Consider the following 115,343-nt stretch of genomic DNA (forward strand, 5'->3'; position numbering starts at 1 on the left):
TGGGAACAGTGTTAAATAATTAATTTTTTATAAAGGAGCGTTATTTCATTGAACAAGTATCTTAAGATTGTTGTTGCAATGTGTCTAATGATATTTACATTTGTATCAACATTACAACCACTTGCAGTTCAAGCAGCTACCAAGTTAGCTGACGGTGAATATTCAATTGGCTTCAAAGTTTTAAAAGATACATCAGATGAAGAATCGATGATGAATCAATATTCAGTAAGCCCGGGAACTTTAAAAGTGAAGGATGGGAAAAAGAAAGTATCCTTTACATTAACGAATAGTTCATGGATTACGAAGTTTGAAACAGAAAAAGCAGGCCAACTTGTTGAGACAAATGTAATTAGTGAAGATAAAGAAAAAGATACAAGAGTAGTAGAATTTGATGTGGAAGATGTAGAGAAGGTATTAAATGCAAAAGTAAAAGTAGATATTGATTTTTTAAATTATCATCATGACTATGATGTGCGCATTGTCTTTGATCAAAATAGTATTAAACCCGTTCATGTAGAAAAGCCAAATGAAAAAGAGGACCCAGCTAATAAGCCAGATCCAAATGAAAAACCTGATCCGAGTCAGAAGCCCGACCAAAAGCCTGACCCAGATCAACAACCAAATTCTAACACAATTACAGATGGTGAGTACAGCATTCCATTTAAAGTGTTCAAAGATCAAACAGATGAAGAATCCAAGATGAATAGTTACATGGTAAATCCAGGAGTATTAAAAGTAGAAAATGGTAAGAAAAAAGCTGTTATAACACTAAAAAGTAGCTCATTAATTAAAAATTTCCAAACGGAAAAAGATGGTGCATTTGTTGATGCAAAAGTAGTGAGTGAGGATAAGGAAAAAGATACAAGAGTAGTAGAGTTTGAAGTAAACGATTTATCTAAAAAACTAAATACAAAAGTATTTATCGAAATGGCATCAAGAAATTATAAGCAAACGCATGATGTACAACTTTTATTTGAACAAGATAAACTTGAAAAAATTAAAAATGAAGAGAAAAAACCAGAAGTAGAAAAACCGGAAGTAGAAAAACCAGACGATAATAAAAATCCAGATGCTGAAACAATTAAAGATGGTGAATACAGCATCAATTTTAAAACATTAAAAGATCAAACAGAAGAAATTTCAATGATGAACACATATACAAAAAGTCCAGGTGTGTTAAAAGTAAAAGATGGTAAGAAGTATGTATCCTTTACGTTAACGAATAGTGCTTGGATTACAAAGTTTGAATTTGAGAAAAATAGTTCGTTTGTTGATGCAAATGTAATAAGTGAAGATAAAAAAGCTGATACACGCGTAGTGGAAGTAGAAGTACCGGATTTATCGAAAAAGTTAAATGCAAAAGTAAAAGTAGATATCGATTCAATGAATTATCACCATTTTTACGATATTCAATTTGCATTTGATAAAGGTAGCATTAAGCCGTTAAATAACCAAGGCGGAAACGACAACCAAGGCGGAAACGACAACCAAGGTGGAAACGACAACCAAGGTGGAAACGACAAGCAAGGCGGAAACAATAACCAAGGTGGAAACGACAAGCAAGATAATAACACAACAATTGATCCAAAAGCTCTTAAAGATGGTGAATACAGCATTGGCTTTAAAGTGTTAAAAAATCAAACAGATGAAATCTCAATGATGAACACATACACAAAAAGTCCAGGTGTATTAAAAGTAAAAGATGGTAAGAAATATGTATCGTTTACATTAACAAATAGTACATGGATTACGAAATTTGAATTTGAGAAGAATGGTTCTTTCGTTAATACAAAAGTGTTAAGTGAAAATAAAGAACAAAATACAAGAGTAGTAGAAGTAGAAGTAAACGATTTGTCTAAAAAATTAAATGCAAAAGTAAAAGTAGATATTGATTCAATGAATTATCACCATGTCTACGATGTTCAATTTGTATTTGATCAAGATAGTATTAAAGCTTTAGGGAATCAAGGTGGAAGCGACAAGCAAGGCGGAAACAACAACCAAGGTGGAAACGACAAGCAAGGCGGAAACGACAAGCAAGGCGGAAATGATAACCAAGGTGGAAATAATAAACCGAAAGTAATAGTTGATCCGAAAAATTTAGTAGACGGTCAATATGATATTACATTTAAAGTATTAAAAGATAAAACAGATGAGATTTCAAAGATGCATGACTATGTTGTAAATCCAGCGAAATTAATCGTAAAAGATGGTAAAAAATACATTGAGATGACGCTGAAAAATAGCGTGTGGATTACGAAATTCCAAACGGAAAACAATGAGCTATTCGCTGATGCGAAAGTAATAAGCGAAGATAAAAATGCAAATACGCGAGTAGTACAGTTTGAAGTAGAAGATCTATTTAAAAAATTAAACGCAAAAGTAAAGGTAGACATCGATGAGATGAACTACCATCATTTCTACGATGTACAAATTCAATTTGATACAAATAATATCGGTGCGTTAGGAACTATTAAAGAGGATCCAAAAAATGAACCAAAAAATCCAGTGACTACACCGAAAGTAGATAATGTAAAAACAGTAGGTAATCCTGATTTTAATCGAAATGCAGATGATAAGAAGAAAAACAATGCTACAGATAATGATGCAAAAAAAGAGAAAAACTCAAAAACTGCAGATACAGCACAACTTGGTTTATACATGGTGTTACTGCTAGGTTCACTTGCTTTACTAGTTCGTAAATATAGAGCGGGTAGATTGTAATTTTTGGAGTCTTGATGCATGTTCGCGTGCATCAAGACTTGTTTCATATTGTATGGAAAGGAGTGGTGATTGAGAGTGAAGAAAATTGCAAGTGTACTAATGGCTATCATTTTGTTAATGAGTATAGCCGGGTGCTCATCACCCAAAAAAGAAACAGCAAAGCAGGTAAAGAGTGAGAGTAAAGAGCGTATTGTTGCAACAACAGTGGCTGTTACTGAAATTATGGATACATTAGAAGTAGATTTAGTCGGCGTTCCAACAAGTTCTAAAACTTTACCAAAGCGATATAAAGGTTTACCTGAAGTTGGGAATCCAATGAGTCCAGATATGGAAAAGGTAAAATCATTAAAGCCGTCAGAAGTATTATCTGTGACAACACTTGAATATGAATTAAAGCCAGTTTTTGATGGTGTGGGTATGAAAGCAAACTTTTTAGATTTAACAAGCTTGAAAAATATGCAAAATTCTATTAGCGATTTAGGTAAGAAATATGGACGTGAAAAGCAGGCTGAAGAAGTTGTAACTAAGTTAGATAAAAAGGTTGCTAGCATTCAAAAAGAAGTAAAAGGAAAGAAAGAACCGACAGTACTTATTTTGTTAGGTGTGCCAGGAAGTTATTTAGTAGCAACAGAGCATTCTTATATTGGAGATTTAGTGAAACAACTAGGTGGTAAAAACATTGTACAAGGTGAACGAGTAGAGTATTTAGCTTCTAATACAGAGTACTTAAAGAAAGCTGATCCAGATATTATTTTACGAGCAGCTCATGGTATGCCTGATGAAGTTGTAAAAATGTTCGATAAAGAATTTAAAACAAATGACATTTGGAAGCACTTCGCTGCAGTTAAAAATAACCGTGTTTACGATTTAGAAGAGCGTTTATTTGGAACGACAGGCAATTTAGCAGCAATTGAAGCGTTAGATGAATTGAAAAAAATGATGTATCCGTGATGCATTTTAATATAAAGGAAGAGTGGAATGAATAAAAAAACTTGGAGTTTCCTCATTGTTACTGCATTGCTTATTGTTATGACATCATTGTCAGCGATGAAAGGGAGTTTAGAAGTAGGTATTGTTGAGCTTGTACAAGGGATATTTACAGGGGGAAATGAAGATGTTGAAGTGATTAAAGATTTACGTTTCCCACGTATTATTATTGCACTATTTACTGGAGCAGCTCTGGCTGTTTCAGGTGTGCTTTTTCAAGCTGTTATGAAAAATCCACTTGCTGATGCTGGTGTAATCGGGATATCTTCTGGAGCAAGTTTTATGACACTCGTTATTATTACGTTGTTTCCGCAATTCTTTTTCTGGACACCAGTATTCGCATTTTTAGGCGGTGCGCTTGCGTGTTATCTCGTTTACTCTTTTTCATGGAAGTCTGGATTAAGTCCACTCCGCATTATTTTAATTGGTATTGCTATTAATGCAATGTTTACTGGATTAAATGAATCATTCGTTACGATTTGTGGATATTTTATTAAGAGTATTAAGCAAACGACGACTTCTAACATAACAATGAAGACGTGGGGCGATGTAGAAATAATGGTGACTTATGGAACGATTGGTCTTATTCTTGCTCTGTTCGTAGGAGCTTGGTGTAACTTATTATCGCTACAAGATAAGACTGCGAAAAACTTAGGCTTGCACGTGACGAGAGTTCGTCTTATTATTTCTGCCATTGCAGTACTCTTAGCGGCAGTATCAACAGCGATTGCAGGTGTTATTGCTTTTGTAGGATTACTCGTTCCGCATATTTCAAGACAATTAGTCGGTTCAGACCATAAAGTATTAATTCCATTTTCTGCTCTTGCAGGGGCGTTATTAATTTTGACGGCAGATACAATTGGAAGGTTAATTGTGCCACCTAATGAAATTCCAGCAGCAACAATTATGGCGGTTATTGGTGGCCCATTCTTAATATTCTTGCTTAGAAAGAGTGATAAAGTTCATGGAAATTAAAAATGTAACCTTTTCATACGATAATGTAACAAATCGTTTAAAGTCTGTTAGTAGTGAAATAGAACTTGGAAAAATTACAACAATTATTGGTCCAAATGGATGCGGGAAATCAACATTACTTAGTGTTATGTCTAGAAACCATGCTCCTAGTAGTGGAGAAGTAATGCTTGATGGGAGAGCGATTAGTGAGTATAAACCGAAAGAGTTTGCTAGAAAGCTAGCTGTTGTCCATCAACAAAATGAGGCTCCAGCAGATATTACGGTGGAAAAACTAATAAGCTTTGGACGTATGCCATATAAAAATATTTTCTCTTCGCAAACAGATGAAGATAGAGAAGCAATTGAGCGTGCACTAACATGTACGAATTTACAAAGTAAACGTGATAAGCCAATTCATGCTTTATCAGGCGGAGAGAGACAGCGAGTTTGGATTGCAATGACATTAGCTCAAAATACACCAATGCTTTTCTTAGATGAGCCGACAACATATTTAGATATTTATTATCAGATAGAAATATTAGAGTTAGTGAAAGAGTTAAATGAAGTGTATGGACTAACGATTGTAATGGTATTACATGATATTAATCAAGCCATTCGTTACAGTGATCATATTATCGTTATGAAAGATGGAGAGATTGTTACGAAAGGTAATCCTAATGATGTAATAACAGAAGAAATGGTTAAAGCAATATATGGTGTAGATGTCGTTGTAAAGCAGGATGAAGATACAGGACTATACATGGTACCAATGGGAATCTAAAGGCTGAGCATAATCCGTTTTGAGGTGATAATTTGAATAGTAAGAAAGAACGGAAAAAGAATTCATTTTTTCAACGCATACTTACCATTGTGTTTTTAGGAATCTTTTTCTATTCAATGTATGAATTGGGTGGGATTTTCATGGATTATTATGAAAATCGTAAAGTAATGGCTGAAGCGCAACATATTTATAAGAGAAGTCCAATGGAAGAAAAATCAGAGGATGGGGAGGTACGTAAGCAGTTTCAAGCTCTCCAAAAAATTAATCCAGAGATAGTTGGATGGATTACGATGGATGATACACAAATTAATTATCCAATCGTTCAAGCGAAGGATAATGATTACTATTTATTTCGTAATTACAAAGGTGAAGATATGAGAGCGGGAAGTATTTTTATGGACCACCGTAATGATGTGAAATCTCAAAACCGAAATACTATTTTATATGGTCATCGTATGAAGGACGGTTCTATGTTTGGGAGTTTAAAAAAAATGTTGGATGAAGAATTCTTCATGTCCCATCGTAAATTATATTACGATACATTATTTGAAGGATACGATGTTGAAGTTTTTTCAGTATATACGACAACAACGGACTTTTATTACATTGAAACGGATTTTGAAAATGATGCAGCATATACATCGTTCTTAAAGAAAATTCAAGAAAAATCACTGTACAAAACGGATACGGAATTGACGGCTAATAATGAAATTGTAACACTTTCTACATGTGACTATGCGCTTGATCCAGAGGCTGGAAGGCTAGTTGTACATGCAAAATTAGTGAAAAGAAATTAAAGAAAAAGTATAGAATATGAGAAGTGATAGCACTCCTCATATTCTATACTTAAAAAATAACTGTTTTTACTGTGCTGCAGCCATTGGCATACGTACAACTTTTACATCATAGTAAGCAATTTTATTATCAAGAATATATTCTGGCATTCCGCCTTGATGTGAGTGAGCATCTTTAAATGCTGAGCTCTTTGTCCAACCTTGGAAATCTTCTTTTGCATTCCAGCGAGTGCTAATTGTTACTTCATCATAATCAACTGTATTTTGCGTTAAAAGAACCTCTAATCCTAAAAATCCTGGCATCGTTTCAACTTTACCAACTTTATTAAAACGCTCAATTAATTTATGTCCATTTCCCTTTGTAATTTTAGCTGTATTTGTAACAATAATCATGTGTATGCCTCCTATAAATGTAGCTATATTTTCAAGAACTCATATACATTAAATGATAATGAAAATCATTATCATTGTCAATGACAATAATGAAATATATAAATTTTTTTTGAAAGTATGATGTTTATTTCATAAGTTAGTAAATATATTGCGATTAGGTGTAAGGATGAGCGGGTTGTACTAGCAAAGCGATAATATGGTATAGTGAAACGAGGCTGTTTTTCGGCCTCGTTTTTTACATGCTTCCTACTAATAGAAAGCATTCAAATGGAAAGGAAGACATTACATGCGATCTGAAGTAACTATAAAAATAAAACCGAAATTTATAAAAGAAATTAAAAGTGGATATCCGCTTATTTTAAAAGATGCGATTCAAAATTTAAACGATATTCGTGAAGAAGGGACAATCATCAAAGTAGTAGATGAGAAGAACCAATTTATCGGAAAAGGCTATTATGGAAAACAAAATAAAGGATACGGCTGGATTTTAACGAGAAAAGAGAGTGAACAAATTAATCAATCTTTCTTTGAAAGTAAAATCAAATCTGCCTTACATAAACGAAAACAGTTTTACAAATCAAATGATACGACAGCATTCCGTGTCCTAAATGGTGAAGGTGATGGTCTTGGCGGCTTAATCATCGATTATTATGACGGTTATTACGTAGTGAGCTGGTATAGTGAAGGGATTTATACTTTTAGAGATGAAATCATAGCGGCGCTTCAAAAAGTAGCAAACTTTAAAGGTATTTATGAGAAAAAGCGTTTTGATACGAAAGGGAAATACATTGAAGGCGATGATTTCGTAGCAGGAGAGCGCGGTGAGTTCCCACTTATCGTAAAAGAGAATGGTGTGAACTTTGCGGTTTATTTAAATGACGGAGCAATGGTTGGTGTATTTTTAGATCAGCGTAACGTTCGAAAACAAATTCGTGATACATATGCACAAGGAAGAACTGTGTTAAATATGTTCTCTTATACAGGTGCTTTCTCTGTATTTGCAGCACTTGGTGGAGCGACTAAAACAACGAGTGTGGACCTTGCAAATCGTAGTTTAAGTAAAACGATTGAACAATTTAGTGTCAACGAAATTGATTACGAAGCACAAGATATTATTGTAGAAGATGTATTCCTTTACTTTAAATATGCTGCGAAGAAAAAAATGAAGTTCGATATGGTTGTATTAGATCCTCCAAGCTTTGCGCGTTCTAAAAAGTATACATTTAGCGCAGCGAAAGATTATAAAAACTTATTAAAAGAAACGATCGCGATTACAGAAAATAACGGTATTATCGTTGCTTCTACAAATTGTAGCGCATTTGATATGAAAAAGTTTAAAGGCTTTATCGATACTGCATTTAAAGAAATGAACGGTAAATACAAAATATTAGAAGAACATTCTTTACCAGAAGATTTTCGTACAATTGATCAATTTAAAGAGGGAGACTACTTAAAAGTAGTTTTCATCGAAAAAATTAAAGGCTAATAAAGAAAAAGGAGCTCGGGTTTACTTGAGCTCCTTTTCTTATTGAACGATATTTTGTACTCTACCGACTTGCCCGTCCTGCAATCGCACTTTAATGCCATGCGGATGGGAAGGGGAGTTTGTTAAAATATCTTTTACAATTCCACGTGTTAATTTGCCTGTTCGTTGATCTTGTTTTAATACAATATCAACTTCAAGACCGGGTGCGATATTAGAACGTTTTTGTCCGTTCATTTATACACCTGTACGTCTACGTTGGTTGTTTGTTTTTTTCGTTTGTTGGTTTTGTAATTTTTTCGTTTCTTGGCTTTGACTTTTTGCATTTTGGCCATTTCCATTTCCTTGCTTTTTCTTAGCAAGTTGTTCGCGCATTAAATCAGCTAAGCTTACTTTTTTATTCTCTGACATGATAAGTCTCCTTTATATAAAGTTAATTATGAACAATCGTAGTGAATTTCATCATATCATTGTTAAGGAAGGAAGGGAAGTTGGTTTGAAAATTCATATAATTGTTTCCAGTCTGTAGTAGTTACGATACAATTGAATTGTTAACGTTTGTAAAAAGGGGATAGACATATGTCACATCATATTTTATTAGTTGAAGATGATATCTCAATTCAAGAGATGGTGGAAAAGTATTTAATAAAAGAGGGCTTTCAAGTTACAATCGCGTCTGATGGAGAAGAGGGAGTAAATACATATTTAAAAGGTTCATTTGATTTGATTATCCTCGACATTATGATGCCAAAGCTAGATGGCTTAGAGGTTGTACGAATCATTCGAGAAAAAAGTGCCGTTCCGATTTTAATGATGTCAGCAAAAGATACAGATGTTGATAAAGCTGTTGGATTAGGACTTGGGGCAGATGATTACATTTGTAAGCCATTTTCTATGATTGAATTAGCTGCACGTGTAAAAGCGGGTATTCGGAGGTCTACAAAATATTCGACTACGGAAACAACAGAAAAGATGATTCAGATTGGTGATTTAACAATCGATCCAATTAATTTTACTGTAGAAAAAAACGGGAACCCTCTCAAACTTACTTTAAAAGAATTTGAGATTTTAAAACTGTTCGTAAAGAATCAAAATCGTGTATTTACAAAAGCACAAATCTATACGTTAGTTTGGAATGAAGAGTATTACGGTGATGATAACGTTATTAATGTTCATATGAGAAGATTGCGTGAGAAAATTGAAAGTGATCCATCTAATCCAGAATATATTAAAACGTTATGGGGCATCGGCTATAAGTTGGAAGTGATGTAATATGACCAATCTGTTAATGGGCATTATTTTTATATTGTTATGTATCATTTACATACAATATAAGATGAGAAAAAATAGTAGCAAAAACTTACGATACACATATGAAAAATTAGAAAGTATTGTAAATGAAAAAACAGGCGAGACGTTACTCGTTATGACAGATGATCTAGAATTGCAAAAATTATTAGTGGCAATTAATCAATTATTAGATGCAAAACAGAAAACGAATGCAGATCATGCAAAAGTAGAAATTTCGATGAGAAAAATGCTTTCAAATATTTCGCATGACTTGAAAACACCACTAACAGTTATTCTTGGATATACAGAAATGTTAAATGAGGATAAAACGATAAATGAAGAAGAACAGAAAATATTACTTGAAAAGGTTCATATAAAAACGCTGGAAGTGATGGAACTAATTCATAAGTTCTTTGATTTAGCAAAATTAGAATCTGGTGACAAGGCAATAGAGATAACAAAAGTAAATATGAATGAAGTTTGCCGTGAGAAGATTTTATCTTTTTATGATTTAGTGACGACGAAAGGATTTCATGTTCATATTGATATACCTGAAAGAAATATATATGCACTTGGAAATACAGAAGTATTAGGCAGAGTGTTAAATAATTTAATATCAAATGCAATTACATATGGAGAGGCTGGAAAGACACTCGGTATGACGTTAAGAGATGATGAAACGAGTGTGTATATAGACGTATGGGATAAAGGAAAAGGAATTGATGAATCTCATATTGATAAAGTGTTTGAGCGTATGTATACACTTGAAGACTCAAGAAATAAATTGTACCAAGGAAGCGGCCTGGGATTAACGATTACGAAAAGGCTTGTGGAAGCGATGGATGGAAAGATTCATCTTTCTAGTAAGCCATATGAAAAAACGATTTTTACAGTTGTATTAACAAAGATGAAGTTTTAGCTTGTAGAGAAGTAAATTCTACAAGCTTTTTTTTCAGCGTAAGGAATTTGTAAGGAACGAGTAAGAAAAAAGAGATTTCCGTTGTCTATTATAGAAATATAGAGCAGCGCGAAAGGGGAAAATGACATGACATATATATTAAAAACGAACCAGTTAACGAAAGTGTTTAAAGGAAAAGAAGTTATTTCTAGCGTTAACATGCATGTGAAAAAAGGAGAGATATACGGTTTCTTAGGACCGAATGGTGCTGGTAAAACAACAATTATGAAAATGATTGCAAATTTAATAAAACCGACGAGCGGCGATATTGAAATTTTCGGTGAGAAGTTAACAGACACATCTTATGAAGTATTAAAAAGAATGGGAACAATTATCGAATATCCAATCTTTTATGATAAATTAACGGCGAAGGAAAACTTAGAATTACATTGTGAATATATGGGCTATTACGATAAAAACGGCATTGATCATGCTTTACATTTAGTGAAACTACACGGCATAGACAATAAAAAAATAAAAGATTTTTCATTAGGGATGAAACAACGACTCGGTATTGCAAGGGCAATCGTGACAAAGCCAGAATTGCTCATTTTAGATGAACCAATTAACGGTTTAGATCCAATTGGTATTAAAGAGTTACGAGACTTATTTAAAATGCTCTGCAAAGAATACGGTATTACATTATTAGTTTCTAGTCATATTTTAGGTGAGATGGAACTAATGGCGGATACAATTGGTGTGATTCAAAATGGAAAACTAATAAAAGAAGTTTCAATGAAGAGTATTAACGGAAAACAAACAGAGTACATTGAAATCACTGTTCCTGATGTGAAACGTGCAGCTTATATTTTAGAAGATAAACTTGGTATAAAAAACTACAAAATAATGAGTGGAACCATGATTCGTGTGTATGATACGTCAGCGTCTCAGCAGGCCATTTCAAAAGCACTTATTATGAACGATGTGGAAATTGAAAGTATTAATAAGAAACATAGTTCCTTAGAAGAATATTTCTTAAATGTAATGGATGGAGAGGGTATTCATGCTTAATGGACTGTGGCTGAACCTGGTAAGTGGATTTATCGTAATGCTAATAAGTGGAATTTTATATTATAGAAAACCAGAGCGGAAATGGTTGTTCATTGTACTAGTGATAGGAATGTTAAGCTTCGTTACTGCTGGAATTAGAATGTTAGCAGCGTAGAGACAGGTATATAAAGAATGGAGGCGTGGTTTATATGTTTAAATTAATGAAGCTTGAATGGAAGAAACATCAATTATCTAGTTACTTTAAAAGTGTAGCAATTTGTATTATAGCAATTTTCGCTGTAGTAAGCCTTATGGCATTGGGAATGAAAGCCGAGGGAGACGTGCTCTTCTCTGACTTCACACAGAACATGGCTTTAGCAAATATTTTTATTAGGATAACATTCATTATTTTTAGTTCGGTCATTTTATCACGTTTAGTAATTGATGAGTATAAGAACAAAACGATACAACTATCATTTATGTATCCGCTACAAAGGAAAATGCTAATGAGTGCGAAATTAACAATTGTTTTTTGTTTTTGTTTTGTGAGCACGATTATCGCGACTTTCATTATTAGTTTGCTCGTATATTTTGTGAGTCCAATGATGGGACTGATTGAAACACCTGCTACGATAGGTGAAATAATAGCTATCGTTCCAGGTACTATTATAAGTGCATTTATGATATCTGGGATAAGTTTAATTCCTTTGTTTTTTGGAATGAGAAAGAAATCGACACCGACAACGATTACTTCGGCAGTAATAATTGGTATGCTGATTAGTGGTAACTTTGGTTCTGGAAATGGTCAAGTAAGTATGTTTGATTTTATAGCTATCCCAATAGTGCTCTGTTTATTAGGAATTTTCATTAGTTATCTATCGTTTCGTAAAATCGACAAGATCGATGTGGCGTGAAGCAAGCTTAAAACAAAAAACGAACTGGGGTATGAATAGTGAAAAAAATGATAGTAATTGCAATATTATTCATTACAATTGCTAGTATGGTTTTTGGTTTTAAGGTATTTCAGGGGAAAGATTTTAAGAAAGAAAAGTCTTTTGAGATAAATAATATAAAAGCAATAGAAGTAGACATTGAAAACTGGAATCTTGAATTTAAAAGTACAGACGCTAATAAATTAGTAATTTCCGCTCAAGGTGAACAAGCAGATAAAGAGATAGATCCCGTCAAAATAGAAAATGATGAAAATAAACTGGTGATTAAGCAAAAACAAAAGGTGAACAGATTTTTTTATGGTTTTACGCTTAGGAAGAAAAATAGTATATCTATAGCTATTCCGAAGAAAGAAATAGATAAAATTGTATTAAATAATAAATCGGGTGATGTGAAAATAAACGATATAGTAGTAAAAAGCATCGTGACAAGAGGCAAATCTGGAGATGGAATGATTACAGGACTATCGGCAGAGAAGGGTGAATTTACATCCGAAAGCGGGGATTTAATGTTAAAAGATAGTTCATTACAAGAAGTAAATATAACTTCCACTACTGGTGATAATTATGTAAAAAATGTAAAAAACGAAAATATGAACATCACTTCAACATCTGGGGAAGTATTACTGAAAGATATGACAGAAGGAAAATCATTATTTGTAGAAACAAAATCAGGGGATATTGGCGTACGGTATAAAGGTGTCCCGGCATCATTGAAGCTTATGGCTAAAAGTAATTCGGATGACGTAATAGTGGATTTAAAAGGACTTAAGAAAGATAAAAGTACAGAAAAAATAAAAGTAGGAACTATTGGTGATGCAAAAAATGAAGCAAAGATTTTAAGTGAAACAGGGGTCATTTATATTGATTAAGTCTTAGGAGGAGGGAGGACTATCATGTTACGTTTAATGAAGCTAGAAATGAAGAAGTTTAAGCTTGGATGGTATGTAAGGAGAGCGATTATTGCAAATATCGCTATACTGGCATTACTGATTTTTACGAGCATCGTTTCTCAAATAGAAGGAGATCCAGAAATGAGAGATCCACAGATGGTTTTGTTAATGGCTAGTACATTAGTAAGAGCAACATTTATTATTTTTGGTAGTGTGTTAATCGCAAGGTTAATAATTGGTGAATATAAAAACAAAACAATACTACTTATGTTTTCTTATCCTATTAATCGGAAGAAAATGATGATTAGTAAGTTGGTTATTACAGCAACATTAACATTTATAACAGTTATTGTATCTAACATTTTAGTAGTAGGAGTTTTCTTTGGGATAGATAGCTATTTTTCAATTCTTCCTAATTCATTCACAATAGATCAATTGAAGCAAGAAGGGATAAACCTTGTTCCTTTAGCCGTTGCAACTGCGGGAATAAGTTTAATCCCACTATATTTCGGAATGCGTAAACGTTCAGTGCCAACTACAATTGTTTCATCCCTTATTGTTGTATCAATTGCAATGAATAGCACTACGTTTTCTGTAGCGACTTTTCTTCCCCTTCAATTAGCATTGGCAACAATTGGAGTTGCAATTGCATATTACGGAATTAAAAATATAGAGAAGGAAGATATAACAGTCTGACAAGAATAAATAAAAAAAGAGTTGGCGTTACACCAACTCTTTTTTGTATATGTATGCTTCGGTACTACTCTGTAAATTTATAGTGTTTACTTAAATACTCTTGCACTCCTGGAGAAATGTTAAAGTTATTAGGACTTTTATATTCGATAGTAAACTCTCCGTCTCCACTTGTTTCAAAGGCGATTGCATAGCTATTCATTTTAGCATCGTAAGAAGTGTTTTTGACTTCTGCATCTAGATTAAAATATTTTGTAATATATTCTTTTGATTCCGTAATTGCTGCTTGTTTTCCCCAAGGGGTACCATAATAGGTGAAATAAAGAGATACACTAATAACTCCAATAATAGAAGTTAATAAAATAGTTCCCAGAGCTATTTTTTTATTCTTTGTATTCAATTTGGTTACTCCTCTTCATAGTATGTATTCATTTTAACCTATCTTTTCCATAAAACAACCATTAAGAAAAAATAGTTTCACATGAAACAAGTTACAGAAAAAGACAAGATATGTAAACATCTTGTCTTTTTTGTCGTTACATTTTAGGAGCTTCCATTCCATCCGCAGCCCATTCTTCTTTTGCGGGGCCATATACGCCAGGAACTGTTAAGCCAGCTTGTCGCATTAAAACCGTCATTTGTCCGCGGTGGTGATTTTGATGATTAATAAGTGTCATTAAAAATATAGAATTCGGCATAGGGCGACCAAAGAAGTCATTAATAGTAGCTAAGTCTTTATCAGTCCATTTACTTTGAAGTGTTTCAACAAAAGCCGCGTTTACTTTACGGTATTCATCTGCAATTGTTTTTGCAGAAGTTGGAACAGGATAATCTTTCAATTCTCCTTCAAACTTTAGCCCTGTGCCAGATAGTATAACAGGAATTGCCGTCACGATGTGCCAAGCAACTCTACCTAACGTCCAGTGCCCAGGTGCAATTTCTTGTGATAAAGATGCATCGGTTAATGAATCAAGCATTTTCTGAGTAGACTCTGCTTCGTATGTCCATGATTGTAAAAAGCCTTCAATTGTTTGGTACATAGTTATCCCTCCTATTTTTGTTCATAGATTAAATTCGTGAGAGATAATATAATCCCTGTTCCACAAGAAATAATTAATTAAGTATTTGCTACAATATGAAAACAATTAGAAAATATTTGTAAAAGTGTCAGGAAACGAATGTGTTCATTCGTATATATAATGAATAAAGAATGGGATAAAGAGTGGTGATAAGGGTGAAGGATATAGAAATAGTAGAAGGTCTTCGAAAACAAGACATGTTAGCATTACATACAGCAATTGATCGATATGGGGATTTAATTTATAAGGTGGTTCATAGTGTTTTAGATACGGCACAGAGCAAGGTATTAGTGGACGAATGTGTTGACGATATTTTATTAATCGTTTGGTACAACATTAGTAGTTATGATGAAAATCGTGGGAAGTTTAGAAACTGGCTTATATCTGTCGCTAAGTTTAAAGCTATTGATTATAAACGAAAAAGTAATAAGGCTTATCAATTACAAGAGCTTCAGCAAGAAATATATGAAGATAGAAAAAATGTCAATTTAACAAAAGAAGAGCGAGATTATAATTTTTACGTTTTAATTAAAGAATTGAATGAAGAAGATAAGGAAATTTTTATAAAAAGGTATTTAGATGAATATAGCGTACAAGAAATAGCGCTTGAATTCGGTATGACACGAGATAGGGTATATAGCAGGCTTTCAAGAGGGAGAAAGAAATTGAAGAAGCTGTTGGGGGGGGAAAGAAATGAATAAAGAAAAGTTACTTCAGGAATTAAATAACTTGCAGTATAGCGATAATTTTGTAGATGATTATAGAAATGATGAGAAAATAGATAAAAAGAAAATAAATCGTACAAAAGAAGTTGTAACAAAAACAATTTTAATGAAACGTTGTTATGAGGTTGTACAAGAAGAGTTACAGGGAAGCGAAGAGATTTTATATAGTATGCTTGTCGAAAATCCTCGTGTGAAAAATTGGCAGACAGGCACAGCCATGACATTAGGGGTAGGCGTTCTTGCGATGAACTTCGGTATTAATAATGTGCTAATCGTTACAAATAAACGGTTGTATGTATTTTTTGTGGATCGTTATTATAATGAAGTTGATTTAAAAGTATGTGTATGGAATGAAATAGCTTATATGGAAACAATATTAGACCGTAAAGGTGGGAGTGAATTTCTACATATAAAGTATAAAAATGATAAGGAGTACGTATTATTGGGAAATGCTGATGATTACAGAGAGTTATTTCAAATAGTAGGTAGGTTGAAAATAGCGAATGGAATAGAATTGAGATTACAAGATAAGAAATTAAAGAGAAAGTTAACTTTAAAACGAAGTGTGTTCAATATAATCATGTATTCACTTGTTATATATATTATGTACAAAGTCTATATTAATTTTATGCCATAATAGGAAAAGACGGCTTCACATATATGAAGCCGTCTTTTAATTAACCTTCTTCCCACTCTTCCTCATCAACCATAAGAAATAAGGTGCTCCAAGTACAGCAACTTTTTTCGCCGGTTTATCTAATTTTGTTTCCCCTTCAGTATGTTTAATTGTTATAGCTTGCTTTTTATCTTCTGTCGTTGTTACCCTTTTCTCCTCTTTTTGCTGTCCACATTCAACAGCGAATAGAAGAACAACCATGAAAATACTAAGAATTTTCTTCATCCTCTGCCCCAAAATAAGTTTTTTATTCGTAATTATATTTTAAAAATTTTGATGAAGAATAACGAATTATAAGGATATTGTTATGTAAGGTTAAAATCCATATGTGAATGAAGAATTTAGAAAAGGAATTTCATTTAACCAGAGAGGCGAAAGTACAAGCAAAAGGAGATAGTATCGCATGTAATAATTATTAGAATGTACGGGATAAATCTATATTTATCTCCACTAAATAAAGCTTTTCGGTCTGATTTGATAAATGTTTTTTAATTTCTTACTTGTACTTATAAGATTGAATTTGAAGGAAGGGATCAACATGTCTTCATGGCTCAATAATACAAATGGATATTGTAGTTGTAATAATCAAAATGGTGTACATGTTGATTCGTGTTGTTTTAGTTGTGATGGGACAGTCCCTAAGCTTGGTCCAACAGGTCCAACGGGAGCGACAGGTTCAACAGGTCCAACGGGTTCAACAGGTGCAACAGGAGCAACAGGACCAACGGGAGCAACAGGAGCAACAGGAGCAACAGGAGCAACAGGTTCAACAGGTTCAACAGGAGCAACAGGTCCGACGGGTTCAACAGGTCCAACAGGAACGACGGGTTCAACAGGTCCGACGGGAGCAACAGGCTCAACAGGAGCAACGGGTTCAACAGGAGCAACGGGTTCAACAGGTCCGACGGGTTCAACAGGTCCAACAGGAACGACAGGAGCGACAGGTTCAACAGGCCCAACGGGAGCGACGGGCTCAACGGGCTCAACAGGAGCAACCGGGGCTACAGGTACAAGTATCACGGCGACGTATGCATTTGCAAATAATACGTCAGGAACAGCGATATCGGTACTACTTGGTGGAACGAATGTCCCGCTTCCGAATAATCAAAATATCGGTCCAGGTATTACGGTTTCCGGGGGGAATACAGTATTTACGGTTGCAAATGCTGGGAATTATTATATTTCATATTCGATTAATATAACAGCTTCATTATTGGTCAGTTCACGAATTACAATTAATGGTGCACCGCTTGCTGGGACGATCAATTCCCCTGCAGTAGCAACCACATCGTTTAGTGCAACAATAATTACAACTCTTGCAGCAGGAGATGCTATTAGCTTGCAATTATTTGGTTTGTTAGCTGTCGCAACATTATCAACAACTACTCCAGGAGCAGTGTTAACGATAATAAGATTGAGCTAAACCATAACTCTCTTATTCTTTTATAGATTAGGAGGGGTTATACATATAATAAGAAGTTAATGGAGTGAAGCATAGTTATATAAAAGTCAGAATATTATGATTGTAACGTTGTGGTGACTATAATATAATGAAAACAACCATCATGAATGAACATTCATTTATTTTTTATGTATTTGAAGGGGGAATGAAGGTGGAAAAACCTTGGTTGAAAAGTTATCCAGAGGAAATTCCTAGTACTATTTCTTATGATATTCAGCCACTTCATGGATATTTAGAGAAAATAGCTTCTCGTTATCCAGAAAAGAAAGCGCTTCATTTTTTAGGTAAAGATGTTACATTTTCAGATTTCCATGACAAGGTAAAGAAGTTTGCGAATTATCTGCAAAGTCTTGGTGTTGAAAAGGGAGATAGAGTTGCAATTATGTTGCCGAATTGTCCGCAATCTGTAATCGGTTATTATGGTACTTTGCTTGCCGGGGGGATTGTCGTACAAACGAATCCTCTTTATACAGAAAGAGAGCTTGAGTACCAACTTCATGACTCTGGGGCAAAAGTCATTCTTTGCCTTGATTTAGTGTTTCCGAGAGTTACTAATGTTCAAAATGCCACAAAGCTGGAGCACATTATCGTAACTCGTATTGCAGATTTCTTACCATTCCCTAAAAATTTACTTTATCCATTTGTACAAAAAAAGCAGGCGAATCTTGTTGTGAATGTGTCGGAAAGCGAAACGATTCATCTATGGAAATCAGTAGAAAGGGAAAGTACTGCTGATGTTGAGGTTCCCTGTGATCCTGAAAATGATCTAGCTCTTTTGCAGTATACGGGGGGAACGACAGGATTTCCAAAAGGGGTTATGCTGACGCATAAAAACCTCGTTTCGAACACTTTAATGGGAGCACATTGGTTATATAATTGTAAAGAGGGAGAAGAAGTGATCCTTGGTGTCCTTCCGTTTTTTCATGTATACGGAATGACAGCTGTAATGAATTTAAGTATTATGCAAGGGTATAAAATGGTGCTTATTCCGAAGTTTGATATGAAAATGGTTTTTGAAGCAATTAAAAAACATAAAGTTACACTATTTCCAGGAGCGCCGACCATTTATATTGCTCTATTAAATAGCCCTCTTTTAAAAGAATATGATATTTCTTCTATTCAGGCTTGTATTAGTGGCTCTGCACCGCTTCCTGTAGAAGTACAGGAGGAGTTTGAGAGCGTTACAGGTGGTAAACTGGTAGAAGGTTATGGATTAACGGAGTCATCACCCGTTACACATGGGAATTTCTTGTGGGAAAAACGTGTGCCAGGAAGTATTGGGGTACCGTGGCCAGATACGGAGTCAATCATCATGTCACTTGAAACAGGAGAGGCATTACCTCCAGGTGAAATCGGTGAAATAGTTGTTAAAGGCCCACAAATTATGAAAGGGTATTGGAATAAGCCAGAAGAAACGGCGGCTGTATTGCAAGATGGCTGGCTTCATACAGGTGATGTAGGATACATGGATGAGGATGGCTTTTTCTATGTGAAAGATCGTAAGAAAGATATGATTGTTGCTAGCGGTTTTAACGTATATCCTCGTGAAGTAGAAGAAGTGTTATATGAACACGAAAAGGTGCAAGAAGTAGTGACGATCGGTGTTCCTGATCCGTACAGAGGGGAAACTGTAAAAGCATTTGTTGTTTTGAAAGAAGGCGCTGAATGTTCTGAAGAGGAATTAGATCAGTTTGCACGTAAATATTTAGCGGCTTATAAAGTACCGAAAGTATACGAGTTTAGAGATGAATTGCCGAAAACGACAGTAGGGAAAATTTTGCGCCGCGTCCTAATAGATGAAGAGAAGAGAAAGAATGAGGATGAGCAAACGGGCTAAGGCCCTTTCTTTTTGAAAAAATAGGATTGACACTTTTCTAAATAGTCAGTATTATAAGAATATGAATGACTATTCATTCAGTCATCTTCTTGAAGGGGACAGTAAAGTGAAGAAAAATAGACCGAAATACAATCAAATTATTGATGCGGCAGTCATTGTGATTGCAGAGAATGGATACCATCAAGCGCAAGTTTCTAAAATTGCAAAGCAAGCTGGGGTAGCTGATGGCACGATTTATTTATATTTTAAAAATAAAGAAGATATATTAATATCCTTATTCCAAGAGAAGATGGGAGAATTTGTTGAAACAATTCGTCAAAAAACAGCAGGAATTGAAAGCGCTGTAGCGAAGTTATTCATGTTGGTAGAAACGCACTTCTTGCTGTTATCACAAAATGATCCTCTTGCTATCGTTACGCAATTAGAGCTAAGACAGTCCAATCAAGACTTGCGCCTTAAAATAAATGAAGTATTAAAAGGCTACTTACAAGTTATGGATGAAATTTTAGAGACAGGTATAAAGCAAGGTGAGTTTCAGGCGGACTTAAATGTTCGTGTGGCAAGACAAATGATCTTTGGAACAGTAGATGAAGTTGTGACCAATTGGGTAATGAGCGATCATAAGTATGATCTGGTCGCACTTTCAAAAACGGTACATGGGCTACTTATTGCGGCTTGTGGTTATCGTCAATAATGGGAGGGATCATGTTGAAATTCCTATCTGTAAGAGTTGAAGACCATATTGCGGTGGCGACGTTAAATCACGGGCCAGCGAATGCGATGTCTTCACAAGTTATGCATGACGTTACTGAGTTAATTGATCAAGTGGAGAAGGATGATAACATTCGTGTTGTTGTTATTCACGGTGAAGGGCGCTTCTTCTCAGCTGGAGCAGATATTAAAGAATTTACATCTGTTACTGAAGCGAAGCAAGCGACAGAATTAGCACAGCTTGGACAAGTTACATTTGAGCGTGTTGAAAAATGTTCAAAACCAGTTATCGCGGCAATTCATGGAGCGGCACTTGGCGGCGGCCTTGAGTTTGCTATGTCTTGCCACATGCGCTTTGTAACTGAAAGTGCAAAACTTGGTTTACCTGAATTAACACTTGGATTAATTCCTGGTTTTGCAGGTACACAGCGCTTACCACGTTATGTTGGGAAAGCGAAAGCTTGTGAAATGATGTTAACGAGTACACCAATTACTGGTGCAGAAGCATTAAAATGGGGACTTGTTAACGGAGTGTTTTCTGAAGAAACACTTTTAGACGATACACTTAAAGTTGCAAAACAAATTGCTGGAAAAAGTCTAGCAACAACTCGTGCTGTGTTAGAGTTATTGCAAACGACAAAATCGTCTCATTATTACGAAGGTGTACAGCGCGAAGCTCAAATCTTCGGTGAAGTATTTACGAGTGAAGATGGAAGAGAAGGTGTAGCAGCGTTTTTAGAAAAACGTAAGCCTTCGTTTAGTGGTAGGTAGTTCAATTATTTTTTTAATATAAATTAACAGAATTTTAAAATTGATAGAATCTTTCTGAAAAATAAGGGGGTAAATGGAATGAACATCTACGTACTCATGAAACGAACATTTGATACAGAAGAAAAAATCGTAATTAAAAACGGTGCAATTTACGATGGCGAAGCGGAATTCATCATCAACCCTTACGATGAATATGCGATTGAAGAAGCAATTCAAGTAAGAGACGCACAAGGTGGAGAAGTTACTGTCGTAACAGTTGGTGGCGAAGATAGTGAGAAAGAACTTCGTACAGCATTAGCGATGGGCTGTGATAAAGCGGTATTAATTAATATTGAAGATGATGTTGAAAATGGCGATCAGTTTACAACAGCAAAAGTACTTGCTGAATATTTAAAAGATAAAGATGCAGATTTAATTTTAGGCGGAAACGTTGCGATTGACGGTGCATCTGGACAAGTTGGTCCACGCGTAGCTGAAGCGCTAAATATTCCGTACGTAACGACAATTACAAAACTTGAGATTGATGGTACAAACGTGAAGATTGAGCGTGACGTTGAAGGTGATACAGAAGTTATTGAAACGTCATTACCAGTTTTAGTAACAGCACAACAAGGTTTAAACGAACCGCGTTATCCATCGCTTCCAGGTATTATGAAAGCGAAGAAAAAGCCACTGGAAGAAGTAGAATTAGATGATTTAGATTTAGAAGAAGATGATGTGGAAGCAAAGACAAAAACAATTGAAATCTATTTGCCTCCTAAGAAAGATGCAGGAAAAGTGTTACAAGGCGAGCTGCAAGATCAAGTAAAAGAACTTGTATCGTTGCTCCATACAGAAGCGAAAGTAATCTAATAAAATACGAAATTATATATGCAGGAGGGAAAATCTATGGCTCGTAAAGTATTAGTAATGGGTGAAGTTCGTGACGGATCGCTACGTAACGTTTCGTTTGAAGCGGTAGCAGCAGCAAAAACAATTGCAGAAGGCGGTGAAGTGGTAGGTCTTCTAGTTGGAGACAGCGTTGCCTCTTTTGCAAATGAATTGATTCATTACGGTGCAGATCGCGTTGTGACAGTTGAAAATGATAAATTAAAATCATATACATCTGATGGTTACGCACAAGCGTTTTTAGCTGTATATGCTGAAGAAAAGCCAGAAGGTATCGTATTTGGACATACAGCACTTGGTAAAGATTTATCACCAAAATTAGCAGCGAAACTTGAAGCTGGTCTAATTTCTGACGTAACTGCTTTAGAAGTTGAAGGTGGAAATGTTATCTTCACTCGCCCGATTTACTCTGGTAAAGCGTTTGAGAAGAAGATTGTAACAGATGGTATCTTATTTGCGACAGTGCGTCCAAATAACATTGCAACTCTTGAAAAAGACGAGTCTCGCACAGGTGACGTGTCTTCTATTACAGTAGATGTGAAAGATTTACGTACAATTATTCAAGATGTTGTCCGTAAAACTGCAGAAGGCGTTGATCTTTCAGAAGCGAAAGTTATTATCGCTGGCGGACGTGGTGTGAAGAGTGAAGATGGATTTAAGCCATTAAAAGAGTTAGCTGATGTACTAGGCGGCGCTGTTGGAGCATCTCGTGGTGCTTGTGACGCTGAGTATTGCGATTACTCATTACAAATTGGTCAAACGGGTAAAGTCGTTACGCCAGATCTATACATTGCATGTGGTATTTCTGGTGCGATTCAGCATTTAGCTGGTATGTCTAACTCAAAAATAATCGTTGCAATTAATAAAGATCCAGAAGCAAGTATTTTCAAAGTAGCTGACTATGGTATTGTTGGTGACTTATTCGAAGTTTTACCTCTTTTAACAGAAGAGTTTAAAAAGTTAAAAGTACATTCATGATTTGAGTACCCTTGAGTTCCAAGTGAAGTACCCCTATATATAGAAAAAGGTGAGGGATCCCCTGTCCCTCACCTTTGTAGTATTTCATCCATATTTTTATATAGTATAAAGGAACATTTTTTTGTTACAATACATAACGATACATATTATTCGCCACGTATATAAGTTAATGATATACTCTTGGTAGAATATACTTGAAGGAGGAAATAAAATGGCAATTATAAACGCAAATGACCAAAGCTTCGCAGCTGAAACTAGCGAAGGTGTTGTATTATTAGATTTCTGGGCACCTTGGTGTGGACCTTGTAAAATGATCGCTCCTGTATTAGAGGAAATCGATTCAGAACTAGGTGAAAAAGTAAAAGTAGTAAAAGTAGACGTTGATGAAAACCAAGAAACTGCTCGTCAATTTGAAGTAATGAGCATTCCAGCTCTTTTCGTATTAAAAGACGGTAAAGTAGTTGATCAAGCGTTAGGTTACAAACCGAAAGAAGCGTTAGTAGAATTAGTTTCTAAACACTTCTAAAAGAAAGAAGCTACCATTTGGTAGCTTTTTTTATTTTCCTTTTTTAAACCTTTCCGTTACAATAAAAGAACGTATGTTGGGTGTTTTGTCATTGTATGTTTTTATTTTGAATTTGTAATGATAAGCATGTAGAAATGGAGGTAGGCGAGTGCACGAACATTTGAAAGAGAAATTGGCTATTTTACCAGATCAACCTGGTTGTTATTTAATGAAAGATAAGCAAGGAACGGTTATATATGTCGGGAAGGCAAAAGTGTTAAAAAATCGTGTGCGCTCGTACTTTACTGGTTCGCATGATGGGAAAACACTTCGGCTTGTAGGAGAAATTGTAGATTTTGAATATATCGTAACCTCTTCAAATTTGGAGGCTCTTATTTTAGAGTTAAATTTAATAAAAAAGTATGATCCAAAATATAATATTCAATTAAAAGATGATAAAACATATCCTTTTATTAAAATTACCGCTGAAAAACAGCCGCGCTTACTCATTACGCGTAACGTAAAAAAGGATAAAGGAAAGTATTTTGGCCCTTATCCGAATGCACAATCAGCTCATGAAACGAAAAAACTATTAGATCGCATGTATCCGCTTCGCAAATGCTCAAACATGCCCGATAAAGTGTGTTTATATTATCATATGGGCCAATGTTTAGCACCTTGTGTGAAAGAAGTGACGGAAGAACAAAATAAAGAAATTGTGGATGAAATTATTAAGTTTTTAAATGGTGGACATAAAGAAATTCGTTCAGAATTAGAAACAAAGATGTATGAGGCTTCAGAGAAACTAGAATTTGAACGTGCGAAAGAATTGCGAGATCAAATTGCTCATATAGATGCAATTATGGAAAAACAAAAGATGATTATGAGTGACTTAGTGGACCGTGATGTATTTGGATATGCAGTTGATAAAGGATGGATGTGCGTTCAAGTTTTCTTCGTTCGAAAAGGAAAGCTAATTGAACGTGATGTTTCTATGTTTCCAATCTATGATGAACCAGAAGAGGGATTTTTAACGTTTATCGGTCAATTTTATGAAAACAGCAGTCATTTTAAACCGAAAGAAATTGTTGTTCCAGGAAGTATAGACTCAGAATTAGTAGAGCGCTTTTTAGAAGTTGAAGCGACGCAGCCGAAACGTGGTAAGAAAAAAGATCTTGTAGAATTAGCAAATAAAAATGCGAAAATTGCACTTGAAGAGAAATTCTACTTAATTGAACGTGATGAAGAGCGAACGATTAAAGCTGTAGATCAGTTAGGAAAGCAGCTCGGGATTGAAACACCGTATCGTATTGAAGCGTTTGATAACTCAAATATTCAAGGAACAAATCCCGTTTCTGCAATGATTGCTTTTATCGATGGGAAACCAGCGAAGAAAGAGTACAGGAAATATAAAATTAAAACGGTTCAAGGACCAGATGATTATGAGTCTATGAGAGAAGTTGTGAGGCGCCGTTATACAAGGGCGCTTAAAGAGAATTTACCATTACCAGATTTAATCATTATTGACGGGGGAAAAGGTCATCTGGCAGCTGTAAGTGATGTTCTAGAAAATGAGCTTGGGTTATATATTCCGATGGCAGGCCTTGTAAAAGACGACAAACATAAAACATCCCATTTAATTATTGGGGATCCACCTGAACCGGTGATACTTGAGAGGAATAGCCAAGAATTTTATTTATTGCAGCGCATTCAAGATGAAGTGCATCGATTTGCGATTACATTCCATCGTCAATTACACGGGAAATCTGTCATTCAATCAGCACTGGACGATATTCCAGGAATCGGTGATAAACGGAAAAAGGTATTGTTAAAACATTTTGGTTCATTAAAGAAGATGAAAGAAGCTTCTGTAGCAGAATTTGTCGAAGCGGGTATGCCGAAAAATGTCGCGGAAACAATTTATACGTATTTAACAGATAAGAAGACGTTGTAGTTTACAACGTCTTCTGTTTTTTGGTATAATTTCTGAAGATTTAAAATAAACGCATCTGAATGAAAATACAAAAAAGTCAACTAAACTTATATGTCTAGTTGACTGTAGATAAGGCTACACTTCAATGAGATCTTTTATATCCCATTTCACAAGAAATGTAATAGAGTCTGAACGTTTTTTCTTTTCTTCGTATGACTCTGCTACGACGTTTCGTTGCTTCTGAATTTGCTCAGCAATGAATCCAGCTTCTAATTGATAAGAAGAATGTCTGTTTTGTTTTTGACGTTCAGCAATGAGAGTGCCTTTAAGTTGGAACTGCATTTCACGACGTTTATGTTCAATAATACTTAAAGTGCCCCAACCAGCTTTTTCAAAGAACTGAATGACTTCTTCAATTGTTTCTAGCGGATATTTTCTTGCAAGGTTTCTACCGGACCAGTATAAAATACCATCTAAATCGTTACCAATTAAATCAGGTAGTAATTCTTCACGTAGCAATTCATAAGCGAAGGCGTTCAATGAAACATCTTCTAAAGATGTTATATCGATTGTATTTTTGCTCACAATATTCCCCTCTTTCTATAGGGCTTATTATATAACATTTCGCATTTATAAAAACAGATTTTTCTTTAGGAAAATCTGAATATATAAGAAGAAAAAAAGAATTGGCAAATTATATGCAAATTATGTATACGTTTTCTTGACGCTTCGACAAAAATAGGAGTAAAATGAACTTGGTATCAAATTATGCTGAAATATTTCGAATAATTTTTTCAGTTTTTCTTATGCCAATAGTGAAAAAACATTATTGTTGTAAATTAATCTGAAAACAGCAGTCAAACATTCAAGGGGGTAATGGGGACATGAAAGGCCGCGAGTATACGTTTCGTAAGTGGCACTCATTAATGGGGGTCATCCCGGTTGGTGTCTTTTTGACGCAACATCTAATTGTAAACAACTTTGCAACAAGAGGAGCAGAGGCTTTTAACAAAGCTGCAGGCTTTATGGAGCTCCTTCCATTCCGGTATGCGCTAGAAATTTTCATCATCTTTTTACCTATACTGTACCATGCTATATATGGCTTATATATTGCATTTACAGCTAAGAACAATGCGGTATCTTACGGTTATTTCCGTAACTGGATGTTCGTCTTCCAACGAATTTCAGGTATCGTTACGCTGATCTTCATTTCTTGGCACGTCTGGGAAACTCGTATTCAAGCAATGTTAGGTAAAGAGGTAAACTACGATATGATGGCAGATATTTTAAACAATCCAGCTATGTTTGCATTCTATTTAGTTGGTGTTGTTTCAACAATTTTCCACTTTGCAAATGGACTATGGACATTCTGCATTAGCTGGGGAATTACAGTGTCTCCACGTTCACAAAGAATCTCTACTTATGTAACATTAGCTATTTTCTTAGGTCTATCTTATGTAGGTGTGAGTGCATTATTAGCGTTCATCGATCCACAGCTAGCAAACCAGTAAGGAGTGGGAGAGCATGAAAGGGAAACTTATAGTAGTCGGCGGTGGCTTGGCTGGCTTAATGGCAACGATTAAAGCGGCAGAAGCAGGAGTAAATGTTGAACTGTTTTCATTAGTACCAGTAAAACGTTCACATTCTGTATGTGCTCAGGGCGGAATTAACGGTGCCGTAAATACGAAAGGTGAAGGGGATTCTCCATGGATCCACTTTGACGATACAATTTATGGTGGGGATTTCTTAGCGAACCAACCACCAGTTAAAGCAATGTGTGAAGCAGCACCTGGTATTATTCATTTAATGGACCGTATGGGTGTTATGTTCAACCGTACGGAAGAAGGACTTCTTGATTTCCGTCGTTTTGGTGGAACACAACATCACCGTACAGCATTTGCTGGTGCAACAACTGGACAGCAATTACTATACGCATTAGATGAGCAAGTACGTCGTCACGAAGTAGCAGGACTTGTAACGAAATATGAAGGTTGGGATTTCTTACGAGCTGTTGTTGATGATGAAGGTGTGTGCCGAGGCATCGTTGCACAAGACTTACAAACTATGGAGATTAAAAGTTTCCAAGCTGATGCCGTGATTATGGCAACAGGGGGCCCTGGTATCATCTTTGGAAAATCAACTAACTCTATTATCAATACAGGTACAGCAGCGTCTGCTGTATATCAACAAGGTGCATATTATGCGAACGGTGAGTTTATTCAAATCCATCCAACGGCAATTCCTGGAGACGATAAGTTACGTCTTATGAGTGAATCTGCACGTGGTGAAGGTGGGCGTGTTTGGACATATAAAGATGGTAAGCCATGGTACTTCTTAGAAGAGAAATATCCTGCTTACGGAAACCTTGTACCTCGTGATATTGCAACGCGTGAAATCTTTGATGTTTGCGTAGAGCAAAAACTAGGTATTAACGGTGAAAACATGGTGTACCTAGATCTTTCTCATAAAGATCCGAAAGAACTAGATATTAAACTTGGTGGAATTATTGAAATCTATGAGAAGTTTACAGGAGATGATCCTCGTAAACTACCAATGAAAATCTTCCCAGCGGTTCACTATTCAATGGGCGGGCTATGGGTTGATTATAAGCAAATGACAAGCATTCCAGGTTTATTTGCAGCAGGTGAGTGCGATTATTCTATGCACGGTGGTAACCGCCTTGGTGCGAACTCACTATTATCAGCAATTTACGGTGGTATGGTAGCAGGACCGAACGCAATTGAGTATATGAAAGGTCTTTCTAAATCATCTGATGCTGTTTCATCTAGTGTATATGAGCAAAATGAATTAATCGAAACAGAGAAATTTAACAATATTTTAACGCTTGATGGTAACGAAAATGCATATGTTCTTCACAAAGAGCTTGGAGAATGGATGACAGATAACGTTACAGTAGTTCGTGAAAATAAAAAGTTATTAGAAACAGATGCAAAAATTGAAGAGTTAATGGCGCGTTACAAACGCATTAACATTAACGATACAGCAAGATGGAGTAACCAGGGTGCTTCATTTACACGTCAACTTGCAAATATGTTTGAGCTAGCTCGTGTTATTACAATTGGGGCATATAACCGTAATGAAAGCCGCGGAGCGCATTACAAACCGGAATTCCCAAATCGTGATGATGCAAACTTCTTAAAAACTACAATGGCAAAATTTGAGGGAGAAGGAAATGCACCAGCATTCCATTACGAAGAAGTGGATGTTTCATTAATTAAACCACGTAAACGTGACTATTCTTCAAAACATGATGTAGCTGCTAAGGGTGAAGAGAAGGGGGATAAGCAACATGTCTGAGAAAACAATCCGCCTCATCATTACGAGACAAGATGGACCAGATGCACAAGAGTTTGACCAAGAGTTTGAAATTCCATATCGTCCAAATATGAATATTATTTCGGCACTTATGGAAATTCGCCGTAATCCTGTTGATTCAAAAGGGAACCAAACAACTCCGATTGCATGGGATATGAACTGTTTAGAGGAAGTATGTGGCGCTTGCTCGATGGTTATTAACGGAAAACCACGTCAATCATGTACAGCGCTTATTGATCAATTAGAACAGCCAATTCGCTTAAAACCGATGAAGACATTCCCGGTTGTACGTGATTTACAAGTTGACCGTAGTCGTATGTTTAACGCATTAAAACGCGTTAAGGCTTGGATTCCAATCGATGGTACGTATGACCTAGGTCCAGGACCAAGAATGCCGGAGAAGAAACGTCAATGGGCTTATGAGCTTTCAAAATGTATGACATGTGGTGTTTGCTTAGAATCATGTCCAAACGTAAACAGTAAATCTGACTTTATTGGACCAGCACCGTTATCACAAGCTCGTTTATTCAACTCGCATCCAACAGGTGAAATGCACAAAGCAGATCGCTTACGTGCAATTATGGGAGATGGAGGGCTTGCAAACTGTGGTAACTCTCAAAACTGTGTGCAATCATGTCCGAAAGGTATTCCATTAACAACTTCAATCGCAGCATTAAACCGTGATACAACAATTCAATCGTTCAAAGATTTCTTTGGTAGCGATAATAACTATTAATAAATATGCCTCTTCATTTGAAGGGGCAATATTTATAAGGTTATTTTTCAGTTTATTCTGCATATTTGTAATTGAAAAGGAGAGAAAACGATGAAGAGAATTTCTTATATTGAAGACTTTAAGCAATGGGAAAGTGGTTTTTCGTTTTACAATCCTGTAAAAGTTCGTTTCGGTGAAGTAGATATGTTTGGACATGTAAATAATGTCATTGCTTTTACATATTTTGAAGAAGCACGTATCGCATTGTTTAAAGAACTTGGATTTATGCAAGAATGGACAAATGAATCATCAGAAACGATGATCGTTGTTGCAGATTTACAATGTAATTTCATCAAACAAATATATTTTGATGAGCAGTTGAAAGTATATGTAAAGGCAGGAACAGTTGGGAATTCTTCTTTAGATTTGCACTATATGGTCAAAAATGCAGAAGGGGAAGTTTGTTTAGTTGGACGCGGTATGATGGTACAAGCATCGAAAAAAACAGGAAGAGGCGAGCCGTGGCCTGAAGAATGGAAGATGAAATTACTAAAATAATAGAAGAGAATACAAAAATAAGAGAGCGAATCGCTCTCTTATTTTTTATCCTTCATTGCCTCTTCTAATGTTAGATGGTGTTTATATATGTATGTGGCATATGGATTACCAACGTAGCGTAAGTGCCATGGTTCGTATGCGTACTCTGTTGTTTCTGTTTTATCTTCTAAATAACGAATGACAAATCCAAACTCATGGGCGTGTTTTGCAACCCATTTCCCTTCTGTTGTCTCGCCAAAGATTGGTTCTAATTGGAATTTAGCAGATTTTGAGCTAATATCCATTGCTAGACCAGTTTGATGCTCACTTGTTCCTGGAATTGCACTTACCGAATTAGCCTCAGTTTTTCCTTGGCGCTTAATATAGGTATTATGTAATGACTGTTGACGTTTGTAAGAACGGTAACCTGAAACTGCTGTAAGTTCTATCCCCTCGTTTTTCGCTGCTTGGAACATTTTCTCAAGCGCATCTGCAGCATCTTTACGAAGTAATGTTTTCTCTTTATCTTTTGGACTAGTAAATGGTACGTTCGGTTTCTTTAAATCTTCTGGAATATACCCATCTGGTAATTTACGATGTTTATTGACTAATACAAGAGCAGAATCTGGATTTGTTACAACGGAAAAATTATCATCTAGTTTTTTTTCATTATGATCAGCTTTTGGAAAAGCAGGAATCTCTTCTTTTGGATGGTTACTATGTTTTTGACTTTCGACAGCTTTCGCCCCATTTTGTAATGGTGATTCAGAACTGAAATAAGCGAAAGATGTGATACCGATTACAATAGTAGCGGCAGAAATAATTATTATTTTTTTCATGATGCCTTGTAATCACAGTCCTTTCTTAATAAAATATGTATTATTTTTATTATAAGTTTAGTTTGTTGAAAAGGAAATATAAGAGCCGTAACGTAATGAAAATGCAAAGAAAATGTCAGAAAATGTGTGAAATTGTAGTATTTTTTCATATAATTCATTTCTTATCTTTCATGAATTGAATTTTTTATGTAATATATATACATAAGAAGATGTAGCGATTATCGAGAATAAAGAACTTCTTGTATAGACTAGGAGTGAATGGGAATGGATTTTGCAACAATTATTGGACTTATTTTAGGATTTGTAGCGGTAGTAGTAGGGATGGTCGTCAAGGGCGCTGACGTAACAGCCTTATTGAATCCTGCCGCAGCATTAATTATTTTCATCGGTACATTTGCCGCAGTTTGTATTGCATTTCCGATGAATCAACTAAAAAGGGTTCCAAAATTATTTAAAGTTCTTTTTGGTTCAAATAAAAAGGATTTAAGTTACGAACAGTTGCTAGAATTATTTGTTCATTGGACATCTGAAAGTAGAAAATACGGTATTTTGTCTTTAGAGCAACAATTAGACAAAATTCAAGATGAATTTCTTTTACGTGGTATGAAATTTGTGATTGATGGCGTATCCGCAGAAGATTTAGAGCAGATTTTAGAAGCTGAATTAGAAGCAATTGAAGAAAGGCATGCAAAAGGAGCGGCGATTTTTTCACAAGCTGGTACGTATGCACCGACATTAGGGGTTTTAGGTGCTGTTATTGGTCTTGTAGCTGCGCTTGGTAATTTAACTGATATTGACAAGTTAGGACATGCTATTTCAGGTGCGTTTATTGCAACGATTTTTGGTATTTTTTCAGGTTATGTACTATGGCATCCATTTGCAAATAAGTTAAAGCAAAAATCTGCAGCTGAAATCGAGAAAAAACGTTTAATTATTGATTGTTTATTAATGTTACAAGAAGGTACATATCCGTTTATTATGAAGAACCGTATTTTAGGTGCACTTTCTGCAACTGAGCGTAAAAAGCTAGAAATAGGAGCAGAAAAAAATGCGGAGTAAAAAAAATAGAAGAGGTAAAAAGAAAAAACATGATGAGCATATCGATGAAACGTGGTTAATTCCGTATTCTGATATGTTAACGTTGTTATTTGCATTATTCATCGTATTATTCGCAATGAGTAGTATAGATGCTGCGAAGTTTAAACAGATGGCAGTAGCTTTTCGGAGTGAACTAGCAGGTGGAACAGGAAATAAAGAGTTTTTAAGTGACCAGAAGCCGAATGAAGAGAAAGAGTTGTCAGCAAATAGTTTAGAATCTGAGCAGATTAAAAAGAATGCTGAGGCTGAAGTAAAGCAGCAAGAAATGAATGAATTAAAAGCGGTACAAAAAGGTATTGATAAATATATTGAGGAAAAGCAATTATCGTCTTCTTTTAAAACCGATTTAACTGAAAAAGGATTAATGGTAACAATATTAGAAAATGTACTATTCGACTCGGGGAAAGCAGATGTGAAATTAGAATCGTTAGGGATTGCAAAAGAGATGTCTAACCTGCTTGTTTCCGCATCACCTCGTGAGATTACAGTATCTGGTCATACAGATACTGTTCCTATCGCAAATGCTCAGTTTGCATCAAACTGGGAGTTAAGTACACAGCGTGCCGTTAATTTTATGCAGGTATTACTTCAAAATAAAGATTTGCAACCAGGAAAATTTAGTGCAATTGGTTACGGAGAATACCGTTCGATTGCACCAAATGATACACCGGAAGGAAAAGCAAAAAATAGACGTGTAGAAGTGTTTATTTTACCTTTAACGAGAAATATGCAATAAAGAAAGAGGATGGCAAATGCCATCCTCTTTTATTTTGCTTCAAATGATTTTAAGTTGTCACGACGGACTTTATCTTTTTCCGTATCTGATTTTTTGAAATCATAGTCATACAAAGCGCCTTCCCAATCACCGTACATTGGATTAGGGAAAATGATGAATTTCTCACCAAATTGTGCTTTTGAATCTGCAACTGTTTGATTGCGATCTTTTACCGATTTACCATCAAAACCAGTGAAATCAGATAAGTTATCACCGAAGAATAAGACAATATCATGTGTTTGAGAAACGAGTTCACGGCGTTTCTCTTTCCCTTTTTCTTTCGGATCTTGTAATAATATATGTTCTTTCGTTGCTTGAGGAGCACCTACGCGCTCAAGATTTTTAATAGTTGCATCTAGTTGGTTCGTTTTACGATTTGAGATGTAGTAAATATCTACACCTTTAGACTCTGTATATTTTAAGAAATCAATTGCGCCTGGAAGGGCTTCAGCTTCAGCCTTATTAATCCAATCATCCCATTTGTAAGGATAGCCTTTTCCTGTCTTTACACTCATTGCTTGATGAGGACTGTTGTCTAAAACAGTTTCATCTAAATCAAGTACGATAGCAGGTTTTTTTGCTGTCCCTTTTGCAAGAGCTGCATCCAGCTTCAATTGACCGATATTGTACCCTTGGTAGTAAAGTGCTTTCGTTTCACCAGCTGTTTGATACCATAAATCAGCCATTAATTGCTGTTCTGTTAATTTTACTTTTTCTTCTTTGGCCGCTGTTTTCTCTGTCGTTCCTGAACATGCTACAAGCGATGTAGATAGAACCGCTACAGATAATAAAGTGGTAATGCCCCTCTTCATCTTCATATGTATCCTCCTTGATGTTAGAAAATCATCTTATATTATATATTAAAATATAAAAATTTTTTATGAACATTTGCATATTGTCTTTTGTATATATAGTAGTGTGTCCTATATTAGAAAGATGAGCAAAATAATGATAGTCATTTTGACAGGTTTTATTGTCGTAATGACAATTATAATTGACAAATAAACCTTTATTATTTACAATTTTAACTAAATAGAACAAATGATGGATTAAAGATAATGTTATATATAAGAGGATGAAGCGTAGTGCTATATTTTATCCTAAATAAACATAATCTTTGAAAGAGAGTACGAATGATAATAAAGGGGAGGCTTTATACTTTGAGTTTACAAATTCAAAACTTAACGAAACTATTTGGGGAATCAAAAGCAGTTAACGGTTTGCAAATTTCGTTACCAAAAGGTGAAGTACTAGGATTACTTGGACGAAATGGTGCAGGGAAAACAACTACAATCAAAATGCTTCTCGGATTATTAACGCCTAATGAAGGCTCTATTACATGGGATGGAAAATCCTTTGGGACTAGTGGGGTAACGATTGGTTATTTACCAGAAGAAAGAGGTTTATATACAAAAAGTAGAGTAATAGACCAGCTGCGATATTTTGGTAGATTAGAAGGAATGACGAAAAAAGAAGTAGATCTTGCCATTGACCACTGGTTAGAGCGATTAGCAATTCCAGAATACAAATTTAAAACGGCAGGAGAGCTTTCAAAAGGGAATCAGCAAAAAATTCAATTAATTGCTGCTCTTCTTCATAATCCTGAACTTCTCATCTTAGATGAACCGTTTAGCGGACTTGACCCAGTCAATGCTGGGATGTTAGCTAGCATTATTGAAGAACAAGTACAGAGCGGGAAGACAATTATTTTATCCAGTCATCGTATGGAACAAGTAGAAGCTTTTTGCCAACATGTATGTATTTTGAAAAAAGGCGAAGCAGTTGTCAAAGGACAGTTAAGTGATATTAAGAAAGAATATGGTTTCCGTAATTTAACGATTGAAGATACAGCAGAGAATGAAAAGGGATTAGAAGCTATACATGTTTCATATGAAAAACAACAAGGCCTTCTTTATATAAAAGTACAAGACGATGCAGAAGCTCTAAAGATTTTACAACAATTGCAAGAACAAGGTGTTACCTTGCGCCAATTTAAAATGTTAGAGCCGACGTTAAATGAAATCTTTGTAGAGAGGGCGAAATAACGATGCGTAAATTTTCTCATGTATTTTCATTTTATTTTAGAGAAGCGTTTTTATCTAAAAAATCATTAATTACGAGTGCGATATTATTTTTAGTTGTATTTGGGATTTTTGCATTTAATCATTTTACTTCAGGGAATGATAAAAGTAAGGATAAAGATAAAATTGCAGTTGTAACAGAAAGTTCCACATACAACGTACAAAAAGAAGAGTTAACTAAGCTATTACCATCAGCAAAAATAACGGTTGGTTCAAAAGCTGATTTTGATAAACTGCATAAACAAGTAGAAGACGGTGAGCTGGATGGTTTGTTTCATGTAATAGAAAAGAATGGAGCTCCAGAGGTTACGTATATGTATAATGGATTTCCTAGCCAAGCAACTTCTGCAATCATGGCAAGTTATTTCAAACAACAATATACAATGGTGACAATTGCAAAGCATAATGTTTCACCAGAAATTGCACAGCAATTGCAAACTGAAATTTCAGTGAAACAAGAAGCAATAAAAGATCGCTCTTCTTCTTTCGGAATTGCCTATTTCTTTACATTTGCTTTATATATGTTTATTGTCGCGTTCGGAAATACAATTGCAATGAATATTGCATCAGAAAAGGCGTCACGTGTAATGGAAGTCATGCTGCCGAAAGTAAAACCGCTTACGATGATGTATGCGAAAATATTAGCAGTTGTTTCAACAGCTTTATTACAACTGGTCATATTAGCGTGCGGTTATCTTATTCCTTATTTGTTAGGGTGGGTCGATTTAGAAAACGCCTCATTATTTGGAATTCCAATTGACTTTACAAAATTAGATGCAAAAGTTATAAGTATGTTCCTTGTTTATTTCATTACGGGATATTTACTTTATGCGATGATGTACGCTGCAGCTGGCGCTGTTGTTTCTAAGACGGAGGATTTACAAGCTGTATCTTTCCCGATAATGATTTTAATTATGGCTGCATTCTTCATTAGTATTAAATCATTAAGTGATCCGAATAGTACTATCGTTGTTGTAAGTTCTTACGTTCCGTTCTTTACACCGATGGTTACCTTCTCACGTATTGTAGCCGGTGAAGCAGGCATGTTAGAAATTACGATAACATTAGTTGTCTTATTGGCGACGATTGGTATATTAAACGCTGTTACAAGTCGTATCTATGTAAATGGTGTAATGAATTACTCAGACAAAGTGAAATTTAAAGATTTAGCAAAATTTATTAAGCGTCAATAATGAGGGAAAAGCATGATTTTCTATTGAAATCATGCTTTTTCTTTATGTATAAATTAAAAATAGTATATAATAGTAAGAGTTGTCTTTTAATAGAATGAATACAAAGGAGGGTGTGCAGATGGGAATTAGTAGTCGTTTTACAGTAGGTGTTCATATGTTGACTTTACTTGCGATAGATCGAAACTCTCGCTGTACCTCTGAATGGATTGCTGGTAGTGTGAATACAAATCCAGTTGTGATTCGTCGCATTACAGGAATGTTGAAGAGAGCAGGACTTGTTGATGTACAAGCCGGTAAAGGTGGTACGACACTTGCTCGTGATTTAGAAGAAATTACATTACTTGATGTATATAAAGCAGTGGAAGTTGTAGAAGAAGGACATCTATTTTCCTTCCATGAAAATCCCAACATTGAATGTCCAGTAGGAGCTAATATTCAATCAGTATTAGAAATTATTTTAATGCAAGCGCAAGAAGCGATGGAAAACGTACTTGCAAATGTAACGGTAGAGCAATTAGTTACAAATTTAAAGTCTAAAATAAAAGAATAAAAAAGCGAGCTTCCTCATAATGAGGGCTCGCCTTTTTTTATTCAGAAATATTGAAAATTCTATTTTTCAGTATTTAAAATGAATTTACCTACGATAGCTGCTACGATACCACCAAGAATTGGTGCTACGATGAATACCCATAGTTGAGAAAGTGCTTCTCCACCAACAAATAAAGCTGGTGCGATACTACGAGCAGGGTTAACAGATGTTCCAGTTAAAGGAATTCCTAATAAGTGAATTAAAACTAATGTGAAACCAATTACTAGTCCGGCTAAAGAAGAACTTCCTTTTTTACCTGTTACAGCCATGATAACTAAAATAAATACGAAAGTTAAAACGAACTCAACTAAAAATGCTCCAGATAAACCAAGAGTTCCGAAACCATTTTGTCCTAAATTATCTAAAGGTGTTTTAGCAGAGCGTAAAATCGTTACTAACGTTGCAGTTCCTAATAAACCACCTAAAATTTGAGCTAATACATAATAACAAAGTTCCATAGCGTTCATTCTTTTGTTAATGAACATAGCTACCGATACTGCTGGGTTAATGTGACATCCAGAAATTGTTCCAATGCTATATGCCATAGCTACAATAGATAGACCGAAAGCCATAGCGATTCCTAATGTTCCAATTCCTTCAATTCCGCCGCCAGTGACAGCTACTCCAGTTCCGAATAATACAAGTACAAATGTACCAATAAATTCAGCGATTGCTTTTTTTAACATAATTTACCTCCTATTAATGCGCATGAAACGTATTATAACATAGGTTTTAGTATAAACAGCCAATGAAATACTATTCTGATAAGGCGAAATAGGGGGACAATAAAAAAGATATGGTTCTATGAAGAAGAACCATATCTTTTTTTATGCTGACTTTTTCTGTTTAATGACTGGAACAGAACGGTTTAAAATACTATTTGCAACCATTCCTAACATAATAATAATCATTCCAAATAGGGAAAGGCCACCAGGGAATGAACCGTTCAAGAACACAATTTCACCAAGTACTGTAAAGACCATGGTTCCAGCTTGTGTTGCTTCAACGGCACCAAGTAATGCGAGGTTGTCTTTTGCTAAGTCAGTGGCAAAGAAAAATGTCATCGTCGCAATAACGCCGGAACATAAAGCTAACAAAAATCCTTGCAGCATTTGGCTGGATGTTGGAATACCAGTAGTAGAAAATCCGTATATACCAAGTAAAATTGTAATAGGAAGACTGCCTATTGCCATTCCTAATACACGCTGGAATGTATCAAGACGTCCCCCCACAAGTTCCATCATTTTTCGGTTGCCGAACGGATATAAAAAAGCAGCTAATACGACAGGTAAAAACCCTGAAATGAACTGAGTTATTGTAATGTGTCCAGCTGCAGTTGTTTGCATACAAATTACACCTAGTAAAATAAATAATGCTACATATAAACTACGAAGCGGAATTTTTCCGCGTACAAGTTTTGTACCTGACTTTGTTTCTATTTTTACGAAAAATAGTGGTGATAAAAGTAAACCTGCTAATATCGTAACTTGCCAAGTTCCGGCAACGAGCCAAGCCGGAGAGAAGACAGCTGCGAAACTTAATAAAGAATAGAAACCAATCCCTGCAACGGAACCCCATCCGATCCATGCGAATGGATGTTTTTTTAACTCTGCCCATAACCCACCTAAGTTTTTGCGAAATAAAACGATAAGGAATAAAATAGGGAGAGCGAATAAAAAGCGGAAGGAAGCTGTCCAAGCCCAGCTCGTTCCAGATACATTCATTGCTCTATTAATAATAAAAGTTGCAGAAAAAAAGGCTGATGATAAGAGGCCTAATAATATTGCACGCATGAAATATAACACTCCTTTTGGAAATAAATAATTATGTATAGTATAATATACTTTAAGATAATAAAAGTAAACTATTTTATACTTTAAGGTGGTTTTATAGATGAAAGAACATGAAGATATGCAAACGAAAGAAGTCATTCAGCAAGTAGGTCAGCTATTAAGACAAATTCGAAATGAACAAAAATTAAGTTTAGAAGAATTAGCCCAAAAAACAGGAGTTAGTAAATTAACATTAGGGAAAATTGAGAGAGGTGAAACGAATCCAACGTTAGCTGTCATTTGGAAAATAACGAAAGGGTTATCGATACCTTTATCGAGATTAATGGTTGTTGGAGAACCTGTAGCTGTTGCGCGCTGCGGAGAAGGATTTGCAGTAGATGTAGGACAAGCATGGCATTTAGAAACGATGTTCCGTTACACGAAAGAAACAGGGATGGAAATGCACCGTGCTTGTTTAAGAGCGAATAGTATATATGAACCGGAAGCTCATCATGAAGGTGCTATTGAGCTTGTAACGGTAATGAAAGGGAAAGTATCCATTCAAGTGGAGAATGATGTATACGAATTAAACGAGTTTGACTCCATTCAATTTGAAGCGAATAAGAAACATAGCTATAAAAATGAAGAAGATGAAGTGGCTGTATTACATTTAACGATGAAATACTCTTCATGAAAAAATCACCTATAGAATTCTATAGGTGATTTTTTATATGCTCTTCTTAAGTATAGGAAGTGATGTCATTAGTACGAACGTGGCATAAGTAATAAACAAATAAAGTAAACTAAAAATCCCGTTCCAAAACATAAAATAGCAATGACCCAAAGGATACGAATGAGAGTAGAACTAATATCAAAATATTCTCCTAAACCACCACATATACCAAATAGCATTTTATCAGTTTCGGATTTACATAATTTTTTTGACATATAACGAGCAACTCCTTTTTTATATGAAGCTATATACTTCTATTCTATATGGAAATTTATGAGAAGACTATGAGGTTGTATTACATTTTTTTAGAGAAACGATCATATTAATTGTCTTAATTTTCAGCGGATATTAAACTTATAGTAAGAGGTATGAGGCGATTTTTAATAAAGGGTGGGGAAATAGAAATGACAGTATATTGGTTGACTAATGTAATGCTTGAATCAAGGTATACATATGAAGAAGGGGCAATTTCACGAACAGAAACAGAATTATGTAGTTTACTCATTGAAGATGGACGAATTAAAAAAATTATAGAAGGGATTGTTCAAGAGGAAGGGATAGTAACTCTTGATGCGAATCGCTTATTAATTTTGCCGTCTTTCGAAGAGATGCATATTCATATTGATAAAACATATTATAGTGGGCCTTGGAAAGCTTGTATGCCAGCAGACAGTATTTTTACACGTTTTAATGAGGAAGAGAAGATTTTGCCAAAGCAATTAACAACTGCTCAAGACAGGGCGGAAAATATGCTAGAGTTACTACTTCGAAATGGTACAACGAATATTAGAACGCATTGTAATGTTGATCCAATTATTGGACTTCATAATTTGGAGGCGACGTTAGCTGCATTAGAAACATATAAAAATCGGATGTCTGGTGGAATCGTTGCTTTTCCGCAACATGGATTATTGCGCAGTAATTCTGTACAACTTGTGAAAGATGCGATGCGTATGGGTGCGAATCTAGTCGGTGGAGTGGATCCAGCTACAGTGGATAATGATATCGAAAAATCATTACATACGATTATGGATATCGCAGTAGAATTTAATGCAGATGTTGATATTCATTTGCATGATGCGAATAATCTAGGAACGTTTACGATGAAGAGGTTGGCAAGCTTAACAGAAGAAGCAGGTTGGCAAGGTCGTGTAACAATTAGTCATGCACTTGGACTTGGTGGTGTTACTGATAAAGAAGCTGAAGAAGTGGCAGAAAGATTAGCAGCATTAAGTATTGATATTACTTCAACGGTGCCAATTGGTAAACAAGTAATTCCAATTCCATTATTAGATAAAAAAGGTGTTAAAGTTTCATTAGGAAATGATAGTATTACAGATCATTGGTCGCCGTTTGGAACTGGCGATATGCTTCAAAAGGCAAATCGATTAGCAGAGCGTTTTGGGTGGAGTGACGAAAGGTCTTTAGGAAAAGCACTTCGCTTTATTACGGGAGGAAAAGAAACGTTAAACAAGGAAGGGAAACGAGCTTGGCCAAATGTAGGAGATGAAGCGAGCTTTGTTTTAACGAATGCAACATGTACTGCTGAAGCGGTAGCGCGTCAAACAGAAAAGCGTTTAGTCGTGTATAAAGGGGATATTGTTGTTGGAAGTTTAAATGAGGTGGAATTAAATAATCTTGTGTAGAAGAATCGTTTAAATAATTTGAGGAGGGTTCTAATTGAGAATATAGAACTCTTCTTTTTTATTCTTACAATATATTTCGTATAGGAAAGCTAGAAGGGATGAAAAATTTGGACAATCAACATAACCAAAATCATATTATGGGAACTTTGCAATGGTTTATATTTTTATTAGCGAATTCAATCGCACTACCAATTGTCGTTGGTGGGTTATTTCATCTTACGACGGAAGAAATATTTTATTTAATGCAGCGTACGTTTTTTGTAGTTGGTATATCTTCTTTTTTACAAGGATGGATTGGACATAGACTACCAATTGCGGATGGGCCAGCTGGATCTTGGGTTGGTGTATTTACCGTACTTGCTTATGCAACGGCCGGACAGGATCAATTACATAGTACACTGCAAATTTTGGAATTAGGAATGATCATTTCCGGTGTTATTTTAATAGGATTAGGAGTAACTGGTTTTATTGGACGTATTTTATTTTTATTTACGCCGGTTGTGACAGGGACGTTTTTACTTTTATTATGTTTACAATTAAGTGGTGTATTTTTAAAAGGAATGCTAGGAATTACAGCTACTATTTCTCAAATTGATGGATTTACAGCAATAATCGCGTTTAGTATATTTCTGTTCGTTATTATACTATCTAATTTTGGAAAAGGTTTCGTTAAAAGTTATGCCGTTTTAATAGGATTAATTAGTGGGTGGATTATTTTTCTTATTGCAGGGAAAGTGACAATCCCATCTCAAGTAACTCATTTTGTACAACTTCCACAAATATTTGCTTGGGGTCTTCCAAAGTGGAATACAGGGATGGCTGTATCGAGTTTCGTTATGGTATGTATTTTAGTTTCAAATACAGTGGCAGCTATTATAGCGATTAATCAAGCTACGATTCATAAAGCGACTATTGAACAAAAACAGTTGAAGGATGGTACGTGGGTTGGAGGGATTTCACATATCATTTCTTCCGTATTTTCAACTGTAGGTGTCGTGCCGCTACCGGCGACAGCGGGATTTATACGTTTAACAAAACAAAAGTATATACGATCGTTCTTACTAGCATGTATATTACTAGTCGTAATGTCGCTGTTTCCGAGTATTATTCGTTACTTAGCATCGTTGCCATCCGCTGTCGCATCTGCAGTGTTAATGGCTTCGTTCGTACAGTTAATTGGAATTGGATTTAATAATATAAAACAAGTGCCGATGAGTGAAAGGAATATAACGATTTTAGGCGTTGCAGTATTATTTGGCAGCGGCGTTATGTTTTTACCGTCTGGAGCACTCCAATCATTGCCGTCTGTTATGCAATATATATTCGGGAATGGTTTATTTGTAGGTACAGTTGTAAGTATATTGCTAGAACAAATATGGCGCGTCGGAAAGTAAGTGGATAAAAAGAGTGTCCGCACTGTATAAAAGTCTAAAATAACATAGGAAATAAAGCCCATTTTTATTCACCACCTGCACATTTCGTTCATACAATATCTTGACTAAATAAACACCCAACTTACACATACACAGCTCTGGCTTAAGCAAGGAGGGTTATACCAGTTGAAGGAAAAAGCGTATCAATCTAAACCTTTACTCACAAAGAGAGAGAGAGAAGTATTTGAATTACTGGTTCAAGATAAAACAACGAAAGAAATTGCAGGTGAACTTTTTATAAGTGAAAAGACAGTTCGCAACCACATCTCAAACGCAATGCAAAAGCTAGGGGTTAAAGGACGTTCACAAGCAGTTGTTGAGCTTCTTCGCATGGGAGAGCTCGAACTATAAGAAAGCAGCCGACTTTTATATGAAAGGTCGGCTATTTTTCTGTTTGTTTCACGTGCTATATGAATGATAAAAACGTTTCATACATAAATAGGTAATAAGGAGGGGATATGTTGAAAAGGATACTGTTAGTTTCAACAAGTGCTCATGATATGAATGGACACCCGACTGGTTTGTGGCTGGAAGAGCTCGCAGCTCCTTATCTTTTATTTAAAAAAGCTAAGTTCGATGTTGATATTGTTTCTATAAAAGGCGGAAGAGTGCCGATTGATAGAGTATCTATTCCGAATGGCATACCTCGTGAATTTAAGCATGTCGCTTCTTTATTGCAAAATACGAGGGCGATTTCAACTGTCCATTCTTCAGAGTATGATGCGGTATTATTTGGTGGTGGACACGGGGCGATTGTAGATTTTCCAGGTAATCCATATGTAGCAAATTTAATTGAGAATATGTATAACAATAACCGGATCGTAGCGGCTGTTTGTCACGGGGTAAGTTCTTTAGTTGGTGTGAAAAATAAAGATGGTTCATTTTTTGTTGCCGGTAAGCGTATAACAGGTTATACAAACGATGAAGAAAAAGCTGTACATTTAGAAAAGCGAGTTCCATTTTTGCTAGAAAGTAAATTGAAAGAAGAAGGGGCCTTGTTTTATGTAGCTCCTAATTTTACGCCACATGTTGTAGTGGATGGTCGTTTAATTACAGGGCAAAATCCGCAGTCTAGTGTGGAAATAGGTAAAGCTATAAGAAGAGCTGTAAATAAATTATCGTCCTTTTAATTTCTGCTCATTTCTTCTTATCAATGGGAATGTCTTCTTTTCAAAAAAAGATGGAGTAATGAATATGCACTTTATATAGAAGAAACCGACTTTCGTATAGAAGGTCGGTTATTTTTCTGTCTTGCAAATTATGAAAAAAAGGAGCAAAATAAAAAAGGTACTAGTCTATACAGGTACAAATGAAAATTTTCATACAGAAGCAGTTTAAGTGAGCGAACTTAAAGTGTGTAAAATATAATGATAAAATAAGATGATGAATGAGAAAACGGGTGATGAAGTTGAATAGAGCAATCGGTGTTATCGATTCAGGAGTTGGTGGTTTAACTGTAGCGAAGGAATTAATTCGTCAGTTGCCGAAAGAGCGTATTATATATTTAGGGGATACAGCGCGTTGCCCTTATGGTCCACGTTCTCGAGAAGAAGTGCGTCAATTTACGTGGGAAATGACGGAGCATTTACTAGATTTAAATATCAAGATGTTAGTTATTGCGTGTAATACAGCAACTGCGGTTGTATTAGAAGAAATGCAGAAACAATTACCAATTCCGGTAGTGGGAGTTATTCACCCAGGATCACGTACAGCTTTAAAAGTGACAAATACGTATCATGTTGGGATTATTGGTACGATTGGAACGGTGAAAAGTGGTGCATACGAAGAAGCGTTAAAGTCTATTAATAACCGTGTTATGGTAGAAAGTTTAGCATGTCCGCCTTTCGTCGAACTTGTAGAAAGTGGGAATTTCGAAAGTGAAATGGCGTATGAAGTTGTAAGAGAAACATTGCAACCGCTGAAAAATACCGATATTGATACACTTATTTTAGGTTGTACACATTATCCAATTTTAGGTCCTGTTATTAAAAAGGTAATGGGAGATAAAGTGCAACTAATTAGTTCTGGTGATGAAACAGCGCGTGAAGTAAGTACAATTTTATATCATAGTAAAATGTTGAATGAGGGAGAGGAACAAAGTGATCATCTCTTCTTAACAACAGGGAAAATAGGCCTATTTAAAGAAATTGCATCAAAATGGTTCGGTCAGCCGATTGAAAATGTGAAGCATATTCATTTAGAAGAATAATAATAGAATTCATATAAGTGAACCCCTGAGAAATCAGGGGTTTTTTGTTTATCCCGCTATTTGCCGGGCAGTAAGACCATGCTGATTAAAGTTTCACTTTATAAGAAGCACAGCTTGTTCTAAATCGTGAAATAGCTCGTATACATAATAGTACAAACTTAGTTTTTAGGGGGGGAAGGCATGCCTAAATCCACTTTTAAATGGGTTATTGGTGCTACGGTAAGTGCTGTTTTATTAACAGGGTGCGGCTTCATAAATCAGGAGAAAGCGACCGAACAAATTGATCCACCAAAAAAAGTTACGTATACAGATGGTGAAAAGAAAGGGACGGCTAAAAATAAACAAGGGCAAACGATAAATAGAGAAATATACTTAGTTGATAAAAATGGATATGTTGTACCGCAAACAATCGCAATGCCTACTCCGAAAGCGAATGAAGTAATACAGCAAACGCTAGAATACCTTGTGAAAGATGGGCCGGTAACTGAGTTATTACCGAATGGGTTCCGTGCAGTCATTCCAGCAAATACATCGATGACTCTAGATTTGAAAAAAGATGGGACAGCAGTAATTGATTTCTCTAAAGAAATGAAAAACTATGCAAAAGAAGAAGAGCGTCAAATTGTTGAGTCAGTAGCGTGGACTTTGACTCAATTTAAAGAAATAAAACAAGTGCAGTTTCAGATAAATGGTGAAAAGTTAGCGAAGATGCCTGTCGCGGGTACACCGCTTGGAGAAGGGGTGAGTCGTGCGAATGGTATTAACTTTGATGATGAACAAGTAGCAGATGTAACAAATACAAAACCAGTTACGCTTTACTTTATGGCGCAAAATAATGATAAGCAGCAATATTATGTACCGGTAACACGCCGCGTTGTAGAGGGAAAAGAAAATGATTATGCAACCATTATAGATGAACTTGTAAAAGGACCGATTCATCAATCGCTCCTGAATGATTTTAACCCAGGAGTTAAGCTTATTACGAATCCAAAATTGCAAGACGGAAATCTTACATTAAACTTTAATGAAAATATATTTGTAAACCCAGATAAAAATATGGTTTCAAATTACGTATTGAAGTCGTTAGTTTTATCTTTGACAGAAAAGAAAGGCGTAAAAAGTGTTTCTATTGAGGTAAATGGTAAAGCAAATCTTATAGATGAAAAGGGCGGAAAGTTAATAAAACCTGTAGATCGTCCAGAAAACGTGAATACAGGTAGTTTTTAATCGTGGATAATTTGATATACTTAAGTAAGAAAGGGGAATTGCTTTTTGGGTTCCCCTTCTTTTATTGTATACATATCATACATTTAAATTTGGCTATACTAACAAGTAGTTATGAGGAGGTTATTTTTATGCGAGTAGATGGTAGAGAGAAAACAGAATTACGCCATATACATATTCATACGAATTATTTAAAACACCCAGAAGGATCAGTATTAATTGAAGTTGGGGATACAAAGGTAATTTGCTCAGCGACAATTGAAGAGCGTGTCCCACCGTTTATGCGCGGGGAAGGAAAGGGCTGGGTAACAGCTGAATACGCGATGATTCCGCGTGCAACAGAACAACGTACAATCAGGGAGTCAAGTAAGGGGAAAGTAACTGGACGTACAATGGAAATCCAGCGTTTAATTGGACGAGCATTACGTGCGGTAGTTGACTTAGAAGCACTTGGCGAGAGAACAGTTTGGATTGACTGTGATGTTATTCAAGCAGATGGTGGAACGAGAACAGCTTCTATTACAGGTGCATATGTAGCGATGGTATTAGCGTTTGAGAAGTTATTACAAGCAGAAAAAGTATCTAAAATTCCAGTAAAAGATTATTTAGCAGCAACGTCAGTGGGAATTGTGGAAGAGCAAGGTGTTGTTTTAGATTTAAACTATGCAGAAGATTCTAAAGCGGACGTTGATATGAACGTGATTATGACTGGAAAAGGTCAGTTTGTCGAAGTGCAAGGAACTGGAGAAGAAGCGACGTTTAGCAGAACACAGTTAAATGAACTACTTGATGCTGCGGAACAAGGCATTTTCCAACTAATTGACATGCAAAAAGAAGCGTTAGGTGACATCGTATCTCATATAGAGTAGAGGTGGAAAATATGAAACAAGTTGTTGTTGCGACAAAAAATATGGGGAAAGTGCGTGAGTTTGCTGAGTTATTTGAGCGCTTTGATTTAGAAGTGAAATCATTACACGATTTTCCTCATATTGAAGAAGTCGAAGAAACTGGTGAAACGTTTGAAGAAAATGCAATCTTAAAAGCAGATAGTTTGAGTAGACAGTTGGATTCTATCGTAATTGCGGATGATTCAGGTCTGATCGTAGATGCTTTGAACGGAAAACCAGGCGTGTATTCAGCTCGGTTTGCAGGAGAGCCGAAAGACGATCAAGCGAACATGGATAAAGTGTTACAAGAATTAAATGGAATTGACTTTGAAAAACGTAAAGCGCGTTTCTACTGTGCATTAGCAGTTGCATTCCCAGAAGCGGATAAAGAACCGGTCATTGTGAATGGAACGTGTGAAGGGTACATTTTAGAACAGCGCCGCGGGGAAAACGGCTTTGGATATGATCCAATCTTTTATGTAGAAGAATATAAAAAAGCGATGGCAGAACTAAGTTCAGATGAGAAAAATGCCATTAGTCACCGCGGACGTGCTCTTCGTAAGTTAGAAGAAAAAATTCCGGAATGGTTTTTAGGAGAATGAGGGAGAGAGATTGATGAAAGCTTTAATCGTAAGCGATAGTCATAGCTCTGTGAAGGAATTACAGCAGTTAAAAGAGAAATATGAAGGGAAAGTAGATGTCATGATCCATTGTGGTGATTCGGAGTTAACGCCTGCTCATGAAGAACTGCAAGGTTTCCATGTTGTAAAAGGAAATTGTGATTATGCTAACTTTCAAGATGAAATTGTAACTGACGTAGATGGCATTCGCTTCTTAGTTGTGCATGGACATCGTCATAACGTGAAAATGACTTTACAAACGTTAGCGTACTATGCAGAAGAAGTGGGGGCACAAGTTGCATGCTTCGGACATTCTCACGTATTAGGTGCGGAATTTATTGATGGAGTTTTATTTATCAATCCAGGAAGTATTTTATTACCACGTCAGCGTGTAGAAAAGACATTTGCCTTATTAGAAATGAATGAAAAACATATAGATGTTCGCTTTGAAACATTAGACGGACAACTAGTTGAACAAGCAGTTTTTAAAAGAGGATAAGAAAATTTATCCTCTTTTAAAAAAGGTGTTGACTTTATGTATGGATATACATATAATAAATATTGTCGATAGGGCAACAGCGCTAACGAAGAAAAATAAAATAACATATGCGGGTGTAGTTTAGTGGTAAAACAAGAGCCTTCCAAGCTCTGGTCGAGAGTTCGATTCTCTTCACCCGCTCCATGTCCCAGTAGCTCAGCCGGATAGAGCATACGCCTTCTAAGCGTACGGTCGGGAGTTCGAATCTCTCCTGGGACGCTAAGAAAACCTTGTTATCTTTTGATAACAAGGTTTTTTGTTTGTCTAAAAATTGATGTATGTGCAAGAGGTGTAAAAAATATAACGTAACATATAATAATTATTATATACAACAGATTAAAGTGCATTAAGAAAAGAGCGCCATTTATGCGCTCTATTTCTCTTGTTTAATTTAAAGAATCAATAGGCTTATGATGGAACTTAAATCCATATCTATATTATCCCAATTGTTCACTTAGAGTGTTATAAAACTTTTTATCATTCTAGTACGATTGAGCACCCCTTATCGGAACTTATCCCCGACAGTGTGTTACAATTAATAGAAGCGGAAAACGAGAATCTCCAATTGACTGGACGTGTGATTGGTTGGACAGTTTAAGAAGGTTGTATAAAAAAGGGAGATGGCGCAAAGATGGCGAGAGCAAAAGAGAATGATTTAACGGAGAAATTGGCAGAAGGTCAACGGAAATATGGTGACGGCAACTTTACAATACAGAACATCGGTGATGAAACTAACCCGAATTGGACTGTCGTAAAAAATGTGAGGAAGGGATCGGCAGGCATTCGCGAAGAGGAAGATATATTAAGACTGCGATCAAAATATATAAAATAGTACGGAAATGAGCGGGCCGAGAGTTCGAACCTCTCCTGGGACGCTAAAAAAACCTTGTTATCTTTTGATAACAAGGTTTTTTGTTTAGTTATTAATAAACTTCTCAAAGACAAAACCATAATCTTTCACATTATATTGTTTTTTCGTATCAACGAGCCAGTTAAAGGCGATTTCATTCATCTCTTTAAATTGCTCTGCTAAATTTACTTGTGCATTTGAGATACGGCTAAAAGCGTTAGATGCCATATCTAGACTTTTATGTGCATACTGCAATGTAATATCGTTGTCGTATGAAATTTCTTCTATTTTAAGTAAAGCCTTATATAAATCTTTTAATTCTTCAATGTGTTTTTTATGAACATCAATTGAATAATGCTCATCTCCCATTTGAAACTTAATTTCTACATCTAAATCAATCGTTCCGGCAGTTTCAAGTGCTACGTTTTTAATTTGATATTTACTATAGCTAAAGCGGCGTAGTGTACGTTTTTTACTTGTTGCGCTTGTGCCATCTAGGTGGATTAATCCTTTGTTTGTGAAACAATATTCATCTGATTTTGATTTAATTAGAAAATAAATTTTCTCTCCATCTTCATGCATCACGTAATCATCAGCATCAACCTTATCGTAATCTTTCGGTGTAATGACAGACCCTACATCGCTTAGTCCTAATACATCTGCAGCCATTTTTTTAAACATATATAATCCCCCTTTTAAATTCTTAATTATACAAAAATATATTAACATGATTTTAACAAAATGTTTTCTTGTAAGGCGAAAATATTTGAAGGTAAGTTAAGAAAAATAACGAATATTATTTCGATCCTAAATTATTTAATAAATCCATTAGTTTGAGAGTTGATTCTCCGAAAAATTATCAAGAGAAAAAGTTAATGTTGCAAGTGATTATAGAGAAATTCCATGAAAGCACCTCAAGCGATAGGAGGTGTTTTTCTAACCCTTTTGAAATCTTACAATTCTGTAAGGTAACTGTAAGGTAGTTCGATGGTAAGAATTTGCTAATCTTTTATAATGAAGGTAACAACGATAAAACGAGGAGGAAGAAATGATGAAGGGATTAGTTGTAACAGGCTTAACAGTTGCTTTTGGATTTGTAGCGTATGAGAAATTAACGTATGTAGTTGATGTTGTAAAACATTTAATCGCTTAGTAAAAAAAACTACCATGAGAGGGAAAGGGAATGAGTGAATGAATGGAATGGTTATTTGGAATTATAGGTACTTGTAGTGTAGTGTTATTGTTCTTTGTCCCGAGTGGTATACTTAGTTCGACAACGAGTTTGTTTTTCTTAAGTTTGTTTGCTTGCACGATGCTTATTATTATGTTTTTAATGAAGCGAAGTAAGCCAATCTTCTATTTTAGCATGATTGTTATGGCAATTATTGTTCTCCAAATTATTACCCTTGTAATATACCCCACAATTATAAAAGCTTTCCATTAATGATGAATCCTCTGCGTCTGTTGCTGAGGATTTTTATTTGTATAATTTTGATTTTTTAATAAAGATTTAGCTGTATTGAAATATAAAAATAGAATATTTTTATATTTCAAACAAAAGGTTTTAGATTGTTGTGTTCTTATTACGCATTTGATATATTTACTTTGAAGATCATTAAAATCTAGAAAAAGAGGCGGACGTATGGATAAAAAAGAAAATACGGTCGTATTGTTTCCGCAACTATCAGAACGCTATATTGATGAAGGCTTTTTAGCGCTGAAAGAGCGGGAATTCGAAGATGCATTGCGCTGCTTTGAAATATTACGTCAGTATAATGCAGAAACGGAACAAACGGAATTAGCTTCCGTTATTTGTTTGCTGGAATTAAAACGTATGGAAGAAGCGAAAGACAAATGTGAACAGTTGCTTGAAACAGGAGCTGTCTTATTTGGTGATATTCTTGAAACGTATGTGACGATTTTAGTTCAAACAAATGATTATGAAGGCGTTATTGAAACTGTTGAAAAAGTTTTGCGAACGAAAGATATAATGCCTGAGCAAAAGGAAAAATTAGCGCAACTCGCTTTATTTGCAGAAGGTATGCTAAATGAAGAAGACACGTCGCTAATTGATTCAAATTTCGAATTGGATGAATTTACTAAGGAGATTTTTGGAGAAAACTTTGGGCAAAAGCTGAGAGCGATTCAACAGATTTCGTTAAAAGACTTGGATCTCGCATTACCTGTTTTAAAGAAATTTTTAATAGACGAAAAGCAACATCCTTATTTGAAAACTTCTATTTTGTATAAAATGATAGAAAATCAAGTAGAAGAAGAGATAGAAGTAGAAAAGTTTGGAAATAGGGTTAAAGTGATTCCAGCATTTACAGGTCATAATGAGGAGCAATCCGATAACATTATACATACATTATCAAGCCGATTGGAGCAAAATTATCCCGATATATTTAGTGCGATGGTTGTATATTGGAAAGAATTACAAATTAGCGTTTTCCCATTTGCACTATTAATGGATAAAGTAGAGATTTGGGCTGCTGTTTTAGAGAGAATTGGAAGAAAACGTTTCGGATTGGCTATTGATGAAGAAGAACTTATGACAGCATATAATATTGAATTAGAAGAGTTTCATATTGCCTATCAATGGTTATTGCGTGTTGAAAGAGAAGGATATTTGCCCGTATAATTATGAAAAAGAATCGTTCAGTTCTTGAAACGAGCATATTCTATGTTATAATGTAAGGGTTGCAAAAGGCAGAAATCTGCCTGTTTGTAAGAGAAGAGAAGTGTAATTCTCTTACTTAATATGTTTCATATTAGTCTCGAACAAAATATACCGTAGTTGTCTTTTAGACAACTAGTAGATTGGAACATTATATCTGAAAGCATTTGCTAGAGGATTATTTGTACATTTATTATTTCGAAAGAGAGATAATGAATATTTTGATCTATAAAGGTATGTGCATACATTATTATAGTTGGAGGGAAAGAATAAATGGCTGCAAAATGGGAAAAATTAGAAGGTAACGTAGGCGTTTTAACAATTGAAGTTGATGCTAAAGAAGTAAACAACTCTATCGACGCTGCGTTCAAAAAAGTAGTAAAAACAATCAACGTACCAGGTTTCCGTAAAGGAAAAATGCCTCGTCCGTTATTCGAACAACGCTTTGGTATCGAATCTTTATACCAAGATGCTTTAGATATCATCTTACCAAAAGCATACGGTGAAGCAATCGATGAAGCTGGTATCTTCCCAGTTGCTCATCCTGAAATCGATATTGAGAAGTTCGAAAAAAATGCTAACCTTATCTTCACTGCAAAAGTTACAGTGAAACCTGAAGTTAAATTAGGTGAGTACAAAGGTTTAGCAGTAGAAAAAGTTGAAACAACTGTAACTGACGAAGATGTAGAGAATGAAGTAAAAGCTTTACAAGAGCGTCAAGCTGAACTAGTTGTTAAAGAAGAAGGAACTATTGAAAATGGTGATACAGCTGTAATCGACTTCGAAGGTTTCGTTGATGGCGAAGCATTTGAAGGCGGAAAAGGCGAAAACTATTCTCTTGCAATCGGTTCTGGTACTTTCATCCCAGGTTTCGAAGAGCAAGTAATTGGTCTTAAATCTGGTGAGTCTAAAGACGTTGAAGTATCATTCCCAGAAGAGTACCATGCTGCTGAATTAGCTGGCAAACCAGCAACATTCAAAGTAACAATTCACGAAATCAAAACAAAAGAACTTCCTGAGTTAAACGACGAGTTCGCTAAAGAGGCTGACGAAGAAGTTGCAACTCTTGATGAATTAAAAACAAAACTTCGTACAAACTTAGAAGAAGGCAAAAAGCACGAAGCTGAGCACAAAGTACGTGACGAAGTAGTAGAATTAGCTGCTGCTAACGCTGAAATCGATATTCCAGAAGCTATGATCGACACTGAGTTAGATCGTATGGTTCGTGAATTCGAGCAACGTTTAAGCCAACAAGGTATGAACCTTGAGCTTTACTACCAATTCACAGGTACTGATGCTGACAAATTAAAAGAGCAAATGAAAGAGGATGCACAAAAACGTGTAAGAATCAATCTTGTTCTTGAAGCTATCATTGAAGCTGAAAACATCGAAGTTACTGAAGAAGAAGTAACTGCAGAAGTTGAAAAAATGGCTGAAATGTACGGTATGCCAGTAGACGCTATCAAGCAAGCTCTTGGAAGCGCAGACGCTTTATCTGAAGATCTTAAAGTGCGTAAAGCTGTAGACTTCTTAGTAGAAAACGCTGCATAATAAAATAACAAGGCGCGATTTTAATCGTGCCTTGTTTTATAAATATAGAAATATATTTATAAAACTTTTCGATGAAGAAGGAAAAGTTCCTTTATAAGTCGAATATACATATTTCAAAAGTTTTAAAAACTTTTTATTTGTACATAACTAGTCATATTATTTGTATTTCTCGCTACGTAGTGACATAATATGTATTTACATACGATACATTTATCGTGTACATACGAAGGCAAGAGGTTAGCACTTTGTAAGGGGTGTGAAAATATGTTTAAATTTAATGATGAAAAAGGGCAATTAAAATGTTCTTTCTGTGGTAAAACACAAACGCAAGTTCGAAAGTTAGTTGCAGGTCCAGGTGTTTACATTTGTGACGAGTGTATCGAGCTTTGTACTGAAATTGTACAAGAGGAGCTTGCGAAGGACGAAGAAGTAGAATTCAAAGATGTACCGAAACCGGTAGAAATTCGTGAAATCTTAGATGAGTATGTCATCGGACAAGATAACGCGAAAAAAGCACTAGCGGTAGCGGTATATAACCATTACAAACGTATTAATTCTAACAGCAAAATTGATGATGTAGAATTAGCGAAGAGTAATATTTCACTTATTGGGCCAACAGGTAGTGGTAAAACATTATTGGCACAAACATTAGCGCGTATTTTAAATGTTCCATTTGCAATCGCGGACGCAACATCTTTAACAGAAGCTGGATACGTTGGGGAAGATGTAGAAAACATTTTACTAAAACTAATTCAAGCGGCTGATTATGATGTAGAAAAAGCAGAAAAAGGAATTATTTATATTGATGAGATTGATAAAGTGGCACGTAAGTCCGAAAATCCATCAATTACACGTGATGTATCTGGTGAAGGTGTACAGCAGGCACTTCTGAAAATTTTAGAAGGTACTGTAGCAAGCGTTCCACCTCAAGGTGGTCGTAAGCATCCGCATCAAGAATTCATTCAAATTGATACAACGAATATCCTATTCATTTGTGGTGGAGCGTTTGATGGCATTGAGCCAATTATTAAACGTCGCCTTGGTGAAAAAGTAATTGGATTTGGTTCAGAGAAGAAAAATGCTGATGTAAATGAAAAGCATGTTCTATCTCACGTATTACCAGAGGACCTTTTAAGATTTGGTTTAATTCCAGAGTTTATCGGTCGTCTTCCAGTTATTGCGAACCTAGAGCCACTTGATGAAGATGCTCTTGTTGATATTTTAACGAAACCGAAAAATGCACTTGTTAAGCAATTCCAAAAACTGTTGGAGCTTGACGATGTTGAGTTAGAGTTTGAAGAAGGCGCACTGATTGAGATTGCGAAAAAAGCAATTGAACGTAAAACAGGTGCTCGTGGACTTCGTTCTATTATTGAAGGCTTAATGCTTGATGTAATGTTTGAACTTCCATCTCGCAAAGATATCGAGAAGTGTATTCTTACGAAAGAAACAGTAGCTGATAATGAGCCACCGAAATTGGTGCTACAAGACGGTACTGTACTTGATACAAAAACATCTGCATAATGCGAAAGAGAAACAGCAATTTTTATAATTGCTGTTTTTCTTTATGTTTAGCTACGTTCTTCCGCGGAAATACTAAATGATAAAACATTGCGGGAGGAAATAAATGATGAGCTGGACAAATATATTTTTACTTGTTCAACTTGTTTTTGGTGTAATTGTCGGATTATATTTTTGGCACTTACTTCGAAATCAGCGAACACAAAAAGTTTCAATTGATCGAGAATCAAAAAAAGAATTAGAACAGCTTCGTAAAATGCGTGAGATTTCTCTAACAGAGCCGCTTGCGGAAAAGGTGCGCCCTACATCCTTTTTAGATATTGTAGGGCAAGAAGACGGGATTAAGTCGTTAAAAGCGGCTCTTTGTGGTCCGAATCCGCAACATGTAATCATATATGGCCCGCCAGGTGTCGGAAAGACAGCGGCAGCGCGTCTTGTATTAGAAGAGGCGAAACGAAATCCGAAATCTCCATTTCGTACGAATGCAACATTTATCGAACTTGATGCGACGACAGCTCGGTTTGATGAACGTGGTATTGCAGATCCTTTAATTGGCTCGGTTCATGATCCGATTTATCAAGGTGCTGGTGCGATGGGGCAAGCAGGTATTCCACAACCGAAAAAAGGCGCAGTAACAGATGCACATGGTGGTATTTTGTTTATTGATGAAATTGGTGAACTACATCCGATTCAAATGAACAAAATGTTAAAGGTGTTAGAAGATCGAAAAGTATTTTTAGAAAGTGCGTACTATAGTGAAGAGAATACGATGATTCCAACGTATATACATGATATTTTTCAAAAAGGTTTACCAGCAGATTTCCGCTTAGTTGGAGCGACAACACGTTCACCAGAGGAAATTCCACCTGCTATTCGGTCTCGTTGCTTAGAGGTATTTTTCCGTGAGCTAGATACAGAAGAAATTCAAAAAGTAGCGAAGAATGCAGCCGACAAAGTGGAAATGCAAATCGGTGAGAACGGTATTGAAATGATTGGTATGTATGCAAGGAATGGACGAGAAGCAATTAATCTCGTGCAAATCTCTGCTGGTATGGCGATAAATGAAGAACGTTCTTTCATTAAAGATGAAGATATAGAGTGGGTTGTTCATTCAAGTCAGCTTGCACCGAAATATGAAAAACGTATTTACCCTATTCCGAGGATCGGTCTTGTAAACGGACTTGCTGTATACGGACCGAATACAGGAGCGTTATTAGAAATAGAAGTAACAGCAATCACGGCGAAAGATAAAGGGTCGGTAAATGTTACCGGTATTGTAGAAGAGGAAAGTATTGGTAGCCAAACGAAATCAATTCGTCGTAAAAGTATGGCGAAAGGTTCTGTAGATAATGTATTAACAGTACTTCGTTCTTTAGATGTGTTGCCAGAAGGGTACGATATACATATTAATTTTCCAGGTGGTATCCCGATCGATGGTCCTTCTGCAGGGATTGCTATGGCAACGGGTGTTTACTCAGCCGTGCATCGTACATATGTGAATAATGAAGTGGCGATGACGGGTGAAATAAGTATACATGGAGAAGTGAAGCCTATTGGTGGTGTATACGCAAAAATAAAGGCTGCGAAAAAAGCAGGAGCTAAGAAAGTCATTATTCCTGCTGAAAACATGCAACCGTTTTTGTACACAATAAAGGGAATTGAAATCATTCCTGTTCGTAAGTTAAAAGAAGTATTTGAGCTAACATTTATGCAGGAAAATATGCATCGAGAGCTTGATGTACATACTACTGTAGACGAAACAGATGCACAATCCATGTGAGAATGAATGATAATAAAATTTGCCAGACTTCGTTTAAGTTTGTATGCTTAAGCGGAGTCTTTTTTTCTTTTCATAAGGGAGAAAAAACAAGGGATTTACAATTGCTCAGAATCTCTGCAATTGCATCTAGATGTATTGTAATATAAAATAGTTGAACAGGAGTTTAATTTATTATGGAGGTGCTATGTCTAGTATGAATACGAATGAAAGAATCGTACCCCTCCTACCATTAAGAGGCGTTCTCGTATATCCAACGATGGTTCTGCATCTTGATGTAGGACGTGATAAATCGATACAGGCACTAGAGCAGGCGGCAATGGATGAAAATATCATCTTTTTAGCGATGCAAAAAGAAATGAATATCGATGATCCGAAAGAAGATGACATATATAGTGTAGGTACAGTGGCGAAAGTGAAGCAAATGTTAAAATTGCCGAACGGTACGCTTCGTGTCCTTGTAGAAGGTTTACATAGAGCAGAAGTAGTAGAGTTTATCGAGGAAGAAAATGTAGTACAAGTTTCTATTAAAACGGTAACTGAAGAAGTGGAAGATGATTTAGAAGAGAAAGCTCTTATGCGTACGTTACTGGAGCATTTCGAACAATATATTAAAGTTTCGAAAAAAGTATCAAATGAAACATTTGCAACGGTAGCTGATGTAGAAGAACCAGGAAGACTAGCTGATTTAATTGCTTCTCACTTGCCAATTAAAACGAAACAGAAACAAGAAATTTTAGAGATTGTATCTGTGAAAGAACGATTACATACACTTATTTCAATTATTCAAGATGAACAAGAGTTACTTAGTTTAGAAAAGAAGATTGGACAAAAAGTGAAACGTTCAATGGAACGCACGCAAAAAGAATATTTCTTACGTGAGCAAATGAAGGCGATTCAAACTGAACTTGGCGATAAAGAAGGTAAGGGCGGGGAAGTTGAAGAACTTCGTGAGAAAATTGAACAGTCAGGAATGCCTGAAGAAACAACGAAGGCTGCACTGAAAGAATTAGATCGTTATGAAAAGCTACCAGCAAGTTCTGCGGAGAGCGGTGTTATTCGCAATTATATTGATTGGTTATTAGCACTTCCGTGGACAGAAGCGACAGAGGATATGATTGATCTTGTTCATTCTGAAGAGATTTTAAACAAAGATCATTACGGTCTTGAAAAAGTAAAAGAGCGAGTGCTTGAATATTTAGCTGTACAAAAATTGACGAACTCATTAAAAGGACCTATCCTTTGTTTAGTAGGCCCTCCAGGGGTCGGGAAAACTTCGTTAGCTCGTTCAATTGCGACATCATTAAATCGTAATTTTGTCCGTGTATCCCTTGGTGGTGTGCGTGATGAATCTGAAATTCGTGGTCACCGTCGTACATACGTTGGAGCAATGCCGGGACGCATTATTCAAGGTATGAAAAAGGCGAAAACAGTTAATCCAGTCTTCTTATTAGATGAGATTGATAAAATGTCTAACGATTTCCGTGGCGATCCATCAGCAGCATTACTTGAAGTGTTAGATCCAGAACAAAATCATAACTTCAGTGATCATTACATTGAAGAACCATATGATCTATCGAAAGTTATGTTTGTAGCAACCGCTAATACACTTTCAAGTATTCCGGGTCCATTACTTGACCGTATGGAAATTATTTCGATTGCTGGGTATACAGAACTGGAAAAGGTGCACATTGCTCGAGAGCATTTATTGCCGAAACAATTAAAAGAGCATGGCTTACGAAAAGGTAATTTACAAGTACGTGATGAAGCGCTTCTTGAAATTATTCGTTATTATACACGTGAGGCTGGTGTTCGTACGCTAGAGCGCCAAATTGCAAAAGTTTGTCGTAAAGCAGCGAAAATTATCGTTACAGCGGAACGTAAACGTATTGTTGTGACAGAGAAAAATATTGTAGATTTACTTGGTAAACACATATTCCGTTATGGGCAAGCAGAGAAAACAGACCAAGTCGGAATGGCAACCGGGTTAGCTTATACAGCAGCGGGCGGCGATACACTTGCAATTGAAGTGTCCGTAGCGCCAGGTAAAGGGAAATTAATTTTAACAGGGAAACTTGGGGATGTTATGAAAGAATCAGCACAAGCTGCGTTTAGCTATATTCGTTCTCGTGCCGAAGAGCTTCATATTGATCCAAATTTCCATGAGAAAAATGATATTCATATTCACGTTCCAGAAGGAGCAGTTCCAAAAGATGGACCGTCAGCAGGTATTACGATGGCAACGGCACTTATTTCTGCACTAACAGGTATTCCTGTAAGTAAAGAAGTTGGTATGACAGGTGAAATTACACTTCGTGGCCGTGTATTACCAATTGGTGGATTGAAAGAAAAAACATTAAGTGCTCATCGCGCAGGCTTAACAAAAATTATTTTGCCAGCAGAGAACGAGAAAGATTTAGATGATATTCCAGAAAGCGTAAAAGAAAATCTTACGTTTGTGCTTGCATCTCATTTAGACGAAGTATTGGAGCACGCATTAGTAGGAGTGAAACAATGAAAGTAACAAAAGCAGATATTGTAATTAGTGCTGTTAAACCAGAACAATATCCAGACAGTGATTTACCAGAAATTGCATTAGCAGGTCGTTCAAATGTCGGGAAGTCTTCCTTCATTAATAAAATTTTAAATCGTAAAAAGTTAGTACGTATTTCTTCTAAACCAGGAAAAACGCAAACGCTGAACTTTTTCTTAATCAATGAAATGATGCATTTTGTTGACGTTCCAGGTTATGGATATGCGAAAGTATCTAAAACGGAACGTGCAGCATGGGGCAAGATGATTGAAACGTACTTTACAACACGTGAGCAATTAGATGCAGCTGTATTAGTAGTAGATTTACGTCACCAACCAACAAACGATGATGTGATGATGTATGATTTCTTAAAGCATTATGAAATTCCAACAATTATTATTGCGACGAAAGCCGATAAAATTCCGAAAGGGAAATGGCAAAAGCATTTAAAAGTTGTAAAAGAAACGCTTGCTGTTGAAATTGGCGATGAAATCGTTCTATTCTCTTCTGAAACAGGACTTGGAAAAGAAGAAGCGTGGAAGGCAATTCATAAAATGACAAAAACAAAAAACGCGTGACGAATGTCGCGCGTTTTTTGTTTGTATAAATTTTTAGCGTACGTTTAATGTTACTTCAATATTCCCTCGTGTTGCTTTAGAGTACGGACATACACCGTGAGCGGCTTCTACAAGTTCTTGTGCTTCGGCATGAGAAACGCCAGCGACATGTACGTCAAGTACAGCAGATAGTCCGAAACCACCATCTGTATCTTTTCCGATAGAAACGTGAGCAGTTACTTCTGTACTTTCCACTTTCACTCGTTTTGTACGAATGACAAGTTGCAATGCACTATCAAAACAAGCGGCATAACCAGCGGCAAATAGTTGCTCAGGGTTTGTTGCTTCCCCGCCAGCACCACCTAATGCTTTCGGCATTTTTACATCAAGATTTAATATGCCATCATCTGAAACTACTTTCCCGTTTCTTCCACCTGTTGCTGTTACTGAAGCAGTATATAATTTATCCATGTTTATTCCCCTTTTCTATCATTTATTGTTTTCATTGTTTCAATTAGTTTATTTAATTGGGTTAATAAAGAACGATACTCTTGCTCTCTAATTCCTAAATTTGTAGCCATCGTTTTCGGTAATGAACAAGCCTTTTCTTTTAAATCTTTACCTTGTTCTGTTAATTCAATACAAACTTTTCGCTCATCTTCTTTTGAACGAACACGTTTTACAAGGTTTAATGATTCCATCCGTTTTAGCATAGGTGTTAACGTGCCGGAATCTAGAAATAGACGTTCTCCAATTTCTTTTACTGTTAGTCCGTCTTGTTCCCATAGTACAAGTAAAGTAATGTACTGAGGGTACGTAATACCCATTTCGTCTAAATACGGTCGATAAAAACGTGTAACCTCTCTAGAACAGGCGTAAATAGAAAAACAAAGTTGGTTATCTAGATGCAAAGAATCTTCTATCATGAATAACTCCTTTCTTTTTAAATTGTGCACAATTTAATTTTGTAAAACCAATATAACGAAAAATAAATACAATGTCAAATACATTGTATTGAGAAAGTGTGTGCTATATTTTGGAACAATCATACATATTTTCCTTCATGATGAAAGAAGATAGGAAAGATGATGTTATAATTTATATGGAATAGTTTCCATCACTTGATTATGAGGACTTTTTTTGGTAACGTACAAATAGAGTTATTAATTTATAATCATTATAAAGTAGGGAGCTTTTTATTAGTTTTACTGAATCTCCTTTATTACATACGGAGAATATATAAAAAATAATCGGTTGTTCACACGATTGTCAGATTCATAAGAGGAAAGTTGTATTATGATAGTAGATAAAGTGATAAAACGGGTGAAGGGGGACATGCTGCGTGCATATTCTTGTTGTTAGTGTAAATTATCGAACAGCCCCTGTAGAATTTCGTGAGAAACTCACATTTCAGGCAGCAGAGCTAGAACAAGCAATGACTACATTACAAAGTCAAAAGAGCGTGTTAGAAAATGTCATTGTATCAACTTGTAATCGCACTGAGATTTATGCTGTTGTCGATCAATTACACACGGGACGGTATTATATTAAGAAATTTTTAGCTGATTGGTTTCAGCTTGAAATAGAAGAAGTCGCACCATATTTAACTATTTTTGAACAAGATGGTGCAATAGATCATTTATTCCGCGTAACGTGCGGTTTAGATTCTATGGTAGTTGGAGAAACGCAGATTTTAGGTCAAATAAAAGATAGCTTTTTAGAAGCGCAACAAGTAAAAGCGACAGGTACAATTTTTAATGAATTGTTTAAGCAAGTCATTACGTTAGCAAAACGTGCTCACTCAGAAACAACAATTGGTGAGAGTGCAATGTCTGTTAGTTATGCTGCTGTTGAACTTGGAAAGAAAATATTTGGTGAGTTAACAGATTGTCATGTACTTATTCTTGGTGCTGGTAAAATGGGAGAACTTGCATTACAAAATTTATACGGAAGCGGTGCTCGTAAAGTAACCGTTATGAATAGAACGCTTTCAAAAGCGGAAGTAATGGCTGAGAAATATATGGGACATGCAAAATCTTTAAGTGAATTACAATGTGCATTATTAGAAGCGGACATTTTAATTAGTTCCACTGGTGCATCAGAGTATGTCATTACGAAAGAGATGATGACAAAGGTAGAGAAAATGCGCTCTGGTCGTCCTTTATTTATGGTTGATATTGCAGTGCCACGTGATATTGATCCAGCAATTGATGAGTTAGAAGGTTCTTTCTTATATGACATTGATGATCTGCAAGGAGTAGTGGAAGCAAATCGTGCGGAGCGTTTGAAAGAAGCAGAGAAAATTCAATTTATGATTGAAGAGGAAATTGTTCTATTTAAAACGTGGTTAAGTACACTTGGTGTTGTTCCGTTAATAGCAGCTCTTCGTGATAAGGCACTTGTAATTCAAAGCGAAACGATGGAAAGTCTTGAACGAAAAATACCAAATCTTAGTGATCGTGAGAAAAAAGTAATTAGTAAGCATACGAAAAGTATTATTAACCAATTATTAAAAGACCCAATTTTAGTAGCAAAAGAAATAGCTGCTGAAGAGGGAGCGGGCGAAAAATTAGCGTTATTTGCAAAGATTTTTGATTTAGAAACGGAAGAAGTAGAGAGTCGTGCGGAAGAAGTAGAACATAAAAGAGTGTGGACACCATCCGTTCCATCTTTATAATTTGGAAGGATGATCGGATGAGTTTTTTAAATAACAGTATTATTTATCATATTGCAATTATTTTATATGCTTGTAGCATTAGTTTATATTTTATAGATTATTTCCAAAGTAACCGAAAGGCGAACCGATTTGCTTTTTGGTTACTTTCGATTGTATGGGTATTGCAGTCTATTTTTATGTTGCTTAGGGCGACAGATTCAGAAACGAATCCCATTTTAACTTTATTATCAGGGATTTATTTTTATGTTTGGTTATTGATTACGATGTCGTTAGTCATAAATCGATTTATGCGCGTTGACTTTTTAGTCTTCTTTACAAATGTTGTAGCATTTGGCGTAAGCGCCTTTTCTATTTTTACACCGCTCGGAAAGATGTCGCCAGTACTTGCAGAGCAATTAGTTTCAGAACTTGTATACGTGCATGTTGGAATGGCGATTATTTCTTATGCAACGTTTACGGTATCGTTTATTTTTTCTATTATGTATTTACTGCAATATCGCCTATTAAAAAAGAAAAAGTGGAATGCGAGATTAAGAAGGTTAGGGAATTTGCCGAAGCTTGAATCTACGTCTTACGGGTTAAATTTATTTTCTGTTCCATTTTTCTTACTAGCAATTTTATTAGGATGCATATGGGGATATACAAAATTGGACAATTTTCATTGGTATGATACGAAAGTAATCGGTTCGTTTGTCGTTCTATTTGTATATTGTACGGGCTTGTATTTACGAGCGGCAGATGTGTTGCAAGGGAAGAAAATTGTACTGTGGAATGTAGGGGCCTTTCTCGTAATGCTAGTTAACATTTTTCTATTAAGTAGTTTATCTAATTTCCACTTTTGGTATTTATAATGAGGAGAGAGAATTATGCGCAAAATTATTGTAGGTTCACGAAAGAGTAAGCTAGCATTGACGCAAACAAACTGGTTTATTGATCAGTTAAAAGCACTTGGTTTACCATATGAATTTGAAGTGAAAGAAATTGTCACTAAAGGTGATGTGATTTTAGATGTTACTCTTTCAAAAGTAGGCGGAAAAGGTTTGTTCGTTAAAGAAATTGAACATGCGTTACTTATGAAAGAAATCGATATGGCTGTACATAGTATGAAAGATATGCCAGCCGTACTTCCAGAAGGATTAATGATTGGCTGTACACCAAAGCGTGTTGACCCTCGTGATGCTTTTATTTCTAAAAGCGGAGAATCATTTAAAGATTTAGCAGAAGGTGCGATTTTAGGAACGAGTAGTTTAAGACGTAGTGCACAGTTATTAGCTGCGAGACCAGATTTACAAGTGAAATGGATTCGCGGAAATATCGATACACGTTTACGTAAATTAAAAGAAGAAGATTATGATGCAATTATTTTAGCGACAGCTGGATTACAAAGAATGGGCTGGGATGATGAAGTGATTACAGAACATTTAGATGAAACGTTATGTGTACCAGCTGTAGGACAAGGTGCATTAGCGATTGAATGTCGTAAGGACGATAACGATTTATTACAGTTGTTATCGCATATGAATGATGCTGTAACAGAGAGAACAGTGGCAGCGGAGCGAGTATTTCTTCATAAACTTGAAGGTGGATGTCAAGTTCCGATCGCTGGATATGCAACTCTTACAAAGGATGATGCAATCGAATTAACAGCTCTTGTCGGTTCTATGGACGGCTCTGTTTTATTAAAAGAGACAGTGGTAGGCGTTGAACCAAAGGAAGTAGGGCTAGAGGCTGCGGACCGTTTAATTAAACAAGGCGCAAAAGAACTCATTCTTGCTGCAAATAAGGGACAACAATAAATATGAATGCTCTTGCTGGCAAAACAGTATTGATTACACGTGCCCAGCATCAAGCGAAACAAATGAGTGTAGCAGTGAAAGAACGGAGCGGAATTCCATTGGAAATTCCGCTTTTGCGTATGGAAGGCACATCTCATAGGCGAATTCACCATACAGCAAGGCAGCTACATTCGTATGACTGGGTTATTTTTACGAGTAAAAATGGTGTAACTTTTTTTCTGGATGGTTTAGAAAAGAAACTACCATTAACTATTAAAATCGCTGCGGTAGGCGTGAAAACAAAATTAGAGTTAGAAAAAAGGGGCTATCAAGTTCATTTTGTTCCAACCTCATTTGTTGCAGAAGTGTTTGCCGAAGAGTTTCTAAAAGAATTAAGTGGAAACGAGCGTATTTTATTTCCGAAAGGGAATTTAGCGAGAGATGTAATTCCAGTTAAACTTCGGGGAATTGGTGTTTCTCTAGATGAGCTAATCGTATACGGTACGAAAGTAAATGTAGAGAAAAAACAAGAACTTATAACAGCATTGAAAGTAAGGAAAGTAAATGTTATTACATTTACGAGTCCTTCAACTGTTGATAGTTTTGTTCGTTTACTGGAGGGCACAAACTGGAGAGAATGGACAAAAAAATGTACAATTGCTTGTATAGGGCCTATTACGGAAAAAGAAGCGAACCTTTATTTTCCGCATGTTATTGTGCCGAAAGAGTACACTGTAGAAGCATTACTACAATGCATTTGTGAATCTATAAAGTGAAACTTTAATTAGTGGGAGGTTCATTCCCCACTAATTATTAGCCCTCACCAATTGGGCGTTTAGGGGCAGTTGATTTCCCATCTAACTTCTTTGCTCTAGCCGAATTTTGAGATGGGAGTCTTACTGCCCGTTAACGCGGGACAAAATAAAAGAATGGGGATAGAAATTTATGAACTCTTTACAATTTAATCGTCATCGTCGCTTAAGACAAAGCGGGGGCATGCGTGCGCTTGTGCGTGAAACGTTTTTACATACGGAAGATTTTATTTACCCTATTTTTGTATTAGAAGGAGAGAATGTTCGTAATGAAGTTCCTTCTATGCCGGGCGTATATCAAATCTCTTTAGATTTATTGCAAGCTGAAATGCAAGAGGTTGTTGATTTAGGTATTCGTTCTGTTATTGTATTTGGTTTACCTGCTGAAAAGGATGAAGTTGGATCATCAGCATATTGTGATCATGGAATTGTACAGCGTGCCATTAAGCAAATTAAAGGTGAGTTCCCTGAGTTAGTAGTAGTTGCAGATACATGTTTATGTCAATTCACAAGCCATGGTCATTGCGGTGTAATTGAAGATGGTATTATTTTAAATGACGAGTCTCTTGCAGTACTTGCGAAAACAGCTGTAAGCCAAGCGAAAGCAGGAGCGGACATTATTGCGCCATCAAACATGATGGACGGATTCGTAACAGCAATTCGCCATGCGTTAGATGAGAATGGTTTTGGACACGTACCAGTTATGTCGTACGCTGTGAAATATTCATCAGCATTTTATGGACCGTTCCGTGATGCTGCACACGGCGCGCCGCAATTTGGTGACCGTAAAACATATCAAATGGACCCAGCGAACCGTATGGAGGCATTCCGTGAAGCAGAATCAGATGTAATGGAAGGTGCTGATTTCTTAATTGTAAAGCCAGCTCTTTCTTACTTAGATATCATTCGTGATGTGAAAAATAACTTTAATTTACCAATCGTTGCTTACAACGTAAGTGGTGAATATTCAATGATTAAAGCGGCAGCGCAAAATGGTTGGATTAATGAAAAAGAAGTTGTGCTTGAAAAATTAATTAGCATGAAACGTGCAGGAGCAGACTTAATTATTACGTATCATGCGAAAGATGCAGCAAAATGGTTACAAGAAGGAGGCGCTAAATAATGAAAAAGTTTGATAAATCGATTGCGGCGTTTGAAGAGGCACAAGACTTAATGCCTGGTGGCGTAAATAGCCCTGTTCGTGCCTTTAAATCTGTTGGTATGAATCCATTGTTTATGGAGCGTGGAAAAGGCTCTAAAGTATATGATATTGATGGAAATGAATACATCGATTACGTATTATCATGGGGTCCTTTAATTCATGGTCATGCAAATGATCGTGTTGTTGAAGCGTTAAAATCTGTTGCTGAAAGAGGTACAAGCTTCGGTGCGCCGACAGAAATCGAAAATAAATTAGCGAAACTTGTTATTGAGCGTGTACCATCGATTGAAATTGTCCGCATGGTTAACTCTGGAACAGAAGCGACAATGAGTGCACTACGTTTAGCTCGTGGTTATACAGGCCGTAACAAAATTTTAAAATTTATTGGTTGTTACCACGGTCATGGTGATTCGTTATTAATTAAAGCTGGTTCTGGTGTGGCGACTCTAGGTTTACCAGATAGCCCTGGCGTACCAGAAGGTGTAGCGAAAAATACGATTACAGTAGCTTATAATGATTTAGAAAGTGTGAAGTACGCTTTTGAACAATTCGGTGATGATATTGCTTGTGTAATTGTAGAACCAGTAGCAGGGAATATGGGGGTTGTTCCTCCGCAACCAGGATTTTTAGAAGGGCTTCGTGAAGTAACAGAACAAAACGGTGCACTGCTTATTTTTGATGAAGTAATGACAGGATTCCGTGTTGCTTATAACTGCGGACAAGGTTACTACGGTGTAACACCTGATTTAACTTGTTTAGGTAAAGTAATCGGTGGTGGCTTACCAGTAGGGGCGTACGGTGGTAAAGCAGAAATTATGCGTCAAGTTGCGCCGAGCGGACCGATTTATCAAGCTGGTACTTTATCAGGTAACCCACTTGCAATGGCAGCAGGTTATGAAACGTTAGTACAATTAACGCCAGAATCATATGTAGAGTTTGAGCGTAAAGCAGAAATGTTAGAAGCGGGACTACGTAAAGCGGCTGAAAAACATGGTATTCCTCATCATATTAACCGTGCAGGCTCTATGATTGGTATTTTCTTTACAGATGAGCCGGTTATTAATTACGATACAGCGAAATCTTCAAACTTAGAATTCTTCGCGGCTTACTATCGTGAAATGGTAGAACAAGGTGTATTCTTGCCACCATCTCAATTTGAAGGTTTGTTCTTATCGACAGCACATAGTGATGCAGATATTGAAGCGACGATTGCAGCGGCTGAAATTGCAATGTCAAAGTTACAAGTATAATATATTAGAGAAAATCGCTCTCCATAAGGGGAGCGATTTTTTTTTATTCATAAAGTGGGCTTTACATACATAAATCTGTAATGACATATAGTTTGGGAGGGGGAAAAGAAGTGACAACAGATCATTCGTTACGATTTTCATTAAAAGAATCTGTTTGGTTCCAAAAAGGACAGGAAGTCGAAGAACTTTTGTCAATTTCGTTAGATCCAGACGTTGAGATAGAAGAGCTTGATCATGAAGTTATCGTGAGAGGGCAGTTAGATTTAACGGGGGAGTATGTTGCAAGGCAAGATGATTCGGCCTATTCATTAAGAGAACTATCGCCAGCAAAGTCAATTGATTATGTAGAAACAAGGGAAGATGGGGTGAATGAACTTGTTCATTCCTTTCCGCTTGAAATATCAATTCCAAGAAATCGAGTGAAAGTAATTGAAGAATTATATGTATCAATTGAGGAATTTGATTATGAATTGAAGGAAAATGGTTGCTTACAATTATTAGCGGATATATCTATTACAGGTTTATGTGATGAGGAAAGAATCGAGGATGAAGAGGAAGAAACGGCGTATGCTGAGTTAGAAGATGATTCAGCTGAAGAGGATGAAAATAGACCCGCGCCGCATGTAGCGGAACCAACCTATAAAGAATCGGATGAATGGGAAGATTACGCATTTGAACCGTTCCAGCTAGAAGAAAGAAAAGAGCAAGAAGAAGCGGAAGAGGAATTGGCAGAACATGAATTTGCGGAGCGTGAAGAGGAGCAAGAAACGACGCTGCAATTTGAATTGTTTGGACGAAAAGATTATCAAAAAGAAAAGGCGAAAAAGCAGGAAGAGCAAGAAGAAGCATACTCACAGCGAGATGAAAATGCGCTTTATTTAACACAATTATTTACGAAAGAACCGGAAGAAGAATTTACGAAGTTAAGAATGTATTTCGTGCAAGAAGGGGATACAATTGAATCTGTTGCAGAACGTTATGACACGTCTGTACAAAACTTATACCGTGTTAATCAAACAGAAGATATATATTTAACTACGGGACAAATTATTTATATTCCCGTTTCAAAAGCAAAGGCGAAATAAGGGGGTGAGTGCTTTCACTCCCCTATTGTCCTAGAGGCTATGTTTTGAATAGAAAGGGTTATTCGTATGGATATTGAATTACGAAATCGCTATGAACCCATTGTAAGGCAATATAGATTGGATACGCAGCATATGGAAGAGCATGGAAGTGTAACGAAAATTTACACGAATCAAGGTCCATATGCGCTAAAGAAAATAGAAGATAGAAAGTTAGAGCGGAATAACTTTCTACATCATATTCAATATTTGAAGGAGAAAGGTTTTTCAAATTATGTACCTATATACCATGCGACGGATGGGAATTATATTTTAAGTGACGGGACTTATAATTATTATTTAATGCCTTGGTTAGAACGTGCGGAAGGAAACGGCGAGGATAATGATCAATACCATAAAATGTTTCAAACACTTGGAACGTTGCACCAAAAAACGGTGAAAGAAGAAACATATACAGAAGAAGATTTAGAAAAACATTACACAAGTATATCCGATCGTTGGGAAAATGATGGTGAGATGTTAGAAGAGTTTCTTGTAGAATCTGAAGCGAAGTGGTATATGTCTCCGTTTGAATTACAATATTGTACGTACTATCATCATGTAATGAGGGCGCGTGAATTTGCAACGAAGCAATTAAATGAGTGGAACGATGCGATGAAAGAAAAAGATAAAACACGCATTACTTTTGTGCATGGTAACGTGTCACTTAATCATTTTTTATTTGACTATGAACGGAATGGCTATTTTATTAGTTTAGAAAAATCGAAGTTTGCAACGCCTGTGCAAGATATTGTAGGGTTTTATTCGCGGTCTTTAAACACATATCCAATTGCGCGAAGTGATCGTTTTGAATGGTATCAAATGTACCAAAAAAACTTCCCGTTTACGAAAGAAGAGCAACTGCTTATGTATGCTTACATGACCTATCCATCGCAATTTATTCGGCAAATTGAGTCTTATAAAAAAAGAAGGCAGAGTCGCAATAAGGAAAATGAGATTCGCGGAGTAAAGAGCTTGCAACAATCACATTGGCTCGTTAGCAATGTAGAATATTTCCTGTCACAATTACAAGCTGCCCAGCAAGGGAACGGATAAAGTGAAACTTTAATCAGTGGCGGGGGTATTACCGCCCGTAAATAGAGGGGTAAAAAAGATAAGTGGAGGATGCTACTTATCTTTTTTATATTCGCCCGGAAAGTGATAGTCTTAAATTTATCTTGACGAATAAGGTTTCGTTTTTTACACTATTGTATATAATAATTAACAATCATATAAATGCCTTGAAGGGGAAGAGTATAACATGAAACGTCTTCAGAGAGGAGAATCATTAGCTGGGAGATTCTCTAGATAGTTATGTTAGAAGGTAGCCCTGGAGCATCTTTTCTGAACGGAATAGTTCTCATTAGGAAAAGACGGATTTGTCCGTTATCAAATTAAGAGTATAAGCAAATTCTGAATTTGTTTGTAAATAAAGGTGGTACCGCGATGTCCCTCGTCCTTTTTTGGATGAGGGGCATTTTTTATTTTAAGGAGGGAAAATAATGTCAAACACGGAAAAGAATTTACCAACTAAATATGATCATATGTCCGTTGAAGAAGGCCTTTATCAATGGTGGCTTGAAGGCAAATATTTCGAAGCAACAGGAGACGAGAAGAAACAACCGTATACAATTGTAATTCCACCTCCGAACGTAACTGGTAAGTTACACTTAGGTCATGCTTGGGATACAACTCTTCAAGATATTTTAACTCGTACGAAGCGTATGCAAGGATACGATGTATTATGGCTTCCAGGAATGGACCATGCGGGTATCGCAACACAAGCGAAAGTAGAAGGAAAACTTCGTGAAGAAGGTATTTCACGTTACGATCTTGGCCGTGAGAAATTCCTTGAAAAAGCTTGGGAGTGGAAAGAAGAGTACGCTTCTCACATTCGTCAACAATGGGGGAAAGTTGGTTTAGGACTAGACTATTCTCGTGAACGTTTCACATTAGACGAAGGTTTATCTGATGCAGTTAATAAAGTATTCGTTCAATTATACGAAAAAGGCTTAATTTACCGCGGTGAATATATTATCAACTGGGACCCAGCAACACGTACAGCTCTTTCTGATATCGAAGTAATTCATAAAGAGGTTCAAGGTGCATTCTATCATATGAACTATCCGTTAACAGATGGTTCTGGTCACATTCGTCTTGCAACTACTCGTCCAGAAACGATGCTCGGTGATACAGCTGTAGCAGTTCATCCAGAAGACGATCGTTACAAACATTTAATCGGAAAAACAGTTACCCTTCCAATCGTAGGCCGTGAGATTCCGATTATTGCCGATGAGTACGTAGAAAAAGACTTTGGAACAGGCGTTGTAAAAATTACACCAGCTCATGACCCGAATGACTTTGAAGTAGGTAACCGTCATGACTTACCACGCATCTTAGTAATGAACGAAGATGGAACGATGAACGAAAAAGCTGGTAAGTATAACGGTATGGACCGTTTCGAATGCCGTAAAGCGTTAGTGAAAGACTTACAAGAAGCGGACGTATTAGTAGAAATTGAGCCTCATATGCATTCAGTAGGTCATAGTGAGCGTAGCGGTGCAGTTGTTGAGCCTTATTTATCAACACAATGGTTCGTAAAAATGGCTCCACTTGCAGAAAAAGCAGTAGCACTTCAACAAAAAGAAGAAGAAAAAGTAACGTTCGTACCAGAGCGTTTTGAAAACACATACTTACGCTGGATGGAAAACATTCATGACTGGTGTATTTCTCGTCAATTATGGTGGGGACACCGCATTCCAGCTTGGTATCATAAAGAAACTGGTGAAGTATACGTAGGTACTGAAGCGCCAGCGGATATTGAAAACTGGAATCAAGATAACGACGTACTTGATACATGGTTTAGCTCAGCGTTATGGCCGTTCTCAACACTTGGTTGGCCAAATGAAGAGGCAGTAGACTTTAAAAAGTTCTATTCAACAGATGCTTTAGTAACTGGTTATGACATCATCTTCTTCTGGGTATCTCGTATGATTTTCCAAGGTTTAGAGTTTACAGGAGAGCGTCCATTTAAAGATGTATTAATTCACGGTTTAGTTCGTGATGAACAGGGACGTAAAATGAGTAAATCTCTTGGTAACGGTATCGACCCGATGGATGTTATCGAGAAGTACGGTGCAGATGCAATGCGTTACTTCTTATCAACAGGAAGTGCACCAGGCCAAGATTTACGTTTCAGCATGGAAAAAGTAGAATCTACTTGGAACTTCATTAATAAAATTTGGAACGCATCACGTTTCGTATTAATGAACATGGATGATATGAAGTATGAAGAAATCGATTTAACTGGTGAAAAATCAGTTGCAGATAAGTGGATTTTAACTCGCTTAAACGAAACGATCGAAAGTGTAACACGTAACATGGATAAATATGAGTTCGGTGAAGCTGGTCGTTCATTATACAACTTCATTTGGGATGATTTCTGTGACTGGTACATTGAGATGGCGAAACTTCCACTATACGGTGAAGATGAAGCAGCTAAGAAAACAACTCGTTCTATTTTAGCTTACGTATTAGACCAAACGATGCGTCTATTACACCCATTCATGCCGTTCGTAACAGAGAAGATTTGGCAACATTTACCGCATGAAGGCGAGTCTATTACAGTAGCGGCTTGGCCAACAGTTCGCGAAGATTTACAAGATAAAGAAGCGGCAGCAGAAATGCACCTTCTAGTTGATATCATTCGCTCTGTTCGTAACATCCGTGCAGAAGTAAATACGCCAATGAGCAAAAAAGTTCAAATGCAAATTAAAGCAAAAGATGAGGCTATCCTTGCTCAACTTACGAAAAACAGCTCTTACATTGAGCGTTTCTGTAACCCAAGTGAATTAACAATTCAAACGAATTTACAAGCGCCAGAAAAAGCGATGACTGCAATTGTATCAGGTGCAGAGTTATTCTTACCGTTAGCTGATCTTATCAACCTTGACGAAGAGAGAGCACGTCTTGAAAAAGAACTTGAGAAGTTCGATAAAGAGGTAGAACGTGTACAAAAGAAACTTTCAAACCAAGGCTTCGTAGCGAAAGCTCCTGCGGCAGTTATTGACGGAGAGCGTGCGAAAGAGCAAGATTACCTAGAAAAACGCGAAGCAGTTCGCCAACGTCTAGCAGATCTTGAGAAATAAAGTGTATTTTAGAGACTCACTATATTGGTGAGTCTCTTTTCTTTGCGTATAATAGAATGATGAAGGTTGTCTTTTGAAAGGGGAAAACATACGTGATACATACATACGAAGAAGCGATAGGGTGGATTCATAGTCGATTGAAGTTTGGTATTAAACCAGGATTAGAAAGAATGAGCTGGATGCTAGGAGAACTCGGAAATCCAGAGCGTCATATAAAATGTGTTCATCTTGCTGGTACAAATGGAAAAGGTTCAACTTTAACGTATATGCGCTACATGCTAGAAGGCGCAAAATATAAGGTTGGAACATTTACCTCGCCTTACATTGAAACATTTAATGAGCGTATTAGTGTGAACGGAACACCAATTGCAGATGAAGAGATTGCGGAACTTGTAAACATGGTAAAGCCAGTCGTTGAAAAACTAGACGAGACGGATTTAGGGGAAGCGACTGAGTTTGAGATTATTACTGTTATGGCAATTTGTTATTTCGGTAAAATCAATTTCTGTGATGTTGTTTTATTTGAAACAGGGCTTGGAGGGCGCTTTGACTCTACGAATGTTATTCATCCTATTCTCACAATTATTACAAATATCGGCCACGATCATATGCATATTTTAGGGGATACACTAGGAGAAATTGCGTATGAGAAGGCAGGAATTATTAAGTCGGGTGTTCCGGTTATTACAGGCGTGCAAGATGATGAAGCATTGCAGGTCATTCAAAAGGTTGCAAAGGAAAATCATGCAAACTTATATGAACTGGGCAAACATTTTACAGCGTTACATAAACAGTCTAACGAAGATGGGGAACGTTTTGATTTTGCTTGTCCTTTCGCATCTTTTGAAGACGTTCGAATGTCAATGAAAGGTGTTCACCAAGTAGGAAATGCCTCACTAGCACTTATGGCAATTATGTATTTAAAAACATATGTATCATTTTTAATTGAGGAAGAGGAAATAAGAGCTGGATTACATGAAGCGTATTGGATTGGCCGATTTGAAAAGCTGAAAAGTAATCCTGATATTATAATAGATGGTGCTCATAATCCAGAAGGTATTGAGAGTCTTGTAAAAACAGTAGAGGCACATTATAAAGATAAAAATATAATAGTTTTATTTACTGCGCTTGGTGATAAACAGTTGCATAACATGGTAGGTCAATTAGAAACAATTGCCGATGAAATTATTTTTACAACATTCGTCTTTGATCGTGCCATTTCCGCTGACAAACTTGCAGCGCATTCGCAAAAAAAATCAAAAATAGTCTTTGAAGATTGGAAAGAGGCAATTGATACAAAGGTTGAAATGATAGGGGGAAATGATGTCTTTATCATAACGGGTTCTCTATATTTCATTTCTGAAGTTAGAAAATATATTCGCGAGAAAAACTAGATAGCCTTTGCTATCTAGTTTTTTTGTTCTACAAATGAAGTCAAATGCATACATATAAGATAATTATATAGGGTTATTTGGCGAATTCCTCTGACAAATATCTCGTTTTTTTGTGAAATGAATATGATATGATGCGGACAACGACAAGAGGTGAGGTGTGAGTGTATGGACAAGCAATCACGAACGATCTCAGTGAAAGTAAATGGAACAGAAGCGAAGTATGAAGAGAAGAAGAAAGATGAGTTTGAATGGATGGTAGTGGAAAGTGAAAGACCGAAAAACGTTGTTCCGTTTCAAAAAAAGAAATCAGCGCCCATGGAAAAATACAGAAAGAAGTGGAGTAATACATTAATTGTAATTGTTGCAACTGCAATTATAATTGGTACGGCGTTTGGAATGGGAATGCTGCAGTTACTTACAGGACAAGGGACAACAGGGGAAAGTACGGTAACGGCTTCGAAGCAGACTGGAAATGAAGAATCAAAGGTGGATGGAACGGCAGAACAAACACCAGTATCAAAAGAGGAAAAACAAAAAAAACAGACAGGAACGTCATTAGAGCCAATGAAATTATTTTTTGTTCAAGGTGGGCTTTATTCTTCCAAAGAAACGGGACAGGCCGCTCTTGAAGAATGGAAAGGTAACGGAGGGGTTGCTGCTTTGAAACCGAGCGGTGATAAGTATGCACTAATTGTTGGTATTGCTAGCGATGAACAGGCTATAAATCAATTAATGACGCAGTATAAAAATGATGGTGTCTCCGTTTTAAAAAAGAACTGGGATATTACGGATAAAGCGTTGCTTAAAGATGATAAAGAAATAGGAGCGTTCTTAACAAAAGTACAGCCATTATATACTCATTTAGCAAAATATGCTTCTAGCGTACAAGCTGGTGGGAAAAGTAATGCAAAAGATATAGAAGTAATTGAGAAAGAATGGAAATCAATTGAAAAAGTAGGGAAAAGTATGAAGCAGGAGGAGGTAAAAAAGCTGTATATGTATACGTCAATAGCTGTGCAAACAGTGAAGGACGGAAAGAGCGATAAAGAATCTTTGGCGAAATTAAATCAAGTTGTTATTGATGGTATACTTTCGTATGAAAAAATTGTTTCACAAAAAGTGAAATGATAAGATAATGAAATGATGAAGAAAGAAGTGTCTATACTTCTTTCTTTTCTTTTAAATTTAGAGCAAAGTGCTTTCTCTATGGCTGGAATATAATCGTATGCAGTAAAGAAATATTATTTTGTTTAGAGAAAATAATATTTCTTTCATTTGTGGATAAACTATTCTTTTGATACGATTGATGTAAATTGTTCTGCTTCATGTGAGAAAGGAAGGAGAAAATATGAGAAAAATTATTTTAGCTTCAGGATCACCACGGAGGAAGGAATTGCTGGAGTTAGCTAGCGTACCATTTGAAATCGTTGTAAGTGAAGTAGAAGAAACGATTGGTGCGTATTCATCACCTCCTGATATTGTGATGTCCCTTGCCTTGCAAAAAGCATCTGCGGTAGCAGAAAATAATAGTGATCACATTGTGTTAGGTGCAGACACAATCGTTACATATGAGTCGCGTATTCTTGGAAAGCCTTCTAATGGGGTTGAGGCGAAAGAAATGTTACAATTATTATCAGGAAAAACACACGAAGTATATACAGGTGTGGCAATTATATCGAAAGAAAAAACGGTCACTTTTTATGAGCGTACAGAAGTTACGTTTTGGGAATTAACAGAAGAGGAAATTGACGTATATGTTGCATCGAAAGAACCTCTTGATAAAGCAGGAAGTTATGGTATTCAAGGAAAAGGGTCTATTTTTGTTCAACATATTCAAGGAGATTACTACAGTGTAGTCGGCTTACCAATTGCACGTCTTGTCCGGGAATTAAAACAATTTGATATTGATGTAACCCATGCGTAAAATTGCATGGGGTTTTCTTTGAGAGAACAGGTAAAAGGGGTGGAGAGATGAACGGTATTCGTGATGTTGTCAGAGAAGAACAGCCACGGGAGCGTTTATTATTAGAAGGAACAGGGAGTTTATCAAATCGGGAGCTTCTTGCAGTGTTACTCAGAACAGGTTCTAAAGAAGAGACAGTTTTAAAGTTGTCAGATAAAATTTTACATCACTTTGATGGTTTACGTATGTTGAAAGATGCAACGTTAGAAGAATTAATTAGTATTCATGGTGTTGGGATTGCAAAGGCATCTCAGCTTATGGCTGCTTTTGAACTAGGTAGAAGAATGGTACGTTTAGAGTATCAAAATCGATATAGCATTCGAAGCCCAGAAGATTGTGCGAAATACATGATGGAAGAACTGCGCTTTTTACAACAAGAGCATTTTGTTTGTTTATATTTAAATACAAAAAATCAAGTTATACATAGGCAAACGATATTCATTGGAAGTCTAAACACGTCAATTGTACACCCAAGAGAAGTCTTTAAAGAAGCGTTCCGCCGTGCAGCAGCCTCTATCATATGTCTTCATAACCATCCCTCAGGAGATCCTACGCCGAGCCGAGAAGATATTGAAGTAACAAAACGTTTAGTAGAATGCGGCCAGATTATCGGAATTGAAGTGCTTGATCATATTATAATAGGTGACCATAAATTCGTGAGTTTAAAGGAAAAAGGTCATATTTAAGACTATGCTTTTTACTTATTTTGTTTTATAATGTGATTTATGAGTTTTTTGTAGAAAATTATCTGCAAAAAGGATATAGATATAAAAAACGTACTGTTTTTATAATATAAAATAAGAAAAAAATGAGTCCGTGAAAACAAGAAAGGAAGATAAAAAATATGTTTGGATTTGGTGGCTTTACTCGCGATCTTGGAATAGATTTAGGAACTGCGAACACGCTTGTATATGTAAAAGGAAAAGGTGTAGTTTTACGTGAACCTTCAGTAGTAGCATTACAAACTGATACGAAACAAATCGTTGCTGTAGGTAGCGATGCAAAACAAATGATTGGTCGTACACCAGGAAACGTAGTAGCACTTCGTCCGATGAAAGATGGTGTAATTGCTGATTACGAAACAACAGCAACAATGATGAAATATTACATTCAACAAGCTCAAAAATCAAACGGCTTCTTCTCACGTAAACCGTATGTAATGGTATGTGTACCGTCTGGTATTACAGCTGTTGAAAGACGTGCAGTAATTGATGCGACTCGTCAAGCGGGTGCTCGTGATGCATATCCAATCGAAGAACCATTTGCAGCAGCAATTGGTGCGAACTTACCTGTTTGGGAACCAACTGGTAGTATGGTTGTTGATATCGGTGGTGGTACAACAGAAGTTGCAATCATCTCATTAGGTGGTATCGTAACAAGTCAATCAGTTCGTGTTGCTGGTGATGATATGGATGATTCAATCATTCAGTACATTAAGAAAAGCTATAACTTAATGATTGGTGAAAGAACAGCAGAGGCATTAAAATTAGAAATCGGTTCTGCAGGCGAGCCAGAAGGTATCGAGCCTATGGAAATTCGTGGTCGTGATTTAGTAAGTGGTTTACCAAAAACAGTACTAATTCAACCAGAAGAAATTGCGGATGCATTAAAGGATACAGTAGATGCAATTGTAGAATCAGTTAAAAATACGTTGGAAAAAACTCCACCTGAATTAGCGGCAGATATTATGGACCGCGGTATTGTATTAACAGGCGGTGGTGCATTACTACGTAACTTAGATAAAGTGATTAGTGAAGAAACAAATATGCCAGTTCTTGTTGCAGAAGATCCATTAGATTGCGTAGCAATTGGAACAGGAAAAGCATTAGATAATATCGATCTTTTCAAAACGGCTGCTCGATAATATTGCAAAATAAAAATCAATGGAATTAAGAGGGTGTGAACGTGCCACAGTTTTTCTTAAACAAAAGATTAATTGTTTTGTTAGTTAGTATTATTCTTCTCGTGGCATTGATTGGAATCTCATTGAAAGAACGGAACAGTTTAACATGGCCAGAGCAGTTTGTTAAAGACACTGTCGGTGTTGTAGAACGTGTATTCCAAAAGCCGGCGAAATATGTAGCTGGATTCTTTGAAAATGTAGAGGATGTAAAGCGCACGTATGAAGAGAATAAAGAATTAAAAGCAAAAATAGATAACTATGCGAGTTTATCAGTTAAAATGAAGCAATTAGAGGACGACAACAATAAATTAAGACAGCTAACTGAAAAAAAAGAGTTGCCGAGCGATTTTTCTGAAATTCCAGCTACTGTTGTTTCTCGCAATCCAGATAAATGGTACGATTTAATTGGAATTGATAAAGGAGCACAACAAGGGATTAAAAAGGATATGGCTGTTATGACTTCAAAAGGTTTAGTTGGACGCGTGAAAAGTGTATCTCAGTTTACATCATCAGTAGAGTTGTTAAGTTCTATGAGTCGAACAAATCGTGTTTCAGCTGTTGTACATGGAAATGAAAATATCTTCGGATTAATCGAAGGTTATGACAAAGAAAAAAAATTGTTACTTTTCACAAAGATTGGTTCTGATGCACCAGTAGCTAAAGGTCAAATGGTTGTAACGTCTGGACTTGGTGGGGAGATTTTCCCGAAAGGTCTTGAGATTGGGGAAATCGTTGATGTTCAACCAGATGCATACGGCTTAACAAAAACAGCTTATGTAAAACCTGCCGCTGATTTAAATGACGTAGAGCATATTATAGTAGCTAAACGTGGTATGAAATCAGCGCCATTAGAATAGGAGGAGGAGAAGAGATGATGAAGATTTTAAAAAGAGCAGCTCTTCCTCTTTTGCTCCTTTTTGTTTTTCTGTTTGAAAATATGTTTGCTACTATTGTTCCAACAGAAGTTTTTTGGAAAGACAGTATAGCAGCGCCGCATTTCTTTATCATTGTGTTATGTTTTGTTACTGTGTACTATGGTCCGGTCCAAGGGATTTATTACGGGCTATTATTCGGTTTCTTATTTGATACCGTATACACAGAACTTGTCGGTATATATATATTTGCTTATCCGATTTTAGCTTATTTAGTTTATAGTGTGATGAAGGTACTACAATTGAATTTATTCATTGTTGTGTCTATCGTATTAGCTAGCATTGCAGCATTAGAATATTATGTGTATGGATTTTTAACTTTGTTAGGACGTACTCATATGTCGGCGCATGTCTTTTTCACGGATCGTCTCCTTTCTACTTTATTGCTGAATGGAATTTTCATATTGATAGTTTGTTTCCCACTGAGACGATATTTAGTGCGTCTTTCAAGAGCGATGGAAGAAAAAGAAAAAAGGATTTTCTAATTTTATGTCGAATTGAATCGGTGGGGTGAACTTTAGTGGAAGAAAAAAAGCAACAAAATGTAACGATAAAAGGGACAAAAGACGGGATAACGCTTCATTTAGATGACTGCTGTTCATTCTCTGAATTACTGAAAGAATTGGACGAAAAACTATCTACACATTACTATGATGGCGATGGGCGTTCTTTAATTGAAGTGCATGTGAAAGTGGGAAATCGTTATTTAACAGAAGTCCACCAAGAAGAGCTTCGTACGTTAATTCGTAATAAAAAGAATCTTGTTGTGGATTCAATTGAAAGTGATGTTATAACTAAATCGGAAGCAATAGCATGGAAAGAAGAAACAGAGATTGTCCCTATTTCCAAAATTGTTCGCTCTGGACAGGTTTTACATGTAAAAGGAAATTTATTGTTAATTGGAGATGTTAATCCAGGCGGAACGGTTATCGCTGGGGGGAATATTTTTGTCGTAGGATCATTAAGAGGGATTGCACATGCTGGGTATTATGGGGATTCAGAGGCTGTAATCGCTGCATCTGTTATGAACCCGATGCAACTTCGAATTAGTGATGTGGCAATGCGGGCTCCGGAAGAGAAAGAAGACGGAGCGGAGACGGCAGAATGTGCGTATATTAATGAGGACAATCACATTGTTGTCGATCGCCTGCAACTTCTCACTCATCTTAGACCTAATTTAACAAAGTTAGAAAGGGGAATTGTATAGCTGTGGGAGAGGCAATAGTAATTACATCTGGAAAGGGCGGAGTAGGTAAAACTACAACGTCTGCGAACATTGGTACAGCCCTAGCCTTATCTGGAAAGAAAGTGTGCTTAATTGACACAGATATTGGTCTTCGAAATTTAGACGTAGTAATGGGGCTGGAAAATCGTATTGTATTTGATCTTGTTGATGTCGTTGAAGGGCGTTGTCGTTTACCTCAGGCTCTTATTAAAGATAAACGTTTTGATGATCTTTATTTATTACCTGCAGCACAAACGAGTGATAAATCAGCGGTAACACCTGAACAAATGGATGAATTAATACAAGTATTACGTCAAGATTATGATTACATATTAATTGATTGTCCTGCGGGGATTGAGCAGGGATTTAAAAATGCGGTAGCTGGTGCGGATAAAGCAATCGTTGTTACGACGCCAGAAGTATCCTCAATGCGTGATGCAGATCGTATTATTGGGCTTTTAGAAAAAGAGGATATTGAACCACCGAAACTTGTTATTAACCGTGTGCGTAGTCATATGCTTCATGAACAGGATATGTTAGATGTTGATGAAATCGTACGTACATTATCAATCGAGCTTCTTGGTGTTGTTGAAGACGATGATGAAGTTATTCGTGCTACAAATACAGGTGAACCTGTAGCGTTGCAACCTAGTGGAAAAGCAGCGTTAGCTTATCGTAATATTGCAAGACGCTTGTTGGGTGAGAATGTACCATTACAAGCATTTGAACAAGAAAAGGTATCGGTATTTACAAAGATGAAAAACTTCTTTGGCATCCGTTAAAAGCACTTCGCACATATGCGAAGTGCTTTCTTTTTTTCTTCATACGAATATCTTTCTTTCCTAGCTCATACATATGTACAAACTGTATACAACTGTTTCTATTTAAATAAGGTTAGCGAAAGAAGGGAGACAGTATGAAGAATAGAAGTGTAGAAGAAATTAAAAAGCGGATTGCGAAAAGGAAGGCAGAGCAAGAAAGAATGGAGGAAGAGCAGTATTTTGCCGGGGGGAATTTTGATAGTGAAGGGGTATTTATTGAAGAGGGAGAAAAGGAAATTCATCCTTTGTTTCGAAAGGAAGTCTTTTTCTTCAAAGTTTTATTATCAGCAATCTTAGTTCTTTCAATTGCTATTTTGTATAAGAATGCGCCTTCTTCTTTCGATGGTGCTAAAGCTGTTACAGAAAAAGTGATGAAAGAGGAGTTTCAGTTTGCTACTGTAGCGAAATGGTATGAAAAACAGTTTGGAAAACCTCTCGTCTTCTATTCGTCTAACGAGAAAAAGGAAGGGACTATTCAGCAAAAAGACTATGCAATTCCTGCTTCAGGAAAGGTAATGCAAGGATTTCAAAAAAATGGCCAAGGTGTATTTGTCCAAACGGCTACAAATGCAACAGTTGAGTCAGTAAATGAAGGATTAGTTGTTTTTGCGGGTAAGAAAGAGGAACTTGGAAATACAGTTCAAATTCAACATGCAGATGGCACGGAGTCGTGGTATGCAAATTTAAATGATATGTCAGTAAAGTTATATGATTACGTTTCAAAGAAACAAAAAATTGGAACGGTGAGTAATGATGCAAATAATAAAAATGGGAAATTTTATTTCGCAATAAAAAAGAATGAAAAATTTGTTGATCCGATTCAGGTGATTTCATTTGATTAAATATAAGGAAGTTTTAACGAAAATTTCAGTGCATCCGTTGTTTTGGGTTATTATAGTTATTGGTATTTTTACGGCGCGTTTTAAAGAGTTACTATTGTTGTTTTGTATCGTACTCATTCATGAACTCGGTCACGCTTTTGCAGCAGCGCATTATAATTGGCGTATTAAAAAAATTCAACTGTTACCGTTTGGTGGTGTGGCTGAGCTTGAGGAACATGGAAATAAATCATTGAAAGAGGAACTTGTTGTCGTAATTGCAGGACCTATTCAACATATTTGGATGATGCTAGTAGGGTATATATTGTTTGAGATTGGCTGGCTGAATGCGGAATTATATTATTTTTTTATGTGGAATAATATAATTATTTTAGCCTTTAATTTACTCCCTATTTGGCCACTTGATGGCGGGAAAGTGTTGTTTAATGTATTATCATATCGTTTTCCTTATTTACAAGCACATGAAAAAATGATGCAATTGTCATGTGTTTTTTTTAGTGTCATATTAGGGTGGCAGTTACTTTGGAATAGTAACAATATTATGATGTGGGTACTACTCATATTTTTAGCAATATCGTTATATCAAGAATGGAAGCAAAGACGTTATGCGTTTATGCGCTTTTTATTAGAGCGTTATTACGGAAATAAAAGAGGGATTGAAAAGATTGCACCTATAGAGGTGCAATCAGAAGATCGTTTATATACGATTTTCACCAAATTTCGTAGAGGATATAAGCATTCTATTATCGTCCATGGAGAATATAAAGAGCATTACACATTGGATGAAAATGAATTACTCTATGCGTATTTTACTGAAAAACGAACAACTTCATCTGTTGAAGAATTAATCGGTTAGTGTTGACGATAGCACTAACCTTTTATTATTGTAAAAACAAAGAAGATTATAAAGTGAGGAAAGAAATTTGAAAACCTTATACATGAACTATGCTGGATCGGAAAAGCGCGTTGCAATTGAAGAGAAGAACAAAATTGTTGAATTTTTATGGAAACGTAATGAAGAACAAGAGATTGTTGGGCATATTTACGTTGGACGTATCGTAAGAACAATTGCTGGAATGAATGCAGCATTTGTAAACATCGGTTTAGAAAAACATGCGTACCTTTCATATGATGATGTACCGTCTTCTTATCGTATACATGAAGGACAAGCAGTACTCGTACAAGTTGTGAAAGAGGCAATTGATACGAAAGGACCGAAATTAACAGCGAATATAGAATTTACCGGGAAATATGTCGTTTATATGCCATATGATGAAATGCGCGCTGTTTCTCGGAAAATAAAAAATAATAAAAGAAGACAGCAGTTACTCGAAATTGAAGTAGAAGGGACAGGAGGGTATATTTTCCGCTCCGCTTCTGAAAAAGGAGAAATTGAAGAAATACAAACTGAAATGCAAAGGTTACAGCAGTTATATGAAGAGTTAAAAAGAAAAGAGGGCCAAGGAAAGGCACCGCTATTACTTCATCGACCAGCGACTTTTTTAGATCGTGTATTTCAAGAGAATCCAATTGAAACGATCGAAAAAATAGTTGTAGATACAAGAAGTGTAGTAAAAGAATTAGAAGACAAGGTCGGAAAAGAAAAAGTATCTTTTTATAATGAAAAATCTTCGATGTTTAATCATTTCGGAATAGAGCGAGAAATTGAAAAAGCACTTCAAAAAATTGTGTGGCTCCAAAACGGTGCTTATTTAATTGTGGAACAAATGGAGACGATGACTGTAATAGATGTGAATACGGGGAAGTTTACCGGAAAACAAAATTTACAAGATACAGTACTTTGTACAAATGAAATGGCCGCTGACGAAATCGCTCGCCAATTAAGACTTCGTGATATTGGTGGAATGATATTAATCGACTTTATTAATATGAAAAAACGAGAAGATAAAGAAAAGGTAAGAGAACGTCTCATAGCTGCTATGCAAAATGATCGCACTTATACAAGAGTACTTGGGTTTACTGAGTTAGGGATTTTTGAGATGACACGTAAACGTAAAAAACATTCTTTACGTGACGTATTGCTAGAAGAGTGTGTACCGTGTAAGGCGACGGGGTATGTAATGTCGTATGAAACGATTGCTTATGAGTTAGAGCGAGAACTCATTACATATGGCAATATAGAGGATGAAGCAGTATTAATTGCTGCACCTCAAGATCTGCAAAAACAATTTTTACAAAAAGAATTACAAAAAAATATTCCATTTGAAATTTATTTCAAAGATGATACTATCGAAAAGTACGCTATTATAAGATTTGGAAGTAAAAAAGAAATTGTAGAACGGAAAAAATAGTTAGCAGAACATTTATTGACAACCGTCTATGATTCATGATAACATCTTTATGTTATAGTTTATAGCACCTAAACGGCTATATGCTACAACCGCACAAGACAGGTTCCCTAAAGGCATTTATGTCTACCTCGTTTTTGGCGAGTCTTAGTAATTAAGAGGAGGTGCAAGTATGTACGCAATTATCGAAACAGGTGGAAAACAAATTAAAGTTGAAGCTGGTCAAGCAATCTACATTGAAAAATTAGATGTTGAAGCTGGTGAAACTGTTACTTTTGACAAAGTTCTTTTCGTTGGTGGCGAAAACGTTAAAGTTGGTAGCCCAGTTGTAGAAGGCGCAACAGTGACTGCTAAAGTTGAAAAACAAGGTCGCGCTAAGAAAATCATCGTTTTCAAATACAAAGCGAAAAAGAACAATCGTAAGAAACAAGGTCATCGTCAACCTTACACTAAGCTAGTTGTTGAAGCTATCAACGCTTAATTCAGGTTAACATGATTAAAATTACGATAAGTCGCACGAAATTAGGAAGTATCCAATCATTTAAAATGACTGGACATGCCGATTATGCGCCACATGGACAAGACCTTGTCTGTGCTGGAACTACAGCGGTTGTGTTTGGTTCTATAAATGCAGTGGAAGAGCTTTGTAATGTGCAGGCAACTATTGAACTCGGAAGTGATGGTGGATTCTTAACGTATGAATTGCCTAATGATTTAGACGTTCATGCAGCAGAAAAAGCTCAAACGCTTTTAGAAGGATTAGTTGTTTCGCTAAAGACGATCGAACTTGATTACGGAAAGTATATCCGTTTAATAGAAAAAGTGCAGGAGGTGTAACGTATGTTAAGATTAGATCTTCAGTTTTTCGCATCTAAGAAAGGTGTAGGTAGTACAAAGAACGGTCGTGACTCTCAGTCAAAACGTCTTGGTGCTAAACGCGCAGATGGTCAAACGGTTTCAGGTGGTTCAATTCTTTACCGTCAACGCGGTACAAAAATTTATCCAGGTGTTAACGTTGGTCGTGGTGGCGATGACACTTTATACGCGAAAGTTGACGGCGTAGTACGCTTCGAGCGTCTTGGCCGTGACCGCAAACAAGTGAGCGTATATCCTGTTGCTCAAGAAGCATAAGAACTCACGGAAAACTCTAACCTGAGTGCAGGTTAGAGTTTTTCTATATTAAGGGGTATCTAAATGAATGAAAAATGGACAATTATAGATGCGTTGCGTCATTCAAGACATGATTGGCTCAATCGTATGCAGATGGTTAAAGGAAACCTTTCCCTTGGAAAAGTGGAAGAGATTCATCGGCTCATCGATCGTTTTGTCCAAGAAGCGAGACAAGAATCCAATCTGATGGGGTTATCAATGCCTTTATTTTCAGAGTGGATTTTAACATATAATTGGAAACAGCAGCCGTGCTTATTGGAGTACGAAGTATTAGGAGAATTACATAACTTATCTCACTTAGATGAGACTGTATGTACATGGGCGAATCAATTCTTCTCAATGCTTCAGCATAGTTTAGACGTATATGTTGAAAATTATGTTTGTATCACAATTGAATGTGACGCGGAGAATGCTCGTTTCTTTTTTGATTTTCGTGGTAAGCTAACGAGTGTAGAAGAACTACAGAATTGGCTTGCGAACCAAAACAATAAATGGTATTCCATTTCTTATACAGTACGAGACGAAGAAGTCTCAGTTATATTACAACCAATCGAAAAAAGTGTGGTGAAATAATGTTTGTAGATCAGGTCAAGATATATGTAAAAGGCGGCGACGGTGGTAACGGAATGGTTGCGTATCGTCGTGAGAAGTATGTTCCAAAAGGTGGCCCAGCAGGTGGCGACGGTGGTAAAGGCGCAGATGTTGTTTTCGTTGTTGAGGAAGGCTTACGTACATTAATGGACTTCCGCTACCAACGTCATTTCAAAGCTGATCGTGGTCAGCACGGAATGAGTAAAGGTCAGCACGGACGTAAATCTGAAGATTTAATCGTAAAGGTTCCACCAGGAACAATAGTAAAAGATGAAAAAACAGGTCAAATTCTTGCCGATTTAGTAACGCATGAACAAACAGCTGTAATCGCAAGAGGTGGCCGAGGTGGCCGTGGTAACTCGCGTTTCGCAACAGCTACGAATCCAGCACCTGAAATCGCTGAGAACGGAGAACCAGGTCAAGAACGTGATGTCATTCTAGAACTTAAAGTGCTAGCAGACGTTGGACTTGTTGGATTCCCAAGTGTAGGTAAATCTACATTATTATCTGTTGTATCATCAGCGCGTCCGAAAATTGCAGAGTATCACTTTACAACAATCGTTCCTAATCTTGGTGTTGTTGAAACTGGTGATAACCGCAGCTTCGTTATGGCTGACCTTCCTGGATTAATTGAAGGCGCACATGCTGGCGTCGGACTTGGACACCAATTCTTACGACATATCGAACGTACACGTGTAATTGTACATGTTATCGATATGTCTGGTTTAGAAGGCCGTGAGCCATATGAAGATTATGTCACAATTAATAATGAATTAAAAGAATATAATATGCGTTTAACAGAGCGTCCACAAGTTGTTGTAGCAAACAAAATGGATATGCCGGATGCAGAAGAAAACTTACAAGCATTTAAAGAGAAAGTGGGAGACGAAGTAAAAATCTTCCCAATCTCAGCTGTAACGAAACAAGGTGTTCGTGATTTACTATTTGAAGTAGCGAACTTATTAGAAACAACACCAGAATTCCCAATGTACGATGTTGTTGAAGAGTCTGAAGCAAGTGTAATGTATAAATTTGATGCTGAAAGTCTTAAATTTGAAATTACACGTGAAAGTGACGGCACGTTTGTTATTTCTGGTTATGATATCGAGAAGACATTCAAAATGACTGACTTCTCACGTGATGAATCTATACGTCGTTTCGCTCGCCAAATGCGCGGAATGGGTATTGATGAAGCGCTTCGTGCACGTGGTGCAAAAGACGGAGATATTGTAAAAATTCTTGAATATGAATTTGAATTTATCGATTAAGACTGCCAAAGTATGGCGGTCTTTTTTTTATTCTGCTATTTGCAAGTAGTAAGATTCCCGCCTCAAAATTCAGCTGAAGCAAAGAAGTTAGGTGTGAATCAGGCTGCTAGTTAAAAATTACGAAGATAGGAAAAAATCCCCACTAATTAAATTTTCAATTTATAATAGAAAAAGAAGTAATTTTAGAAGAATATTTATGGGGAGAAAGAGAACATGTATAAAATATTAATTGTAGAAGACGATGAGAAAATTGCGGGAATATTAGAGGAGCATTTAGAAAGGTATGGCTATCAATCATTTAGAGCAATTGATTTACGTCATATAAAAGATGAATTCGTAAAAGTGAATCCACATCTCGTATTACTGGATATCAATTTACCATATTTTGATGGTTTCTATTGGTGTCGTCAAATCCGCACTGTATCGAATGCGCCGATTATTTTTGTTTCTGCAAGAACAGGGGAAATGGATCAAGTAATGGCAATTGAAAATGGCGGAGATGATTACATTACAAAGCCATTCCATTTAGATATTGTCATGGCTAAGGTGAAAAGTGCACTTCGACGTGGGTATGGTGAGTATGCTTCTGCGGCAGAAAGTGATTGTTTAGGTGTGAATGGACTTTTGTTATTCCCGTCCCAACACGTTGTTGAGTGGCAAGGGCAACAAACAGAGCTGACAAAAAATGAATTTTACTTATTAGAGTGTTTAATGAAACAAGCGAATCAATATGTAACGCGTGAAGAATTGTTAGAAGCTCTGTGGGATGAAGTAGCTTTTGTTGATGATAATACACTGACTGTGAATGTAAAGCGCGTAAGGAAGAAACTAGAGGAGCTAGGTATTAAAAATGCGATTGTAACGAAACGTGGATACGGTTATGCGCTTCTTACAGAGTGGAGTGAAGGGCATGCAGGTTAAAAGTTACCTCATAAACCGCTTTGCTTTACTTCTTTCTTATGTTGTAAGTCTTTGTTTATTTGGACTCGTATTGCAGTTGCAAAGTCTTTTAGAAAAAAGATCAATTGATTGGAGTACGTGGTTATACGGACTTTTATTAGGGACAGTTGTGTTTACTGTATACCTCATTTACGATTACCGAAAAAGAAGTGTTTTTTTAAAGAGAATCGAAAAATATGTTGCTGATGGAAATACATTACATGATTCTTTACTTATTGATACTTCGTATACGACAGAACAAGAGATGATCGTTGAATCTTTTACGCTATTAAGACAGCAATATATGAATGAAGCTCATAAACAGCATGCGAAAGAGCAACAGCAAATGATATTTATGAACCAATGGATTCATCAAATGAAGACACCAGTATCTGTTATTGAGTTACTATTACAGAAGTTTGGTAAAGAGCATCGTGAAGCGAGAGCAACAGTTGAAAGTATTCGTGAAGAAAATAACCGTATACTAAATGGTTTAGATTTAGCGTTACATATGGCAAGGTTAGAGCAATTTGCGAAAGATTATAAAGTAGAAGTAGTAAATGTGATAGATATTATTCGAGGTATTATTAATGAAAATCGAAAGTCTTTCATTCAATCGTCTGTATTTCCGAAAGTAATGTTTGAAGAAGATACTTGTATGGTTGCATCTGATAGAAAATGGCTTAGTATTGCTATAGGGCAAATTGTTGTAAATGCAATTAAGTATACGAGAATTTCAGAAGCAGAGAAAAAGGAAATTCAATTTCAAATTGAAGAGAAAGATCAAAAGGTGTTATTACATATTAAAGACAATGGAATCGGTATTCCGGAGCAAGATGTAAAGCGTATATTTGATCCGTTCTTTACGGGGATAAATGGCCGTAAAACGAGAGAAGCGACTGGAATGGGTTTATATATTACGAAGGAAATTTGTGATAATTTACATCACGGTATTTATGTGCAATCGGCTGAAGGGGAAGGGACAACATTTACGTTCCAATTTGCAAAAGATGAAGAATATCATACATTAATGAGAAAAATGACAAAACTGTAAGATAACAAAACGTTTTGTAAGGGAAATCACTCGTTTCTTTTTCTTATTTTTCTTATAGTAAATGTAAGAAGAAAACACATAGGGGGATTAGAAATGAGTGTTCTTGAAGTAAAAGGATTAACGAAGGTGTATCAATCAAAAGGTTCAGTAGCGACGACTGCTTTAAATGATATAAATTTTAAAATAGAAGAAGGCGAATTTGTAGGGATTATGGGTCCTTCAGGAAGCGGAAAAACAACGCTTTTAAATTTATTAGCAACAATTGATAAGCAAACTTCAGGTCATGTGCTTGTAAATGGCGAAGAAATTAATCAAATGCGTGCTGCAAAATTAGCGGAGTTTCGCCGTACACATTTAGGATTCATTTTCCAAGATTTTAACTTACTTGATACGCTATCGATTAAAGAAAATATCATTTTACCACTTGTAATGGCGAAGAAATCTGTAAATGAAATCGATGCAAAAGTGCTTGAGATTGCAAAGTTTTTAAATATCGAAGGCATTTTAAATAAAAAAGTATATGAAGTATCAGGCGGCCAACAACAACGTGCAGCAGCTGCGAGAGCGATTATTCATGAACCGACGTTAATTTTAGCGGATGAGCCAACTGGAAACTTAGATTCTAAGTCGGCAAAATCATTAATGAGCGCGTTGCAAGATTTGCATGAACAAAAGAAAGTAACAATTGCAATGGTAACGCATGATCCAGTAGCGGCGAGTTATTGCGAACGTATTCTTTTCATACGTGATGGAGAGATTTTCTCAGAAATACATAAGGGAAGAACGAAACAAGCCTTTTTCCAAGAAATTTTGGACGTACTTGCGATGCTAGGAGGAGAATATCATGAACTTTCGCCAGCTCGCGCTTAATAACGTAAAAGGAAATTGGCGTAATTATAAAGCGTTTCTTATTAGCAGTTGTTTATCGATTGTCGTATTTTTCATGTATGCTTCCTTCATTTATCATCCAGATGTCGTAAGCGGTAATATTAGTATGAGGGAGATGATTTCAAAAGGGTTAGAATCGATGAATTATATTGTAGTCATCTTCTCAGCACTTTTTATTTTATATGCAAATTCAACATTTTTAAGAGCAAGGAAAAAAGAGTTTGGTCTATTAACATTAATAGGCGGAACAAAATCTCAACTTGGCCGAATGATTATATTAGAACAGCTTATGTTAGGTAGTATTGCAATTGTAGTAGGTATTGGACTTGGTATGCTTTGTTCAAAATTATTCTTCCAAGCATTAAGCGTAATATTGAAAATAGATAAAACACTTCCACTCGTATGGAATAGTAAAGCGGTTTTGATTACAGCGGGTGTATACTTTATTCTATTTTTAATTCTATCATTGTTTAGCGTTTGGACAGTAGGACGCTTGCAAATTATTGATTTATTAAGAGAAGCAAGAAAACAAAAAGTAGAACCTTTTGCATTTACATCGTTATGTGTAGCAGGAATAGGATGTATTATTGCCGCATATGTGCTTAGCTTCCAAGTGACATTTATGAATTTTATCATGCTGTTTTTACCGATTGTAGGGCTGACGATAGGCGGAACATATTTACTGTTTACACAAGGTAGTACAGTCGTATTAAAGGCGTTGCAAAAACGAAAAAAATCTTTTTATACATATCCAAACATGTTCGTACTTAGCAACCTTATTTATAAAATGAAAGATAATGCTCGCTTTCTATTTGTAATTTCTATTATTACGGCGGTTGTATCTTCAGCAGTCGGTACACTGTACGTATTTTTTGAGGATATGAGTTATAAGACAGTAACTAGTACCCCGCATGCTATTTCGTATGAGGAAAAGGGAATCAATACGCATAATGTTATAAAAGAAGGAAAAACAAAAGAATTAATAAAAAAACACGGATTTGAAGAAGCGCGAGAAGTAACGTATGTAAAACTTCCTGCAACTCAAAAGGTAACGATGTTTAACGGTGAACATGAAATGCCATTAGGGATTATATCTGAAAAGGAATATAATAAAGAAGCGCGTAAACAGAACGTGCCAGAAGTGCAAAATAAGCCGGGAAGTGCAACGATGGTTGTAATTGATATGATGAATGATATTGTCAAGCCGGATCTTACGAAGCCATTTGAATTTACATTGAACGGACAAAAACAGTATATTAAGCTAAATGATCCAGTATCAAAGTCTGTTTTTAATGATGATAGTTATTTAATTGTGAATGATGAGGATTTTGTAAAATATTCACAGCTCACAGCAGATGAAGAAAAGACGAAATATTATGGATATTACATTGGAGATTGGAAAGAAACAGAAAATCTTGTACTAGACTTAAAGAAAGAAATTGTGCAAGAACAACAACAGAATTTCCACAATTCCATCCTTACGTATAAAGCGATAAAGGAGCAAGGAGCAATTACAATGTTCATAGGCTTCTTTGTAGCTGTACTGTTCTTCTTCTTCGCTTGTAGTATGACATACTTTAAATGGTTTAACGATAAAGAACAAGATCGTATTCAATTTAAATCGTTAAAGAGAATCGGTATGACAGATAAAGAAATTCGTAAAATTGCAATTCGTCAAATGGGCGTTATCTTCTTTATCCCAATTTTAATCGGTGCAATCCATAGTGGATTTGCTCTTCATACGTTAGGAAAAATGCTTTATATTGATTTATGGAAATCAGGTGCGATTGTAATTGGAACATACGTTATAGCTTCTGCAATTTACTTTATGATCGCGCAAAGAGGATATTTAAAACACGTAAAAAGCTAGGGAAACCTCTAGCTTTTTGCCTATGTAGTAAGTTACAGGGGGACGGTAGATGAACATTCGGCAACTAGCGCTGCAAAATATAAAAGGAAATTGGCGTAATTATAAAGTATTTTTCTTAAGTAGTTGTTTTGCAATATTTGCGTCTTTTGCATATATGTCGGTTATTGTGCATCCGTATATGCAGGAGACGATGTGGTATCAAAACGTACGCTGGGGACTTATTATATGTAATGTTATAATCATTTCTTTTTTCGTTATATTTATTTTGTACTCTACTTCTATTTTCATAGAGGCACGTAAGAAAGAATTAGGGTTATATATGTTAATGGGAGCAACGAAATCTAACGTAATTGGAGTGATTATGACCGAGCAAATATTGATCGGGGTATTTGCTAATATTTTCGGTATTGGGCTTGGCATGATCTTTTTAAAGCTCTTCTTCATGGTGTTTAGTATGTTACTGGGGCTTCCGAAAGAACTCCTTGTCATATTTGACGTGAGAGCAATTGGGGGAACGTTTGTTACATATATGGTCGTTTTTATTGTCTTATCTTTTATAAGTGCTTTACGTATATGGAATATAAAAATCATTCGGTTATTGAAAGAATTTCGAGCAGATAAAAAAGAGAAGAAAACATCAATGTGGTTTTGTATATTTGGTTTTATTTGTTTAGGTATAGGATATGCGTTAGCGTTACAAACGACGATGCCAACGATAGCATTATACTTTTTCCCTGTGTCTATACTTGTCTTTTTCGGAACGTATTTTTCTTTTACACATGGTGTTAGCCAATTGTTAGAAGTGATAAAACGAAATAAAAAGATTATGTATACATATCCGTATTTATTTATAGTAAACCAATTGTCACATCGAATGAAGGAAAATGGAAGCTTTTTCTTTCTGATGTCTATGGCAACGACGTTTGTAGTTACGGCAACAGGTACGGTGTTCTTATATTTTTCCGGTATGCAAGATATGTGGCGGGGCGGAGGAGTACACTCATTTTCATACATAGAAAAAGGTACTTCTTCTCATGAAGTCTTTGCGGAGGGTACGGTTGAACAATTATTACACCAATATGGGTATAATGATTTTCAATCTATGAGTTTTGTTGGAGTGTATGCATCATTTCAGTCCAATAAAGGAGAAACAGAGGTAGCGTCGCTTATAAAGGAAAGTGAATACAATCAAGAGGCGAGAAAACAAAAACAGAAAACGTATCACCCTAAAAAAGGAACCGTTACGCTTGTTTATTATAATGAACGTAATGATCCGAATGTATATAATCAAAAAGGAATCCAATTACAAGTAATGAAACAAACGTATCAATTCGCATTTAACGGTCAGAAAGAAGGGGTGCGATTTAACCATCATCCTTCGTACATTAATGGTCTATTTTTCGTCATGAATGATGAAGATTTTGCTAGTATAGCAAATCAGGTTCCTGAATCTGAAAAATTGATATATAGAGGCTACACATTACCGAATATCGAAAATACGAAGGAATTAAACGCTGATTTACGGAAACATATGAACAAAGATACAAATGATGCATTTCGAAGTAATATGGAGCTATATGTAAATATGAAAGAGTTTGGCGATGTTACTCTATTTGTAGGCTCATTTATTAGTATATTATTCTTCCTTACTTCATGTAGCATCGTATATTTTAAATGGTTTCATAATATTGCATCGGATCGAAAACAGTACGGGACACTTTCTAAACTTGGAATGACGAAGGAAGAAGTGTGGAAGGTTTCTCGTTGGCAATTATGTATGTTATTTTTTGCACCTATTATAGTAGGAAGTATGCATAGTGCAGTTGCGTTATATACATTTCATAATACGATTTTTATGGACGGTTCATTAAGAAAAGTAGGCTTGTTTATTCTGTATTATATCGCTGCATGCATCGTTTATTTCTTCTTCGCTCAAAGAGAATATAAGAAACATTTAGACTAGCGAATGCTAGTCTTTTTTTAATATTCGAAATTTACATAGAAGAATATAAAAAAGTATGGTATAACAGTAAGAAAACGAAAAAGAGGGGAAAAGACGATGATTCGAGTAGGATATTTAGGACCAGAAGCAACATTTACAAATATGGCGGTGAGTCGTTTTTTTCCGGAAGCAGAGCATGTACCGTATCGAACGATTCCGGATTGTATAGATGCAGCCGCAAATGAAAGTGTAGATTTCGCAGTCGTACCGTTAGAAAACGCAATAGAAGGTTCAGTAAATATAACGGTCGATTACCTCGTGCATGAGCAACCACTTTCTATTGTAGGAGAAATTACAGTACCAATTCAGCAACATTTACTCGTACATCCGCAGTATGCAGAAGTGTGGGGAGAAGTATATGCAGTGCATTCGCATCCGCATGCTATCGCACAATGTCATAAGTTTTTAAATGAAGAATTAAAAGGGGTAACTGTTCGAGACATGACATCAACAAGTGCTGCTGCACAATATGTGAAAGAACATCCTGAAGAAAAAATCGCTGCCATTGCAAATGAAGCAGCCGCAGAAAAATACGGATTAACAATTATAAGACGTGACATTCATACGCATAAAAACAATCATACACGCTTCCTAGTGCTCCATAAGAAAAAGAAAGCAATACTCTCAAATAACGGAGAAAACCGCGGGGAGAAAACGACGCTTATGATAACGTTACCTGCAGATTATGCAGGGGCACTATATCAAGTGTTATCAGCTTTTGCATGGAGAAAATTAAATTTATCAAAAATCGAATCGCGCCCGATGAAAACAGGACTCGGAAATTACTTTTTCTTAATCGATGTCGATAAAGCATACGATGACGTATTATTGCCAGGCGTAACGATGGAACTTGAAGCGCTCGGTTTTTCTGTTACTGTGCTGGGGAGCTATTCTTCTTATTGGTTGTAAAGGGTAAGGGAGAGTATTTGTCGTATTTTGTAGTTAAATTGATATAATTTCAGTCGATAATATACCGTCTGATAGATAAATAAAATCCCACCATTTATAGGTGGGATTCTTTACTTTAACTTAGCAAGACGATCCTCTAACTGACCACGCCAAATATTGGCTAGTTCAGGAACAGCAAGAATCTTTTCAATGCCATCTTTATCTTTTCTATTATGAAAATAAATTTCGTTAGAAAACAAAACAGATACATTGTTTGATGGACGTTTTAGCAATGTGATTTTAGAATCTTTACGTACAGTACCTTCTTGAAGAACGCGGCATAGGTAGCCAGTAAATCCAGTTGCTACAATGCGCGGCAGTATGCCAGGAATACCGAGGCGTTTTGAAATAGTGCTACAAGGTACTCTTGCTTGTGTCACTTGAATGATTGCTTCACCTAGTTGATATGTATCTCCGATGCAAACATCACGCTCTAACATATTTGTTACGGTAATGTTTTCGCCAAATGTGGAAGCTGGAAGCGTAGTTTGAAATTCCTCTTCCCATAGTGCGTAATGCTCGTGTGGGTACACACAAACAGCGCGATCAGGACCGCCGTGATGTTTTAAATCCGCTACGTCATCACCACGAAATCCGTCTTTTGAGAGAAAGGCCTCTTCTGTAGGATCTTTACATATACCTGTTATCATTTCTTTATCTTCGCCATATTTCATTTGTTTCGGTTTACCAGTACTAAAGTGAACGAGTTCAATTCCCATATTCGATCTCCTTTACGATTGATTACAATATTATAGCATTAAAAAAGCACAGAGAATTATAAAAACTCTGTGCTTTACATTAATAAACGAGAAATCCTGCTTTATCTAAAGCCTCGCAAGCAGCGTCTAATTTTTCTTTAGAATCTGCTTCAATTGTATGTAAGTGAATACCATCTGTTAGTTGCGAAAGATAGGAAGCATTTGTATTTTCGATTTTTTGTAAATATTGCTCTACATCAAATCGATTACTTACCATAATTGATGCTGTTAAGTCGCCGTATACAGGGTGCTCAACTTTTACGTCTTTAATCGTAACGCCATGATCAACAAGCATTGTAAGTTCTTGACGTACTTCTGCTGGTTTATGTTGGCATACAATCACGCGTTCAAAAGCCTGTTGCTTCTCCTGTGGTTTTAAATATAAATAGCCTTGAGCAGTTGCAATAATTGGCTCGTTTCTTGCTTTTAGTAAGGAGATATCTTGCACAATAACTTGTCTACTTACGTTTGTCTTCTTAGATAGTTCGTTTCCAGATAACGGTTCATTTGCAGCAAGCAGCCACTGAAGGATAAGTTGTCGTCTTTCTTCACCTAAAATCTTTTTTTGTTCATTTTGTTTCATTATGATTTAACACCTCTATAAAATTGATTTCCAATTGTGTGTAGTGCATGAATAGTAGTATCAATTTGTTCTTTCGTTGTTTGTTTTCCGAAAGAGAAGCGGACATATTGTTTAGCCTCTTCATACGTTCTTCCAATTGCAAGCATTGTTTTCGAAGGTTCTTGTTTACCAACTTGGCAAGCACTTCCGGTCGAGATGGCAATACCGCGGCGGTTGCATTCTAGCATTGTATATTGACCTTCTATTCCTTTTATTGTAACCCCAATAATATGTGGTAAACAAGAAGTAGAATGACCTTCTACTTCAATTTCTAGCGGAAGTGTTTGTAATTCCTCTAAAAAGTAGGATCGTAACTCTTTAAAACGTAAACTTTCTACCTGTTGATTTTTCAATATATTTTCAGCAGCTGTTAAAAAAGATGCGATGCCAGGAACGTTCACTGTGCCTGGGCGAAATCCTTTTTCGTGAGAAGTTCCCGGGAATATTTGTGCCCAGCGAACTTGTGGATTTATATAGCAAGCGCCGACACCTTTTGGACCGTATATTTTGTGTGCTGAAACAGAAAGACTATCAATTCCCATCTCAAAAACATGGATAGGCAGTTTACCAAACGTTTGCACACAATCCGTATGAAATAAAATATTATATTTTTTTAAAAGGGCCCCAATTTCTGCTATGTTTTGAACAGTCCCAATTTCAGAGTTTCCATGCTGTATACTTGCTAAAACAGTATCTTCTGTAATAGCTGCCTCTAAATCTACTAAACAAATGAGTCCGCTTTTATCAACAGGAATTTCAGTGATCGTATAGCCTTTTGATTTTAGAGATTGAAAATAACTTCGAATGGATGCATGTTCCATAGGTGTCGTAATAATATGCTTCTTATTTCGGGCATTTAGAAGTGATTGAATCGCAAGATAGTTCGATTCCGATCCACAGCTTGTGAAAAATACTCCTTGTTCTTTGCCTCCAATCATTTCCGCAAATGTTTTTCGGCAAACTTGTAATAAAGAAGAAGCCGTTCCTCCAATATCATGTAAACTTTGTTCATTTCCGAAGTATTGCGAAGCTGCTTTCATATATGCTTGTAACGCTTCCTCGCTCATAGGTGTAGTAGCTGCATAGTCAAGATATATCATCATGTAAGTTCCTCTCTCTAGTAAGAGTTACATTTCTTTTGCTTTTTAAATGGTAGTAGTGAAAATAAGAATTATAAAAAAACTCTTGTCATTATTTTAAAACTATGTAAATATAGGTGTCAAGACAGTTGAAAAGTGTAAAGTAGGAGGCAACAATTATGCCAAGTGCAGATGTCTTAATTATTGGAAGTGGCGTTGCGGCACTTCGTGTTGCAAAAGAGATTTGTCACGAAAAGAATGTGATTATTATCACAAAGGAGACGAAACGTAATAATAATACACATTTAGCTCAAGGTGGAATTGCCGCAGCGGTAGCGACATATGACAATCCTAATGATCATTTTGAAGATACATTGGTGGCAGGATGTCATTATAACAATGAAGAAGCGGTCCGTTATTTAGTTGATGAGGGGCCGAAAGAAATACGCACTATCATTGCAAATGGAATGAAATTTGATGGAGACGAATCAGGTCCTCATCTTGGAAAAGAAGGGGCACACCGAAAACGTCGTATTTTACATGCGGGCGGAGATGCAACAGGAAAGAATTTATTAGAGCATCTCATTCAAGAAGTAGCTCCGTACGTTACAGTAGTGGAACAGGAAATGGTGCTCGATTTTATTATAGAAAAAGATAAATGTGTTGGAGTTTTAACGCGAAATAATGAAGGGGAACTGAAGCGTTACGATGCAGATTATACGGTGCTAGCAACAGGAGGAATTGGTGGTTTATACGCTTTCACCTCTAATGACGAGACGATTACAGGCGATGGACTTGCAATGGTGTACCGCGCAGGTGGGGAACTTGTAGATTTAGAGTTTATACAATTTCATCCGACGATGTTATACGCGGGCGGGCGATGTTGTGGCCTCGTTTCTGAAGCTGTTCGTGGTGAAGGAGCTGTCCTTATAAATGGAAAAGGACAGCGTTTTATGATGGAGATACAACCTGAACAGGATCTAGCCCCGCGTGATGTAGTGGCTAGGGCTATTCATGAACAGTTACTTGCGGGTGAAAAAGTGTACTTAAACATCGAAATGATTCAAAACTTTGAACAACGTTTTCCGACCGTGTCATCAATATGTAAAACGAATGGTGTCGATATAAATAAAAAACGTATTCCAGTCGTGCCAGGTGCTCATTTTCATATGGGCGGTGTGAAAACGAACTGTGATGGAGAAACATCTATTTCTAACTTATACGCAGTTGGTGAAGTAGCTTGTAATGGAGTTCACGGCGCAAATAGGTTAGCGAGTAACTCATTATTAGAAGGTCTTGTGTTTGGGAAAAGAATCGGACAACATATTTTATCTAGAACTGCAAAAGAAAGAATGAAGGGTCTAACAGAGAAGGAAGACAAATTTATCGTTCTGAAGCATTTGCCGGCGAAAGAAGAGATACAAGAATGCATGATGAACTATGTTGGAATTGTGCGAACAGAGCAAAGTTTATCTTATGCGAAGAGATGGCTTAGTAAGTATGGTGTTCGAAATATGATATTACAACATGATGTTCTTACGAATGAAGAGATAACGCTTATTAATATGTTAACGGTTTGTGAGCTTATAGTTGTGTCAGCCTTGCAAAGAGAAGAAAGTATTGGCGGGCATTACCGGAGTGATTATCCAGATAGAAATATAGGAAAGAAAGAGATTGTTCGAGTAAAGAGAAAACTACAAATTGTGTGATGAGGGGAAGAGGGGCTTTATGAACACGATAAAAGTTAAAGAAGCATTAAATCGATTTTTTTTAGAAGATATAGGGGAAAGAGATGTAACATCTCAGCTTATTTTTCCAGATAACTTGCTTTCGAAAGGAACGTTTCTTGCGAAGGATACAGGGGTCTTTGCAGGACGTTTAGTAATTGAATCAGGATTTAAATTAATTGATGAGAGAATTGAAGTAGAGCTTCATAAAAAAGATGGGGATCTTGTAGAAAAAGGCGAAATCATTGCAACTGTGCAAGGCCCGATTGCCTCGTTATTAACAGCAGAGCGCGTTATATTAAACGTTATTCAGCGTATGAGTGGGATAGCCACGATGACACGTAAAGCGGTTCTTGCGTTAGATAGTAGTCATACTCGCATTTGTGATACGCGAAAAACGATGCCTGGGCTACGTATGTTTGATAAATATGCAGTCGTGTGCGGAGGTGGATTTAACCACCGCTTCGGTTTATATGACGGTGTCATGATTAAAGACAATCATATTGCGTTTGCTGGTTCTATTACAAAAGCTGTTACATCGGTGAAAGAAAAATTAGGACATATGGTGAAAGTAGAAGTGGAAACAGAAACGGAGGAGCAAGTGAGAGAGGCGGTAGCAGCCGGTGCGGATATTATTATGTTTGATAACCGTACGCCAGATGAAATTCGAGAGTTTTCAAAGATTGTGCCAAGCGCCATTGTTACGGAAGCGTCAGGTGGCATTACAGTTGAAGATTTATCGAAATATGGAAAAACAGGGGTAGATTATATTTCACTTGGATTGTTAACACATTCAGTGAAAGCACTTGATATTAGTTTCAATATTGAAGCGTAAGGAAAGTGGCTTAGAGGGGGAGAAAGGTATATGAGTATTTTAGAAAAAGTACAGCCAATTGAAACGATGTTACCAGAGCGTTATTACACAATGTCAACGGAAAATATGGAAAAGCGTGTTCGTGAAATTAAAGAAAAAATGGGGAAAACGTTATTTATTCCAGGGCATCATTATCAAAAGGATGAAGTTGTACAATTTTCTGATGCAGCAGGGGACTCACTTCAGCTTGCGCAAGTTGCAGCGAGTAATAAAGAAGCAAAATACATTGTGTTTTGTGGTGTGCACTTTATGGCAGAAACAGCAGATATGTTAACGACAGATGAACAAGTTGTCATCTTACCAGATATGCGCGCAGGTTGTTCAATGGCGGACATGGCAGATATTGAACAAACAGAAAGAGCGTGGAAAGAGCTCACGAAGTTATTTGGAGATACGATGATTCCGTTAACGTATGTAAATTCTACAGCTGCAATTAAAGCATTTTGCGGTCGTAATGGTGGAGCGACAGTAACTTCTTCAAATGCAAAACAAATGGTTTCTTGGGCGTTTACACAAAAAGAGCGTCTTGTCTTTTTACCAGACCAACATTTAGGAAGAAATACAGCGTACGATTTAGGTATCCCGTTAGATAAAATGGCGGTATGGGATCCACATACAGATTCATTAGAATACGATGGAAACATAGAAGAAATCCAAGTGATTTTATGGAAAGGACATTGTTCAGTTCATCAAAACTTTACAGTGAAAAATATTGAAAGTGTGCGGGAAAATCATCCGGATATGAATATTATTGTACATCCAGAATGTTGCTATGAAGTTGTAGCCGCTTCCGACTATGCAGGTTCAACGAAATACATTATTGATATGATTGAATCAGCTCCAGTTGGAAGTAAATGGGCAATTGGTACAGAAATGAATTTAGTGAACCGAATTATTCAGCAACATCCAGATAAAGAAATTGTTTCACTTAATCCATTTATGTGTCCGTGCTTAACGATGAATCGAATTGACCTCCCTCACTTACTATGGGTGCTTGAAACGGTAGAAGGCGGAGAAGAGATTAACGTTATTAGCGTAGACAAACAAGTAACGAAAGAAGCAGTTCTCGCATTAAATCGTATGTTAGAGCGTGTTTAAAGCAACGGGAATACCGTTGCTTTTTTTCATACATATAATCATAACGAGAGCGAAATGGGCATACATTGTTTTGAAGAAATCATTGTGGTTTTTATGCCTATTCCACTTCCAACTATATTGAAAATAGAAGAAGTGATAAAAGTGAAAAGAAGTTAATGTTATTTAGAAAGGGTTACTTCATGAGATTTGTTACTTATAGATAAGTTATACAGGAGGGGGAAAATTTGAAAATTCATATCGTGCAAAAAGGGGATACCCTTTGGAAAATTGCGAAAAAGTACGGAGTGGATTTTGACACGCTGAAAAAAACAAATACACAGCTTAGTAATCCAGATTTAATCATGCCAGGTATGAAAATTAAAGTACCATCAAACGGCGTCCACGTGAAACAGCAAGCTGGAGCAGGATCAGCACCTCCAAAGCAATACGTAAAAGAAGTGCAACAAAAAGAATTTGCAGCAACACCAACGCCGCTTGGAATAGAAGATGAGGAAGAAGTTACGTATCAATCGGCACCAATTACCCAGCAGCCCGCTATGCAACAAACACAAAAAGAAGTGCAAGTAAAACCGCAAAAAGAAGTACAGATAAAACCACAAAAGGAAATGCAAGTGAAGCCGCAAAAAGAAGTACAGGTGAAACCACAAAAGGAAATGCAAGTGAAGCCGCAAAAAGAAGTACAGGTGAAACCACAAAAAGAAGTGCAAAAAGAACAGCCAATTCAAAAAGAAAAACCAGCTGAAAAACCGTCTGTTATTCAAAAGCCACCTGTTATAGAAAAACAAAAACCGGCGGAAAAAGAAAATACGAAGTTTTCGATAAATGTATTACCACAGCCGCCGCAACCGCCAATAAAAACGAAAAAAGAATATAAAATTTCAGATGTAATTAAAAAAGGAAGCGAGTTAATTGCTCCACAAATTACGAAAATGAAACCTAACAACGTCATTTCTCCGCAAACGAAAAAGGATAATATAGTATCACCGCAAGTAAAGAAAGAAAATGTAGGAAACATAGTATCGCCGCAAGTGAAGAAAGAAAATGTAGGAAACATAGTGTCTCCGCAAGTGAAGAAAGAAAATGTAGGAAACATAGTATCGCCGCAAGTAAAGAAAGAAAATGTAGGGAATATAGTATCGCCGCAAGTGAAGAAAGAAAATGTAGGGAATATAGTATCGCCGCAAGTGAAGAAAGAAAATGTAGGAAGCATAGTATCACCAAATGTATCGAAAGAAAATGTGGTTATCCCACAAGTCATACCGCCAAATATTCAAGTACCAAATATAATGCCAATGCTGGATAACAATCAACCACCAAATATAATGCCAATAATGGATAACAACCAACCACCAAATATAATGCCAATAATGGATAACAACCAACCACCAAATATGATGCCGATCATGAATAATAATCAAATGCCGAATATGATGCCGATTATGGATAATAACCAAATGCCGAATATGATGCCGATTATGGATAACAATCAAATGCCGAATATGATGCCGATCATGGATAACAATCAAATGCCAAATATGATGCCAATAATGGATAACAATCAACCACCGAATATGATGCCATATCAAATGCCGTATCAACAGCCGATGATGCCGCAGAATCCATATTATCAACAACAAAACCCATATTACAATATGCCATATCAGCAAGGGGCACCTTTTGGACCACAGTATACGTCTATGCCAAATCCAAATATGATGCCAATGGATAATAATATGCCGCCGCTTGTGCAAGGTGAGGAAGATTGTGGATGCGGAGGAGAGAGTAGGTTATATAGTCCGCAGCCTGGGGGACCACAATACGCGAATCCTTTATATTATCAACCAACGCAGTCTGCATATGCACCACAGCCAGGGACGATGTATTATCAACCAGATCCACCAAATGTATTTGGAGAGCCAGTCGCAGAAGAAGAGGACGAAGAAGAAGTTTAAAAAAAGGTGGGATTATTCCCACCTTTTTTGTATGTAGAATTGTTTTGAAAACGGAAGATTTACATCAAATGTTAGAAAATTCCCAGTGAAATATTAACAGTGTAAAAACCTTCTCTGTTACTCATCATAAGAGGGAGCTTTTCAGAAGAGAAGTTCATTCTAACAGAGGGGGTTTTTGTATTGAATACGAAAGTAAAAGTGATTGCTGCTTCTTTGTTAGTTACCAGTGCATTAGCTGCATGTGGTACACCAAAAGATAACAATGCGATGGATGGACGTAACTACAACTATAAGCATACAGCTTATAATGATACACACCAGTATCGTGATAATGTAGCGCGTAACGATCGTTATACAGATTATGTCACATATAGAAACGGTCGTAACGATACAGGATATAATAATTATTACCGTGATGTAAATTACAACGGGCAAATTGCTAATCCGCATCCAACTCGTAATATTACAATGAACAATTCATACATTAACAATGATGGTAAAACTGCAGAAAGAATTACAAATCGTGTGAAACGTATGAATAACGTAGACCGCGTGTCTACGGTTGTATATGGAAACGACGTAGCGATTGCAGTAAAACCACGTAACACAGCGACAAATGAAACGGCGATGGCGAACGAAATTCGTCAAGCGGTTTCAAATGAAGTTGGAAACAGAAACGTATATGTTTCTGTAAGAAATGATATGTTTACTCGTGTCGATGCAATGAGTACGCGTCTACGTAACGGTACAGTTACAAACGATTTTAATCGTGACATAGGAAATATGTTCCGAGACATTCGTTACGGTTTAACTGGTACAGTGCGATAGAAAAACAAAAGAGGAAGGGGTTGCCCTTCCTCTTTATTCGTCGTCATCTTTTAAACGACGTTTTTTAATAAAATAACTAACGGAATAAGAAATTAAAAAGCATATGAAGAAAATACTACCTGTTAGAAGTGCTTCAAACAGAGGTCTTTCTGGACTGAAAATGATATAAATAATGGCTATAATAGTTCCTACAATAAGAGAGCGTAAAATAATTTTGTAATAAGGAGTTAACTTTATATCCTTTTCGCCTTCTTCTACATCGATAGAAACGCTTAACTGTAAATAACTAAGTACGATACTTGTAAGGATAAATAATAACCATAATGGAGATTTCGTAATTTGATCCATTCCTTCAGTGAATCCGATATAGCCTAAAATGCCAATTATACCAAGCGATTGAAAAAGAAAGGCAATACGTATGTTTTTTAATGTTTTCAGAATGAGACGTTCATCCTTTATTTTTTTCACAATATCCATCTCCTGTTTATTATGATTTCGCTGTCACATCAATTGAAACATATATATTACATTTATCAATTTATAATTTAAATAAAGTTCGTTTGGGTGAAAGAGAAAATAAAATATTTTTATAAACATGTTGCACTTATACGTTATTAATGTTATATTAGCAAAGCGATGAGCTAATTTACGTAAGACGAGAGATATGCTTAAGTGCTAAACACGCGAATGTGGTCGCCTGGTCTCTCGCCGTAAACGCATCAAGACGCCTGCTTGCAGGCGTCTTTCATTTTATATAAAAACAAATGCTAATGCAGATAAGGATAAAACCTTATCTGCATTTTTTATTTTTGAGAGAAATGTAATGTGGTTGTTTATATGGATAAAACCTCCACTTTCGGCAAAACTACTAATGAAAGTTTGATTTTGCCTAAAAGAGGTGAACGGAAATGAAATGGATACTGATTGCAGTGCAAGCTTTCGTGATGATGTTTTGTTTAGCCTATGAAACGAGTGTGAGGGCGGAAGGACCAGTACCAGAAGTAACAGAAAAAGAACCTGAAGTTACAATTTTATTAGAGCGTATGTATGTTGATGGAGAAGTAAGTGAAGAAATATTTACAGAAAAAGTAGCGGATTTAGAAAAGTTTTTACAGCAATATAAAGAATGGCAACTCGTTGATCGTGATGATGTACAAATTGTATTGCAAAAGAAAGTGGACGATATTTCTCCGTTATTGAAGACGAGCGGCTATTTTGGTGTTTCAGAGGAAGGGATATTACAAATTTTCAAGGGTGTACCAAAAAGCGATAATGCGATTCATTCTTTCTTTCAAATTGATATGAAAAAACTTGAGAGTTATGAGCGTGCGAAATTGAAACGTGGTATTCGTATAAAATCAAAAGAAAGTTTTGTGAAGACGATTGAAAAAATGAAGCAATATGCAGTGCAAAATAAGAAAAAAAGCAGCTCATGGTGAGCTGCTTTTTCTTACTTGTTTTTAGCTAAAATTTCTTTTGCGATTTCATCAATTAGCATATCTTTTCCGATTGGATTGAATGCTTTCGTATTGAAGATTTCATTCGATACTTCATATACGTGATTGTTTTTTACTGCTTTATTGTCTTTCCAAACAGCACTATTTTTATAGTCTTCGTACACTTTATCAGCCTCGCCGCCGAAGTTTACAATAAACATTTGATCAGGTTGGAATGCAACAAGCCCTTCTAATGATACTTGCGCCATCGTTTGTTTTAAATCTGTACCTTTTGTTGCTGGAAGTTTTAAGTCGTTAAAGATGATGTCACCGTATCCGAAGCTACCGTATACACGGAAGTTTTGTGGTGTAACTGCGACAAACATAAAGTTTTCATCTTTTGTTTTTTCTTTAATTTTTTTAGATAAAGAGTCTGCTTTTTTATCGTAGTCGGCAATCCATTTGTCAGCTTTCTTTTCTTCATCCAATAGTTTACCTACTTCTTTAAACTTACCGCGCCAGTCTTCTAAGTTTGTTTCTAGAACAACAGTCGGTGCAACCTTTTCTAATTGATCATAAATTTTTAATTGACGATTATTTAAAATAATTAAGTCCGGTTTTAAAGCTGTAACAGCTTCTAAATCAACTTTAGGTGCCCAGTACCAGCCAACTGCTTTTACGCCATCTAGCTTGTCTGTTAAGTGATTTTGGATTTTATCTTTATATGTATTTGCTGTACCAACAGGTTTGTGTCCAAGAAGTAATAACTCTTCTGTTGATCCAGATAAGTCAACAATTCTCTTTGGATTTACTGGAATTGTAGCTTCCCCTTTAGCGTGTTTCACAACTTTTGTTTTCGGTTGTTCTTTTGCTTTTGACTCTTCTTTTTGAGAAGAACAGCCAACGATAGAAAGAACGACTAGCATAATAGTTAATAAAATAAATAACTTACGTTTCATCCTGATGTAACCCCTTTAATTAGTATTGATAATCATTATCGACTCCTGTATATTAAGGTGCTTTATCCTTTCTGTCAATGGAAAATAACAGAAGTTTTAAACAGAGAACATTTGTTGGGGTAGTCTCGCTTTTCTATCATTAAATATGTTAAAATGGAATACATGATTTAAGAGGGAGAGATCGTATTTTGTTTGAATATGTTACAGGTTACGTGGAGTATGTAGGACCGGAATATGTCGTAATTGACCATAATGGAATTGGGTACCAAATTTTCACACCAAATCCGTATGTATTTCAAAGAAGTAAGCAAGAAATCCGTGTCTATACATATCATTATGTGAGAGAAGATATTATGGCACTTTACGGGTTTAAAACACGTGAAGAGCGTTTATTATTTACAAAATTGTTAGGTGTGTCTGGCATTGGGCCAAAAGGCGCTCTTGCGATTTTAGCCTCTGGTCAAACAGGACAGGTCGTTCAAGCGATTGAACATGAAGATGAGAAGTTTTTAGTGAAATTCCCGGGCGTCGGAAAGAAAACAGCGCGCCAAATGATTTTAGATTTAAAAGGAAAACTAGCAGATGTTGTACCAGATGCATTTGTTGATTTGTTCTCAGATGTTGAAAGTTTTGATGAGAAGAAAGGTTCCTCAGTTGAACTTGATGAAGCACTGGAAGCACTGCGTGCACTTGGTTATGCAGAACGGGAAGTTTCTCGTGTTGTACCAGAGTTATTAAAAGAATCATTAACGACGGATCAATATATTAAAAAGGCACTTAGTCTTTTACTAAATGGTAAGAGGTGAGTATAATGGACGAACGTCTCCTTTCAGGGGAATCTGGATACGAAGATGCGGATTTAGAGTATTCATTACGGCCACAGACGCTCCGTCAGTATATTGGCCAAGATAAAGCGAAACATAATTTAGAAGTGTTTATTGAAGCGGCGAAAATGCGTGAAGAAACGTTAGATCACGTACTTTTATATGGACCACCTGGACTTGGTAAAACGACGCTTGCGAATATTATTGCCAATGAAATGGGTGTTAACATTCGAACGACGTCAGGTCCCGCAATTGAAAGACCAGGAGATTTAGCAGCGGTATTAACAGCACTTCAGCCTGGAGATGTATTGTTTATTGATGAAATTCATCGTTTGCATAGATCAATTGAAGAAGTACTATATCCTGCGATGGAAGATTTTTGCCTTGATATCGTAATTGGAAAAGGACCGTCAGCACGGTCTGTACGTTTAGATTTACCTCCATTTACATTAGTTGGAGCGACAACACGTGCCGGAGCATTATCAGCGCCGCTCCGTGACCGTTTCGGTGTACTTTCAAGATTAGAGTATTATACAGTGGATCAGCTTTCTGCGATTGTTGAACGTACAGCGGAAGTATTCGAAGTGGAAATTGATTCGTTAGCCGCACTAGAAATTGCAAGACGTGCCCGTGGTACACCTCGTATTGCGAATCGTTTATTACGACGTGTACGTGACTTCGCACAAGTTCGCAGCGACGGAACAATTGCAATGGAAATTACACAAATGGCATTAGAACTACTGCAGGTAGATAAATTAGGACTCGATCATATTGATCATAAATTATTGCTCGGTATAATTGAGAAATTCCGTGGTGGCCCAGTTGGATTAGAGACAGTTTCGGCAACGATTGGAGAAGAATCTCATACAATTGAAGATGTGTATGAGCCGTATTTATTACAAATTGGCTTTTTACAACGAACGCCAAGAGGCCGAATCGTAACGCCACTTGCGTATGAACATTTCGGAATGGAGATGCCAAAAGTATGACGGAGATACCGAAATTGCTTATAACAGCAGGTATCTTACTCATTGTTGTTGGCTTAGCTTGGAAGTTCATTGGAAGGCTTCCAGGCGATATTTTTGTGAAAAAAGGTAACGTTACCTTTTATTTTCCTATCATTACATGTATTGTGTTAAGTATTGCATTATCTTTTATTATGTATATAATAAATCGATTCAAATAAGAAATAGGTGGATACAGTTATGGATATTAATCTGTTTGATTTTCATTTACCAGAAGAACTTATTGCACAAGTCCCGTTAGAGGATCGTGAAACATCAAGATTAATGGTGTTAGACCGTGAAACTGGTGATATTGAGCATAAACATTTTACGGACATTCTTTCTTACTTACATGAGGGGGATTGCTTAGTTTTAAATGAAACGAAAGTTATGCCTGCTCGCTTGCATGGTGTGAAAGAAGATACAGGCGCGCACATTGAAGTGCTTCTTTTGAAACAAGAGGAAGGCGATAAGTGGGAAACGCTTGTTAAGCCAGCGAAACGTGTAAAAGAAGGAACTGTAATTTCTTTTGGTGAAGGGAAATTAAAAGCAACTTGCACAGGGACTGCAGATCAAGGTGGGCGTCAGCTTGAATTTTCATATGACGGCATCTTCTATGAAATTTTAGATGAACTTGGGGAAATGCCACTTCCTCCATATATTAAAGAGACACTGGAAGATCGCGATCGCTATCAAACAGTATATGCGAAAGAAATCGGTTCAGCAGCAGCGCCAACAGCGGGACTTCACTTTACAGAAGAGTTACTTGAGAAGTTAAAGAAAAAAGGCGTTCAGTTAGCATTTATTACACTTCACGTAGGGCTTGGAACATTTAGACCAGTTTCTGCAGATACGATTGAAGAGCATCATATGCACGCAGAATATTACCATATGTCTGAAGAGACAGCGGCATTATTAAATCGTGTGAAAGAGAATGGTGGACGTATTATTACTGTAGGTACGACATCAACTCGTACGTTAGAAACGATTGCGACCGATCATAGTGGTAAGCTTTGCGCAGCTTCTGGCTGGACAGATATTTTTATGTACCCAGGATATGAATTTAAAGCAATTGATGGTTTAATTACAAACTTCCATTTGCCGAAATCAACATTAATTATGCTTGTAAGTGCATTTTCAAATAGAGATAATGTACTTCATGCTTATAATGAAGCAGTAAAAGAAAAATATCGTTTCTTTAGCTTCGGTGACGCAATGTTCGTTGCATCTCACGCTAAAATGAGAAACAAATAAAAGGAGTAAATTATGACAGCAATTCGTTATGAATTTATTAAAACTTGTAAACAAACGGGTGCGCGTTTAGGTCGTGTACACACGCCGCACGGTTCATTTGATACACCAACATTCATGCCAGTTGGTACACTTGCAACAGTTAAGACAATGTCACCAGAAGAATTAAAAGCAATGGATTCTGGCATTATTTTAAGTAATACGTATCATTTATGGCTACGTCCAGGTCACGAAATTGTTCGTGAAGCAGGTGGTTTGCATAAATTTATGAACTGGGATCGTGCGATCTTAACGGATTCTGGTGGTTTCCAAGTATTCAGTTTAAGTGACTTCCGCCGTATTGAAGAGGAAGGCGTTCACTTCCGTAACCACTTAAATGGAGATAAATTATTCTTATCACCAGAAAAAGCGATGGAAATCCAAAATGCATTAGGTTCAGATATTATGATGGCATTTGATGAGTGTCCACCGTTCCCAGCTACTTTTGAATATATGAAGAAATCTGTAGAACGTACAAGCCGCTGGGCAGAACGTTGCTTAAAAGCGCATGAACGTCCACAAGATCAAGGTTTATTCGGTATCGTACAGGGCGGAGAGTTTGAAGAGCTTCGTCGCCAAAGTGCAAAAGACCTTGTTTCAATGGACTTCCCTGGTTATGCTATAGGTGGTTTATCTGTTGGTGAACCGAAGGATATTATGAATCGTGTGCTTGAGTTTACAACACCACTTCTTCCAGATGATAAGCCACGTTACTTAATGGGAGTAGGTTCTCCTGACTCGTTAATTGATGGGGCAATTCGCGGCGTTGATATGTTTGATTGCGTACTTCCAACTCGTATCGCTCGAAATGGTACATGTATGACAAGTGAAGGCCGTCTAGTTGTAAAAAATGCGAAATTCGCAAGAGACTTCGGTCCGCTTGATCCTAATTGTGATTGCTACACATGTAAAAATTACTCTCGTGCGTACATTCGTCACTTAATGAAATGTGATGAAACGTTCGGAATTCGTTTAACGTCTTATCACAACCTTCATTTTCTGTTAAACTTAATGGAGCAGGTGAGACAAGCTATTCGTGAAGACCGTCTTGGCGATTTCCGCGAAGAGTTCTTTGAACAGTATGGCTTTAATAAACCGAATGCTAAAAACTTCTAATACATAATTTAAAAGGAGGAACAAAAGATGAATGCAGGTATGATGAATATCGTTATGATCGTTGCGATGTTTGCGATTTTCTATTTCTTATTAATTCGCCCGCAACAAAAGCGTCAAAAAGCAGTTGCTCAAATGCAAAACGAATTAGCAAAAGGTGATGCTATCATAACAATTGGTGGCTTACACGGTACAATCGAATCAGTAGATGAAACGAAAATCGTTGTTAAATCTGGTGGTGCACACTTAACTTTCGATCGCAATGCGATTCGTGAAGTTGTGAAAAACTAATGAGGAAGGCCCTGCATGAAATGTGCAGGGCCTTTTTTTAATTATTTTGCTTTGACATATTTACACCGAAAATACCACCGAGTGTACTCGCGCCCATTAATGCCAATTGGTAAAGTAACTGTGAGTTCGATAAAGTTTGAGAGAAGCCTAAATAGTTAACTAGAAAAACGAGTATGGCGAATGTGAGTCCTGTAGTAAAACCTACTAGCCAACCTTTCCCTTGTGCTTTTTTACCAGCAGTAAACCCAGACATAAGCATAGATAAAAGAGCTAGTATCAAAATAGTGACGGTTAATGTACCTTCATTCATGTTCGTAAATTTTAATAATAGAGCCATAACCATGCTAGTAATAGATGCGAGAATTAGTAGGGTAATAATACCGAAACCAATTGCAGTTGATAATTTTTTCGTTCCATCCATTTATGCATTCCCCCTTTTTAATACAAGCATATTTCTCTTTTGCTTAAGTTAGACTATTTTCTTTTCTATAGGGGAATCTATAAGTAAAAAAGGAGATGTAGAAATGGAATGGGTATCGATAATTGGCCGGACGATGCTTTTGTATATCATTATCTTAATTATTTTCCGTCTTATGGGTAAACGTGAAATTGGAGAGCTAAGTGTATTAGATTTAGTCGTATTCATTATGCTTGGTGAAATGGCTGTAGTAGCAATTGAAAATACAGATAAATCACTTTGGCATCAATTAGTTCCGATGACTTTCCTTATGTGCATACAAATCATTTTGTCGGTCATTTCTTTGAAGTTTCAACGATTTCGGCATTTAATAGAAGGGGAGCCTGCTATTCTTATAAATGCGGGAAAAATTGATGAAAAAAAGATGAGAAAACAGCGCTATAACATAGATGATTTAATGATGCAATTAAGGGAGCAAGGAGTCGGAGACGTACGGGATGTGGAATACGCTATTTTGGAACCATCAGGGAAGTTATCCGTTTTTCAAAAACAAAAAAGTAAAAAGAGTAAAAATGATACGCCTATTTTTACTCTCCCATTAATTATTGATGGAGAAATTCAATCTAATCATTTGCAAATGATTGAACATACAGACGAATGGCTCATTGAAAAACTAAAAAACTTAGGTTATAACGATATAACACAAATTTTATACTGTAGTTTTCAAAATGGACAATTTTTTGTTGATTTGAAAGAAAACTAAAAGCTTACCATTTTAAATAGTAAGCCCGGAAAAGTCTCGCTAATGAAAGTTTTACTTTATTTCAAAAATGAAAGTTTACGAATGATAGGGAGGCGACTTAACTCCTCTTTTCGAATTAGTTTAAAGATGAAGAGGAGAACGACATAAACAATTGTTGTTAAAGTGATTTCCCATAATGTTTGTATACCAAGAGAATGAGAGAAAATAATATACTTATGAAGGTAAAAACCAAAGGCACCTGCAATACCGATGGCAAGTCCGCCGAAAATATAGTCTTTTGCGTAAATGGTAAATGTAATCTTTTTTAAAACGGTAGCGTAGTGAAGGAATGTCACGGTTACTATATTTGCTGCAATAGCGAGAGCAACCCCCATCATTTGAAATTCTGGCTTTGAAGCTAGTACAAAAATAACGATTAATTTCACGATGGCGCCAATAAATGTGTTCATCATAGCAGCGCGTGCTAAATTTAAAGCTTGCAATACAGATGTAAGTGGACTTTGAAAATAATGAAATAAAAAGCAAGGTGCAAGTAGCTGAATGAATGCTGTTGCGCTGTCTGATCCGTACATAAGAGTTAAAACAGGGGAAGCGAATACGTATAATATAACGACAGACCACCCACCAGTAATTAATGAAATTCGAAGTGCTTGTTGTAAACGGTGCTCCACTAATTTATGTTGCCTTTTTGCCATTGCTTCACTAATTGAAGGAACGAGCGCTGTAGAAAGAGCGTATGTAATGAAGGCGGGTAGTGATAGGAGTGGGAATGCATAACCGTTTAATATACCGTATTGCTGGGTTGCGACAGAAGCGGCAACTCCGGCAATTGCTAAACTTTGCATAACGACGATAGGTTCAAAAAAATAAGAAACGGAACCGATTAAACGACTTCCTGTAGTTGGAAGGGCAATATCCATAAGAGAATAAAATGTACCTTTGCTCTCCTTTACGGTAGTGAAAAATCTAGAGCGTATAGATAAGTGTTTTTCACGTTGGAATAAAGTGAGTAAGAATAATAAGGATGCAACTTCGCCGAGAACGGCTGATAACATAGCGCCGGCTGCAGCATATTCTACGCCATAAGGTAAAAATATTCGAATACATACAGCGATAATTGTAATGCGGACAACTTGTTCGATCACTTGAGCATAAGCGCTAGGTTTCATGTTTTGTTTCCCTTGGAAATAACCGCGTAAAACAGAAGAAACAGCAATAACAGGAACGACAGGTAAAATGGCCATTAATGGATAGTACGTTCTTTCATCGGTTAATAATGTTTTCGCTAAAATAGGTGTGAGGAGCATAATTCCAATTGTTAAAATGATGCTACTAAAGGAAGTGACAGCTAGTGATACGGTTAATATTTTTTTTATTTTTTGTTTATCGTTCACCGCTTCCGCTTCTGCTACAAATTTTGCGATTGCGACAGGAAGACCGATTTGTGTTAATGTAATTGCTAAAATGAATGTAGGAACGGCCATCATATAAAGGCCAACGCCTTCTTCTCCTAGTATACGTGCCATTACAATCCGGTTAATAAATCCAAGGATTTTGGTAATAAAGCCGGCAATCATTAAAATAAATGCGCCTTTTAAAAAGCTTTGTCTCGTCATGGTCTTCTCCTACCTTCTCAAAATCAGTGGAATGATTTACAATAATTTATATGCACGTACGAGACAAGAATGACAAGCATTTAAGAGAGTGAAGTATGATAGTGCTCTTGAAAGTAGTTATTGCTGTCCATTAGAGCGGGAATAAAAGCGACTTTTCGTGCTGAAATTATAAGGAGATGTTACGTATGTTAGAAAAAGAAGATTTGGTAGAATCATACCGCGGACAGTTACAAGTCGTTTTAGTTAGTAAAGTAGAGGAGTTTCAAATGTTCGGTTATGACCGAGTGACAGATGATGACATTTGGAAGTTCCTTAAAGTGAAAAAGTGGAAAAAGATAGACAGTAATGTTAGGTTGTATGAATTAGTGAACGATGTATTAAGAATAACACCTAATGAATATATGACATATTTAACTGTTGAAGCATACCAAGCGCCACTTTGGTCATTTGATGAGTATGAAAATAAATAACTGACTGCAATTGGTTTGTTCTTCCTTTTGCAGTATAATGATAGGTATTGATAAAGAGGAAATAACGATGTCTAAGATTATATGTAAAGGAGGTAGTGAAGAAGAAAAATAAATAATGAAAGTGTAGGTATTGCGTAAGGTTTATCGACACAGCTAGTGATGAACTAGCAAACAACAAATGTATTTTATAGAAAGGAAGTCTACTAACTAGGTGTATGCACACGTATAGCAGTGAATCGTAAGAGATTTATTGAAAGTGTTAGTAGCAGAAAGAGGGTACATATGGCAAAGCGTGGTACGAGAATTGCCGCCTTTTTCCTCATCGTTTTATTAATCGGTGGCGTAATTGGTGCGGCAGGAAAAGACATAGCAAAAGGAATTAGTCTAGGACTAGACCTTCGCGGTGGTTTTGAAGTTCTGTATGAAGTAAAACCAGCCAAAAAAGGTGATAAAATCGATCATAGTGCACTTGTAAGTACAGTAGGTGCTCTTGAAAATCGTGTCAATGCACTCGGTGTAAGTGAGCCGAACATTCAAATCGAAGGACAGGATCGAATTCGTGTACAGCTTGCTGGTGTGCAAGATCAGCAAAAAGCACGTGAGATGTTATCAACACAAGCGAAATTAACATTCCGTGATGTAGATGACAATCTTCTTATGGATGGTACGGATTTAAAAGGCGGCGGAGCGAAGCAAACATTTGATGAGCAAGGCCGTGCGAGCGTAGGTCTTACATTGAAAAGCGCTGAAAAATTCCGTGATGTAACTGAAAAAATTTCAAAAATGCCACCACCAACGAATTTAATGGTAATATGGCTTGATTTTGAAGAAGGAAAAGATTCGTATAAAGCAGAATCTGCAAAACCGAATCCGAAGTTTTTATCAGCAGCAACAGTAAGCCAAGTGTTTAACCAAGCTGAAGTATCTATCGTAGGTGGAAACTTTACAGTTGAAAGTGCGAAAGAACTTTCATCTTTATTAAATGCAGGTGCACTTCCTGTTGATTTAAAAGAAATGTATTCAACATCTGTTGGAGCGAAATTTGGTCAACAAGCATTAGAGCAAACGATTTTCGCTAGTGCAATCGGTATTGCTATTATCTTCTTATTTATGCTTGTATTCTACCGTTTACCAGGGCTTGTAGCGGTTATTATGTTAGGTTTATACATTTTCGTTACATTACTTGTCTTTAACTGGATGCATGCGGTTCTTACGTTGCCAGGTATTGCGGCATTAGTGCTCGGGGTGGGTATCGCAGTTGATGCGAATATCATTACGTACGAGAGGTTAAAGGAAGAGCTGAAAATTGGTAAGTCAATGATGTCAGCATTTCGTGCTGGTAACCATCGTTCATTAGCGACAATTTTAGATGCGAACATTACAACGATTGCAGCAGCTGGTGTATTATTCGTTTATGGTACCAGCTCTGTAAAAGGTTTCGCAACAAGTTTAATCGTAAGTATTTTAGTCGGTTTTATTACGAACGTATTCGGTACTCGTTTCTTACTAAGTTTACTTGTAAAGAGCCGTTACTTCGATAAAAAACCATCTTACTTTGGTGTTAAGGAAAAGGATATTATTCCATTAACAAAAGGTGTAGTACATCCGCCGACTAGATTTGATCGTATTAACTTCGTAAATATCGGTCATAAATTCTTCTTATTCTCAATTGCAGTCGTAATTGCTGGGGCAATTATATTACCGATTTTTAAAATGAATCTTGGTATTGACTTTGCAAGTGGTACACGTATCGACTTGCAATCAAAACAAGCAGTTACTGTTGCTGATGTTCATAAAGATTTTAAAGAATTGAACATCGATGTGAAGGAAGAAAATATTGTACCGACTGGAGATGACAATAAAGGTTTCGCAGTTCGTACATTAGGTGTTCTATCAAAAGATGAAATTGCGAAAACGAAAACATTCTTCCACGATAAATACGGTACAGATCCGAATGTAAGTACAGTTTCACCGACAATCGGTAAAGAGATTGCACGAAATGCATTTATCGCAG

Annotated in this window: 118 protein-coding genes, 2 tRNA genes, 4 pseudogenes and 2 other annotated features (2 of these 126 cut by a window edge); of the genes and pseudogenes, 101 read left to right on the forward strand and 23 right to left on the reverse strand. The window is 36.4% G+C overall.

Annotated features, from left to right (window positions below):
* From JDS81_RS00920 to srtB, 6 genes are all read left to right on the forward strand, one after another.
* Positions 1-19: the final stretch of an NEAT domain-containing protein gene (locus tag JDS81_RS00920; RefSeq protein WP_097952309.1), read on the forward strand. It extends 440 nt beyond the left edge of the window; only the last 19 of its 459 coding nucleotides appear in the window; its start codon lies off the left edge, out of view; it ends in the stop codon at positions 17-19.
* A 29-nt stretch (positions 20-48) separates the two neighbouring features.
* A complete protein-coding gene (locus JDS81_RS00925) occupies positions 49-2,724 on the forward strand; it encodes an NEAT domain-containing protein (RefSeq protein ID WP_199688493.1) in 2,676 nt (891 codons plus the stop codon).
* Positions 2,725-2,793: 69 nt separating this feature from the next.
* Positions 2,794-3,675, forward strand: a complete 882-nt coding sequence (gene isdE / locus JDS81_RS00930; protein WP_141499430.1) for a heme ABC transporter substrate-binding protein IsdE — start codon at positions 2,794-2,796, stop codon at positions 3,673-3,675.
* Between the two features lie 27 nt (positions 3,676-3,702).
* Positions 3,703-4,686 (forward strand): FecCD family ABC transporter permease, encoded by a 984-nt coding sequence (locus tag JDS81_RS00935; RefSeq protein WP_001036848.1) that lies wholly within the window; start codon positions 3,703-3,705, stop codon positions 4,684-4,686.
* Complete coding sequence (locus JDS81_RS00940) at positions 4,676-5,446, forward strand: ABC transporter ATP-binding protein (protein WP_097952315.1); 771 nt, start codon at positions 4,676-4,678, stop codon at positions 5,444-5,446. Before JDS81_RS00935 ends, JDS81_RS00940 begins: the two co-directional genes overlap by 11 nt.
* A 32-nt stretch (positions 5,447-5,478) precedes the next feature.
* Entirely contained in the window at positions 5,479-6,243 is a 765-nt protein-coding gene (srtB, locus tag JDS81_RS00945; RefSeq protein WP_033660819.1) for a class B sortase, read from the forward strand.
* Positions 6,244-6,309: 66 nt separating this feature from the next.
* On the opposite strand, the gene isdG is transcribed toward srtB, so the two are convergent.
* A complete protein-coding gene (isdG, locus tag JDS81_RS00950; RefSeq protein WP_000587821.1) occupies positions 6,310-6,633 on the reverse strand; it encodes a heme oxygenase in 324 nt (107 codons plus the stop codon).
* 286 nt (positions 6,634-6,919) lie between these two features.
* On the opposite strand from isdG, the gene JDS81_RS00955 reads away from it, so the two are divergent.
* Positions 6,920-8,119: a class I SAM-dependent rRNA methyltransferase gene (locus tag JDS81_RS00955; RefSeq protein WP_001255942.1), complete on the forward strand. Its 1,200-nt coding sequence runs from the start codon at positions 6,920-6,922 to the stop codon at positions 8,117-8,119.
* 39 nt (positions 8,120-8,158) lie between these two features.
* Here JDS81_RS00955 and JDS81_RS00960 read toward each other — a convergent pair whose 3' ends face one another.
* Both JDS81_RS00960 and JDS81_RS00965 read right to left on the reverse strand, forming a co-directional pair.
* Positions 8,159-8,353 (reverse strand): YwbE family protein, encoded by a 195-nt coding sequence (locus tag JDS81_RS00960; protein ID WP_001014310.1) that lies wholly within the window; start codon positions 8,351-8,353, stop codon positions 8,159-8,161.
* Complete coding sequence (locus JDS81_RS00965; RefSeq protein WP_001293579.1) at positions 8,354-8,527, reverse strand: hypothetical protein; 174 nt, start codon at positions 8,525-8,527, stop codon at positions 8,354-8,356. It lies immediately after the preceding gene.
* 168 nt (positions 8,528-8,695) lie between these two features.
* On the opposite strand from JDS81_RS00965, the gene JDS81_RS00970 reads away from it, so the two are divergent.
* The 7 genes from JDS81_RS00970 to JDS81_RS01000 all read left to right on the forward strand — a co-directional run bounded on the left by JDS81_RS00970 (position 8,696) and on the right by JDS81_RS01000 (position 13,893).
* Positions 8,696-9,388, forward strand: a complete 693-nt coding sequence (locus JDS81_RS00970) for a response regulator transcription factor (RefSeq protein WP_000018038.1) — start codon at positions 8,696-8,698, stop codon at positions 9,386-9,388.
* 1 nt (position 9,389) lies between these two features.
* Positions 9,390-10,325, forward strand: coding sequence for a HAMP domain-containing histidine kinase (locus JDS81_RS00975; protein ID WP_000183219.1), 936 nt, complete (start codon positions 9,390-9,392; stop codon positions 10,323-10,325).
* 126 nt (positions 10,326-10,451) lie between these two features.
* Complete coding sequence (locus JDS81_RS00980) at positions 10,452-11,375, forward strand: ABC transporter ATP-binding protein (protein WP_000221075.1); 924 nt, start codon at positions 10,452-10,454, stop codon at positions 11,373-11,375.
* Positions 11,368-11,529: a hypothetical protein gene (locus JDS81_RS00985; RefSeq protein WP_000931813.1), complete on the forward strand. Its 162-nt coding sequence runs from the start codon at positions 11,368-11,370 to the stop codon at positions 11,527-11,529. Before JDS81_RS00980 ends, JDS81_RS00985 begins: the two co-directional genes overlap by 8 nt.
* Positions 11,530-11,563: 34 nt before the next feature.
* Positions 11,564-12,268, forward strand: coding sequence for an ABC transporter permease (locus tag JDS81_RS00990; protein ID WP_061529674.1), 705 nt, complete (start codon positions 11,564-11,566; stop codon positions 12,266-12,268).
* Positions 12,269-12,306: 38 nt separating this feature from the next.
* A complete protein-coding gene (locus tag JDS81_RS00995) occupies positions 12,307-13,176 on the forward strand; it encodes a DUF4097 family beta strand repeat-containing protein (RefSeq protein ID WP_097952317.1) in 870 nt (289 codons plus the stop codon).
* Positions 13,177-13,200: 24 nt separating this feature from the next.
* The gene (locus tag JDS81_RS01000; RefSeq protein WP_000945207.1) at positions 13,201-13,893 is read left to right on the forward strand and encodes an ABC transporter permease; all 693 of its coding nucleotides are present in this window, start codon (positions 13,201-13,203) and stop codon (positions 13,891-13,893) included.
* Between the two features lie 64 nt (positions 13,894-13,957).
* On the opposite strand, the gene JDS81_RS01005 is transcribed toward JDS81_RS01000, so the two are convergent.
* Positions 13,958-14,290 carry a YfjL-like protein gene (locus JDS81_RS01005; protein ID WP_001093289.1) on the reverse strand — a complete coding sequence of 111 codons (333 nt, stop codon included), beginning with the start codon at positions 14,288-14,290 and terminating at the stop codon, positions 13,958-13,960.
* A gap of 136 nt (positions 14,291-14,426) precedes the next feature.
* Complete coding sequence (locus JDS81_RS01010; RefSeq protein WP_097952319.1) at positions 14,427-14,930, reverse strand: DinB family protein; 504 nt, start codon at positions 14,928-14,930, stop codon at positions 14,427-14,429.
* Positions 14,931-15,115: 185 nt separating this feature from the next.
* On the opposite strand from JDS81_RS01010, the gene JDS81_RS01015 reads away from it, so the two are divergent.
* Both JDS81_RS01015 and JDS81_RS01020 read left to right on the forward strand, forming a co-directional pair.
* Positions 15,116-15,670, forward strand: a complete 555-nt coding sequence (locus JDS81_RS01015) for a sigma-70 family RNA polymerase sigma factor (protein WP_097952370.1) — start codon at positions 15,116-15,118, stop codon at positions 15,668-15,670.
* Positions 15,663-16,331 carry a septation ring formation regulator EzrA gene (locus JDS81_RS01020; RefSeq protein WP_098055568.1) on the forward strand — a complete coding sequence of 223 codons (669 nt, stop codon included), beginning with the start codon at positions 15,663-15,665 and terminating at the stop codon, positions 16,329-16,331. Before JDS81_RS01015 ends, JDS81_RS01020 begins: the two co-directional genes overlap by 8 nt.
* Positions 16,332-16,367: 36 nt before the next feature.
* Here the strand turns inward: JDS81_RS01020 and JDS81_RS31020 are convergent.
* Both JDS81_RS31020 and JDS81_RS01025 read right to left on the reverse strand, forming a co-directional pair.
* Positions 16,368-16,433: pseudogene (locus JDS81_RS31020) on the reverse strand (iron ABC transporter substrate-binding protein); the annotation flags it as partial.
* Positions 16,422-16,595: pseudogene (locus tag JDS81_RS01025) on the reverse strand (ABC transporter substrate-binding protein); the annotation flags it as partial. The pseudogenes JDS81_RS01025 and JDS81_RS31020, both read right to left, overlap by 12 nt.
* Positions 16,596-16,908: 313 nt before the next feature.
* Between JDS81_RS01025 and JDS81_RS01030 the strand changes: the two are divergent.
* From JDS81_RS01030 to uvrC, 8 genes are all read left to right on the forward strand, one after another.
* Positions 16,909-17,793, forward strand: coding sequence for a BclA C-terminal domain-containing protein (locus tag JDS81_RS01030; protein ID WP_199688494.1), 885 nt, complete (start codon positions 16,909-16,911; stop codon positions 17,791-17,793).
* A gap of 190 nt (positions 17,794-17,983) precedes the next feature.
* Positions 17,984-19,669: a long-chain-fatty-acid--CoA ligase gene (locus JDS81_RS01035; protein ID WP_000414726.1), complete on the forward strand. Its 1,686-nt coding sequence runs from the start codon at positions 17,984-17,986 to the stop codon at positions 19,667-19,669.
* Positions 19,670-19,775: 106 nt separating this feature from the next.
* Positions 19,776-20,363, forward strand: coding sequence for a TetR/AcrR family transcriptional regulator (locus JDS81_RS01040; protein ID WP_000742218.1), 588 nt, complete (start codon positions 19,776-19,778; stop codon positions 20,361-20,363).
* 11 nt (positions 20,364-20,374) lie between these two features.
* Complete coding sequence (locus tag JDS81_RS01045; protein WP_000911298.1) at positions 20,375-21,151, forward strand: enoyl-CoA hydratase; 777 nt, start codon at positions 20,375-20,377, stop codon at positions 21,149-21,151.
* A 78-nt stretch (positions 21,152-21,229) separates the two neighbouring features.
* A complete protein-coding gene (gene etfB, locus JDS81_RS01050) occupies positions 21,230-22,003 on the forward strand; it encodes an electron transfer flavoprotein subunit beta (RefSeq protein WP_001029031.1) in 774 nt (257 codons plus the stop codon).
* 36 nt (positions 22,004-22,039) lie between these two features.
* On the forward strand, positions 22,040-23,017 hold the full coding sequence (gene etfA / locus JDS81_RS01055) for an electron transfer flavoprotein subunit alpha (RefSeq protein WP_000101960.1): 978 nt from the start codon (positions 22,040-22,042) through the stop codon (positions 23,015-23,017).
* Positions 23,018-23,228: 211 nt separating this feature from the next.
* Complete coding sequence (gene trxA, locus JDS81_RS01060) at positions 23,229-23,543, forward strand: thioredoxin (protein ID WP_000974757.1); 315 nt, start codon at positions 23,229-23,231, stop codon at positions 23,541-23,543.
* 148 nt (positions 23,544-23,691) lie between these two features.
* On the forward strand, positions 23,692-25,476 hold the full coding sequence (gene uvrC / locus JDS81_RS01065; protein WP_000544286.1) for an excinuclease ABC subunit C: 1,785 nt from the start codon (positions 23,692-23,694) through the stop codon (positions 25,474-25,476).
* 114 nt (positions 25,477-25,590) lie between these two features.
* Here the strand turns inward: uvrC and JDS81_RS01070 are convergent, their stop codons facing one another.
* A complete protein-coding gene (locus JDS81_RS01070) occupies positions 25,591-26,040 on the reverse strand; it encodes a YslB family protein (RefSeq protein ID WP_000042215.1) in 450 nt (149 codons plus the stop codon).
* Between the two features lie 299 nt (positions 26,041-26,339).
* Here JDS81_RS01070 and sdhC point away from each other — a divergent pair, with 299 nt between their 5' ends.
* The 4 genes from sdhC (at position 26,340) to JDS81_RS01090 (ending at position 30,064) form a co-directional block, all read left to right on the forward strand.
* On the forward strand, positions 26,340-26,966 hold the full coding sequence (sdhC, locus tag JDS81_RS01075) for a succinate dehydrogenase cytochrome B558 (RefSeq protein ID WP_000678354.1): 627 nt from the start codon (positions 26,340-26,342) through the stop codon (positions 26,964-26,966).
* A 13-nt stretch (positions 26,967-26,979) separates the two neighbouring features.
* The gene (gene sdhA / locus JDS81_RS01080; protein WP_000676745.1) at positions 26,980-28,773 is read left to right on the forward strand and encodes a succinate dehydrogenase flavoprotein subunit; all 1,794 of its coding nucleotides are present in this window, start codon (positions 26,980-26,982) and stop codon (positions 28,771-28,773) included.
* Complete coding sequence (gene sdhB / locus JDS81_RS01085) at positions 28,766-29,527, forward strand: succinate dehydrogenase iron-sulfur subunit (RefSeq protein ID WP_001291830.1); 762 nt, start codon at positions 28,766-28,768, stop codon at positions 29,525-29,527. The genes sdhA and sdhB overlap by 8 nt, the downstream gene beginning before the upstream one ends.
* 90 nt (positions 29,528-29,617) lie before the next feature.
* Positions 29,618-30,064, forward strand: coding sequence for an acyl-CoA thioesterase (locus JDS81_RS01090; RefSeq protein ID WP_000822754.1), 447 nt, complete (start codon positions 29,618-29,620; stop codon positions 30,062-30,064).
* A 38-nt stretch (positions 30,065-30,102) separates the two neighbouring features.
* Here the strand turns inward: JDS81_RS01090 and JDS81_RS01095 are convergent, their stop codons facing one another.
* Positions 30,103-30,882 (reverse strand): M15 family metallopeptidase, encoded by a 780-nt coding sequence (locus JDS81_RS01095; RefSeq protein WP_000720189.1) that lies wholly within the window; start codon positions 30,880-30,882, stop codon positions 30,103-30,105.
* A 264-nt stretch (positions 30,883-31,146) separates the two neighbouring features.
* On the opposite strand from JDS81_RS01095, the gene motA reads away from it, so the two are divergent.
* Both motA and motB read left to right on the forward strand, forming a co-directional pair.
* Entirely contained in the window at positions 31,147-31,941 is a 795-nt protein-coding gene (motA, locus tag JDS81_RS01100; protein WP_000344856.1) for a flagellar motor stator protein MotA, read from the forward strand.
* Positions 31,931-32,716 (forward strand): flagellar motor protein MotB, encoded by a 786-nt coding sequence (gene motB / locus JDS81_RS01105; protein WP_001256738.1) that lies wholly within the window; start codon positions 31,931-31,933, stop codon positions 32,714-32,716. The genes motA and motB overlap by 11 nt, the downstream gene beginning before the upstream one ends.
* Before the next feature lie 29 nt (positions 32,717-32,745).
* Here the strand turns inward: motB and JDS81_RS01110 are convergent, their stop codons facing one another.
* On the reverse strand, positions 32,746-33,573 hold the full coding sequence (locus JDS81_RS01110) for a 5'-nucleotidase, lipoprotein e(P4) family (RefSeq protein WP_000782780.1): 828 nt from the start codon (positions 33,571-33,573) through the stop codon (positions 32,746-32,748).
* Positions 33,574-33,915: 342 nt separating this feature from the next.
* Here JDS81_RS01110 and JDS81_RS01115 point away from each other — a divergent pair, with 342 nt between their 5' ends.
* From JDS81_RS01115 to JDS81_RS01125, 3 genes are all read left to right on the forward strand, one after another.
* On the forward strand, positions 33,916-34,800 hold the full coding sequence (locus tag JDS81_RS01115; protein WP_000058105.1) for an ABC transporter ATP-binding protein: 885 nt from the start codon (positions 33,916-33,918) through the stop codon (positions 34,798-34,800).
* 2 nt (positions 34,801-34,802) lie between these two features.
* Entirely contained in the window at positions 34,803-36,029 is a 1,227-nt protein-coding gene (locus tag JDS81_RS01120) for an ABC transporter permease (RefSeq protein WP_001224992.1), read from the forward strand.
* A gap of 118 nt (positions 36,030-36,147) precedes the next feature.
* Positions 36,148-36,579, forward strand: a complete 432-nt coding sequence (locus JDS81_RS01125; protein ID WP_000512996.1) for an Rrf2 family transcriptional regulator — start codon at positions 36,148-36,150, stop codon at positions 36,577-36,579.
* A 59-nt stretch (positions 36,580-36,638) separates the two neighbouring features.
* On the opposite strand, the gene JDS81_RS01130 is transcribed toward JDS81_RS01125, so the two are convergent.
* Together JDS81_RS01130 and JDS81_RS01135 are read right to left on the reverse strand one after the other, a co-directional pair.
* A complete protein-coding gene (locus JDS81_RS01130) occupies positions 36,639-37,304 on the reverse strand; it encodes an aquaporin (protein WP_000913214.1) in 666 nt (221 codons plus the stop codon).
* Positions 37,305-37,445: 141 nt separating this feature from the next.
* Entirely contained in the window at positions 37,446-38,411 is a 966-nt protein-coding gene (locus tag JDS81_RS01135) for a DMT family transporter (RefSeq protein ID WP_001201643.1), read from the reverse strand.
* A 100-nt stretch (positions 38,412-38,511) separates the two neighbouring features.
* On the opposite strand from JDS81_RS01135, the gene JDS81_RS01140 reads away from it, so the two are divergent.
* Positions 38,512-39,084 carry a helix-turn-helix domain-containing protein gene (locus JDS81_RS01140; protein WP_000658048.1) on the forward strand — a complete coding sequence of 191 codons (573 nt, stop codon included), beginning with the start codon at positions 38,512-38,514 and terminating at the stop codon, positions 39,082-39,084.
* 68 nt (positions 39,085-39,152) lie between these two features.
* On the opposite strand, the gene JDS81_RS01145 is transcribed toward JDS81_RS01140, so the two are convergent.
* A complete protein-coding gene (locus JDS81_RS01145) occupies positions 39,153-39,338 on the reverse strand; it encodes a PspC domain-containing protein (protein WP_000038412.1) in 186 nt (61 codons plus the stop codon).
* A 189-nt stretch (positions 39,339-39,527) separates the two neighbouring features.
* Here JDS81_RS01145 and JDS81_RS01150 point away from each other — a divergent pair, with 189 nt between their 5' ends.
* From JDS81_RS01150 to JDS81_RS01205, 12 genes are all read left to right on the forward strand, one after another.
* Positions 39,528-40,769: an amidohydrolase family protein gene (locus tag JDS81_RS01150; RefSeq protein ID WP_097952327.1), complete on the forward strand. Its 1,242-nt coding sequence runs from the start codon at positions 39,528-39,530 to the stop codon at positions 40,767-40,769.
* A gap of 98 nt (positions 40,770-40,867) precedes the next feature.
* Positions 40,868-42,163, forward strand: coding sequence for a purine/pyrimidine permease (locus JDS81_RS01155; protein WP_097952329.1), 1,296 nt, complete (start codon positions 40,868-40,870; stop codon positions 42,161-42,163).
* Between the two features lie 165 nt (positions 42,164-42,328).
* Positions 42,329-42,553, forward strand: coding sequence for a spore germination transcription factor GerE (gene gerE / locus JDS81_RS01160; protein WP_000659484.1), 225 nt, complete (start codon positions 42,329-42,331; stop codon positions 42,551-42,553).
* 107 nt (positions 42,554-42,660) lie between these two features.
* The gene (locus tag JDS81_RS01165) at positions 42,661-43,332 is read left to right on the forward strand and encodes a type 1 glutamine amidotransferase domain-containing protein (protein WP_097952331.1); all 672 of its coding nucleotides are present in this window, start codon (positions 42,661-42,663) and stop codon (positions 43,330-43,332) included.
* A 272-nt stretch (positions 43,333-43,604) separates the two neighbouring features.
* Positions 43,605-44,411, forward strand: a complete 807-nt coding sequence (gene racE / locus JDS81_RS01170) for a glutamate racemase (protein WP_000773999.1) — start codon at positions 43,605-43,607, stop codon at positions 44,409-44,411.
* Between the two features lie 180 nt (positions 44,412-44,591).
* The gene (locus JDS81_RS01175) at positions 44,592-45,638 is read left to right on the forward strand and encodes a GerMN domain-containing protein (RefSeq protein WP_097952334.1); all 1,047 of its coding nucleotides are present in this window, start codon (positions 44,592-44,594) and stop codon (positions 45,636-45,638) included.
* 128 nt (positions 45,639-45,766) lie between these two features.
* On the forward strand, positions 45,767-46,504 hold the full coding sequence (rph, locus tag JDS81_RS01180) for a ribonuclease PH (RefSeq protein WP_001261767.1): 738 nt from the start codon (positions 45,767-45,769) through the stop codon (positions 46,502-46,504).
* An 11-nt stretch (positions 46,505-46,515) separates the two neighbouring features.
* Complete coding sequence (locus JDS81_RS01185) at positions 46,516-47,124, forward strand: XTP/dITP diphosphatase (protein ID WP_000815932.1); 609 nt, start codon at positions 46,516-46,518, stop codon at positions 47,122-47,124.
* 13 nt (positions 47,125-47,137) lie between these two features.
* Positions 47,138-47,641 carry a metallophosphoesterase gene (locus tag JDS81_RS01190; RefSeq protein ID WP_000645514.1) on the forward strand — a complete coding sequence of 168 codons (504 nt, stop codon included), beginning with the start codon at positions 47,138-47,140 and terminating at the stop codon, positions 47,639-47,641.
* A gap of 109 nt (positions 47,642-47,750) precedes the next feature.
* A tRNA-Gly gene (locus JDS81_RS01195) sits at positions 47,751-47,824 on the forward strand.
* 1 nt (position 47,825) lies between these two features.
* Positions 47,826-47,899 (forward strand) — tRNA-Arg (locus JDS81_RS01200).
* A gap of 412 nt (positions 47,900-48,311) precedes the next feature.
* The gene (locus JDS81_RS01205; RefSeq protein ID WP_000090056.1) at positions 48,312-48,512 is read left to right on the forward strand and encodes a hypothetical protein; all 201 of its coding nucleotides are present in this window, start codon (positions 48,312-48,314) and stop codon (positions 48,510-48,512) included.
* A gap of 84 nt (positions 48,513-48,596) precedes the next feature.
* On the opposite strand, the gene JDS81_RS01210 is transcribed toward JDS81_RS01205, so the two are convergent.
* The gene (locus JDS81_RS01210) at positions 48,597-49,211 is read right to left on the reverse strand and encodes a PH domain-containing protein (RefSeq protein ID WP_000473869.1); all 615 of its coding nucleotides are present in this window, start codon (positions 49,209-49,211) and stop codon (positions 48,597-48,599) included.
* Between the two features lie 113 nt (positions 49,212-49,324).
* Between JDS81_RS01210 and JDS81_RS31185 the strand changes: the two are divergent.
* From JDS81_RS31185 to ysxC, 8 genes and pseudogenes are all read left to right on the forward strand, one after another.
* A pseudogene (locus JDS81_RS31185) lies at positions 49,325-49,437 on the forward strand (group I intron-associated PD-(D/E)XK endonuclease); the annotation flags it as partial.
* A 288-nt stretch (positions 49,438-49,725) separates the two neighbouring features.
* Entirely contained in the window at positions 49,726-49,974 is a 249-nt protein-coding gene (locus JDS81_RS01215) for a hypothetical protein (protein WP_001983650.1), read from the forward strand.
* Positions 49,975-50,172: 198 nt separating this feature from the next.
* The gene (locus tag JDS81_RS01220; RefSeq protein WP_000358251.1) at positions 50,173-51,171 is read left to right on the forward strand and encodes a hypothetical protein; all 999 of its coding nucleotides are present in this window, start codon (positions 50,173-50,175) and stop codon (positions 51,169-51,171) included.
* Between the two features lie 309 nt (positions 51,172-51,480).
* Positions 51,481-52,758, forward strand: coding sequence for a trigger factor (gene tig / locus JDS81_RS01225; protein WP_000729257.1), 1,278 nt, complete (start codon positions 51,481-51,483; stop codon positions 52,756-52,758).
* A 264-nt stretch (positions 52,759-53,022) separates the two neighbouring features.
* A complete protein-coding gene (clpX, locus tag JDS81_RS01230) occupies positions 53,023-54,282 on the forward strand; it encodes an ATP-dependent protease ATP-binding subunit ClpX (RefSeq protein WP_000472286.1) in 1,260 nt (419 codons plus the stop codon).
* 106 nt (positions 54,283-54,388) lie between these two features.
* On the forward strand, positions 54,389-56,059 hold the full coding sequence (lonB, locus tag JDS81_RS01235) for an ATP-dependent protease LonB (protein ID WP_033657339.1): 1,671 nt from the start codon (positions 54,389-54,391) through the stop codon (positions 56,057-56,059).
* A 184-nt stretch (positions 56,060-56,243) separates the two neighbouring features.
* Complete coding sequence (lon, locus tag JDS81_RS01240) at positions 56,244-58,574, forward strand: endopeptidase La (protein WP_000097313.1); 2,331 nt, start codon at positions 56,244-56,246, stop codon at positions 58,572-58,574.
* On the forward strand, positions 58,571-59,167 hold the full coding sequence (gene ysxC / locus JDS81_RS01245; protein ID WP_000869123.1) for a ribosome biogenesis GTP-binding protein YsxC: 597 nt from the start codon (positions 58,571-58,573) through the stop codon (positions 59,165-59,167). Before lon ends, ysxC begins: the two co-directional genes overlap by 4 nt.
* A 33-nt stretch (positions 59,168-59,200) precedes the next feature.
* Here ysxC and JDS81_RS01250 read toward each other — a convergent pair whose 3' ends face one another.
* Complete coding sequence (locus JDS81_RS01250; protein WP_000359777.1) at positions 59,201-59,617, reverse strand: organic hydroperoxide resistance protein; 417 nt, start codon at positions 59,615-59,617, stop codon at positions 59,201-59,203.
* A 2-nt stretch (positions 59,618-59,619) separates the two neighbouring features.
* Complete coding sequence (locus tag JDS81_RS01255; protein ID WP_097952338.1) at positions 59,620-60,072, reverse strand: MarR family winged helix-turn-helix transcriptional regulator; 453 nt, start codon at positions 60,070-60,072, stop codon at positions 59,620-59,622.
* 416 nt (positions 60,073-60,488) lie between these two features.
* Here JDS81_RS01255 and hemA point away from each other — a divergent pair, with 416 nt between their 5' ends.
* The 32 genes from hemA to pheA all read left to right on the forward strand — a co-directional run bounded on the left by hemA (position 60,489) and on the right by pheA (position 94,168).
* Positions 60,489-61,823, forward strand: a complete 1,335-nt coding sequence (gene hemA, locus JDS81_RS01260) for a glutamyl-tRNA reductase (RefSeq protein WP_000547854.1) — start codon at positions 60,489-60,491, stop codon at positions 61,821-61,823.
* 17 nt (positions 61,824-61,840) lie between these two features.
* On the forward strand, positions 61,841-62,674 hold the full coding sequence (locus tag JDS81_RS01265) for a cytochrome c biogenesis protein (RefSeq protein WP_000009003.1): 834 nt from the start codon (positions 61,841-61,843) through the stop codon (positions 62,672-62,674).
* 15 nt (positions 62,675-62,689) lie between these two features.
* Entirely contained in the window at positions 62,690-63,619 is a 930-nt protein-coding gene (gene hemC, locus JDS81_RS01270) for a hydroxymethylbilane synthase (RefSeq protein WP_001226392.1), read from the forward strand.
* 2 nt (positions 63,620-63,621) lie between these two features.
* On the forward strand, positions 63,622-64,374 hold the full coding sequence (hemD, locus tag JDS81_RS01275; RefSeq protein WP_000992364.1) for a uroporphyrinogen-III synthase: 753 nt from the start codon (positions 63,622-63,624) through the stop codon (positions 64,372-64,374).
* A 169-nt stretch (positions 64,375-64,543) separates the two neighbouring features.
* Positions 64,544-65,533, forward strand: a complete 990-nt coding sequence (hemB, locus tag JDS81_RS01280; protein ID WP_001087055.1) for a porphobilinogen synthase — start codon at positions 64,544-64,546, stop codon at positions 65,531-65,533.
* The gene (gene hemL / locus JDS81_RS01285) at positions 65,533-66,822 is read left to right on the forward strand and encodes a glutamate-1-semialdehyde 2,1-aminomutase (RefSeq protein ID WP_097952340.1); all 1,290 of its coding nucleotides are present in this window, start codon (positions 65,533-65,535) and stop codon (positions 66,820-66,822) included. The genes hemB and hemL overlap by 1 nt, the downstream gene beginning before the upstream one ends.
* 80 nt (positions 66,823-66,902) lie before the next feature.
* Entirely contained in the window at positions 66,903-67,907 is a 1,005-nt protein-coding gene (gene spoVID / locus JDS81_RS01290) for a stage VI sporulation protein D (protein ID WP_002045157.1), read from the forward strand.
* A 66-nt stretch (positions 67,908-67,973) separates the two neighbouring features.
* A complete protein-coding gene (ysxE, locus tag JDS81_RS01295) occupies positions 67,974-68,999 on the forward strand; it encodes a spore coat protein YsxE (protein ID WP_000350668.1) in 1,026 nt (341 codons plus the stop codon).
* A 176-nt stretch (positions 69,000-69,175) separates the two neighbouring features.
* Positions 69,176-69,407 (forward strand) — a binding site (T-box leader).
* Positions 69,408-69,445: 38 nt separating this feature from the next.
* Positions 69,446-72,091 (forward strand): valine--tRNA ligase, encoded by a 2,646-nt coding sequence (locus JDS81_RS01300; RefSeq protein WP_000072227.1) that lies wholly within the window; start codon positions 69,446-69,448, stop codon positions 72,089-72,091.
* A 92-nt stretch (positions 72,092-72,183) separates the two neighbouring features.
* Positions 72,184-73,485, forward strand: a complete 1,302-nt coding sequence (locus JDS81_RS01305) for a bifunctional folylpolyglutamate synthase/dihydrofolate synthase (protein ID WP_097952342.1) — start codon at positions 72,184-72,186, stop codon at positions 73,483-73,485.
* Positions 73,486-73,650: 165 nt separating this feature from the next.
* Entirely contained in the window at positions 73,651-74,613 is a 963-nt protein-coding gene (locus JDS81_RS01310) for a hypothetical protein (protein ID WP_000361021.1), read from the forward strand.
* A 220-nt stretch (positions 74,614-74,833) separates the two neighbouring features.
* Positions 74,834-75,409, forward strand: coding sequence for a Maf family protein (locus JDS81_RS01315; protein WP_097952344.1), 576 nt, complete (start codon positions 74,834-74,836; stop codon positions 75,407-75,409).
* A gap of 47 nt (positions 75,410-75,456) precedes the next feature.
* Positions 75,457-76,134, forward strand: a complete 678-nt coding sequence (gene radC, locus JDS81_RS01320) for a DNA repair protein RadC (protein WP_001013401.1) — start codon at positions 75,457-75,459, stop codon at positions 76,132-76,134.
* Between the two features lie 158 nt (positions 76,135-76,292).
* Positions 76,293-77,312 (forward strand): cell shape-determining protein MreB, encoded by a 1,020-nt coding sequence (gene mreB, locus JDS81_RS01325; protein ID WP_000466737.1) that lies wholly within the window; start codon positions 76,293-76,295, stop codon positions 77,310-77,312.
* A gap of 41 nt (positions 77,313-77,353) precedes the next feature.
* Complete coding sequence (mreC, locus tag JDS81_RS01330) at positions 77,354-78,208, forward strand: rod shape-determining protein MreC (protein WP_097952346.1); 855 nt, start codon at positions 77,354-77,356, stop codon at positions 78,206-78,208.
* Positions 78,209-78,222: 14 nt separating this feature from the next.
* Positions 78,223-78,768, forward strand: a complete 546-nt coding sequence (gene mreD, locus JDS81_RS01335) for a rod shape-determining protein MreD (RefSeq protein WP_097952350.1) — start codon at positions 78,223-78,225, stop codon at positions 78,766-78,768.
* Positions 78,769-78,803: 35 nt separating this feature from the next.
* Entirely contained in the window at positions 78,804-79,490 is a 687-nt protein-coding gene (gene minC, locus JDS81_RS01340) for a septum site-determining protein MinC (RefSeq protein ID WP_000391516.1), read from the forward strand.
* 2 nt (positions 79,491-79,492) lie between these two features.
* Positions 79,493-80,290: a septum site-determining protein MinD gene (gene minD, locus JDS81_RS01345; protein WP_000503310.1), complete on the forward strand. Its 798-nt coding sequence runs from the start codon at positions 79,493-79,495 to the stop codon at positions 80,288-80,290.
* Positions 80,291-80,424: 134 nt separating this feature from the next.
* Complete coding sequence (spoIVFA, locus tag JDS81_RS01350; protein ID WP_097952352.1) at positions 80,425-81,171, forward strand: stage IV sporulation protein SpoIVFA; 747 nt, start codon at positions 80,425-80,427, stop codon at positions 81,169-81,171.
* A complete protein-coding gene (spoIVFB, locus tag JDS81_RS01355) occupies positions 81,164-82,024 on the forward strand; it encodes a stage IV sporulation intramembrane metalloprotease SpoIVFB (protein WP_000598976.1) in 861 nt (286 codons plus the stop codon). Before spoIVFA ends, spoIVFB begins: the two co-directional genes overlap by 8 nt.
* A 67-nt stretch (positions 82,025-82,091) precedes the next feature.
* Complete coding sequence (locus JDS81_RS01360; RefSeq protein WP_097952354.1) at positions 82,092-83,480, forward strand: Rne/Rng family ribonuclease; 1,389 nt, start codon at positions 82,092-82,094, stop codon at positions 83,478-83,480.
* 77 nt (positions 83,481-83,557) lie between these two features.
* Positions 83,558-83,635 (forward strand) — a sequence feature (ribosomal protein L21 leader region).
* A 14-nt stretch (positions 83,636-83,649) separates the two neighbouring features.
* A complete protein-coding gene (gene rplU, locus JDS81_RS01365) occupies positions 83,650-83,958 on the forward strand; it encodes a 50S ribosomal protein L21 (protein ID WP_000270907.1) in 309 nt (102 codons plus the stop codon).
* An 11-nt stretch (positions 83,959-83,969) separates the two neighbouring features.
* Positions 83,970-84,314, forward strand: a complete 345-nt coding sequence (locus JDS81_RS01370; protein WP_001973720.1) for a ribosomal-processing cysteine protease Prp — start codon at positions 83,970-83,972, stop codon at positions 84,312-84,314.
* Between the two features lie 3 nt (positions 84,315-84,317).
* On the forward strand, positions 84,318-84,608 hold the full coding sequence (gene rpmA / locus JDS81_RS01375; RefSeq protein ID WP_000944957.1) for a 50S ribosomal protein L27: 291 nt from the start codon (positions 84,318-84,320) through the stop codon (positions 84,606-84,608).
* A gap of 63 nt (positions 84,609-84,671) precedes the next feature.
* Positions 84,672-85,220 carry a sporulation initiation phosphotransferase B gene (locus JDS81_RS01380; RefSeq protein WP_001003572.1) on the forward strand — a complete coding sequence of 183 codons (549 nt, stop codon included), beginning with the start codon at positions 84,672-84,674 and terminating at the stop codon, positions 85,218-85,220.
* Positions 85,220-86,506 (forward strand): GTPase ObgE, encoded by a 1,287-nt coding sequence (gene obgE / locus JDS81_RS01385; RefSeq protein WP_000497121.1) that lies wholly within the window; start codon positions 85,220-85,222, stop codon positions 86,504-86,506. The genes JDS81_RS01380 and obgE overlap by 1 nt, the downstream gene beginning before the upstream one ends.
* A gap of 213 nt (positions 86,507-86,719) precedes the next feature.
* A complete protein-coding gene (locus JDS81_RS01390) occupies positions 86,720-87,427 on the forward strand; it encodes a response regulator transcription factor (RefSeq protein WP_000276708.1) in 708 nt (235 codons plus the stop codon).
* On the forward strand, positions 87,417-88,499 hold the full coding sequence (locus JDS81_RS01395; protein ID WP_097952356.1) for a HAMP domain-containing histidine kinase: 1,083 nt from the start codon (positions 87,417-87,419) through the stop codon (positions 88,497-88,499). The genes JDS81_RS01390 and JDS81_RS01395 overlap by 11 nt, the downstream gene beginning before the upstream one ends.
* 93 nt (positions 88,500-88,592) lie before the next feature.
* Positions 88,593-89,369 carry an ABC transporter ATP-binding protein gene (locus JDS81_RS01400; protein ID WP_000114533.1) on the forward strand — a complete coding sequence of 259 codons (777 nt, stop codon included), beginning with the start codon at positions 88,593-88,595 and terminating at the stop codon, positions 89,367-89,369.
* Positions 89,344-91,257 carry an ABC transporter permease gene (locus JDS81_RS01405; RefSeq protein ID WP_097952358.1) on the forward strand — a complete coding sequence of 638 codons (1,914 nt, stop codon included), beginning with the start codon at positions 89,344-89,346 and terminating at the stop codon, positions 91,255-91,257. The genes JDS81_RS01400 and JDS81_RS01405 overlap by 26 nt, the downstream gene beginning before the upstream one ends.
* A 49-nt stretch (positions 91,258-91,306) precedes the next feature.
* Entirely contained in the window at positions 91,307-93,220 is a 1,914-nt protein-coding gene (locus JDS81_RS01410; RefSeq protein WP_097952360.1) for an ABC transporter permease, read from the forward strand.
* 96 nt (positions 93,221-93,316) lie between these two features.
* Positions 93,317-94,168, forward strand: coding sequence for a prephenate dehydratase (gene pheA, locus JDS81_RS01415; protein ID WP_000621710.1), 852 nt, complete (start codon positions 93,317-93,319; stop codon positions 94,166-94,168).
* A 110-nt stretch (positions 94,169-94,278) separates the two neighbouring features.
* On the opposite strand, the gene JDS81_RS01420 is transcribed toward pheA, so the two are convergent.
* The 3 genes from JDS81_RS01420 to JDS81_RS01430 all read right to left on the reverse strand — a co-directional run bounded on the left by JDS81_RS01420 (position 94,279) and on the right by JDS81_RS01430 (position 96,690).
* Positions 94,279-94,926 carry an MOSC domain-containing protein gene (locus tag JDS81_RS01420; RefSeq protein ID WP_000510705.1) on the reverse strand — a complete coding sequence of 216 codons (648 nt, stop codon included), beginning with the start codon at positions 94,924-94,926 and terminating at the stop codon, positions 94,279-94,281.
* A 79-nt stretch (positions 94,927-95,005) separates the two neighbouring features.
* Positions 95,006-95,548 (reverse strand): transcription repressor NadR, encoded by a 543-nt coding sequence (locus tag JDS81_RS01425; protein WP_000812272.1) that lies wholly within the window; start codon positions 95,546-95,548, stop codon positions 95,006-95,008.
* The gene (locus tag JDS81_RS01430; RefSeq protein WP_097952362.1) at positions 95,548-96,690 is read right to left on the reverse strand and encodes an IscS subfamily cysteine desulfurase; all 1,143 of its coding nucleotides are present in this window, start codon (positions 96,688-96,690) and stop codon (positions 95,548-95,550) included. The genes JDS81_RS01425 and JDS81_RS01430 overlap by 1 nt, the downstream gene beginning before the upstream one ends.
* Positions 96,691-96,845: 155 nt before the next feature.
* On the opposite strand from JDS81_RS01430, the gene nadB reads away from it, so the two are divergent.
* From nadB to JDS81_RS01455, 5 genes and pseudogenes are all read left to right on the forward strand, one after another.
* The gene (gene nadB, locus JDS81_RS01435; protein WP_097952364.1) at positions 96,846-98,375 is read left to right on the forward strand and encodes an L-aspartate oxidase; all 1,530 of its coding nucleotides are present in this window, start codon (positions 96,846-96,848) and stop codon (positions 98,373-98,375) included.
* Positions 98,376-98,394: 19 nt separating this feature from the next.
* On the forward strand, positions 98,395-99,228 hold the full coding sequence (gene nadC / locus JDS81_RS01440; protein ID WP_097952366.1) for a carboxylating nicotinate-nucleotide diphosphorylase: 834 nt from the start codon (positions 98,395-98,397) through the stop codon (positions 99,226-99,228).
* Between the two features lie 30 nt (positions 99,229-99,258).
* Positions 99,259-100,365, forward strand: coding sequence for a quinolinate synthase NadA (gene nadA / locus JDS81_RS01445; protein WP_000025318.1), 1,107 nt, complete (start codon positions 99,259-99,261; stop codon positions 100,363-100,365).
* 224 nt (positions 100,366-100,589) lie between these two features.
* A pseudogene (safA, locus tag JDS81_RS31025) lies at positions 100,590-100,752 on the forward strand (SafA/ExsA family spore coat assembly protein); the annotation flags it as partial.
* A 1,745-nt stretch (positions 100,753-102,497) separates the two neighbouring features.
* Complete coding sequence (locus tag JDS81_RS01455; protein WP_097952869.1) at positions 102,498-103,145, forward strand: YhcN/YlaJ family sporulation lipoprotein; 648 nt, start codon at positions 102,498-102,500, stop codon at positions 103,143-103,145.
* A 33-nt stretch (positions 103,146-103,178) separates the two neighbouring features.
* Here JDS81_RS01455 and JDS81_RS01460 read toward each other — a convergent pair whose 3' ends face one another.
* Positions 103,179-103,622 (reverse strand): branched-chain amino acid ABC transporter substrate-binding protein, encoded by a 444-nt coding sequence (locus JDS81_RS01460; RefSeq protein ID WP_097952871.1) that lies wholly within the window; start codon positions 103,620-103,622, stop codon positions 103,179-103,181.
* A gap of 431 nt (positions 103,623-104,053) precedes the next feature.
* Between JDS81_RS01460 and JDS81_RS01465 the strand changes: the two genes are divergently transcribed.
* The gene (locus JDS81_RS01465; RefSeq protein WP_052943593.1) at positions 104,054-104,584 is read left to right on the forward strand and encodes a BofC C-terminal domain-containing protein; all 531 of its coding nucleotides are present in this window, start codon (positions 104,054-104,056) and stop codon (positions 104,582-104,584) included.
* Positions 104,585-104,595: 11 nt separating this feature from the next.
* Here the strand turns inward: JDS81_RS01465 and JDS81_RS01470 are convergent, their stop codons facing one another.
* Positions 104,596-105,540: an iron-hydroxamate ABC transporter substrate-binding protein gene (locus tag JDS81_RS01470; RefSeq protein WP_097952873.1), complete on the reverse strand. Its 945-nt coding sequence runs from the start codon at positions 105,538-105,540 to the stop codon at positions 104,596-104,598.
* A 188-nt stretch (positions 105,541-105,728) separates the two neighbouring features.
* Here JDS81_RS01470 and ruvA point away from each other — a divergent pair, with 188 nt between their 5' ends.
* From ruvA to yajC, 6 genes are read left to right on the forward strand one after another with little or no spacing between them, the layout of a single operon-like run.
* The gene (gene ruvA, locus JDS81_RS01475) at positions 105,729-106,346 is read left to right on the forward strand and encodes a Holliday junction DNA helicase RuvA (RefSeq protein WP_000464514.1); all 618 of its coding nucleotides are present in this window, start codon (positions 105,729-105,731) and stop codon (positions 106,344-106,346) included.
* A gap of 5 nt (positions 106,347-106,351) precedes the next feature.
* Complete coding sequence (gene ruvB, locus JDS81_RS01480) at positions 106,352-107,353, forward strand: Holliday junction branch migration DNA helicase RuvB (RefSeq protein WP_000344470.1); 1,002 nt, start codon at positions 106,352-106,354, stop codon at positions 107,351-107,353.
* Complete coding sequence (locus JDS81_RS01485) at positions 107,350-107,550, forward strand: DUF2905 domain-containing protein (protein WP_000136158.1); 201 nt, start codon at positions 107,350-107,352, stop codon at positions 107,548-107,550. Before ruvB ends, JDS81_RS01485 begins: the two co-directional genes overlap by 4 nt.
* Positions 107,551-107,569: 19 nt before the next feature.
* The gene (queA, locus tag JDS81_RS01490) at positions 107,570-108,622 is read left to right on the forward strand and encodes a tRNA preQ1(34) S-adenosylmethionine ribosyltransferase-isomerase QueA (protein ID WP_000354012.1); all 1,053 of its coding nucleotides are present in this window, start codon (positions 107,570-107,572) and stop codon (positions 108,620-108,622) included.
* Positions 108,623-108,634: 12 nt separating this feature from the next.
* Complete coding sequence (gene tgt / locus JDS81_RS01495; protein WP_000125368.1) at positions 108,635-109,774, forward strand: tRNA guanosine(34) transglycosylase Tgt; 1,140 nt, start codon at positions 108,635-108,637, stop codon at positions 109,772-109,774.
* 27 nt (positions 109,775-109,801) lie between these two features.
* A complete protein-coding gene (yajC, locus tag JDS81_RS01500) occupies positions 109,802-110,062 on the forward strand; it encodes a preprotein translocase subunit YajC (RefSeq protein WP_000991114.1) in 261 nt (86 codons plus the stop codon).
* Positions 110,063-110,099: 37 nt separating this feature from the next.
* Here yajC and JDS81_RS01505 read toward each other — a convergent pair whose 3' ends face one another.
* Positions 110,100-110,483 (reverse strand): TIGR04086 family membrane protein, encoded by a 384-nt coding sequence (locus JDS81_RS01505; protein WP_052943595.1) that lies wholly within the window; start codon positions 110,481-110,483, stop codon positions 110,100-110,102.
* Between the two features lie 103 nt (positions 110,484-110,586).
* On the opposite strand from JDS81_RS01505, the gene JDS81_RS01510 reads away from it, so the two are divergent.
* Positions 110,587-111,243 (forward strand): DUF421 domain-containing protein, encoded by a 657-nt coding sequence (locus tag JDS81_RS01510; RefSeq protein WP_000455378.1) that lies wholly within the window; start codon positions 110,587-110,589, stop codon positions 111,241-111,243.
* A gap of 56 nt (positions 111,244-111,299) precedes the next feature.
* On the opposite strand, the gene spoVB is transcribed toward JDS81_RS01510, so the two are convergent.
* A complete protein-coding gene (gene spoVB / locus JDS81_RS01515; protein WP_097952875.1) occupies positions 111,300-112,859 on the reverse strand; it encodes a stage V sporulation protein B in 1,560 nt (519 codons plus the stop codon).
* 185 nt (positions 112,860-113,044) lie between these two features.
* On the opposite strand from spoVB, the gene JDS81_RS01520 reads away from it, so the two are divergent.
* Entirely contained in the window at positions 113,045-113,329 is a 285-nt protein-coding gene (locus JDS81_RS01520) for a post-transcriptional regulator (RefSeq protein WP_000890217.1), read from the forward strand.
* Between the two features lie 282 nt (positions 113,330-113,611).
* On the forward strand, positions 113,612-115,343 hold the 5' portion of the coding sequence (secDF, locus tag JDS81_RS01525) for a protein translocase subunit SecDF (protein WP_097952877.1). It continues 533 nt past the right edge of the window; only the first 1,732 of its 2,265 coding nucleotides appear in the window; it begins with the start codon at positions 113,612-113,614; its stop codon lies beyond the right edge, outside the window.

This window comes from Bacillus cereus group sp. N31 (assembly GCF_016483245.1).
Lineage (GTDB): Bacteria > Bacillota > Bacilli > Bacillales > Bacillaceae_G > Bacillus_A > Bacillus_A toyonensis.

What these genes read in the sequence shown, in the direction of transcription:
- JDS81_RS00935 (WP_001036848.1), top strand. Translation starts at nt 3,703, where the DNA reads ATGAATAAAAAAACTTGGAGTTTCCTCATTGTTACTGCATTGCTTATT.
- JDS81_RS00940 (WP_097952315.1), top strand. Translation starts at nt 4,676, where the DNA reads ATGGAAATTAAAAATGTAACCTTTTCATACGATAATGTAACAAATCGT.
- isdG (WP_000587821.1), bottom strand. Translation starts at nt 6,633, where the DNA reads ATGATTATTGTTACAAATACAGCTAAAATTACAAAGGGAAATGGACAT.
- JDS81_RS00955 (WP_001255942.1), top strand. Translation starts at nt 6,920, where the DNA reads ATGCGATCTGAAGTAACTATAAAAATAAAACCGAAATTTATAAAAGAA.
- JDS81_RS00960 (WP_001014310.1), bottom strand. Translation starts at nt 8,353, where the DNA reads ATGAACGGACAAAAACGTTCTAATATCGCACCCGGTCTTGAAGTTGAT.
- JDS81_RS00965 (WP_001293579.1), bottom strand. Translation starts at nt 8,527, where the DNA reads ATGTCAGAGAATAAAAAAGTAAGCTTAGCTGATTTAATGCGCGAACAA.
- JDS81_RS00970 (WP_000018038.1), top strand. Translation starts at nt 8,696, where the DNA reads ATGTCACATCATATTTTATTAGTTGAAGATGATATCTCAATTCAAGAG.
- JDS81_RS00975 (WP_000183219.1), top strand. Translation starts at nt 9,390, where the DNA reads ATGACCAATCTGTTAATGGGCATTATTTTTATATTGTTATGTATCATT.
- JDS81_RS00980 (WP_000221075.1), top strand. Translation starts at nt 10,452, where the DNA reads ATGACATATATATTAAAAACGAACCAGTTAACGAAAGTGTTTAAAGGA.
- JDS81_RS00985 (WP_000931813.1), top strand. Translation starts at nt 11,368, where the DNA reads ATGCTTAATGGACTGTGGCTGAACCTGGTAAGTGGATTTATCGTAATG.
- JDS81_RS00990 (WP_061529674.1), top strand. Translation starts at nt 11,564, where the DNA reads ATGTTTAAATTAATGAAGCTTGAATGGAAGAAACATCAATTATCTAGT.
- JDS81_RS01000 (WP_000945207.1), top strand. Translation starts at nt 13,201, where the DNA reads ATGTTACGTTTAATGAAGCTAGAAATGAAGAAGTTTAAGCTTGGATGG.
- JDS81_RS01010 (WP_097952319.1), bottom strand. Translation starts at nt 14,930, where the DNA reads ATGTACCAAACAATTGAAGGCTTTTTACAATCATGGACATACGAAGCA.
- JDS81_RS01020 (WP_098055568.1), top strand. Translation starts at nt 15,663, where the DNA reads ATGAATAAAGAAAAGTTACTTCAGGAATTAAATAACTTGCAGTATAGC.
- JDS81_RS01030 (WP_199688494.1), top strand. Translation starts at nt 16,909, where the DNA reads ATGTCTTCATGGCTCAATAATACAAATGGATATTGTAGTTGTAATAAT.
- JDS81_RS01045 (WP_000911298.1), top strand. Translation starts at nt 20,375, where the DNA reads ATGTTGAAATTCCTATCTGTAAGAGTTGAAGACCATATTGCGGTGGCG.
- etfB (WP_001029031.1), top strand. Translation starts at nt 21,230, where the DNA reads ATGAACATCTACGTACTCATGAAACGAACATTTGATACAGAAGAAAAA.
- etfA (WP_000101960.1), top strand. Translation starts at nt 22,040, where the DNA reads ATGGCTCGTAAAGTATTAGTAATGGGTGAAGTTCGTGACGGATCGCTA.
- trxA (WP_000974757.1), top strand. Translation starts at nt 23,229, where the DNA reads ATGGCAATTATAAACGCAAATGACCAAAGCTTCGCAGCTGAAACTAGC.
- sdhC (WP_000678354.1), top strand. Translation starts at nt 26,340, where the DNA reads ATGAAAGGCCGCGAGTATACGTTTCGTAAGTGGCACTCATTAATGGGG.
- sdhA (WP_000676745.1), top strand. Translation starts at nt 26,980, where the DNA reads ATGAAAGGGAAACTTATAGTAGTCGGCGGTGGCTTGGCTGGCTTAATG.
- sdhB (WP_001291830.1), top strand. Translation starts at nt 28,766, where the DNA reads ATGTCTGAGAAAACAATCCGCCTCATCATTACGAGACAAGATGGACCA.
- JDS81_RS01090 (WP_000822754.1), top strand. Translation starts at nt 29,618, where the DNA reads ATGAAGAGAATTTCTTATATTGAAGACTTTAAGCAATGGGAAAGTGGT.
- JDS81_RS01095 (WP_000720189.1), bottom strand. Translation starts at nt 30,882, where the DNA reads ATGAAAAAAATAATAATTATTTCTGCCGCTACTATTGTAATCGGTATC.
- motA (WP_000344856.1), top strand. Translation starts at nt 31,147, where the DNA reads ATGGATTTTGCAACAATTATTGGACTTATTTTAGGATTTGTAGCGGTA.
- motB (WP_001256738.1), top strand. Translation starts at nt 31,931, where the DNA reads ATGCGGAGTAAAAAAAATAGAAGAGGTAAAAAGAAAAAACATGATGAG.
- JDS81_RS01110 (WP_000782780.1), bottom strand. Translation starts at nt 33,573, where the DNA reads ATGAAGATGAAGAGGGGCATTACCACTTTATTATCTGTAGCGGTTCTA.
- JDS81_RS01120 (WP_001224992.1), top strand. Translation starts at nt 34,803, where the DNA reads ATGCGTAAATTTTCTCATGTATTTTCATTTTATTTTAGAGAAGCGTTT.
- JDS81_RS01125 (WP_000512996.1), top strand. Translation starts at nt 36,148, where the DNA reads ATGGGAATTAGTAGTCGTTTTACAGTAGGTGTTCATATGTTGACTTTA.
- JDS81_RS01130 (WP_000913214.1), bottom strand. Translation starts at nt 37,304, where the DNA reads ATGTTAAAAAAAGCAATCGCTGAATTTATTGGTACATTTGTACTTGTA.
- JDS81_RS01135 (WP_001201643.1), bottom strand. Translation starts at nt 38,411, where the DNA reads ATGCGTGCAATATTATTAGGCCTCTTATCATCAGCCTTTTTTTCTGCA.
- JDS81_RS01140 (WP_000658048.1), top strand. Translation starts at nt 38,512, where the DNA reads ATGAAAGAACATGAAGATATGCAAACGAAAGAAGTCATTCAGCAAGTA.
- JDS81_RS01145 (WP_000038412.1), bottom strand. Translation starts at nt 39,338, where the DNA reads ATGTCAAAAAAATTATGTAAATCCGAAACTGATAAAATGCTATTTGGT.
- JDS81_RS01150 (WP_097952327.1), top strand. Translation starts at nt 39,528, where the DNA reads ATGACAGTATATTGGTTGACTAATGTAATGCTTGAATCAAGGTATACA.
- JDS81_RS01155 (WP_097952329.1), top strand. Translation starts at nt 40,868, where the DNA reads ATGAAAAATTTGGACAATCAACATAACCAAAATCATATTATGGGAACT.
- JDS81_RS01165 (WP_097952331.1), top strand. Translation starts at nt 42,661, where the DNA reads ATGTTGAAAAGGATACTGTTAGTTTCAACAAGTGCTCATGATATGAAT.
- racE (WP_000773999.1), top strand. Translation starts at nt 43,605, where the DNA reads ATGAAGTTGAATAGAGCAATCGGTGTTATCGATTCAGGAGTTGGTGGT.
- JDS81_RS01175 (WP_097952334.1), top strand. Translation starts at nt 44,592, where the DNA reads ATGCCTAAATCCACTTTTAAATGGGTTATTGGTGCTACGGTAAGTGCT.
- rph (WP_001261767.1), top strand. Translation starts at nt 45,767, where the DNA reads ATGCGAGTAGATGGTAGAGAGAAAACAGAATTACGCCATATACATATT.
- JDS81_RS01185 (WP_000815932.1), top strand. Translation starts at nt 46,516, where the DNA reads ATGAAACAAGTTGTTGTTGCGACAAAAAATATGGGGAAAGTGCGTGAG.
- JDS81_RS01190 (WP_000645514.1), top strand. Translation starts at nt 47,138, where the DNA reads ATGAAAGCTTTAATCGTAAGCGATAGTCATAGCTCTGTGAAGGAATTA.
- JDS81_RS01205 (WP_000090056.1), top strand. Translation starts at nt 48,312, where the DNA reads ATGGCGAGAGCAAAAGAGAATGATTTAACGGAGAAATTGGCAGAAGGT.
- JDS81_RS01210 (WP_000473869.1), bottom strand. Translation starts at nt 49,211, where the DNA reads ATGTTTAAAAAAATGGCTGCAGATGTATTAGGACTAAGCGATGTAGGG.
- JDS81_RS01215 (WP_001983650.1), top strand. Translation starts at nt 49,726, where the DNA reads ATGGAATGGTTATTTGGAATTATAGGTACTTGTAGTGTAGTGTTATTG.
- JDS81_RS01220 (WP_000358251.1), top strand. Translation starts at nt 50,173, where the DNA reads ATGGATAAAAAAGAAAATACGGTCGTATTGTTTCCGCAACTATCAGAA.
- tig (WP_000729257.1), top strand. Translation starts at nt 51,481, where the DNA reads ATGGCTGCAAAATGGGAAAAATTAGAAGGTAACGTAGGCGTTTTAACA.
- clpX (WP_000472286.1), top strand. Translation starts at nt 53,023, where the DNA reads ATGTTTAAATTTAATGATGAAAAAGGGCAATTAAAATGTTCTTTCTGT.
- lonB (WP_033657339.1), top strand. Translation starts at nt 54,389, where the DNA reads ATGAGCTGGACAAATATATTTTTACTTGTTCAACTTGTTTTTGGTGTA.
- lon (WP_000097313.1), top strand. Translation starts at nt 56,244, where the DNA reads ATGTCTAGTATGAATACGAATGAAAGAATCGTACCCCTCCTACCATTA.
- ysxC (WP_000869123.1), top strand. Translation starts at nt 58,571, where the DNA reads ATGAAAGTAACAAAAGCAGATATTGTAATTAGTGCTGTTAAACCAGAA.
- JDS81_RS01250 (WP_000359777.1), bottom strand. Translation starts at nt 59,617, where the DNA reads ATGGATAAATTATATACTGCTTCAGTAACAGCAACAGGTGGAAGAAAC.
- JDS81_RS01255 (WP_097952338.1), bottom strand. Translation starts at nt 60,072, where the DNA reads ATGATAGAAGATTCTTTGCATCTAGATAACCAACTTTGTTTTTCTATT.
- JDS81_RS01265 (WP_000009003.1), top strand. Translation starts at nt 61,841, where the DNA reads ATGAGTTTTTTAAATAACAGTATTATTTATCATATTGCAATTATTTTA.
- hemC (WP_001226392.1), top strand. Translation starts at nt 62,690, where the DNA reads ATGCGCAAAATTATTGTAGGTTCACGAAAGAGTAAGCTAGCATTGACG.
- hemD (WP_000992364.1), top strand. Translation starts at nt 63,622, where the DNA reads ATGAATGCTCTTGCTGGCAAAACAGTATTGATTACACGTGCCCAGCAT.
- hemB (WP_001087055.1), top strand. Translation starts at nt 64,544, where the DNA reads ATGAACTCTTTACAATTTAATCGTCATCGTCGCTTAAGACAAAGCGGG.
- hemL (WP_097952340.1), top strand. Translation starts at nt 65,533, where the DNA reads ATGAAAAAGTTTGATAAATCGATTGCGGCGTTTGAAGAGGCACAAGAC.
- spoVID (WP_002045157.1), top strand. Translation starts at nt 66,903, where the DNA reads ATGACATATAGTTTGGGAGGGGGAAAAGAAGTGACAACAGATCATTCG.
- ysxE (WP_000350668.1), top strand. Translation starts at nt 67,974, where the DNA reads ATGGATATTGAATTACGAAATCGCTATGAACCCATTGTAAGGCAATAT.
- JDS81_RS01300 (WP_000072227.1), top strand. Translation starts at nt 69,446, where the DNA reads ATGTCAAACACGGAAAAGAATTTACCAACTAAATATGATCATATGTCC.
- JDS81_RS01310 (WP_000361021.1), top strand. Translation starts at nt 73,651, where the DNA reads ATGGACAAGCAATCACGAACGATCTCAGTGAAAGTAAATGGAACAGAA.
- JDS81_RS01315 (WP_097952344.1), top strand. Translation starts at nt 74,834, where the DNA reads ATGAGAAAAATTATTTTAGCTTCAGGATCACCACGGAGGAAGGAATTG.
- radC (WP_001013401.1), top strand. Translation starts at nt 75,457, where the DNA reads ATGAACGGTATTCGTGATGTTGTCAGAGAAGAACAGCCACGGGAGCGT.
- mreB (WP_000466737.1), top strand. Translation starts at nt 76,293, where the DNA reads ATGTTTGGATTTGGTGGCTTTACTCGCGATCTTGGAATAGATTTAGGA.
- mreD (WP_097952350.1), top strand. Translation starts at nt 78,223, where the DNA reads ATGATGAAGATTTTAAAAAGAGCAGCTCTTCCTCTTTTGCTCCTTTTT.
- spoIVFA (WP_097952352.1), top strand. Translation starts at nt 80,425, where the DNA reads ATGAAGAATAGAAGTGTAGAAGAAATTAAAAAGCGGATTGCGAAAAGG.
- rplU (WP_000270907.1), top strand. Translation starts at nt 83,650, where the DNA reads ATGTACGCAATTATCGAAACAGGTGGAAAACAAATTAAAGTTGAAGCT.
- JDS81_RS01370 (WP_001973720.1), top strand. Translation starts at nt 83,970, where the DNA reads ATGATTAAAATTACGATAAGTCGCACGAAATTAGGAAGTATCCAATCA.
- rpmA (WP_000944957.1), top strand. Translation starts at nt 84,318, where the DNA reads ATGTTAAGATTAGATCTTCAGTTTTTCGCATCTAAGAAAGGTGTAGGT.
- JDS81_RS01380 (WP_001003572.1), top strand. Translation starts at nt 84,672, where the DNA reads ATGAATGAAAAATGGACAATTATAGATGCGTTGCGTCATTCAAGACAT.
- obgE (WP_000497121.1), top strand. Translation starts at nt 85,220, where the DNA reads ATGTTTGTAGATCAGGTCAAGATATATGTAAAAGGCGGCGACGGTGGT.
- JDS81_RS01390 (WP_000276708.1), top strand. Translation starts at nt 86,720, where the DNA reads ATGTATAAAATATTAATTGTAGAAGACGATGAGAAAATTGCGGGAATA.
- JDS81_RS01395 (WP_097952356.1), top strand. Translation starts at nt 87,417, where the DNA reads ATGCAGGTTAAAAGTTACCTCATAAACCGCTTTGCTTTACTTCTTTCT.
- JDS81_RS01400 (WP_000114533.1), top strand. Translation starts at nt 88,593, where the DNA reads ATGAGTGTTCTTGAAGTAAAAGGATTAACGAAGGTGTATCAATCAAAA.
- JDS81_RS01405 (WP_097952358.1), top strand. Translation starts at nt 89,344, where the DNA reads ATGAACTTTCGCCAGCTCGCGCTTAATAACGTAAAAGGAAATTGGCGT.
- JDS81_RS01410 (WP_097952360.1), top strand. Translation starts at nt 91,307, where the DNA reads ATGAACATTCGGCAACTAGCGCTGCAAAATATAAAAGGAAATTGGCGT.
- pheA (WP_000621710.1), top strand. Translation starts at nt 93,317, where the DNA reads ATGATTCGAGTAGGATATTTAGGACCAGAAGCAACATTTACAAATATG.
- JDS81_RS01420 (WP_000510705.1), bottom strand. Translation starts at nt 94,926, where the DNA reads ATGGGAATTGAACTCGTTCACTTTAGTACTGGTAAACCGAAACAAATG.
- JDS81_RS01425 (WP_000812272.1), bottom strand. Translation starts at nt 95,548, where the DNA reads ATGAAACAAAATGAACAAAAAAAGATTTTAGGTGAAGAAAGACGACAA.
- JDS81_RS01430 (WP_097952362.1), bottom strand. Translation starts at nt 96,690, where the DNA reads ATGATGATATATCTTGACTATGCAGCTACTACACCTATGAGCGAGGAA.
- nadB (WP_097952364.1), top strand. Translation starts at nt 96,846, where the DNA reads ATGCCAAGTGCAGATGTCTTAATTATTGGAAGTGGCGTTGCGGCACTT.
- nadC (WP_097952366.1), top strand. Translation starts at nt 98,395, where the DNA reads ATGAACACGATAAAAGTTAAAGAAGCATTAAATCGATTTTTTTTAGAA.
- nadA (WP_000025318.1), top strand. Translation starts at nt 99,259, where the DNA reads ATGAGTATTTTAGAAAAAGTACAGCCAATTGAAACGATGTTACCAGAG.
- JDS81_RS01460 (WP_097952871.1), bottom strand. Translation starts at nt 103,622, where the DNA reads ATGGATATTGTGAAAAAAATAAAGGATGAACGTCTCATTCTGAAAACA.
- JDS81_RS01465 (WP_052943593.1), top strand. Translation starts at nt 104,054, where the DNA reads ATGAAATGGATACTGATTGCAGTGCAAGCTTTCGTGATGATGTTTTGT.
- JDS81_RS01470 (WP_097952873.1), bottom strand. Translation starts at nt 105,540, where the DNA reads ATGAAACGTAAGTTATTTATTTTATTAACTATTATGCTAGTCGTTCTT.
- ruvB (WP_000344470.1), top strand. Translation starts at nt 106,352, where the DNA reads ATGGACGAACGTCTCCTTTCAGGGGAATCTGGATACGAAGATGCGGAT.
- JDS81_RS01485 (WP_000136158.1), top strand. Translation starts at nt 107,350, where the DNA reads ATGACGGAGATACCGAAATTGCTTATAACAGCAGGTATCTTACTCATT.
- queA (WP_000354012.1), top strand. Translation starts at nt 107,570, where the DNA reads ATGGATATTAATCTGTTTGATTTTCATTTACCAGAAGAACTTATTGCA.
- tgt (WP_000125368.1), top strand. Translation starts at nt 108,635, where the DNA reads ATGACAGCAATTCGTTATGAATTTATTAAAACTTGTAAACAAACGGGT.
- yajC (WP_000991114.1), top strand. Translation starts at nt 109,802, where the DNA reads ATGAATGCAGGTATGATGAATATCGTTATGATCGTTGCGATGTTTGCG.
- JDS81_RS01505 (WP_052943595.1), bottom strand. Translation starts at nt 110,483, where the DNA reads ATGGATGGAACGAAAAAATTATCAACTGCAATTGGTTTCGGTATTATT.
- JDS81_RS01510 (WP_000455378.1), top strand. Translation starts at nt 110,587, where the DNA reads ATGGAATGGGTATCGATAATTGGCCGGACGATGCTTTTGTATATCATT.
- spoVB (WP_097952875.1), bottom strand. Translation starts at nt 112,859, where the DNA reads ATGACGAGACAAAGCTTTTTAAAAGGCGCATTTATTTTAATGATTGCC.
- JDS81_RS01520 (WP_000890217.1), top strand. Translation starts at nt 113,045, where the DNA reads ATGTTAGAAAAAGAAGATTTGGTAGAATCATACCGCGGACAGTTACAA.